The sequence below is a fragment of the Nocardia sp. NBC_01388 genome (genome assembly GCF_045040085.1).
GTDB lineage: Bacteria > Actinomycetota > Actinomycetes > Mycobacteriales > Mycobacteriaceae > Nocardia.
In genome coordinates this window covers 571389-686731 of record NZ_CP109553.1, presented here as the reverse complement: position 1 = coordinate 686731, position 115343 = coordinate 571389, and the positions used below count along the sequence as shown (strand labels likewise).

Genomic DNA, 115343 nt, shown 5'->3' with positions numbered 1-115343 from the left:
TGCCATTGCCGGTGAGGTGGCCGATCTCGAATTCCATGGCGGCCTCGCCGAGGCCGACCAGGACCAGCGTGCCGCGCGGCGCGAGGGCCAGCAGGGCGTTGGCGATCACCGGGTTGGCCGCGGTGGTGTCCAATGCGAAGGTCGCACCGCCGCCGGTGGCGGCCTGCACCTGGGCGACAACGTCTTCGGCCGCACCGTCGATGACCGTCGCGGCGCCCAGTTCCTTTGCCACGGCCAGTCTTTCGGCCGACAGGTCCACGGCGACCACATTCTCGACGCCGAGCGCACGTGCGGCGAGCAGCGCCGACATGCCGACGCCGCCGGCGCCGAAGATCACGATGGACTCATTCGGAGCCGGGCGCATCACATTGGCGACCGCACCGGCGCCGGTCTGCACGCCGCAGCCGAAGGGGGCGCAGGCGACCAGATCCACATCGTCGTCCACGACGACGACATTGCGGCGGCCGACCAGCACGTGGGTGGCGAAGCTGGACTGACCGAAGAACGCGCCCATCACGCGCTCGCCACCGATGCTCAGCGGCGAGGTGAAGTCGGTCCGGCCGCCCGAGGTGTTCAGCATGACGAACTGCTCGCAGTACGAGGGCGCGCCGGTGGTGCACTGGGTGCACGTGCCACAGCTGCCGTAGGTCAGCAGTACGTGGTCGCCGACCTTCACATCGGTCACCGCGGAGCCGATCTGCTCGACAATGCCCGAGCCCTCGTGGCCCAGCACGATCGGCAGTTCGGGCGGGAAGACGCTCTTGGTCACCAGGTCGGTATGGCACACGCCGGTGGCGACAATGCGCACCACGACCTCATCCGCCCGAGGCTCCTCGAGGGTGATGGTTTCGAGCGCGAGCGGCACTTGCGCTCCACGCGCGACCGCGGCAGTGATGTCCATCCGGACACTCCTTCCCAAAAGACGGCGAAGTGACTTCTCACGCCGATCACCTGCACCATAGGGCGGGGAACCACCTCAGATATAGAACACGTTCCACTCACCGGGGCGATACGTTGCCACATTCGGGCCGCCTGCGTAACCCCGGCCCCGCATACTCGAGTCCATCACCTACCTTCGCGACCCATCCGAGGGAGTCCCGATGAACCTCACCGCACCGATCTGCGTTGTCGGCGCCGGACAGAGCGGCATCCTCACAGCCGCGAAACTGCGCGATCTCGGCTACCGGAATATCGACATCCTCGAGGCCGGGGCGCAGCTCGGCGGCTACTGCCAGACCGCCGAGGCGGAGGGCGAAATCTATGATTTCCAAGCACATCTCATCATTCAGCAGGACTTCGGCGAGGACGCTTCGGGAACCGCCATCGATGAGCTGATCGGCAAGCATCCGGTGGAAACACAGGTCGAAGCGCTGCACTTCGTTGCCGAAACCGATTCCGGCAAACCAGGATTGACCGTTCCGCCGCACTTTCTGCCGCTGTTCCGGACACTGACGCCCGAGCAGGCGGCCGATCAGCTGGCCGAGGCGTGGAACCTCATCGAGCGAGCAGCCCGGGACAGGCGGGGACCAGGGCTCAGCGGATTAGCCTTCGATCGGATCCCCGGCGAGACCTGGGAGACGTACCGGGCCCGCCACACCCCACTGGTCGGCGAGATACTGCAGGGCCTCACGCTGTACGCGAATATGCGCAGGCCCCGGCAGCCCGCCGAAACCATCATCAATATCAATGCGCATATCTCCGGCCATGTTTCGCAGCTGGCGAAGATGATCCTGTCGCTCTATCCGGCGCGGAAACAGGCGCTACTGGAGCGCATGCCGCAGTCGCTGCGCGCGCAGATGAACTCCCGCAGGCCGGTGACCGTGGCCTTCCGGCACGGATTCATCAGTTTCATTCGGCAGATCGCCAAGGACTGCCGACTCGAAGTCAGCGTCGACAGCAGAGTCACCTCGATCGAACCTGTTCCGGGAGAAGGTGTTCGGGTCGGCTACACGGCAGGCGGCGAGCAGCGCAGCGCGATGTACTCACGCGTGGTGCTGACAGCGCGCCCCGCCCAGATTCGGGACATCTTCCCCGCCGGGGATATTCACGAACTCTTCGCCGAGCGGAACTGCCCCCGAACCTGGACCCGCAGCTATCTGATCAAGGTCCGTGAGGAGATCATCACCTTCCCGCGCCGATCGAATTCCTCTGAACCCCTGGGCTTCTGGCTGCTGGAGCCCTATGGCAGCTACACCGACTCCGATCCGGAACAAGCCCTGCACCGCATCACCGCCGCCAACAAGCAGCACCCCGGTCCGTATTGGATCTGCTTCAGCAATTCCGACACCTCGATAACGGACGCACGGGCCTGGGCGCTCGCCAAAGAGGGCCTGTTCCTGTTCGAGGACCCGGAACTCGTCTCCGAAACCATTGCCGAATGGCCTGCCTACCCCAGCGCGGCCGCGGTCCGCGAAGGCTGGTTCGAACGGGTATCGGATATCCAGGGCCGGGACGGCATCTACTTCGTGGCCGAGATCCTGTCCGGCCCGACTGCCGAATGCATCAGTTCCTTTGTCCGCGAGGTAATCCCGTCCTGGTTCGGTCCAGACGGCGACACCCCTTCGGCACCACCGAGTCCCGCCGCGGATCAGCGCGCCCAGGGGGCGACGATCGGCGGCTGACCGGGGATGAGACCCTGCCCGCCGACGGGCAGGACCACGATAGCCTCGAACGGTTCGTCACTCGGATTGGACATGGCGAACGACTGATGAGCGGGCACGATGAGTGCGTCTCCGGCTGCCACCGTGAGGATTTCGCCGCCCATGGTGACATTCATCGTGCCGGACAGCGCGATGAAGATCTCCTCGCGAGTCAGTGCGTGCGCCGGCGCGTCCACGCCCGGTTTGATGGTCAGTCGCCATGCGCTGTTCTCGGTGGAACCGCGACTGGGTGCGGCGAGGCCGATGAAGCTCGCGTGGTCGTTCTCGAAGCGCGGGGCGAGGTCGGCGGTGATGTGCGGCATGACTCTCCTGTGTAATCGATTGCGTATGTGGACTATTGGGCCCACGGCGGGCTGACCCGGTCACCGCCGGGAGCCTGGGCGTATGCGCCCACCGGCAGGATCGCGACGGCCTCGAACGGTTCGTCGCCCGGCACGGACACGTGGAAGACGGTGTGCGCCGGGATCACCAGCGCATCGCCCGCGCAGAAGTCCCGGGTTTCGCCGTCGATGGTGGCGCGGGCCCGGCCGGAGAGGGCAACGAAGATCTCTTCCCGCGAGACCGCGTGTGCGTGGCCCGGGTTGCCCGGGTGCATGGTGAAGCGCCACACGCTGTTCTCGGTGGAGCCCCTGCTCGGGGCGGCCAAGCCGACGGCGGTCATGAGGGGACCTTCGAAGACGGGTGCATCGGCGGATTTGATGAGTGGCATGCTGTGACTCCTAGTATTCAACCGAGGTGTTCAACTATGGTTGTTCAACTAGAGTTGAACACATCGACGGAAGGAGCGTCAAGGATGGATTTCGGCGTCCTGCTCGGGCAGGCGTACCAAGCCTTCGTCCAGGAGTTGCACACACATCTGGCCGAGCACGGCCACCGCGTCCTCGGCGCCTCCTACGGCTACGTCCTGCGCACCCTCGCCGAGAACGCGCTCACCGCAAGCCAACTGGGAGAGCGCCTGGGCATCACCGCCCAGGGCGCAGCCAAGATCGTCGACGAGATGGTCCGCCACGGCTACGTAGAGCGCCGCCCCGACCCCGAAGACAAACGCGCCAAACTCCTACACCTCTCCGACCACGGCCGCGACATGCTGAACACCGTCCGCCAATTCCACGCCGAATACGAAAAAACCCTGACAGCCCGCACAGGCAAAGAACACATAGAAACAGTCAGAGCCGTCCTAACCGAAATCATCAACACCCCAACCGATTCCGGCACAGAACGCCCCTTCCGCCCACTATAGAATCCACCTCTAGTCTCCCAATCTTGGAGTCCTTGGTCTTTTCGTCTTGCGTCTCTGAAACCGGACCACAGCCGGTCGACCAAGCTGGTACCGCAGATAGTTCTCCCAACTGCGGAAGGTAGGCCGGGTACGTCTCCCGACGTGCCCAGCACGGCCATCTCGGGCTTTGCCCGCGCCCTCTTGCAGATCAACCCTGCCCGGGACGCAGGCAACCCAGGTGCACCGGCGGTTTCGGTATAGAAACCGTCGGTGCACCTGGGTTGCTTGCGTCCAGAGGTGGTGGTGGGTTTCTGGGTGCGGGCAGGGCCCGATTTGGCCGTGCTGGTGGCGTCGGGTGGGGTACCCGATTTACCTTCCGGGCCAAGGAGATACCTGCGGTACCGGGCGGAAGACTGGCTGTGGTCCGGTTTCAGAGACACAAAGACGAAAAGACCAAAGATTCAAAGACCAAGACGCCTGGGAACAAGGGATCGAAGGACACGAACCCGGAAGATCATGTCGGGCAACGACCTGTAGCACCGACAGGATGATCCTGTCGGTGACACAGGGCGGGAAACCTATTGTCGCGGTGGGGGTGTGGCGGCCCGGCGGAGCACCCGGTACCGAACCGGGGACAATCCCGAGGCATGACACACCCTGCGAGGCCGCAGCGAGGGCGGCGCCTCGGTCAACAACTCGGCTGGGTGATGCAGGTGATTGACTCGCGGAGTCCGGGTCGGGTCCACATGCGCCGGAGCGATCCAGGCGGTCCGGCCCGGAAAGTCCGAATCCGCACCGAGTTTGATCGTTTTCCATCCGCGTGGCCCGTCTTTGACCAGGGCGTGGCAGTGATCGCAGGCGAGGGTGAGGTTTTCGATATCGGTGGGGCCGCCCTTGCTGAACTCGGTCACATGATGCGCGGCGGCCATACTCGCCGGAGCCGAGCACCCCGGGCGGGTGCAGCCGCGTTCGGTGGCGATCAACGCCATCCGTTGTGCCGGGTTCGCCAACCGGATTTCCCCGATATGCAACGGCATCCCGTTCTTGTCCTTCACGAGCACGAACGTCTTGCAGTCGCGGGCCATCAACGCAAGGGCGTTCTCGACCGGGATCTGCCCACCGGTGGCCAGGGTCGCCACCCCCGAGGCACGTTCGACGTCCTCGATGTCGATGGTCATGATCGTGGAGACCGGCAGCCCCCGGTGGGAGCCGAGTTTGGCGGGGTTGAAGTCCGGGTGCAACACCGCCAGCAGGGCATCATGCTGGCGTTGGGCCTTGCTGCGCTCATCCCGGGCCGCGCACGCCTCCAGCACATCCCGGGGCACCGGGTTGTCCTCATCCTCAGCCCACGGGCTTTCCTTGTCCGCCGGGTTGCACATCCCCGGACGCGCCAGCTTCGCCATCACCGCATCGAACGCCGCACGGGCATCGGGGGTGAGCTCGACGGTGAGGGTGGACATCAGGTCGTAGCGTTGCGGGCTCAGAACCGCGCTGCGCTGGTTCTGCCGGTCCGCGTCCTCGGTGAGTTTGCCGTCGGGGTCGAGGTAGCCCAGGATCATCTCCCCGATCCTCGGCAGGTGCGTCGGGTCCAGGGCACGCGCCTGGTAGGCGAGCTGCTTCTCGGCGTAGGCGCGGGCCTCGGGCGCGACCTTGCCGGGCAACCGGTTCATGACCTGCCGGATCACCCGCACATGATCGAGGGAGATCGCCCCCTCATCGAGGGCTTGGGCGGCGTTCGGCAGGACAGGGGCCGGGTCGGGCTCGTCACCGACGCGATGCCACACCGCGAGATCCTCCGCGGTGCGCCACCGGTTGATCGCGTCCCCGTGCGAAATGTGCAGCACCGATTGCAAATACAGGGCCGGGCTACCGGAACCGTTGAGGGCGGGCAAGGAACGCGCGCAGGCTTGCACGATCAGGTCCCGCTGCACTGATGCCAACCGGCGGGTGCTGGTTTCGATCTGCTGCATCAACGCCACAATGTCGGTGTCCGACACCGGAATCAACGGCAGGGTGGTGAGGGATTCGACCGCAGCGGCCAGTGCGGCTGCACCGGTCGCGATTGCGGTTTCTCCCCTTGATTCCATGCCTTTATTCTACTCCGTGAAGACAGACCCGGAAAGGCGAATTCCGTTGTGATATAAGGCTATTCAGAATACTCGGATTTCATCTTTTGCCTTGCGTCTTTATCTCTCGCTCTTCTTATCCAGGCGTCTTTTGTCTTGTTCTCTTAACCCAAGCGCCGCCAGCCTCCCTCCGCCGACGCACCGTACGATGGAATTCGCGTCGAGTCGAAAGGCGGTATGTGGTGGTGGATGCGCAGGATTGGCGTGAGCACGGGGTGCGGGTGGTCAGGGCCGGGCAGTTGGATTCGAATACGCCGCAGACTCCGGGGATGAGTCGGGCGGCGGCTATTGATGCTGCGCGGGTGGGGGCGGAGCGGCTTTGGGCGGGGACGGTCACGATTCATCCGGATGCCAAGACGGGGGCGCATCATCATGGGGCGCTGGAGAGTGTGATTTATGTGCTTCGGGGGCGGGCTCGGATGCGGTGGGGTGAGCAGCTGGAGTTCGTAGCGGAGGCGGGGGCTGGGGATTTCATTTTTGTGCCGCCGTACGTGCCCCATCAGGAGATCAATGCCAGTAGCGATGAGCCGCTGGATTGCGTGCTGGTGCGTAGTGGGAGCGAGGCCGTGGTCGTCAATCTCGATATAGAACCGGTGGAGCGGCCCGACGCCGTGTACTGGGTCGATCCACTCCACCGGGAGCCCACGGGGGACGAATGACGGCCCCGGGAGTTGTTTGGCTAGACGGCGGCGCTCGACTTGGTGGCCTCGACTGCCTCGCCGATCCACGGCAGCACCGCATCGCGGACGCGAATCGTCTGCGGCAGTAGACCATTCGCCGCGAGCAGATCGGCCGCGTGCTGCTGCTCGTCCAGGAACTGCTCGGTCACCGCATTGACGCCGAAGGGACGGCCGCGCAGTGCGGCTTCCCAGGCGTCCAGGTCGGCCTTGCCGCCACGGGCGATAACGTCGTCGACGAAGTACTGGGCCGCCTCACGCGGGTTGGCGGTGATCCAGGCGTTGCTCTCCGAAGGCCGGGCGGGGTGGAATGTCGTCACCACCGACAATGCCTGGACCGGCGAGAACCTCCGGCGCGGCGGCTTTCTGGACCACGCGCACCGCTACGAGCGCGCCACGGAGTTCCTGACGACCGCCCGCGAGATCTGGGATTCCTGGTCCGACACGGCGATTGCCCCGTCCCGGCGCAGCTCGTCCTGGCTGACACCGGGTGCGGTACGGACCGTCGAGCGTGATACCGACCATTTCCGGGTCGCCATCACGCCCACCCTGCCGCGCAGCCCTCAGGGTCATCCGGTGATCTTCCAGGCCGGAGTCTCACCACAGGGCCGCGATTTCGCGGCAGGGCATGCCGAAGTCATCTTCTCGCCCTTCGGAACCAATTTCGAACCGGCTCGCGAATTCGCCGACGATATACGGACTCGACTGGTCACGGCGGGCCGCCCGGCCGACGATATTCGCATTCTGCCGGGCACCCAGATCGTGCTGGCCGAACGGGAATCGGAGGTCGAGGAGAAGAAGCGCTGGGTGCTCGAGCAGCAGATCACCGGTGCGACCGCGCTATCGCTGGTCGGCCAGGTCTGGGGCCGGGATCTGTCCCCTCTCGATCCGGACGGGCCATTGCCGGTGGAAGATCCTGAGCAGTCGGTGATTTCCGGTACCCGCGGTGCGCAGCGCGACGGCCAGGATCGGGTCGCGATTGCCTGGCAGTGGCGCGAGCTCGCCGAATCCCGCAACCTCAGCCTGCGTCAGGTGGCCATCGAGACGACCGCGCGCTTCGGTTTCGCCGGCACCCCCGGGCAGGTCGCGGACGAGCTGACCCGCTGGGTCCGGCACGGTGCGAGCGACGGCTTCAATATCACCCCGTATCTGGTGCCGACCGGCCTGGACGACATTGTCGACTGGCTGATTCCGGAGCTGCAGGAAGGTGGCTCCTACCCCACCGCGTACACGGGCACCACCCTCCGCGAACATCTCCGATTGCGCCCGCCGCTCACCCGACGCTGACCTTCCGGCACCGCGAAACTTCCGCGGTGCCGGGCAAATTCGCAGGTCAGAGTGGTCGAGTTCACGCCATCGGTCGCGTAACTGGACATTTACGCCAGTTCCTTGTCGCGTAACGTGCCGATGGGCACAGTACGGATATGCCACCCAGCGAGCAGAGCCCCAGCCGAGCCGGTGCGACCCAGTTCGCACAGGAACGGGCGCAATTCCGCGTTCAGGTCGAGGAGTGCCTGCCCGCCTCCTCACATCTGCTTGCCCGGCGGTTGCACGATCTGCTGCGCGCCTCCCTGCGCGACGGCGCGTTCGGCTCCGGCAAGCTGCCGAGCGAGGCCGAGCTGATGACGCAGTACCAGGCCTCACGTGATGTCGTGCGGGAGGCGCTGGATCTGCTGCGTTCGGACGGACTCGTCGAACGGCGGCGCGGGGTGGGCACCGTGCCGGTCCGTGCCGAATACCTGGTCTCGGGAGCGCTTCCGCCGGAAGGCCGTTCGCTCGAGGAGCATCTCGCACTGGGGCGTATCGCACCACGACTGCTGCACTGGGCCTGGGTTCCGGCGCCCCAGGTGATTGCCGATCATCTCGACGGCACCGCCGTCGGCGACGACTGCCTGTGCATCGAGTACGTACTGCTGCTCGACCGGCGGCCGATTGGGCTGTTCACCAATTACTTACGCGCTCCCGAAGCCGCCCGGGTCGACCTGACCACCTTCCGGGACGACTTCTACTCGCTGCTGCATGCCGGTGGCATCGACTTCACCACCTTCGATGTCGGCGTCCAGGCCGCGCTGGCCGACGACTACGCGGCAGCACTGCTGCATGTGCTGCCCGGTGAGCCGGTGCTGCTGCTGGAACAGACCATCCGCGATCGTGACGGGCAGGCGATCGACTATGCGCTGGGCACCTGCCGCAGCGAGATGCAATTACGCATCGGCGCGATCCCCCGCATCGATCTGACCGGTGCACTCCCCCGTTGACCGAGGAGCAATCATGACCACAACAACAGTCCCCGTTGCGTTTTCGACGCTCACCGATGCGGCCGCCGCACTGCGATCCGGGGCGGTGAGCGCGGTCGAACTGATCGATCAGGCCCTCGCCACCGCCGATGCGATCGACGGCAGCCTCGGTGTTTTCCTGACCCGCTTCGACGAACGCGCACGGGCGCAGGCCGAACAGGTGGACGCGAAGATCGCGGCAGGCGGCGAACTGGCTCCGCTCGACGGAATACCGTTGGGCGTCAAGGATATTCTCGCGCACGCCCATGCTTCCACCACCGCGCAGAGTCTGGTCCTCGCTCCCGAATGGGGCGCCGCCGCCGGCGATTGCGCCGTGGTGTCCCGGCTGGAACTGGCCGGGGCGATCGTCACCGGCAAGACCACCACCATGGAGTTCGCGATCGGTGTTCCGGATCCGGACAAGCCGTTTCCGGTGCCGCGCAATGCCTGGGACCTGGACCGCTGGGCGGGCGGTTCCAGTTCCGGATCCGGCAGTGGAGTGGCGGCGGGCATGTTCCTGGGCGCGATCGGCACCGACACCGCGGGCAGTATTCGAATTCCCGCGGCGTTCAACGGAATCACCGGATTGAAGCCCACCTTCGGGCGGGTGCCGAAATCCGGTGTTGTCCCCCTGGGCTACACCCTCGACCATGTCGGGCCGATGGCGCGTTCGGCGGCGGACTGCGCGCTGCTGCTGTCGGTGATCGCCGGGCACGAGGCCGCCGACCCGTACAGCTCGCCTGCCGCAGTCGACGATTACTCCGGTGCGCTTACCGGCGATCTGCGTGGAATCACCATCGGCGTAGACGATCTCGACCGCTATGCCAATGCGGGCATCGACCCGGCCCAGCCGGAACTGTTCGGTGCGGCAATCGACGCACTGCGCGAAGCAGGGGCGACCATCGTGCCGGTGGAGGTCCCGATGTATCCGGAGTTGTCCGCGATCGATGTGGTGGTCATGCTCGCTGAGGCGCACACCTACCATCGAGAAGACCTGCGCACCCGCTGGAGCGACTACGGTCGCGGCACCCGCGTCATCCTCGCGGCGGGCGATGCCCTCAGCGCCTCGGATTACATTCAGGCACAACGCGTTCGGCGTATCGCACAGCAACGGATGGCGGCGCTGTTCACCGAGGTCGACCTGGTTCTCACCCCGACCGGCCACCTCGGCGCACCGCCGCTGGCCGCCATCGACCAGCTGCAACCGCTGAATGTGCTTGCCTCCCTGCACACCCCGTACTGGAACCCGCTCGGCAATCCGACTCTCGCCGTTCCGATCGGCCTGTCGAGCGAGCGCACACCGCTGTCGATGTCGCTCAGCGGCAGGCCCTTCGCCGAAGCCACCGTATTGCGCGCCGGCGATGCCTATCAGCGGCTGACCGACCACCACCTCCGCACACCCGACCTCACGAAAGGCCTGTCATGACCGAATCCTGGTCCACCGATCCGGCGGAGAATGCCGCCGTCACCGCCCTCGGCGAAGTGGTGCAGGCCATGGCGGCCCTGCTGCGCGGCGTCGAGGACACCCAGCACATCAACCCGAGCGGCGGATTCGTCCTCGGCTGAGAGCCGCCGAGCATACGGCAGCAGCGCCCGCACCGCCATCGGTCGACCCGATCACCGGGACGACGGTCCGCTGTGAAGGTGGTCACCGTTAACTTCGAGGGGTGCCTCGCCGCTTGGCGGGGCGGGTTCTCGCTAGTGGTTCGGAGGTGCGGGCATGTCGCACAGCGTTGTTCATCGGGTGGCGGAGATTTCCGGGCAGTTGGCGGAGGCCGCTGTCGAGACGGAGCGGGCGGGCAAACTGTCCGACAAGAGCGTCGCGCTGATCCGCGATGCCGGGGTGATGCGCATGCTGCAGCCCACCGACTTCGGCGGATTCGCCGCGCACCCCAGGGATTTCGCCGAGGCGGTCATGGCGGTGTCCGCGGCCTGCGGGTCGACCGGGTGGGTGTGCGGCGTGGGCGGGGTGCATCCGTGGGAGATGGCGCTCATGGATCGCCGTCTGCAGGAAGAGGTGTGGGGCGCCGATCCCGATACCTGGATCGCCTCGCCCTATGCGCCGCAGGGTATCGCCACGCCGACCGACGGCGGCTACATCCTGAAGGGCCGGTGGAGTTTCTCCTCGGGGACCGACCACTGCGACTGGATCTTCCTGGGCGCCATGGTCGGTGACGCCGACGGCATGCCCGTGATGCCGCCGCGGATCCTGCATGTGGTGCTGCCGCGCGCGGATTACACCATCGTGGACGATTCCTGGGATGTCATCGGACTGTGCGGCACCGGCAGCAAGGACGTGATCGTCGACGGTGCGTTCATCCCGGCGTATCGCACCATCGACTCGGAGGAGGTCTCCTCCGGAACCATTGCCGCCGACCGCGCCGGGCGCACCGAAACCGTGTACCGGCTGCCGTTCTGGGCCATGTTCCCGCTCGGCATCACCGCGGCGGTCATCGGTATCGCGGAGGGTGCGCTGGCCGCGCACCTGGACTATCAGCGCGGACGGATCACCGCCATGGGCACCGCGATCAAGGATGATCCGTACGCGCTGTACGCCATTTCCGAGGCGGCGTCCGAGATCGCGGCCTCGCGCGCACAGCTGCTGGACGGGATCAGCCGGCTCTACGATCTGGCCGATGCGGGCTCGCCGATCACCTTCGCCGATCGATCCGTGGTGCGGCGCAACCAGGTTCGCTGCGCCTGGCGCGCGGTATCGGCGGTCGATGAGATCTTCGCCCGGTCCGGTGGCAATGCCGTGCGCAAGGGTCATGTGCTGCAGCGCTTCTGGCGGGACGCACACGTCGGCCTGCAGCATGCCATTCATATTCCGGGATCGATCTACCACTCCGACGCCCTGACCTCGATGGGCATCGAACCGGAGGGCATGCTGCGGGCACTGATCTGAACACCCCCGTCCGGTCCGTCTCGAAATATGCGGCACGGCGTGTCGTGCCGCCCGGGAATCAGCCGTATGCGCAACGGTGAGCATCGGATTCGGAGATCGACCAGACGGAGGTTTGACGATGAGCGCCGACGATGCGGGCGTCGACCGTGCCACCGAGAAGCGGTACGAGCGGCTCAGTCCGTTCGAATTGAAGAACGAGCTCATCGATCTGGCCGACGACACGCTGAAGAAGACCGCGCACTCGATGATCGATGCGGGGCGCGGTAATCCGAACTGGACCTCCATCGTGCCTCGCGAGGCGTTCTATCTGCTCGGGCAGTTCGCCGTCACCGAGGCCCGACGGGATTGGAGCGAATTCGCCGAACTGGCCGGCATGCCGCAGCGGGACGGCATCGCCGGTCGGCTCGATCGATTCCTCACCGCGCAGCAGGAGAATTCTGCGGCGACACTGCTGCGCGGGGCGGTCGAATACGGCGTCACCCGACTGGGATTCGACGCCGATGCCTGGGTGGGCGAGCTCGCCGATGCCATTCACGGCGATCACTACCCGCTGCCGGACCGCATGCTCACCCATATCGAACGGGTGGTGCACGACTATCTGGATCTCGCCATGGGTGGTGCGCCGGCGGGCGGCTGGGACCTGTTCGCCACCGAGGGCGGCACTGCGGCCATGTGCTATCTGTTCGACAGCTGCGTGCTCAACGGCCTGCTGTCGCCGGGTGATCGGATCGCGATCATGACGCCGATCTTCACGCCGTACCTGGAGATTCCGCAGCTGGAGCGCTTCCACTTCGATGTAGTGGAGCTGGAGGCCGTCACCGAGACCAGCACCGGTGTGCACACCTGGCAGTACCCCGCGGCGGAAATCGAGAAGCTGACCGATCCCGCTATCAAGGCGCTGTTCCTGGTGAATCCCTCGAATCCGCCCTCGGTGATGTTGGATCACAGCACGATCGAGCGCATCGCCGCGATCGCCGCGCACGAGAATCCGAACCTCACGATCATCACCGATGATGTGTACGGGACTTTTGTCGAAGGGTTTCGCTCGCTGATGTCGATCGCGGCGGCCAACACCATCGGCGTGTACTCGTTCAGTAAGTACTTCGGGTGCACCGGCTGGCGGCTGGGGGTCATCGCGGTCGCGCGGAACAATGTTTTCGACCGGCGTCTCGCGGCATTGCCCGCCAAGGAGAAGGATCGGCTGGCACAGCGATACTCGGCAATCGCGCTGGATCCGGCGGGGCTCAGATTCATCGAGCGCATGGTCGCCGATTCGCGGGATGTGGCGCTCAACCACACGGCCGGATTGTCCACACCGCAGCAGGTGCAGATGGCGTTGTTCGCGCTTTCCGATCTGCTGGACACCGATTCCCGGCACCGCGCGGACTGCGAGGCGATCATTGCCCGCAGGTTGATGGCGCTGTGTGACGGCTTCGGCATACCGGTGCCGGTCGATCCGAACGCCGCGAACTACTACGCCGAAATCGATCTCATCTTCTGGGTGAAGCAGCGGTGGAGTGCGGCGTTCGCCGAGTGGTTGCCCACCGCATATGAGCCTGTCGACCCGGTATTCCGATTGGCCGAACAGGGGTCGGTGGTACTGCTCAACGGCGGCGGATTCGGCGGGCCCGAGTGGTCGGTGCGGGTGTCACTGGCAAATCTCGCCGAGGACAGCTACCGGATGATCGGTCAGTGGCTGACCGACATCATGGACGAATACCACCGGGAGTTCCAGAGCCGCACGGTGTGAGGGCGCGCGGTAGTTCGACGGTGAAAGTGCCACTGCGGCCGGGCTCATGATCGACCCAGACCGCGCCGGCGTGTGCGGCGACTATCGACTGGACCACGGCCAGCCCCAGCCCTGAGGTGGCCCTGCCCGCCGTCGTCGCCTGACCGTTCGTCGTGGCTTCGATGCGTATTACCCGCTCCCCCGCGATGAGTCGCACGCAGACCGCGGCGCCGGACTCGGCAGCGGATATCGCGCATCCGATCAGGTTCGACAGTGCCAGGCGCAGGCGAATGCGATCACCCACCACCTCGCAGGAATCGGAGCCCTCGATTGTCAACGCCGCCAGGCGATTATGCGATTCGGGGACATGTACGTCGCGCAGCACCTCATCGGCCACAGCGCCCATGTCCACGGGCTGCCATTCGAATGGGTACAGCACATCCATTCGGGTGAGGGTCAGTAACTCGTCGAGCATGCGGCGCATGCGCACCGACTCCTGTCCGATCCGGTCGATCACCAGATCGCCGTCGGATTCCGCGCCCTGCCGATACCGATCGACGAGGTCGCCGATCTCGGTCAGGGGTGCGCGCAGGTCATCGTTCGCCTCGATCAGCAACTGACCCATTCGGTTCTCGGTTCGAACAATGTCGGGCGTGAATCGCCCAGGTCGAAGGGAGAAGATCGGGTCCGTCGCATTCATTCTGCGCTGTCCCTTCTGACCGAGGGTCGAGGTGCGGCCGAGCCGAATAATACGGAACCATGGCGTCTCGCAACGGCCCAACCATATGACTCCAGATATCAGCTGGCAACCGGAATCCCTGTGATCCGAAACACTCGGAACCGGAAAAGCGACCCGGACCGCGCCCTCGTCGCTCAGTGATTGCGGTGCGTGATCAGGTCCGCGAGCAGACGCAGATCCGCGGAGTTTTCCGCGTCCGCGCCGGCGCGGTCCAAGCAGGCCAGCGCGGCGGCGATCTCGCGCTCCGCCTCGGAGCTTGCCCATCTGCGCGCGCCCGCTCGTTCGATCAGCTCGGTCAATCGGACAACCGCGACATCGTCGACCGGCTCGTCGCGGTAGTACAGGCGGCCGAGTTGCGCGCCGGCGGCGGTACCGGAGGACAGCGCCGCCATGACCGGAAGCGACTTCTTGTGGCTGCGCAGATCCGAACCGACGGGCTTGCCGGTCGCCTTCGGATCACCCCAGATGCCGAGCAGATCATCGACCAGTTGGAAGGCCGCCCCGAGATGCCTTCCGAAGGAGCGCATCTCACCGATCTGCTGCGGGCCCGCACCGACCGCGATCGCGCCGAGTTCGCACGCACAACCCAGGAGCGCGGCGGTTTTGCCCGCCGCCATGGTCAGGCATTCGTCCAGGGTGACATCGGTGCGGCTCTCGAACGAGATATCGGCGGATTGGCCCGCGCACAGTTCCAGCACCGTCTCGGTGAGTACGCGCAGGGCGGGGCCCGGCGTCGCTACCTCGGCCAGCACGTCAATCGCCAAGGCCTGCAGGGCATCACCGGCAAGGATTGCCTGACCGACGCCGAATACCGACCATGCCGACGGGCGGTGGCGGCGGGTCAGGTCGTGGTCCATGACGTCGTCGTGCAGCAGCGAAAAGTCGTGCACGAGTTCGACAGCCACCGCCGCGGGTACCGCGGTGCGGACGAGCAGATCGCCGAGCGGACCGCTCACCGAGCGTGCGGCGGCCAGCGTCAAGGCCGGCCGCACCGCCTTGCCCGACTCGGAGCAGGCGGCGCCGTCGGCATTCCACCAGCCCACGTGATATCCGACTATATGCCGCAGCGGGCCGGGCAACCGGTCCACCGCGGCGCGATGGGCAGGTTCCACCAGTTCCCGGGTATGCGCCAGTACCTGTGCGGCGGTCTTGGTTTCAGGCGCGAACGGACCAGCAGTCATTCGACCTCCAGGGCTCAAAGGATGTAGCGCGAGGGGTACCGCAGGATGACGCGGGAGAAATGACTTGGGAGGCAATCCAATTGCGCACTGTAGCGGACGAATCCGACAAAAGCCCTTGTGTAGCAACCTTGTCGCTATCAAAGTTCCATATCGATCCGAACCCGATTCATAGAGCAAGCGTCCGCTCGGGTCAGGTGCATCGCGGACCGCCCGGTCTACCACGGTCACGATGTCTCGAACCGCACCTCCGACGCAGGCCGGGGCAAAGCTCATAAGAAACGTATTTCGCATATTTCCGACACAAATGTGTTGCATGGCTTGGAATCAATCGATTCGTCTGCCGAATCGCCTGCCGGCAGATAGCGTCTCGCAACGGCCGCCCAACAGTGAGGAACCCTCTTGACTCAAGACGAGAAAGTAGAACTGTCCTTCCCCCCGGTTGAGCCCCCACCATTTCCTGACGCACAACCCGAAAAGCGAGGATTCACACGCCGGAAGCTCGCTGCCATCGTCGGCGTGCTGCCCTTGAGCGCGATTGCCGTCGGCGCCACGTACTACACTCGAAACGGCGGAGATGCCGGTTCCACCGCAGCCCAGGGCAATACGAGCACGACAGCCAAGGCCGCGAACTTCGGCGCGGTCCCGACCCAAACCGAGCCCCCCGCAGGTCTCGTGCCCGAAATAGCGAAAATCGGAAGCCGACACATCGCCGCGCTGCACTCGATCCATCTCTATTTGAATCACATGTCGACCTACGATCCCCAATCGCTCGACGACTATTTCGCCGGCGCGATAGACGCGTCCACAGGCGCACATCGCCAACAACTGGTCGACACCAACAACGCAACCCGCGAATACTTCCTCGCCACCAACAGCCGCAGCGAAGTAATCGAATTCAACTGCGGCCTCCGAGCCATAACCGGCACCACCGCTCTCGGCGTCGGCTACGTAAAGCAGTCCACCACAACCGACCTCACCCCCACCCCCGCGGTCTCCCTCACCGCCTCGGTGGTAACCGCCGAAGAACAGCCCGACGGCCGCTGGCTCATCAGCGACGTAAAACTCATCTCCACCTAGCCCCGCCCAGCGGCGCCGCACCGCAAAGTTGCGCCGGCGGTCGCGGTCAGAGGTCTTGGGAGGGTAGAGAGTTGCACCAGATGCGGAGGCGGTCGACGGGGAGGTTGTCGGATTGGTCGCAGTATCTGGAGAATTCGCGGCGGCCGGTGAGGGCGGGGCGTTCGGTGAGATTGAGGGCTTCGGCCCATTGGAGGGCCAGGAGTTCGGCGGCTACGGGGTCATAGTCGGCGGGCACTGAGCCGAGGGCCTCGGTAAGGATTCCCAGGCCGCATTCGTCGGCCGGTTCGGTGTGCAGACTCCACTGCAGCGGTTCCAGATTCATCCAGTCGAGGATGTGGGCGATCCGGGCCGACATCCTGTCCGTCTCGGCCTGGTGGTGCGGGTCCACCCCCATTGGTGGCCCTCCTTCCCGTGGATTCCCAACTTCCCCGAGCACTGACACTTCAACCTCGACAACGCAAATCACCAGCGAACTAGCTGCGCTGGAAGCATACGACGCCCCACCCAGTGTGCTCTCACCAGGTGCTTTTCGCCGGGCATCGGCAGGACTCGGCCCTCGGAGCACCGGCGAACGACCTGCGCCCCAGACCTGACCGGAACTCGGAAAGGACTGGGGCGCAGGGAAATACGTTAGCGAGGAGTACTGCCGATCAGGAGATCGGAAGTATCACCGCAACCGCGCCTCGATAGCCTCGATGATGCGGGGGCGCAGTTCGGCGGCGCGGACGATGGCGTCGACCGAACCGACCTCGACAGCGCGCGGAATATTGTGCACGCGGTCGAATTCCGATGCCACATCACCGAGCTTCTCGGTGCGGACCGAGGAGCGGACATCGTCGCGTTCCGCGATGAGCGCCGCCCGATCGGTGCCGGAGGCGTTCGCGGCGCGCTCCTCCAGGTCCCGCACCCGCGCATCCGCGGCCGTGCGGGCATTGACCTCGTTCGAGAACACCACTGCCGCGGCGGGAGCCCCGCCGAGCACCGACGCGAACGAACCCTCGATCGCCAGCACCGTCATATTCGGGTTCAGCGCCTTCGAGAACACGACGAACGCGCCGCCGTGGTACCGGGAGATCACGCAGAACACAATGGGGCCCTGGAAGTTCACGATCGCACGGCCGATCTCGGCGCCGTATTCGAGCTGCAACTTCCGCATGGACTCCGGCGAACCGTCGAAGCCGGACAGGTTCGCCAGCACCACCAGCGGCCGATTGCCACTCGCGGCATTGATCGCCCGTGCGGCCTTCTTCGACGACCTCGGGAACAGCGTGCCGGCCGTATAGGTGTCCGGCCCGTCGGTCGACGGGAAGCCGCGGCGCGGCACCCCGCGCGACTCGATACCCAGCAGGCACACCGGGATTCCGCCCAGGTGCGCATCCTGCACCACGGACGTCTCGGCATCGGCCATGCCCGCCCAGCGCTCCAGCACCGGATGGTCCTGATCGGACACCGCCCGCATCACCGTCCGAATATCGAACGGCTTCTTGCGATCCGGATTCGCGGCAGCGGAGAAGATCTGACCGACGGTGGTGAAATCGCTGTCCGCCGCCACATGCGGGTAGTCGGAGACATCGCGGTCGATGGGATCGCTGGTCTGCGCCCGCCGCGGCGACTGCTCCCCCGGCGCCACATAGGTGTGGTCATAGTGCGCCATCAGCACATCCCGCGCCGCGTGCAGGTCCGGCGCCCAGTACTGCGCCTGGCCGTTGGGTCCCATCACCCGGTCGTAACCGCCGATCCCGAAATTGTCCTCGGCCGATACGCCGCCGGAGAAGTCCAGCGCCTGCTTACCGGTGAGCACCATCGCCGAATCCGGTGTCATGACCAGAATGCCCTTGGTGTGCATGAGCATCGTGGCTTCGGCGTTCCAGTACGGCTGCGCACCGACATTGATGCCCGCGACGACAATATTGATCTCACCGCCGTCCTGGGTGAACTCGACGATCCGCTTGAGCGCCGCGGCCACCCAGTCCATATTCTCGGTGCCCGACTCCATCGAGATCCGGGCGCCGGAGGACAGTGCGAACCACTCCAGCGGCACCCGCATCCGCTCGGCCAGATCCAGCGCGCCGATCACCCGGCGGCATTCCGGCTCCGACAGTGCGCCAAGTGATTTGGTCGGATCACCGAGCAGCACCACGCGGGTGACGCCCTCCGGGTACAGCGTGGTCGGCGTGCTGACCACACCCGCCACGATCGCGGCCTTGTTCCGGCCCTTGGGCCGGTCCACGGGCACCAGCGCGTGGTTCCCGTCCAGGTCGTACTCGGCGAAATCGCCCAGCATGCCGGTCAATTCGTACGGGTACACGGTATTGCGGCTGCTGGCCCGCAGCACCTTCTGCCGGTACTCGTCCAGCGGCTCCACCGGATCATCGGAGCGCTCACCGATAATGACCTCGGTGCCGCCGGTGGCGCCGAAGACGACGCGCACCGCGACCTTCTTCAGCTCGTCGGTCTTCGGATCCCGGTGCCGCGCAATGATCAGGATCTCCTCCAACCCCGCGCCCGCGGTGGTCGGCTGCACGCGGGCGGCGATCGTCTCCAGCTCGGCGCGGGTGATATCGACCGGCGGCCAGATGTACATCACAATGCGGTTGGTGTGCAGGCGCTTTGCCGACGGCCGCAGGGTCTGCGCCCGGCGGATCGAGTCCAGGCAGGTGGCGATGGTGATCTCGGCGGTCGGCAGCGCGAGCAACCGGCCGTCGTGCTCACGCAGTGCGGCCAGGTCGCGTACCTGTGCGAAGGCGACAAGTCGCTCATCGGACGGGTTTTCCTTTGCCACACAGCGGAAGAGGTAGATCTCCTCGTCATCCGAGGACGGCAGCCGCGTGAGGTCGAACTTGTGCAGCCGCTTCATCTGCATCCGCTGCGCGATGTACGGGTGCAGACCGCGGATCAACCGCTCCTCGGCCAGACCGGTAGCGGACGGGCGGAAGGTGAAGTGGTGGTGCATGACCGCACCGCCGCTGCCCGCCACCGTGGCGGTGATCCGGTGCACCTGGTGCGGCAGCGGTTGCGCATTGAGCGCTTCCTGCAGCGCCGCCGCCATGGCGTCGAAATCCTCGGGCTGCTTCTCCCAGCTGAGGTAGATATCGGCCTCGATAGAGGCAGCGCCGCCGGCCAATTCGCTCAGACCGCGCAGCACGGTGTCGAGCGCGTCGAAACTCACCGCGGCCGAGACCAGGGTCAGGCCCCGGCGCTCGGCGATGACGAAGGTGCAGTCGTCCGCCTCATGGGTGCGAACGTCGACCAGACCCTTGTTGCCGTAGTACCGGCGGGTCAGCACCTCGAGCATGGCCGTGTTGTCGGCATGCCCGCGCACCAGTCGCTGGCCCAGCAGTCGCACCAGCGGCTCGGTGCTGCGCACCATGTCCGAGATGTGCTCGGCGCGATCGGGGGTATCCGGATGCGTATCGAGGTGGCGCAGGTACTTGCGGACATTGGTGTAGACGCGAGCGCGGTTGCGCCGCAACAGCGGCTGGCCGTACCAGGCGTACACCACGCCGCGGGTGAGGTCCGCGATCGCGGGGAAACGCACCTGCGTCGCCGCGACCAGTCGCTCCAGCGCCAGGCCGGCCGGCTCACGCAGCGCACGGTCCGGCACCGACTCGCGCAGCCACTCCCGCAGCAGCGTGGTGATGACCGTGATGGTGTCGGCCGGACGCTGCTGCGCCAGGAAGATGCGGAAGACCGCGCCTTCGAGATCGGGAGTCCGATCCAGATCGGTGACGCCGTAGTGCCCGAGCGCCTTGGCGAGCTTGGCCCGATAGGTCTCCGGCAACCCGGCCCGCTCGACATCGAGGCTCTGCAGGTAGGTGTGGAAATGCTCCTTGGCACTGTGGACGTGGCTGTGACCGCCGTCCTCGTCCCATGACCGGTTGTGCGTCAGCTCGGCGAGATCGGCGAAGACCTCGACGAGTTCGAGCTCCTCGGCGAGCGGCCGGCGGTTGTCCAGGATGGCTTCCCGGCGTGCGACCAGGTAGTCCTCGACCACCCGGCGCTCATCGTGCGGGTCGACATCGAAGCCGAGCAGCATGCCGCGCAGATCCTGCTGACCGCGGGCCAGCCGCTCGTGCGGCAGCACCGCGGTGAATTCGGCGGGCAGATCCAGTTCGCCGACCGTGACCGCCGCGGCCTCGGCGTCGTCATCGGCGAGCGGCTCCAGCCGCATCAGCGGTGCGCCCGTCTCCACCTGGGAGCCGACGGAAACAGCGCATTCCTTCAATCGAGCCCGGAACGGCGCGCGCAGCACCGTTTCCATCTTCATGCTCTCCAGCACCAGAATCGGCGCGCCCGCCTCGACCTCGGCGCCGATCTCCAATGGCGTGGCGACCACCAGCGCGGGAGCGGGTGAGCGCACCACACCGCCCTCGTCACGACTGATGCGATGGGTGACACCGTCGACATCGACCACGTGGATCGGGCCGTGCGTACCGGTCGTCAATCGGTACCGAGTGCCATTGACGACAATCTGCCCGGTGTGGTGATCGAAACGCTCGAGATCGACATCGGCGGTGCGAATATCGCTGCCCGATTCGACCGCGATACGGAACCGGTGCGCACCGATGCGCGCGACGCGCACCCGGTAGCCGGCGCCGCGCAGTTTGAGATCGCGCGGGCGGCCGCTCTCGTGCTGCACCTGCGGGCGTCCGCCGGAAGCCGTGGACAGCAAGCGGTTTCGCTCGACCCGCTCTTCCTCTTCATAGGCATCGATCGCGGCGGCGGCCAGGGCGACGGTGGAGTTGAGGTGCGAGACCAGACGGCCCTCACCGCGCACGCGGTCGATCCAGCCGGTGTCGGCGCTGCCGTCGATCACCTCGGGCTGGATCAGCAGATCGAGCACGAAGCTCTTGTTCGTGGCGCCGCCCTCGATGACCACGCGGGTCTGCGCTACGGCCCGGCGCAACCGGCCCAGCGCCTCATCGCGATTACGACCGTAGGCAATGATCTTGGCGATCATCGAGTCGAAGTCGGCGGGAATCGTATCGCCCTCGCTGACACCGGTATCCACGCGAATGCCGGGTCCGGCAGGCAGGTCCAGTCGCGCGATGCGGCCCGGGGCGGGCGCGAAATCACGATCGGGATCCTCGGCATTGAGCCGCGCCTCGATGGCGTGGCCGCGCTCGGCCGGGGGCTCGCCCTCGAGCCGGCCGCCGGAGGCCACCAGCAGCTGCGCCCGCACCAGGTCGAAGCCGGTGGTGGACTCGGTGATCGGATGTTCCACCTGCAGGCGGGTGTTCACCTCGAGGAAGGCGAAAAGCCGCTCACCCGGGTGGTAGAGGAATTCGACGGTCGCCGCGCCGCAGTACCCGACCGCCACCGCGAGCCGCTCGGCCGAGGCCTTGAGCTCGGCCGCCTGCTCGGGGCTCAGCACCGGTGAGGCCGATTCCTCGATGACCTTCTGATTGCGGCGCTGCACCGAGCAGTCGCGCACGCCCAGCGCCCACGCGGTGCCGTGACTGTCCGCGATGACCTGGACCTCGACGTGCCGGGCGCCCGTGACCAGGCGCTCCAGGAAGACCACGCCACTGCCGAAGGCGCGCGCGGCTTCCTGGCGAGTGCGTTCATAGGCATCGACAAGTTCGGCGTCGTTCGACACCATGCGGATGCCGCGCCCGCCGCCGCCGGCGGTGGCCTTGAGCATGAGCGGATATCCGATATCGGCCGCGGCCGCCAGGGCGTCGTCGGCGGTCTCGACCGCCCCGCGGCTCCACGGCGCGACCGGCACACCGACTTCTTCGGCGATCAGCTTCGCGCCGATCTTGTCGCCGAGCTTGCGCATGGCTTCCGGGCTGGGCCCGATGAAGGTGACGCCGATCTGCTCGCACAGCTCCGCGAATGCCGGGTCCTCTGCGACGAAACCCCAACCGACCCAAGCGGAATCGGCTCCGGTCGCGAGCAGGGCACGCTCGAGCACCTTCAGATCGAGATAGGGGCGGGCGGAGGCCGGACCCAGGTCGTAGGCGATGTCAGCCTCGCGCACGAATGTCGCGTTGCGGTCGACATCGGTGTGCAGAGCGACGGTTTCGATCGGTATTCCGGTCTCCGCTGCCAGATCTCGGGCGGCGTGGATGAGGCGCATAGCGGCCTCTCCCCGGTTCACGATGGCGATGCGGCTGAACAACTCGCCGACTCCTTTCCACAGCACTGGCCCGGTAGGGCAAGGGTGATTACTCCCGGTTCCGCTCAGTGTGCACTCCACTTCGAGCAGATGCACAGCGTCACGGGGTTACCCGTCCGTATTGCGGGAATCGGCCCCAAATGCGGGTAGAACCCGCCGCGATATCGGAGATCGGCAGTGATGTCGGTGCCCGCTGCCAGACTCGGGCATATGCGATGGGCGGTGGCGAAAACTGACGAGGGGGGTGCGCGGCTGTGCCCACTGGGTCCGGACGGTCGCCCGGCCGGCCCGGTGCGGCACGAGCCCTCGCTCGCCGAAGCGGTGCGCTCGCGTCCGGAGGTCAAGCGGTGGGTCTGGCGCTCGACCTCCGAGATATATCGGCACCTGCTTGCCGCGGGTGTGCGAGTCGAGCGCTGCTACGACGTGGAGGCCGCCGAATCGCTGCTGATCGGTCATGAGCAGGGGCAGTCGGGGCAGGCTCGGTCCTTGGCGGCGTCCTGGGCGCGACTGCACAATCTGCCGGTTCCGCCGGATGCGCCCGCGCGGGCCGCCGAGACCCAGCCGTCCCTGTTCGAATCGGGCCCGGTGCCGCTGCCGCCCGGTACGGACGAGTTCACCGCGCTGCTGGAGGTTTACGCGGCGCAGGTGGCGCGTACGGCCGCGACCGAATATCCCGAGCGCATGCGGATGCTGCTCGCCGCCGAATCGGCGGGCATGCTGGTGGCCGCGGAAATGTACCTGGCCGGGATTCCCTGGCATGCGGACGTGCACCGGGAGCTACTCGAAAGCCTGCTGGGGGAACGCATTTCGGGCGGGACCGAGCCGCGCCGGATGGCGGAGCTGGCTGAGGAGGTGTCGCGGGCCTTCGGAGACGGCGTGCGGGTGCGGCCCGACCTGCCGCAGGACATCATCCGGGCCTTCGGCCGCGCCGGAATCCTGTTGTCCTCCACCCGGAAATGGGAGCTGCAGGAGGTGGATCATCCCGCGGTGGCGCCGCTGCTGGCCTATAAATCGCTCTACCGCCTGTATACCGCCCACGGCTGGTCCTGGCTCGAGCAGTGGGTGCACGATGGCCGCTTTCGTCCCGAATATGTGCCGGGCGGCACGGTGACCGGGCGCTGGACCACCAATGGCGGTGGCGCCCTGCAGATTCCGAAGGTGATCCGGCAGGCCATCCGGGCGGATCCGGGCTGGCGACTGGTGGTCGCCGACGCCGACCAGATGGAACCCCGGGTACTGGCGGCGATCTCGCGCGATCCGGGGCTGATGGAGGTGGCCGGGCGCGGTGAGGATCTGTACGCGGATCTGGCGGCCCGCGCCTTCGGCGGCGACCGCGCACAGGCCAAAATCGCCATGCTGGGCGCCATGTACGGCCAGACCTCCGGCGATGCCCTCACCCATATGGCCGAACTCCGCCGCCGCTATCCGGCCGCGGTGGCCTATGTCGACGATGCGGCCAGTGCCGGTGAGGAGGGCCGCCTGGTGCGCACCTGGTTCGGCCGCACCTGTACGCCGGTGGCCGCGGCCTTCGATCAGGTGGACCATTCGCAGGAGAGTTCCGGGCGGTTCGGCAGTACGCCCAGTGCGCGTGCCCGTGGCCGCTTCACCCGGAATTTCGTGGTGCAGGGCAGCGCCGCCGATTGGACACTGCTGGTGCTGGCGGGTCTGCGGCATGCGATCACCCGTGCGGGGCTACGTGCTGAATTGGTTTTCTTTCAGCACGATGAGGTCATCGTGCACTGCCCGGCCGAGGAGGCCGAAACGGTCGCCGCGGCCATCGCCACCGCGGCCGATGATGCGGGGCGAATTGCCTTCGGGCCCACGCCGGTTCGGTTCCCCTTCACGACGGCGGTGGTGGAATGCTACGGGGACGCGAAGTAGCCTCGGCAGCTGAACTGCAGGTCGATCCGCCCGTGGGGTTCGGCGTACGCGTCGTGGAGCATGTTCTCGGCGGGAGCGAGGTACGCCTCGTATCGTGTTGCACGCCATGGGAAGCGGCGGTGGTGAGGTCCGCCGTGAAGCCCTGGGCGAGCAGCGTGGACAGGTGCTCCTTCGCCGCGGCTCCGACGACGTAGCTCTGTGGCGCCGGGGCCACTGCCGCACCGGCCGGGCCGGCAATGGTCCTGGCCACGGCCGGTACCGCCGCCATGGACGCGGCGATCGCGGCGAGCCGCGCTATCGCTGCCGATCGGCTGCTGCTTGGAGGTGACATTCGGATTTCCTTCCGGTAGGGCCCCGCCGATCCCGGTAGCCCCGAGTGCCTACTGGACTCGGCGGGACAGTGATAGATATGTGCGGGGGTTACGTGTCCATCCACGGGAAGGCAATTCAGCCATGCATGACGACGATGTGCGGGCCGCGCTGCAGCGCCACTGGGCAGCCGCCGACGCCGACGACTTCGCGAGCGAACACCAGATCTACCGGGACGACGCGGTTCTCGACTATCCGCAATCCGGCGAGCGCATCCGCGGCCGGGACAATATCCAGGCATCGCGCACCGCCCAGCCGAACAAGAAGCGTTTCACCTTGCGCCGCATCCTCGGCGGCGGAGAGCTGTGGGTCAGCGAGCTGGTCATCGAATACGACGGACAGCCGTCCTACGTCGTCAGCATCATGGAGTTCGAAGGCGAGGTGGTAGTGCGCGAAGCGCAGTACTTCGGCGACGCCTTCGCCCCGGGCCCCTCTCGCGCACAGTGGGTCGAACCGATCCCGCACGACGGAGAAAGCCACGCGGACAACAGGATCGAACGAATCGAGGTTTCCCGGCTGATCCCCGCCCCCGCGGAAGCCATCTTCACCGTTCTGACCGACCCGAACGGACATGTGGACATCGATGCATCGGGAATGCTCCTCGACGCCGAAGGCACAACGGTCGAGCAACCCGGTGACCGGTTCCTGGTCCACATGGACCGTGAAGCCCTCGGGGACTTCCCGCTCGGCAAATACGACGTCGAGGTGGTGATCACCGAACTCACCCCGAACCGGGAGATCGCCTGGACCATCGAGGGCCGGCTCCGGCCGCATATCCGCCACGTCTACGGCTATCGACTGGAACCGGCCGAAAACGGCACTCTCGTCACGTCTTACTACGATTGGTCCGAGGTCGGCGAGCAGTGGCGCAACCGCATCACCTTCCCGGTGGTCCCCGAATCCGCACTCAAGGCCACCCTGGGAATCCTCGAGCGAATCATCCGACGCAGAACCGCCTGAACGCATCCCGTCGCGCCGACCGGCGACCGCGGGTGCGCGAGCGGGCGCCGCCTCGTTCAGACAGTCGAGCCGATGCGACTTCTGACGCCCTTGCGCACAATTCGACCCGTCCGACCGAGCCGGGGTTCCCAGATGCCATTATCGAACTCCTCACATCCAGGCGTTCATCATTCAGCTGGCACCCACTCCGGGCAATCTGTTGTGTAACAACATATCTCACACTTGTCCGCGCTGGCTTTTATGTTCGCACGCTCAACAGCACTGCGCAAGTTGCCATTTCGCATTCTTGCGATACGCATCCAGCGCTCTAGACAATCCACCGCGCCCGTAATGTTTCCGTCGCGCCGCTACCTGACTGATTCGGCGAAAAGTCATGTTCCGCTCATGTTTTGCCACTGCTGCGAAGCGTGCGACGAACGCCCCCGCGGTCTGAGATCATGGGCGGGTGACCGAGGCGGGACGGTTGCGACGCGCACGCGCGCAGTCGCGCAGGGGGGAACGAGTCGAGCGCATCCTGGATGCGGCCAGAGCGCTCGTGTGCGACAGTGGCACGTTCGAGTCGTAAGGTCGATCGGTGACCACCGACACGATCATCTCGCTGTCCGCTGGAGACGCCGGACTGACCATCGATCCCGAGAACGGCTGCCGATTGACGAGCCTGCGGCTCTGGGACACCGAATTACTCCGGCAGGGGGCCAAGTTCGGCGTATTCCCCATGGTGCCCTGGTGCGGCCGAATCGAATTGGGGCGGTTCCGCAGTGGCGGTGAGCAATATCAGATGCCCATCAACAGTGCACCGCACGCCATTCACGGCACCGGTCGCGATACCGCGTGGAATATCGTCCGCAGCGATGGCCGCTCCGCCGCATTCACTTACGATCTTGTCGAGCCGTGGCCGTTCCCGGGGCGCGTCACCCAGTCGGTCGAGCTGGACGAGAACTCGCTGACGCTCACCATGACCGTCGAAGCCACCGGGGACCCGTTCCCGGCACAGGCCGGCTGGCATCCCTGGTTTCTGCGAAACCTGGCCCGCGGCAAGGATGTCGAGCTCACCTTCGAACCCGAGTGGCAGGAGGAGCGCGGTGCCGACCATCTGCCCACCGGTAGGCGCATCCCGCCGCTGCCGGGCCCGTGGGATGACTGCTTCGGCATGCCGGACGGCGTGGACGTCACCCTCACCTGGCCTGGCGCGGTAGAACTGCGCATCACCAGCCGGACCGAATGGGTCGTGATCTATGACGAGCAGGCCGAGGCGGTCTGCGTGGAGGCGCAGTCCGGTCCGCCGAACGGACTCAACACCGTGCCGCGCCCGGTCACGCCCGCCGATCCACTGGAGATCTCCGCGACCTGGACCTGGCGGTCCCTGGCCTAGTCGCCGGATTCGCTCAGCCGCTGATTGATCCGGCCGAGACCATCGGCGATCGCGGTGAGTTGCGCCGGCGTCAGTACATCGATGAACAGCTCCCGGACAGCCGCGACATGGCCCGGCGCGGCTTGTTCGAGCTTCTCCCGGCCCGCGTCGGTGAGCGCGGCGTAGACCGCGCGCATATCGGTCGGACAGGACCGCCGGCGCACCAGACCGGCCTTCTCCAACTGGTCGATCTGATACGAGAGTTTGCTCTTCGAATTGAACATGGCCGTGGCGAGCTCACTCATGCGCAGCTCGTTTCCGGGCGCGTCCGCGAGCCGGACGAGGATCTCGTACTGCGGGTGCGAGAGCCCGGCATCGCGCTCGAGCTGCTGATCGAGCCGCCGATTCAACAGGGTCGCGGTGGTGACAAAAGCCAGCCAGGCCCGGCGCTCCTCCCTGTCCAGCCACCGCGAATGACCCATAGCCCCAGGTTACAGCGATTGTTCGAAGTGGAATAAGCAGATGATCACCGAGGTTCAAATTTGAACAGAACAGGTCCTCGGAGCACCGGAGCAGTTATGGACACCACCACCGCAGTGGGTGCGAGTATTCGCACCCGAGTGACGATCCCGCTGACCTTCGGAGACGGGTACTCGACCGTCGCGGAGGCCGTCACCTTCGACGGCCTCGCCGACGGCAAGGAACACCTCGCCCTGTTGCTCGGCGACCAGCGCTCGGCACGGACGCCGCTGGTACGCCTGCATTCGGAATGCCTGACCGGTGACGTCTTCGGCTCGGCTCGCTGCGATTGCGGACCCCAGCTGCGGGAGGCGGCCGAACGCATTACCGATGCCGGCGGCGTACTGCTCTACCTGCGTCAGGAGGGCCGCGATATCGGCCTGTACAACAAGCTCGACGCCTACGCGCTGCAGGATCTGGGCATGGATACCTACGCGGCCAATACCGCGCTCGGGCTGCCCGAGGACGCACGGGACTACACCGCGGCCGCGCAGATGCTCGACGCGCTGGGCATTGCGGAAGTGGATCTGCTGACCAATAATCCGGACAAGTCACGCCAGCTCGGTGCGCTCGGAGTGGGTGTACGCACCCTCGTACCGACGGCCGTCCACGCCACCTCGAGCAACCTGCACTATCTGCGGGCCAAGATCGAGCACACCGGCCACACCATCAGCCTGAGCTGAGCGACCATCAGCCCGAGCCGAGCGCGGTGACCCCGAGTCCGCTGCCGAGTCCGGTACGGGCGAACTGCGCGAGCGGCAACTGGATTCCGAGGCGATCACCGAGTTCGAGGGCCAGACTCAGATCCTTCTCCCCGAGGTCGCGGACGTGGCCCAGGATGGAGTACCAGAAGTCGGCCGGATCGATCGGTGCGGTGGTGTCGCGCAACATGATCGCACCCGGGCCGCCGGTAATGGCGTCGGAATGGCGCACCACTTTGCCGAGTGCGGCGATATCGAGCCCGGCCGCCTCCGCCAGGCGCTGTGCCTCGGCGGCGGCGGTGAAGGAGACGAAGTGCAAGAGGTTGCGCGCCAGCTTCATTCGGGTGCCGGCGCCGACCCCGCCCGCATGCACGATCAGATCGGAGAAACAGCCGAACGGCGCTCGAATGCGTTCCACCGCAGCGTCACTGCCGCCGACCATGACCGCGAGCGCGCCTCGTGCGGCACCGGGTGCGCCGCCGCTCACCGGCGCATCGACGAATTCGACCTCGTGCTCGGCGCATACCGCCGCGAGCTGCTCGGCCGTCTCATCGCTGATCGTCGAGTGCACGGCGACAACGGTTCCCGGTCGGGCCGTACGCAGAATGCCCGCCGGGCCGGTGAGCACTTCACGCACCTGTTCGTCATTGACGACCGTCACGCAGATCACCGCGGACTCGGCCGCCAATGCCGCGGGATCGACTGCTGCCCGCGCGCCCGCCTCGGTGAACGGGAGCGTCGCGGCGGCATTCACATCGCATACCGTGAGCCCGCCCGGCCAGTCCAGCAGCCGCTTCGCCATGGGCGCGCCCATATTGCCCAGGCCGATGAATCCGACCGGGACACTGGAGGATTCGAGTGTCATCGGATGATCTGCCCGCCGTCGACATTGAGAATATGGCCGGTGACCCAGCTCGCCTCGTCGGAGAGCAGGTAGAGGCAGGCGCCCACCAGATCCTGCGGCGTACCCATGCGCTTGATCGGCAGCCGGGAGACCATATCCTTCACAATGCTTCCCGGCGTAACGGTCAGGGTGGCCTCGGTGTCGATGGGACCCGGCGCGATCGCGTTCACCCGAATCTTGGAGCCGCCGAGCTCGACCGCGAGTTGCTGTGTCAGGCCATTGATTCCGACCTTGGCCAGGCCGTAGAAGCCGGAGTACACCCACGCCGCCGTGGAGGACTGATTGACGATGGAACCGCCGCCGCCCGCGGCCATCTGCTGCCACACCGCGCGTGTCACGTTCAGTGCGCCATCGAGATTCACGCCCATGAACTTCTTGTAGTAGTCCCACGGCACGGTGAGCAGCAGATCCAGTTTCATCTCGCCGTAGATGGCGGCATTGTTGACCAGGTGGTCGATGCCGCCGAACTGCGCGACGGTGAATTCCGCCAGCGCGGCGGCGGATTCGGGATCCGCGACGTCGACCCGGCAGAAGGCGGCGGTGCCGCCGTCTGCGGTGATCTGCTTCGCGACTTCCTCACCGCGTTCGACATTCAGGTCGGCGACAACAACTTTCGCGCCTTCCGCGGCAAGTGCGCGGGCATAGACCTCGCCGATGCCCTGGGCGGCTCCGGTGACAATGGCGGATCGGCCGGTGAAACGGGCCATGGAAGAATCAGCTCCTAAATTTGCTGCGGTATAAAGTTTTTCGTCGGTGCGGTCAGGCCGGAGTGGCGACCAGCTTGGTTTCCAGGTACTCCTCGAAGCCGGCCACGCCCATTTCGCGGCCGAAACCGGACTGCTTGTAACCGCCGAACGGCGCATCGGCGGCGTACCAGAGACCGCCGTTCACGCTCAGCGTCCCGGTGCGCACCCCGGCGACCACGGCATCGATCCGATCGGGGTCACTCCCCCAGACCGAACCCGAAAGACCGTAGGGCGATTCATTGGCCAGGCGGATCGCGTCGGCGTCACCGTCGTGCGGAATGATCACCAGCACCGGACCGAAGATCTCCTCCTGGGCGACGGTCGCGGTATTGGGGACATCGGCAATGAGCGTCGGCTCGATGAAGAACCCGCGCTCCCGCGCGGCGGGCCGGCCGCCGCCGGCCACAATGCGGCCGCCCTCGGCCCGCGCGGTATCGAGATAGCGTTCCACGCGGTCCCGCTGGCGTGCGGAAATCAATGGGCCGCACACGGTTCCGGATTTCTCCGGGTCCCCCGCGCGAATTCCGCCCAGGGTCTTCGCGGTCGCGGCCACGGCCTCGTCGTAGGCGGCACGCGGCACCAGCAGCCGGGTGGTCAATGCGCAGCCCTGTCCGGCGTGCACGGTGACCGAGAATGCGGTGTAGCTGCACGCGGTCGCGATATCGGCGTCGTCGAGCACGATGGCGGCCGACTTGCCGCCGAGTTCGAGGAAGGTGCGCTTGAGCGTGGCGGCGGCCCCGGCCATCACCGCCCGGCCCGTCTGCGTGGATCCGGTGAAGGTGATCATGTCCACCCGCGGATCGGCGACCAGCTGCGCGCCGAGTTCGTGATCGTCGGAGGTGACGATATTGACCACGCCCGCCGGGATATCGGTGTGCTCGGTAATGAGCTGTCCGAGCACGGCCGCACACCACGGGGTGTCCGGAGCGGGCTTGAGCACCACCGTATTTCCCGCCGCCAGCGCCGGGCCGAGCTTGGCCAGATTGATCTGATGCGGGAAGTTCCACGGGGTGATCGCGCCGACAACACCGACCGCCTCACGCCGAATCCGGCGGCGGCTGGTGATCCCCATGGTCACCCCGAGCCCGAGATCGGTGTCCCAGTCATAGCTTTCGGCCAGATCGGCGGCGAAGCCGAGATCGGCGATCGGCCCCTCCAATTGCGGCCCGCTGGTCAGCATGCGGGGCGCACCGACTTCGGCAATGGTGATCTCGCGCAGTTCGTCGAGGTGATCACGCATGGCCTCGCGCAATTGGCGCAGGCAGTGCGCGCGGAAGGCGTGATCGCGGGACCAGTCGGTGGTGTCGAAGGCGGTGCGGGCCGCACCGATCGCGGCGTCCATATCCGCGGCCGACGCATTGGCGGCGTGGCCGAGCACCTCCTCGGTGGCGGGATTGATCGTCGCGAAGACGCCGGCTCCGCCGGAGACCAGTTTGCCGCCGATCAGCAGGGGTGTGCCGCCGGCGGGAACAAGGCCGTTCATAAGTGGCTCCGATACATGTCTGGACAGGTGCTCGGAATATAGTTCGAAGGTCCGGCCCGGCACAAGGACTCACTGCCGGTGCGCAGGTCCGGGCCTTCGCCAATCTCATAATGCCGCAATCGGATACATGGTCAGGTCCGATTCGAGTCTTGTCGCGACACTGCAATCGCAGTACCGTCCGGACACATGTCCAGCACGTGTCCGGGCAGCTATTCCGGGAAGGACTTCCAATGACACCGGTCAAGCCGCGACGGGTCCCGGGAGGCGAAGTCGAGCACGGCCACCTCGAGGAGTTCCGCACCGATCCGATCGCCCTCGACCCGTACGCGCCGATCGACAGCTTCCGGCGGCGCGACGAGGCCCGCGTGCAGCTGGTGGAACTGGAGTGGGAGCGCTACAAGCGGCTGCGGCCGCGCACCGCGCCCGATGAGATCGTGCGGTGGGCCACCCCGGTCACCGCCTTCCAGCGGACTGCGACCGCGGATACCGAGCTCGGCGGACGGCTCATCCGCAAGGGCGATCGGGGCGGATTGGTCTACAGCTCGGCCAATTTCGACGAGGAGGCCTTCGACGATCCGTTCACGTTCGATGCGTTCCGCGAATCCAATCCGCATGCCGGGTTCGGCGGTACCGGGACGCACTACTGTGTCGGCGCGAATCTGACTCGGCTCGAGATCGACCTGATGTTCAATGCCATCGCCGACGTCATGCCCGATCTGAGCCAGGTGTCCGAACCGGAGCGGCTGCGGTCGGGCTGGATCAATGGCATCAAACGCTGGCAGGTCCGGTACCAGTAGGGCGGAACAAAGCCACCTGGACAATACCTCTGAAGCAGAGGTATTGTCGGTTCATGCCAGCACCTTCCCCTGATGCCGAACCAGGCCTGCGCCCGGTCGAGCACGATGGTGTCGAGTCCGGGCAGATGTTTTCCCTGCTGTTCGGCGCGATGGGCCGACTGCGCCGCCAGCTCGGCAGGATCGCCGGGCGATCGTTCGACGGGCCCGAGCTGTCCGCCGCGCAGGCGGAATTCCTGCGCCTGGTGGGTCGCCAGCCCGGAGTGTCCGTGAAGGCCGCGGCGGCCGAACTGGGTTTGGCCGCCAATAGCGTGTCCACCTTTGTCACCGCCCTGGTCAAGGCGGGTCTGGTCGTGCGTGAACCCGATCTGCTCGATCGGCGGATGATGCGCCTGTCGCTCACCGCCGATGCGCAGCAGCTCGCCGACAGCACCCGGCTGCGCAGGCAGCAGCTGGTCTCCTGGGCCGTCGATCAATTGACCGCCGATCAGCGCGCCGACCTGCGGCGGGGCCTGGATGTCATTGCCACACTGACCGATCTGCTCCACGAGCAGGAGCAGCGGGAGAAGGGCGAAACTCGATGATTTCATCGCCACCTGCCGTCGAATGCCGCGATCTCACCCATCGCTACGGCGCCAATACCGTGGTCGACAGCCTCACCCTGACCATCGACCGAGGCGAGATCTTCGGCCTGCTCGGGCCCAATGGCGCGGGTAAGTCCACCACGATCCGGCTCATCAATACGCTGATTCCGGTGCAGCACGGGTCAGTTCGAGTGCTGGGGCTCGATGTCACCACCCAGGCCACCGACGTGCGCTACAACCTCGGCTATGTGCCACAGCAACTTTCGATCGAGGCCGGACTCACCGCCCGGCAGAACGTGACCTGGTTCGCGCGACTGTTCGATGTGCCGCGCCGTGAGCGGACGCAGCGGGTCGATGAGGCGCTCGAGGCGATGCATCTCATCGATGTCGCCGAACAGATGGCGGGCACCTTCTCCGGCGGCATGATTCGCCGTCTGGAGCTGGCGCAGGCGCTGGTGAACCGGCCCGCGATTCTGGTGCTCGACGAGCCGACGGTGGGCCTGGACCCGATCGCCCGCGACAGCGTATGGGAGCGGGTCGCGGAAATGCGGCATAGCTACGGCATGACGGTGCTGCTCACCACACACTATATGGCCGAGGCCGATGAACTGTGCGACCGAGTTGCCCTGCTGCACAAGGGCGTACTGCGCGCCGTCGGCTCGCCGACCGACCTGAAGAACGAGATCGGCCCCGCCGCGACTCTCGAAGATGTGTTCCGGCACTACGCCGGCGAAAGTCTCGACGACGACAAGACGGAAGCGGGGATGCGCAGTGTCCGAACTACTCGCCGTTCAGCCCAACGGATGGGCTGAACCCACCCGAGCCCCCCAGGGCTGGGCCCGCGTTCCCGCGCTGACCTCGCGCGTCGGGACGTTCGCCCTGGTCGAAATTCAGAAGCTGCGGCACGATCAGACCGAAATCCTCACCAGGGCAGTGCAACCCGTGCTCTGGATGGTGATCTTCGGATCCACCTTCTCGCGCCTGCGGTCGATTCCGACCGGCAAGGTGCCGTATCTGGATTTCCTGGCGCCCGGCATCATCGCGCAGTCGGCGCTGTTCATTTCGATCTTCTACGGCATTCAGATCATCTGGGATCGTGATGCGGGCATCCTCAACAAGCTGCTGGTGACTCCGACGCCCCGGTCCGCGCTGATCGCCGGAAAGTGCTTTGCCGCGGGCGTGCGGGCCATTGCGCAAATCGTTGTGGTGGTTATCGTTTCGCTGCTGATGGGCGTGGGGATGACGATGAATCCGCTGAAGATCGCCGCGACCATTCCGGCGGTGTTCCTCGGCACGGCGTTCTTCGCGTGCCTGTCGATGACCATCGCAGGGATCGTGCAGGCCCGGGATCGGCTGATGGGCATCGGGCAGGCCATCACGATGCCACTGTTCTTCGCGTCGAATGCGCTCTATCCGATCGCGCTGATGCCCGGCTGGCTGCAGGTGATCAGTCGCATCAATCCGCTGAGTTATGAGGTCGACGCGCTGCGCGGGCTGCTCGTCGGTACTCCAGCCAACCTCTGGCTCGATTTCCTCGTACTTACCGGTGCGGCTGTGCTCGGGGTCATTTCGGCCTCGTCGCTGCTCGGCCGATTGGTCCGATAATTCACGGGACCGTAGCGCTCAGTCGGTCACCCAGCGGCCCAGCTGCGGCACCGCCTCACCCGGATGTTTGGCCTGGAAGCCGTCACCGATCGCCTGCATCTTCCAGTCGCCGCCGGACCGGTACAGCTTGGCCATGGCCAAGCCGGTGAAAGGCATACCGCCGGAGAGGGTGAAGCGGGCCAGTTCGGTGCCGGTGGTGCCGTCCACCAAGCGGCAGAAGGCATTTCGCACCTGTTCGAAGGTGTGACCCTGGTAGGAGGTCACAATGAACAGCAGGGTGTCGACGCGCTGCGAGACTCGTGTGAGGTCGACCTGGATCACCTCGTCGTCGCCCTGGCCACCGCCGACCAGGTTGTCGCCCTGGTGCCGGATCGAGCTGTCCTTCGAAGTCAGCTGACCGTAGTAGGCGACATCGACGAGATTGCGGCCCGCGAACATGGCGACCCAGGCGTCGAGATCGATATCGACGGCACGGCTGCCGAAGAAGCCCTTCTTGACCGGATCCCAGCCCAAACCCATTCGCACAGCGGTCAATGCGACGCCGCCGTCCTTGCGGAGGGTGACGCGCTGACCCTTCGCCAGGCTGACCGGACGGTCCTTGGAGAGGCTGACCTCGCCTGAGGAATGTGGGGCCGGTGGTGGGGGCGGCAGTGGCGCGGGCGGCGGCTGCGTGGGATACGGCGATGCGGCAGGCATGCTCGTGCGCGGCGCATCATCCACCGACACACCGTGATCGGTGACCAGCGCGGCGAATCCGCCCGCATATCCCTGCCCGACCGCACGCACTTTCCAGCTGCCCTGACGGCGGTACAGCTCCACCGCGACAACAATCGATTCGGCGCTCAAATCGGCAATCCGATACTCGTACAATCGATTTCCGGCCGTATCCGAGACGATCGCGGTCGGCGGCGCGATCTGACCGAAATTGCTGCCCGCGTTCTCCAGGCTGATCACCGCCCGAATCTGTGCGATCTCGGCGGGTACCTGCGCGAAGGACACCGCCACCGAGGGTGTTTGCCCGGCCTGTAAACGCACCCCCGGACCCGAAGGCTGGTTGTAGAACACGAAATCCGCGTCCGAACGCACCTTGCCCTGCTCGGTCACCAGCAGCGCGGATAACTCCGCCGGCGCCGCGACCTGCACGGAAACCACGACATCGGGAGCGGTCAGGGCCGCATTCTGCCCCTTCACCAGCGTCGCCACCACACGCACCCCTCAGCTCGGTTAATCTCCCCCGCCACTCTACGACCGGGTCCCGTCGCCGACATGCTTCCCAGGTATCGAGATTGCTTGCCCGGGATCACGATCGTCTGCGGAGCGAATTCAGCCGAGGAAGCCGATGAGAGCGCCGATCACCGCCTGCGGCTGCTCCTCCGGGATGTAGTGACCGCACTCGGCCACCTCGGCCACACGGCGTATCCCGTTTCCCCGGCCTGATCGACATCGCCCTCGCCGAGGTCAGCTGGACGAGCCCGAGTTCGCCTGCGCCACAAGTTGTTCGAATGCATCGAGCACCTCGACATAGGCACCCGGCACGTCGATACGCAGCACCGACTCCGGACCGCTCTCGACGAACGTGAAGGTGAAGAACGAACAGCAGCCGCTCTCCCGCGCAGTCAAGTCTCGCGCGACCGGTTCGGCACCACCCACCAACACCAGCTCCAGCCCAGTCGGCGCCGTGCGCGTGGCCGCCTGAACCGACTCGGCAAAGAAGGCCGCAAACTCCGCCACCCGAAACGGCTGCTCCGCCGTAGGCAAGGTGCACGAGTCCGGCACCCAGCCCGCAGGTTCGATATCGATCCGCATGGATTCACCGTAATCCTGCATTGGGCGTAGAGAAACCCCGAAAACAAAGATGCCTGGACAAGAAGAAAGAAAACGACCAAAGAACAATAACCTGAAAGATTCCGGTCGGTCCGCCAGTCTGAATATCCTTATATCACAACGTGATTCGCCTTTCCGGGGTTCTTCTGCGGCGGTAGAATAGAGGCATGAATCCGGGGGGAGAAACCACCATCGTATCGAGTGCACACGCACTCGATACCGCCGTGGAAAACCTCCTCGATGCCTCCCTCACACCCTTGCTGGACGAGGAATTCATCGCAGTGATGCGTGAAGTCGAGACCAGCATGCGCAAACTCGAAGCCGTCAAGCACCGGTTCGTCACCGAAACCTGCACGCTCCCTGGCCGCGCGTGCCGGGTCGGCGTCCCCGGTCAAATTCTTGGAACAGACCTTGCGGCTCAGCCACGCTGATGCGGTCTCGCGGGTCAACGCCGCCAAACAGTTGAGCCCGCATCCGGCGCTCGGCGGGGACCTGGAACCGGAACTGGCGTATGTCGCCGAAGCCCAACGCGCCGGGGAGATCTCGGTCGATCATGTGCGGCGGATCGCGCAGGTCCTCAAGCGCATCCCGTGTGCTGCCGATCCCGGCCAGAAAGACCTGGCCCAAGACGTTTTGACCACCTACGCCCGCACCGGCAGCCCGGACAAACTGCTCGATCTGGGTGAGGTCATCCTGGCGAACATCGACCCCGACGGCACCCTCACCCAGGACAAAGACCGCGAACGCATGCGCGGGCTCACCCTCGGGCGCAAGCGTGCGGACGGGATGTCCCCGCTGATCGGGGAGATCACCGAGCCGTTGCGGGAAATCCTGGAGCCGTTGCTGGCCAAGTTCGCCCGCCCGGGCATGTGCAACCCCGCCGATCCGCACAGCCCGAAGGTCGCCGACCGCACCCTCGACCGCCAGAAACTGAAAGCCGCCTCCGAACGCGATAACCGCTCGCCCGCGCAACGCAACCATGATGCGTTGTTGGCGGTGCTGCGGTTTCAGCTCGACCGCCCCAAGCTCGGCTCCCACCGGGGTTTGCCCGTGGAAGCGATCATCACCATGCGTGTGGAGGACCTCGAGCGGGGTGCGGGGATCGCGACCACCGCGACCGGGGGCACCCTGACCATCCCGCAAGCCCTGGAACTGGCGGCCGGAACCCGACCGTTGTTGGTGGTGTTGAACAAGGCCGGACTGCCCCTGTATTTGGGGCGCGGGCGAGACCGGTTGGCCACGCCCGCACAACGACTGGCGTTGATCGCTTCCGACAAGGGGTGTACCCGACCCGGGTGCAGTGCGCCCGCGAGCCTGGCGGCGGCCCATCACGTCACCGGATGGGCAGAAGGCGGCCCCACCGACATCGACAACCTCACCCTCGCCTGCGATGGGTGCCACGCGATGATCCACGACGGGCCCGGGGGCTGGAAAACCATTGTCATGGGCGAGGATACCCAGTTCCCGGGCCGGACCGGGTGGATCGCCCCACCCCACATCGACCCCACCGGCACCCCGCAGGTCAATCACCTGCACCACACCGGTGAACTGATGGCCGGTGCCCTCAACGAAATCCGGGCCCGGGAACGGTCGCACCGCGAGCGACGGCGGGCATGGCTCGATGCCCGCAAAACCACCCCCACCCGCGAATAGTGGGACCGCGCCCCTTGTTGACACCGTCAGGTTGGTCCTGACGGTGTCACAACCCGTTGCCCACCAAAGTTCCACGGGCAGTGGGCCTCGAGAGGCGAACGAGCACAGCGGAACCCGGACCGTGCGGAGCGGCAGCACAACCACCCCCACCCGCGAATAGCGGACCCGCCCCTCGTTGACACCGTCAGGCCGGTCCTGACGGTGTCACAACCCGTTGCCCACCAAAGTTCCACGGGCAGTGGGCCTCGAGAGGCGAACGAGCACAGCGGAACCCGGACCGTGCGGAGCGACAGGCGGCAGCAGCAGGCGGGGACGCGATGCCCACAACCCATCCATCCGCGAATAGCGGAACCCCTGTCAGCGCTCTTTGAAAACCTGGCCACCGGCGCAGACATCGTCAAGTCGATCCTGACGGTGCTACGACAAGTCCTTGTCCACCAAAGGTTTCATCGCCGCCGACCCCAATCATCCAGAACCGGGAACGGCGACAACAGCGGCAGCCCGGGCCGATCCTCACCATCCCTACCGACTCGACAACCGCAGACCGCAGACCGCAGACCGCAGACCGCAGCAGCGCACTCCAGCGGTGCCAAAGACACTGCCCAACCACTGTTTCCACAGACGCCGACCGCCGCCGTGAACGAGCGCAGCGGAACCCGCACCGGATGGACCAGCAGCAGGCGTGGCTCGCGCCCCCGTGAGTCCACCCTCCACCCGGAACCCCACCCACACAGCAGGCTTCACACCGAAAACACCATCACATTGATCCTGCCGATGCAACACTCGTGCCGAATCACCGCGCACCCCGTGCCATCGCCCACCGAACGCCCGGAACCTCGTGCTACCCCGCCACCACCATCAGCGCCGATCCCTCGAGCACCATGAACGCTGCCAGCCCGGGTCTTTCAGGCTCTTGCTCTTCGATCCCTTCTCTCCAGGCGGCCCTTGGTCTTTCGGGTCTTGTCTTTTCGTGTTTTGTCTCTGAAACCGGACCACAACCAGTCTTCCGGCTGGCACCGCAGCTTCCCTCGTGACCGCGGAAGGTCAACCGGGTACCCCACCCGACGCCACCAGCACGGCCATCTCGGGCCCTGCCCGCACCCCGGGATCCAACACCGCCCCTCGACCCAAGCAACCCAGGTGCACCGGCTTGCCTCGGCATCGAATCCACCCGGAGCGGGCACCACACACGCCTTCTCGACGGCCGCACAGCAGGTGTCCGCACCGCACAGACCCGATAACCGCTGTGCCGCTGAGACACCCGCTGTTCCGTTCTCGGGAGCCGACGGTTCTATGCCGAAACAGTCGGTGCACCTGGGTTTCTTGCCTGCCGAGCAGAGTTGGTCAGCACGGGGTGCGGGCAAAGCCCGAGAGGGCCGTGCTGGGCACGTAGGGAGGGGTACCCGGTTGACCTTCCGGAGTTGAGAGAGGCTGTGCGGTACCGGCGGGGTCGACCGGCCGTGGTGCCGTTCTCGAGAAGAAGACACGAAAAGACAAGGGCTCGCTTCGGGCTCAGTCTCCCCCCTCAGTGGGACATGATGCCTGGGCGCAATCGGGGTTCTCCCGGAGTCGCGGGCGGCGTCCGTTCGGTAGCTTCGGAATGGTGCAGCCGCCACAGACAACTCGGGCCTTGGGCAGATCCGGACAATCGGGATATCGATGCGAGATGCGGGCGGCCGCAGTGGGTGGCCGGGTCTAGATGCGCGGGGGTCGGGTTGCGGGGGTGGTGCTCGCCGGGTGGTTGTGTGTGGTTGGGGTTGTCGGCGGGGCGGTGGCGCGTGCTGATGGTGGGGTGGCGGGGAGCGATGTGATGGTGGCTCAGTCGCTCGGGGATCGGGAGTTGACGGTTGTGGTGCGGCGGGCTGAGCCGGTGCCTGGGCCGTTGCGGGTGGACGTTATTACCCATGTCGGTTCTGCGGCGGGGACTCTCGCGCTGAGTGTCACGCCCTCGGATCGGGGCGGGGACGAGTCGGCGGGGACTGTGGCGCTGGGGGATCGGGCGGGGGTGTATTCGGCGACGCTGCGGGTGGATCATGCGGGGCCGTGGGAGTTGGCGGTCAAGGATGGCGATCAGGTGGCGCGGATTCCATTTCTGGTGGCGGCTACGGTGGTAACGCCGTGGGAGCGGGCGGCTTATGGAGGGTTCTTCGGAGCCGGTGTGCTGCTGCTCGTTTCGATCGGCACGGCGATGGTGTCCAGGCGCGGGTGGCCGACGCTGGTGCCCGCGGGGGCGATGATCGCGGCGCTGGCGGTCGGTATTACGGGGGCGACGCTGTCGGCGAGCGCACCGCTGCCACGGCCGGCGGGGAGTCTGCTCGATCCCACCTCGGATACGATCGGCGATCCCTTTCCGGAGCGGCAGTTGCCGATGACGACGAATTACTCACGGCCGCCGGTGAATCTGACGCTCACCACACGAGGTGCGGCGGAGACTGGTCATCCCACCGAGCTGATGCTATCGCTCACCGATGCCGCCACCGGGCAGCCCGTGGACGATCTACTGGTCAACGATGATGCCCTGCTGCACCTGATGATCGTCGGCCCGAACGGCACCTTCTGGCATCGGCATCCGATCCGGACCGCACCCGGCGAGTACCGGATTCGCTTGACCCTCAACCAGTCCGGCGACTACGGGATCGCGGCGGAGATCGCGCGCCGTGGTGGCGGGGTACAGCTGTTGCGGTCCACGCTGCATGTTACGGGCGAATCCGGTGCGGCCCCCGCCCCGGATTCCGCGGGTGCCCAGCTGGTCCCCACGACATTGGTCGCGGGCGAACCCGGCACGCTCACTACGCATTTCGGCGGCGCCGCGGATCTACAACCCTGGCTCGGCATGGTCGGTCATCTCATTGCCGTCGGTCCGCTGCCCGATCATGTGCCCACCGGCGCGGCCGCCGCGGCCGCACCGATCTGGGCGCACGCGCACGCCATGGCGCCGATGCTCGGCCCGGGCGCGCAATTGCCGGACGAGACCGTTGCCGCCTACGGCCCGGATGTGTCGTTCACCTTCACTTTCCCACTGCCCGGCCGGTATCTGGTCTGGGCTCAGGCCGAGCGCGGTTATGCCCTGATGACCGTGCCCGCCACCGTCGATGTCCGGGCGAAGGAGTCGCAATGACCACCCGCAGGGGTTTGCTGTTGATCGCCGCCGCGGTGATCGTGGCGCTGGTGACGTGGTGGGTGTGGCCGAGCGATTCGGCACCGGCGCAGCGTATGGCCGCCGGGCCCTACCGTGTCGAGTTGACCGTCGGCGACGGCTCGGCGCACACCGGCGATAATTCGGCCGAGCTGGAGATCACCGATCAGCAGGGCAAACCCGCTGCACTGGAACGGGTTTCGGTGGAGCCCGCCATGCCGCAGATGGGGCATGCGGTGCCGCCCGCCACCGCCACCACCGTGACACCCGGCCACTACCGCGCCGCCGTGAATCTGCCCATGCCGGGGCAGTGGGAGATCGCGGTGAATCTGTCCGGCCCGCAGGGCAGCGGGCGCGCAACCTTTTCCGTTCGAGCCAACTGACCCGCACCCGTACGAGCCAACTGACATGAATCAGGAGCAGCACATGGACCTCACCGCATCGGGGCGAGGGATCACCACCTCGGTGGCCTCCCCCGCCACCTCCCTACGCGCCTGGCTACCCGCGTCGATCCTGCTCGCCGCCACCATGACCTGGGCGGTCGGCGCCACCTGGGATATCCAGTGGCACAGCGACGTCGGCCCGGACACCTTCTTCACCCTGCCGCATCTGTTCATCTACGCCAGCGCCGCCATGTCCGGATTCACCAGTCTCGCAGTGATTCTCGCGACAACAGCCGCGGGGCGCGCGGGCCGCACCATGGACGCGACGCTCGGCGGGCCGGGTATCGGCGTCTTCGGCCGGACCTTCACCGCACCGCTCGGCTACCTGGTGACCAGCCTGGGCGCGGCGTCCTTCCTGCTGTACGGACTGTGGGATCTGTGGTGGCACAGTCTCTACGGCTTCGACGCCATCATCGATTCACCGCCGCACATCGGACTCTTCCTGTCCAGCACCGTCACCTCGGTGGGCACCGTCATCGTCTTCGCCGCCGCGCGCGAACAGCGCTGGGGACAGCTCGGCGCGCTCGTCTGCCTCGGCAATCTGCTGATCTCCAGCACCATCACCGCGCTGGCCGTGCAGCGACTCAGCGGCGGCACCATTCGATGGACCGTCGTGGTGACCGCGTTCATGGCACTGATCCTGCTGATCACCGGCGGCTCGCTCCGCAAGGGTGGCGCGACGATCACAGCCCTGGTGGCAGCCGCCATGCAGGGCGTGTTCTGGTGGTTCGCGCCGTGGGCCGCGCGCGCCTACGCGGATTTCGTGGAACTGCCTATGCGCGAACATATTCGGGGTATTCCGGCGACTCCGGCCCTGATTCCGCTGTGCCTGATTCCGGTCGGCATTGTCGTCGATCTGGTGCTGCGCCGGAGCGGGCACACCGTCCGGCTGCTTCCGGCGCTGGCGGGTGCGATCGGCGGTGCCATTGTCGCGCTGTGCGCACCGTGGCAGAACATTCTCATCTACGGCGGTTCGCTGCCCGTGACCGCGACCATAATCGGCACCACCGTTTTCGGCGCGATCTTCGGCGGCCTCGCCGGATTCCTCGGCTGGCGTTTCGGCGACATGCTCCACCTCGCCGCCCCGACCACCGGAGCCCGCGCATGATCGCCCGCCTGCTGTCCGCCGCCGCAACACTTCTCGCCGTCCTCGGACTGCTGGCCACCGCCACAGGCACCGCTGCCGCCTATCAACCGGTCGATATCGTGCACACCGAGCACGTCCAGGCGGGTCCGTACAGCCTCACCATCGGGTTCAGCCAATGGCCGCTGCGCGCAATGCAATCGCTGGATTTCACCTTCGATCCAGAGGGCGGCATCGCCGATAAGTCCGGCACCCTGACCACGATCCGGCCGAACGGGCAGGTCAGCAAATCCCAGCCGCTCTCCCGCCATCCGCGGAAGCACGAGGTCTGGGGACTGGATGTCAGATCGCTTGATCAGCAGGGCAATTGGACGTTCCGGTTCACGATCGACGGGCCGCAGGGTCAGGGCGTCGGCGAACTCCACGATCTCAACGTCCTACAGCAGCCCGGCCCGCCGCTGTCCGTCAGCTGGGCCGTGAGTTCGCTGCCGCTGCTGGGCCTGATCGCCTTCCTCGCCTATGCCTGGCGGCGCACCCGCCGGACCACACCCGACGAGCGTGAGCTGGTCGGTCAGCACTGAACGCGGTTGGCCGGCAGCTTGATTCAGAATCCGGTCATACCGATTTGTACCCCGGGTGCACACCCGGGGTGAGGCCCTGATCGGCGACGATGCGACCGAGTAGTTCGGCGAGTTGCCGATGCTCATCGTCGGTCAGGGAACGGCACAGCTGCGCCTCGTTTTCGATGGCGACCGCACCGAGCTCGCCCAGCGTCGCCTGACCTTTCGGCGTCAGGAACAGCGCGTGCAGGCGCCTGTCGTCCGGATTGCGTTTGCGTTCGATCAGGCCGCGCTCCTCGAGCTTGTCCGCGAACTGCACGAAGCGGCTGGGCGGCATGCCCAGATCATCGGCGAGCTCGCGCTGACTGCGGCCGGGCCGGAAGACGAGCGCGCGCAGCAGGCCCGCCTGGGCCGGCGTCAGGTCCAATGCCGCGGTGCCCGCAGCGAATCTATCGGCGGCATGTGCCCCGACCTGAGCCAACAGGAATCCAACCGCCCGGGGTGTGCGGTGCCCGGCCGATTCTTCTTTCGTATCCACGAAGCAATGGTAGCAGCGCGGATACGATTTACGATTGACAATCGTTACAGATTGTAATCATTATTGAGGAAGTACGGTTCACCCGAGCTCGAGGATCTCCGCCATGAGCACCACAACTGCCGCTCGCACCAGCACCAATCGCATCAACCCCGCAGTTCTCGCCCCCGTCCTCGCCTTCGCCGGATTCACCATCGCGTACGTGGCCACCAATGCCGGCGTCCCGCATCCCGATGCCAGCGGCGCGGATGTGCTCGCCTACACGACCTCGCACACCGATCTGATCAATGCCGGAGCGGTGCTGATGTTGCTGTCGGCCACCCCGCTGGCCATCGCCGGCGCATTGCTGCAGCGCACGCTGCGCGCCCCGGCGATCGCCGTCGTCGGCGCCGGGCTCGCCGCCGCCGCACTCACCTTCAGTGCATTGTTCGCTTGGGCCGGTGGACATCTGGCAGGCAGCAGCACACCGGAATTGGCCCGCGCGATCGCCGATATGGGTTACCTCACCGGCGGGCCCGCCTATTCCGCCGGTTTCGGACTGCTGATCATCGGGATTTCGATTCCGGCACTGCTGAATCGGACGCTGCCGCCGGTGCTGGTGTGGATCGGCTTCGCCATCGCCGCGGCCGCCGCACTGTCCACGCTGGCACTCATTGCCTCGGGGTTCGGCTATCTGCTGCCGGTCGTCCGGTTCGGCGGTCTGCTCTGGCTGATCACCACCGGCGTAGTGCTGTCCCGTCGCTGAATTCACCGCTTTCCCTTTATCACCCATCGAAAGGCTCGATGCCATGTCCATCAGCAGCTACTCCGACCTCTCCGGCAAGATCGCGGTAATCACCGGCGGCTCACGCGGTATCGGCGCGCAGACCGCCCGCATGCTGGCCGCGCAGGGTGTGCGGGTCTGCATTGTCGGCCGCGATGAGAAGGCACTCGACGAAGTCGTCGCGCAGATCACCGAGGCCGGTGGCACCGCACTGGCAGCCGTCGCCGATGTCACCGATGCGACTGCGCTGGAACAGGTCCGGGATCTCGTGGAGAGCCGGCTCGGCCGGGTCCAGATTCTGGCCGCCTTCGCCGGCGGTGTGGGCGAGCCCGTGCCGACCCCGAATCTGACCGAACAGCGCTGGCATCAGGCACTGGACGCGAATCTGAGTTCGGCCTTCCTCACCATCCAGGCCTTCCTGCCCGGCATGATCGCCCAGGGCGGCGGCAGCATCATCACCATGTCCTCGACCGCGGGCCGCCAGCCCAGCCAGGCGAATCTGGCCTACGGGGTCGCCAAGGCCGGAGTGATCATGCTGACCCGGCACCTCGCTACCGAACTCGGCCCCCAAGGCATTCGGGTCAATGCCCTGGCCCCGTCGTCGATCCGCACCGAGAAGGTGGACGCGCATATGCCCGAGGCCGTGCAGCAGCAGGTCGCGGCGGCCCACCCGCTGCGCCGCCTCGGCCTGACCACCGATGTCGGCGAGGCCGCGCTGTTCCTGGCCTCCGACGCCTCGTCCTATCTCTCCGGCATCACCATCGATGTGGCGGGCGGGCGGATCACGAACTGACGTACGCGCCAGGCGCATTCATCACCACGCGGCTGCCGGCCCCGGGTCCCGCGACCCGGGGCGGTCGCATGCGGCACTGCCGCTCTCGGCGATCGTCGTCATACTCGGACCCGACCCGGCCACCGACCCGTGTGGCTTCGACCGGAAGGGGTACGGGGTTCGTGACCCGCTATCACCGCATCGCCGCCCAGGATCTGGGACGCCTCGCCGCCCTCAGCGACGGAATATTCGCTGTCGCAATGACTTTGCTGGTCCTGGATCTGCACGTACCGGCGGCGCGGACCTGGCACGAGCGATTGCTGTGGTCGAGTGGCGCGGTGTCCGACGAGGAGCAGGTGTGGCATGCCCTGACCCACACCGGACCGCAGTTCGTCATCTGCCTACTGGGGTTCCTCACCCTGGGCATGTTCTGGATCGGCCAGCAGACCCAGCTGAACCTGCTGACCCGCGCCGACCGATCGCTGGCGTGGATCCACATCATGTTCCTGTTCGGAATCTGCCTGGTGCCCTTCGCGACCGCACTGCTGGCCGCGTTTCCGCAGTCCCGCCTGGCGCTGCTGGTCTACTGGGTGGACCTGCTCTACCTCGGGCTGGTGCAGCTCGGAAGCCTGCGATACGCCCGCCGGGCGGAACTCTTCGCCGACACCACCACCCCGGAAGACGTGCCGGCTATTCGACGTCGCATCGGCATCGTGCAGGTGCTGTATGCCGCGAGCGTGGCGCTGTGCCCCGTCAGTACCTATCTGAGCATCGGCGTGATCATCGCGCTGCAGGTGAATTCGGCTGTCTCCCCGCCCATTCGGCCCTTGAACAAATTCTGAGGCGACCATCGCATCGCGCACCGGACAACGTTGCGAAATAGGAGCCGCCCCCGACGGATAGTGAGTTGCGTTACAGGACAACGTCATTCGTTCACTTCGAAAACATCAGGTTCACCATTCAGTAACACGTTCTAGTTATGGTGGGCATCGTGATCCTACGACGTGATCGTCCCGGCCTATCCGAGTTGCCGCGCGATCCGCGCGCCGACCAATATCCGATGCCGAGCGTGCCCGACGGCTGGTACGCGGTCCTGCGCAGCGCACATCTGCGCCGCGGCAAAGTTGTCAGCCTGCACTACTTCGGCCGTGCGCTCGTCGCCTTCCGCGGCCGCGACGGCGAAGTCGCCGTCCGCGATGCGCACTGCCCGCACTACGGCGCCCACCTGGGAGCCGGTGGAAAGGTGGTGGACGGCAAGCTCGAATGCCCGTTCCACGGCTGGCAATTCGATACCGACGGCTCCTGCGCCTCCGCGCCGTTCGCCGCCCGCGCACCCCGCGTCTCGCTGGGCGGGTTCCCGGTGCGCGAACACAGCGGCCTGATCTTCGTCTACACCGGGCCGGAGGAACCGACCTGGGAGGTCCCGATCGTCCCGGAAGCCACAGCCCCCGACTACGCCCGCCCGATCGACGATGTGCTGCAGGCCCGCATCCACGTGCAGGAGATGCGGGAGAACATTGTCGACGAATCCCACTTCCACCACATTCACGGCCAGAGCGAACCGCCCGTGCAGGACCTGCATCCGGACGGGCCGTTCGCCGAGATCCACAGCCGGTTCCGTAAATCGGTACTCGGGTACTGGCTCGACAACAGCTTCGATGTCTTCATGTACGGCCCCGGCGTCATGGTGGTGCGGACCAGCGGACTGCTCATCACCATGACCGCGATCGCGCTCACCACGCCGATCGACGACACCACCAGCGAACTGCGGATGCTGTACTACATCCAGCGACCGGCCCGGGTACCGTTCGCCACTCCCCTACTCAAACTGGCCTTCCGCATGGTGGCCCTCGGGGAGGTGCGGGAGGAACTCGACATCTGGGATCACAAGATCCACCGGGCCCGCCCGGTACTGCTGCCGCACGAGAAAGGCATCAAGGCGCTGCGGCGCTGGTATGCCCAGTTCTATTCCCCCGAATCGCCGCAGGGAATCTCGAATACGCTGCCGCAGAACGAATCCTGAGAGCTGGAGACCACCGGCTAGATCACCGGTAAGGATGCACGGCCCGCGAGTTCGGCTCGCGGGCCGTTCGCAGTTTTCAGGACGGAATTCCGGCGGGCCGATGGCCGATGATCGAAAAGCATTTCCATCGAAATAACATTCCTATAACGACTCCTACTTAATGCTCGGTAGTTGGGGTACGCAGTCCGCATGCTCTGTGGGCGTGAAAGGAATCCCATGGCCCACACACTGACCCGCACACTGGCAGCGCTGGCTGCCGCCACCTGCCTCGCGACCGCCGCGGCGGTCGCGACAGCCGCGCCGAGCGAACAGGCCACCGGAACCATCGAGTCCGGCTACAGCGCGCCCGGACCGTGGCAGGTGACCGCCCAGCACGCCTTCGCGTGTTGCGACACCACCGGCGCGGCCTACGACGTGTGGTACCCAACCGATCTGGGCGCCAAGGGTTTCCGGCATCCGGTCATCACCTTGGGCGACGGCACCCTTGCACTGCCGCACCAGTACACGTATCTGCTGCAGCACCTGGCGTCATGGGGATTCGTCGTGATCGCCCCCGAAAACGTGGCCACAGGAACCGGCGCCGACATCACGGCCGCCGCGAACTACCTGGTGCAACAGAACTCGACGCCCGCGAGCATCTTCTTCCAGAAGCTGAACCCCGACGAGATCGGGGCCGTCGGCCATTCGCAGGGCGCTGTCGGCGCACTGAACGCCATGATCAACTCCGGTGGCGCGATCAAGACCGCCGTCCCGATCGAACTGCCCATCCAGCTGTCCTGCCTGCCCGGCATCTGCGCCGACACCCGCCGCATCGAGGCGGGCTCGGTGTTCTTCGTAAACGGTGCGCAGGACAGCGTCATCTCACCCTCGACCCAGGCGCAGCCGTGGCAGACGAGCGGATTGCAGTCCGAACAGGCCTATTACGAGGCGACTCCGGAGACGGTGGCCAAGGCGTGGGCCACGGTGAACGACGCCAACCATAATGATGTGCAGGGACAACCCGACTGCGCCGCGGCGAGCTTCCCCTGTGTGCGCGGGGTGTACAGCTATCTGGGCTACCCGACGGCCTGGCTGCTGGACCAGCTGACCGGTGATGTCCGGGCGCACAGCGTCTTCGTCTCGGGCACCGGCGAACTCTTCGACCAGAATGAGAGCTGGAGCAATCAGATCAGCAATATCACCTCCTGAGCAGCGTGCGGGATCGCTGCGCGGCCCACACCGGACGCACCCCGCCGAGCATCCCGATAGGCTCGTGCGGTGAGGCAGCGACAGCGTGGCGGGCGGGCCGCCCAGGCGGAGGACCGGCGGGAGACCATCCTGCAGGCCGCAATGGAGGTCATCGCGGAACGCGGCTACCGCGGCGCATCACTGGCCGCGGTGGCCGAACGCGTGGGCCTCACCCAGCCCGGCCTGCTGCACTACTTCCCCAGCAAGGAACTGCTGCTGATCGGCGTCCTCGAAGCCCGCGACCGCTGGGATATCACCGCCTTCCCCGCCAAGTCCGAAAGCTCCTGGCGGATAGCCGATGTCGAGCAACTGGTGGACTACAACGCCATGCGCCGCGGCCTCGTGCAGACCTTCTCCGCCCTCGCCGGCGAGAGCGTCACCGACGACCACCCCGCGCGGGAGTTCTTCAAGGACCGCTACACCGACGCCCGCGCGGCCCTGGCGGACGTGCTGCGCAATGAGTTCGGCGAGCGACTACCCGGCGGCCTGACACCGGAACAGGCCGCGCCACTATTGGTCGCGGTCATGGACGGCCTGCAGACCCAGTGGCTGCTCGATCCCGACGCCGTGGACATGGCCGCCGTATTCCGGGACTTCACGCCGCTGCTGGGCGTAGGGACCGGGAACGAAGCCGAACGCGAAACCGCCTGAGTCACAGCGGAGGTCGCCCGATCGACCCGATCGGCCGATTTCAGCCGCGGCCGAGCAGGGGGACTGCCGTGATGACGTTCAGGCGGAAGGTGTCTGTATAGGCGGCGAGGCGCTGTGCCACGGCCCTGCCGATTCCGGTACCGCCGCCGCTGACCACCGCACGTCGTGTCATCGCTGCTCCCCTGGGGATCCGAGTTCCGCGATCAGACTACCGCGCAGCAGCTTTCGCGCCCGATCCAGCTCCAGCGATCCGCTGAGCCAGCGCATGCTCAGGCCTTCGATCGCGGCGGTGAGTCGTTCGGCTGCCTCGCCCGAGTCCACCTCCGGCGGCACACTGCCGTGCTGCTGCGCAGTGCGGATGAGCTCGTCGATGTAGTCCGTCCACCGCGCGGTGGCCGCCCGCAATTGCTCGCGGAGTTCGGGCTGGAAGATGGCGGAGGCGCGCAATTCGCCCCAGGCCGTGCTGTTCTCGACGATCATCGGGGTGTCCTGCAGCTCCCGCAGCAGGGTTTGCTCGAGGTGCCCGCGCGGATCAGCCTCGGGATCGGCGTCCACCTCGGTGTACTGCTCAGCGCGGGTACTGATGAACTCCAGCGTGCTCGACACCACGCCCGCGCGATCGCGGAAGTGGTAGTAGATCAGCGCGGTCGACACACCGGCCTCCTGCGCGAGCTCCTCGACCCGCAGCCCGCGAATGCCACGCTGGGCGACAACCCGGACAGCGGCCTCCAGAATGTCGGTACGACGGGACATTCGCTCACTTCCCACGGTGTTCAGGGTTCGACGGCAGTCCACCCTAGCGCAGAGTTCTGACCGATTGTTCAGTCAGCGGATCCGTCGCCGAGCCCTGGTACCGCGCGGCGATCAGGCGCGGCGGTCGACAGCCGCCCAGGCCGCGAGTGCGACGACACTCGAGACGACCGCCACCGACGGCCAGGCGCCGATCTTCTTCGCCAGCGGATGCGAGGCGCCCATGGCGCCGATCGACAGCCCGGTCAGGGCGGCAGCACCACCGGTGCCGATGGTCTTGCGCCACTGCGGGAATGCCGCCGCCGTGCCCGCCGCGAACACCGCACCGCCCAGTTGCCGCCGCTTGGTGGCCTGCGCCAGCGCGAAGCCGCCGGTGAGGCCGCCGGCCGCGAGCAGCGATGTCGGTACAGCGGAAATTCGAGCCATGTCACTACCTCCGAAGGACAGTAATTCGAACGAACACCCTCGACGGTAACCGGAGGGGAAACCACCGGTTGAGCCGGGAGGCCGCACCGGACGTCGAATGCGGCCGGTCGGCCGGTAACATCACACGCTCGCCGTCGGGCGAGGAATCGGAGGCGATGGCGCGGTGAGCGGGCCGAACGAGCGGACCCTCGGTGACCCGGCGCGCGGCACGCGGCCCGCGAATCGGCGGCAAATGATCTTGCGGGCGGCGGCGGACCTCTTCTATGAGAACGGCTATGCCAAGGTCGGCATGGGCGATGTCGCGGAGGCGGTGTCCATCGGCCCTTCGGCGCTGTACCGGCACTTTCGCGGGAAGCAGGATCTGCTCGTCACCGTCGTCGACGAGGCGCTGGAAACCATGCAGTCGGTGCTGCGCACCGCGACCGCCGCGGACCTGCCCACGATCATCGCGGTCGCAACCCTGCAGCACCGCAGGGTCGGTGTGCTGGTGCGGCGCGAATCCCGGCAGCTGCCGGAGGACGATCGCACCTCGATCAGGGTGTCCACCAAGCGAATCGGCGCGCGCTTCGCCGAACTGATCACCGAGCGCCGGCCCGGCCTCGCCCCCGCCGAAGCCGATCTACTGGCCTGGTCCGCACTGGCGACCGCGAACAGCTTTTCGTTCCACAGTCTTTCACTGCCCGAGCCCGCATCCATCGCGCTGATCGGAGAGCTCATCACCGCCGTCGTCGATGCGCCGATCGTGCTGCCGACCACACCCGCCGACCACACCGCACATGCCGGACTGACCCGGCAGTCCCGCCGCGAGGCCATCCTCGCCGAGGCCACCCGGCTCTTCGCCAGGAACGGATTCGCGGGCGTGAGCATGGAGGAAATCGGCGCCGGCGTGGGCATTTCGGGCCCGAGCGTCTACAACCACTTCCCGGCCAAATCCGACATCCTGATGGCCGCGGTATTCCGCGGCGACGAGTGGCTGCAGATGGAGATGAACCGCGCGTTCGCACGGGCGGCCGATCCCCGCGACGGCATGCTGCGCCTGCTGCACAGCTACGGCGCGTTCGCCTTCGAGAATCCCGATCTGATCCAGCTGCTCATCTCCGAATCCATGCACCTGCCCGAATCCGAAAGGCATCGAGCCAGGTCCACGCAGCATGCCTATATCGCGGAGTGGGTGCACCTGCTCATCCAGGTGCATCCGGGTCTGGACGCGGTCACCGCGCGCATTCGGGTGCAGGCGGCGCAGACGGTGATGAACGACATCGCGGTCATGCCCCATCTGCAGGCCCAGCCGGGCATCGATACGGCGCTGCTCGAGCTGGGCGCACGGCTGCTGGGGCTCGCGGGCGACGAACCGGGCAATGCGCCGGCGGCTCAGGCGAATCGGGATCAGAGCACTTCGGCGGGCATGCGGAGCTGATCGACCGCCGCGCGGGCGGCCCGGCTCATGGCCAGATCGACATCGATCCGCCGCGCACCCGGCTCCTCGGTGCGGGCGAATACCGCGACCGCATAGCGACCGCCGTCCGGGTACTCGACCACCCCGGCCTCCATATGCAGTCCGGGGAGCGTGCCGGTCTTGGAGGCCACCCGCACCTCGTCCGGGAATCCGGCGGCCAGGCGGGTCCAGAACACTTGCCGCCGAAGCAGATCGCGAGTGGCGGCGCAGGCCGCGGGCACACCGGCCTCGTCCCGCCAGATCCGGCCGAGCAGATCGGTGATCTCACGCGGGGTGCTCGAGGTGGTGTGGTCCGGCCGGAAGACCCGCATGGTCGACACCTGCGCCCGGGTGAGCGTCGGATAGATCCGGGCGAATTCGCCGCCGTCGGCCGCACCCACATCGGCGAGCATGGATTCCAGCAATTCGCGCGGCCCGCCGATCACGCGGGTGCGATCCAGGCCGAGTTCGGCGGCCAGCAGGGCGGGCGTATCCGTGCCGATTCGGCGCAGGAGTAGGTCCGCAGCGGTATTGTCGCTCACCGACATTGCGAAGAACGCCAGGTCACGCAGTGATATCTCGATATCGTCCTGACAGCCCGCGGTACCCCAGCCGCCCAGCCGATCGTCGGCGCGCACCAGCACCCGCTCGGTCGGATCCAGCTGCCCGGCCGCGCACTGCCGGCAGAATTCGAGTGCCAGCAGGATTTTGAAGATCGAGGCGATCACCACCTGTTCACCGGCATCCACCGCGATCTCACGACCGCTGTCGATATCGACGGCATGCAGCCACCCCCGGACCGGGATCGCCGCGAAGGTTTCTCGAATTCGTTCCGCTGCCGCCACCCGATCACGGTAGCCGCAGGCGCGCCTGATCCCAGATGCCCTATCGTTGCCGGGTGGATTTGGCCCGGCACCTGCGCTACTTCCTGGTCGTCGCCGACGAGCTGCATTTCGGCCGGGCCGCCGAGCTGCTCGGGATGGCGCAGCCGCCGCTCAGCCAGTCGATTCAGCGGCTCGAACGTGAGCTCGGGGCGCCACTGTTCGACCGTTCGCACCGGCGGGTGGAGCTCACCGTCGCGGGCAGCCTGCTGATCGACGAGGCTCGGCGAATGCTCGCCGCCGAGGAACGATTGCGCACTGTCATGCGCAAGGCGCGTGAGGGTGATCTCGGGACGCTGCGCGCCGGGGTGCCACCGGATCTCTCCGCGCCCGTGCTGCATGCGCTACTGAGCCGAATCGACGCCGAAATACCCGGGCTCACAGTGGATCTACTGGAATTGACCACAGCGGAACAACTTCGAATGCTCGATACCTCGAGCCTGGATGTGGGGATGGTGGACCATCCGATCGGCCGGCCCGACCTGCAGCACGGCAGCGGCGTCGAACAGCCGCTGGGCGTCGTACTGCCGCGCACCGCACCGCTCGCACGGTCGGCCGAGGTCGAGCTCGCCGGCCTCACCGGGCACGATCTGGTGCTCTTCCCTCGCGAAACCGCACCCGACTGGCACGATCTGCTGCTGGAACGCTGCCGTGAGCACGGTTTTGTGCCCGCTCGCATTCGGCACGCGCGGAATCCGGAATTTCTGCTCGGCCTGGTGCTGGCCGGGCACGGGGTGGCTCTCGATCAGGAGTCGACCGCACGCCGTGAGCCCAGAGTGGCATGGCGGCCGCTCGCGGGCCGCCCACTGTGCCGACGCCTGTCCATGGTGTGGCCGAGTACCGGCACCCATCCGGCGGCTGCTCGATTCGCCGAACTCGCCACCCGGGTGGTCGCCGGGGATAGCGCGCGCACCCCACTGGCCGCGCCGGGTGCGGCAGCTCCGTGGTCCGTCGTCTACACGCCGCACCTACGGAACTGATCACCACCGGTGATTCACTGCCGGCTGAACAGCCCCCGGCTGGTAGATCCCGACACCGGGTTCGAGCACGAACAACGCTGCGCGACAGGCACATCGCCGAGTACTTCCTCGACGTGCTCGCCACAGCCCTGGAAGGAGGGCTTACCGCAGCTCTGGCAGACGATCCGCTGACACACGCGATCTCCTATGACATTCGTTGGTGATTAATACCTAGACGGGGTATTGCCCGGAGGAGGGTATCAACGGCGCATGTCAGCGCTGTCACCCGTCACCGAGAAGTGCACGGATATCCCCGTCCCTGACTACCAGGGTAGCCTCCGCCCGCGCGGCGGCGGACAGCGCCCGACCGTCGGCGCGGCGCGGGCGCCTCCACCCCCGGGCGGAGGGCGGGTGGGAATGGGACTCGCCGCACCGGCCTCCGGGTGGTTCCGAGGGCGTATTCCCCTGGTGCACCGTGAGATACATGATGCGGATCGGGACCGGCGTTCGGGGCGCGGTCTACGTCGGCCTGTTCCCGGATCACGCCGATCGAGTGCAGCTCAATAGCGTGGACCCGCCGGGCGGAGTGCGCGACGGTATCGAAAACAAGGGACTCGCAGTCGATCAGGCCGTCCCCTGGTTCGCACGGTGGGCGGCCGCGGAATCTGCCGGCGGCGGCGCTGTCCGGACTGCCTGTGGCGCGGGTGTTCCCGGACAATTTCGTGAGCAGTCAAAATGCGGTGCTCTGCGGTGATACCGCCTGGCCTGCCGATCCGGCGCAGTACGACCCGTCCACCGCCTATGCCGGAGCACAGACCATGCGCGCCGCCCTCGGTTCACGGTCGGCCTTGATCACCGTCGAGGGCGTCGGTCACGGGGTGCCCATCACGGGTGACTGTGTGGGGCGCACTGTCGAGAACCACTTTCTCAGCGGTGCGCTGCCGCCCGACACGCACTGCGGCTGATGCGGTCACCTGGCCGCTACGGCGGCCAGGAATTCCTCGAGCACCGCGGTGACGGCGGCGGGCTGTTCGAGAGTGCTTGTGTGGCCGCAGTCTTCGATAATGTGCAGCCGGGCATCCGGAATGCGGTCGACGATCTGGCGGGCGCGCAGCGGCGGAGTCGCCCGGTCGTCGGCGCCGACCACCACCAGGGTGGGATGGGCGATGGCCGAGAGCTCGTGTTCCACCGATGTGCGATCGGCCACGGCAAGCACGGCTTTGCCGATGGCCGCACGATCACGGCGGCGCAGGCGGGCGGACCAATCCCGGATGATCGGCCCGCTCTGCGGCGCACTGCGGAAGACCGAGCCGAACATATGCGGTTCGACCTGGCCCTGGATCGCCCGGAATCCGACCAGGCGCAAGGCCATGGCGAGGCGCTTGTACTCACCGATCTTGGCTGGATCCTCTTGACCCGCACTGGTATCCAGCAGGATCAGCGAGCGCAGCAGTTCGGGGTGGCGGGCGGCCAGACGCTGGCCGACGAAGCCGCCCATGGACAGGCCCACCCAGTGCACCGGGGCGACCGCGAGCAGACCGATCAGGCCCACGGCATCCGCAGTGAGGGTATCCATATCGTAATCGCCTGCGGTGGGCGGTGTTTCGCCCTGACCGCGCCAGTCGATGGTGATGCACCGGTACCGGCCGCGCAGCACCTGGATCTGCGGTTCGAACATCCAGCCGCCGAACAGCAGCCCGTGCCCGAAGACCAGGGTCTGGGCATCCGGATGTTCGGGCGGAATCCCGGTGTCGGAGTAAGCGATCGGGACGCCGTCGAGATGGACGATCGGCATGGGCAGACTCCTCGGCTATACCGTGACTATCAGTTGCGCGGGACCGCGCACATTGATGCGGCCGTTCCACCGCACTTCCTCGACAAGCGCCTGGGGGAAGCGCCGCACGAAGGCAGCGAGGGTGGCACTGCCCTCCAGCCGGACCAGTGCCGCACCCAGGCAGTGGTGGGCGCCGGCGCCGAATGAACCGTGCTGCGCCGCATTCGGGCGATTGATACGCAGTTCGTCCGCGTCGTCGCCCCAGAATTCGGCATCCCGATTCGCGGCGGCAATACAGGCGAGCACCCAGCTGCCGGAGGGGATTTCGATATCGCCGACGATCAGCGGCTCGACCGTGATGCGGCGCATGAGGTGGACCGGGGAGTCGTAGCGCAGCAGCTCGTCCACCGCGTTCACCGCGAGGGCGGGCTCGGAGCGCAGCAGCGCGGCCTGCCCGGGATGGTTGAGCAGGGCGAGCAGGCCACCGGACAGGTGGTTGACGGTCGTCTCGTGCCCGGCCACGTAAAGCAGCATGACCTGGGCGATCAGCTCGTCCTCGGTCAGTGCGTCACCGTCGTGCTCGGCGCTGATCAGCGCGGTCAGCAGGTCGTCGCCGGGGTGCGTACGCTTCCACTGGACGAACTCGCCGATCATGGCGCGCAATTCTTCGCTGGCGGCCCGGATGCGCGTCTGCAGGTCGGGATCGGCGAGCGGTTCGAGCGAGAGCACCATGAGCGCGGTCAGTTCGCGCACCCGGGTGCTCTCCACCACCGGAATGCCGAGCATCTCCGAGATGATTGCGAAGGGCAGCGGAAAGGCCAGTTCGGCAACGATATCGGCGCTGCCCGCCTCCGCAATGCGGTCCAGCGCGGCCTCCACGTAGGCCACGATGCTCGGCTGCCGGTCCGCCACCGCGCGGCGGGTGAACGCCTTGGCCATCAGGCGGCGCAGACGGGTGTGATCGGGCGGGTCCTGATCGAGGATGGATTGTCCGCGCATGATCCGGTTCGCCTTGCCGAGTGTGGCGCTGTCGCTCTTCCACGCGGGCAGCCGGGTCAGATTGGCCTCGTCGACCGAATGCGAAGAACGCTGTAGCGCAGCCACATCCGCATGCCTGGACAGGATCCAGAAGCCGAGTGGATGCTCGTGCACCGGAGCTTCGGCGCGCAGCCGGGCATAGTCCGGATAGGGGTCCTCCGCGAAGGCCGGCGCGAACAGGTCGAAGGCGAAGGGCGCGGCGCTCACGGCTACCCCAGCTTTACATTGCGCATGGTGACCAGGGCGGTGGCACAGAGGATTTCGCCCTCGTCCTCGACCGAGTAGACGTCCGCGGCCGCGGAGGTGATGAGGGCGCCGGGCTTGAGCACCCGGCCGCGGGCCACGATCCGCTTGCCCTTGGCGGGGGCGAGGATCTTCACCGTGTAGTCGATGGTCATATTCACCCAGCCCGGCTGCAGCAGGGTGCCCGCGGCGGATCCCGCGGCGAAGTCGGCGAGCGAACCGAGCACGCCGCCCTGGAAATAGCCGTTGTGCTGGGTGAGTTCCACCCGGAACGGCTGCACGATCTCGACCTCGCCCGCGGCCACGCGGCCGAACTCGAAACCGAGATGCCGGGCCGCGGGCATGCTGAGCACAGCGCCCTCGACTGCCTGCGCGAAATGCGGATTCGGTGCCTGCCAGCTCGACATGCTCAGCTCCTCGGTGCGTCGGTGAGTGCTTCGATCTGCGGGGTCCACAGCTCGAATTCCTTGGCCAGATAGCGTTTCCGGGCGGCGGACCGCATGATCTTGCCGCTGCTGGTGCGCTGCACCTCATCCGGCGCGGTCAGCACCAGATCGGCGAGTGCGAGTTCGTGTTCACGCAGGACGGCGGCCTTGATGTCGGCGGCGACATCGGCGGGATCGGCGTCGGCGGTGCGCCGGATCTCCTGGATCACCACCAGCTTTTCGCCCTCCGGTCCGTCGATCGCGAATGCCGCGCCTGCACCGGCTCGCAACGCCGGATGGGCGGCCTGCACGGTCTGCTCGATGTCCTGGGGGTAGTAGTTGCGGCCGCGAATGATGACCAGATCCTTGGATCTGCCGACGACGTACAGCTCACCATCGAGCAGCAGGCCCAGATCACCTGTGCGCAAGTACTTTCCGCCGGCGCGGAAGGTCAGTTCGGTGACGGTCTCGTTCCGCCAGTACCCCTGCGCCACATGGCCGCCCGCGACCCAGATCTCACCCACCCGATCCGGCGGACACTGCTCGCCGGACTCGGGGTCGATGACGCGCACGTCTTCGCCCGGCAGCACGTGCCCCGAGCCGACCAGGGTCTTGGTCCGTGCTCCGGTGGCGGCGACGTACCGGCGCTCGCCCAGCGCCTCGACGTCCACCTCGAGCAGTCGCCGGCCGCGGCCCGGTGCGCCGCCGCTGACGAGCAGTGTGGCCTCGGCCAGCCCGTAGCACGGGTACCACGCGCCGGTGCTGAACCCGTGCGGCGCAAAGGTTTCCTCGAAGCGCCGCAGGGTGTCCGGCCGGATCGGCTCGGCGCCGTTGAACGCGACCTTCCAGCTGCTCAGGTCCAGTTCCGGAACCGGTCCGGCGGCGGCTCGCCCGACACACGCCTCGAAGGCGAAGTTGGGGCCACCGCTGGTGTGCGCGCGATACCGGGTGATAGTGGACAGCCAGAGCAGCGGTCGGCGGATGAAGGTGGCCGGTGACATCACAATGCTGGTCGCGCCGACGTAAAGCGGTTGCAGCACATTGCCGATCAGGCCCTGATCGTGGAAGAACGGCGCCCAGCCGACCACGGTGGAATCGCGATCGTGGCCGAAGCCCCGGCGGATCATCTCCTCATTGGCCATCAGATTCCCGTGGGTGACCATGACGCCCTTGGGTGCTGCCGTCGAACCCGAGGTGTACTGCAGGAAGGCCACGTCGTCGAGGGCTGCGGCGAACGGTTCGAATCCCGGTGCGGCTGCAGGCATCCCGTCGACCGCGAGCCAGTGGGTCGCGGCGCACAGCGGCTCCAGCGCGGCCCGCAGCGGTGCCAGGAAGAGTTCCAGGCTCAGCACCGCGGTCGGTGCGCAGTCCTGCACGACGGATCGGGTACCGTCCTGAATCCGATTGCGGCGTGGCGGATTCAGCGGTACCGCGATGACACCCGCATAGAGGCAGCCGAAATAGGCGACGATGAATTCCAGACACTGCGGAAAGACCAGCAGCGCACGATCGCCCGGTGCGCAGCGTGTGGCGAGCTCCTGCGCCACACCCAGCGCGGCGGCATGCAATTGACCGTACGTGAGTGCGGCGGTCTCCTCCCCCGTGTCGTCGAGGAAGATGTAGGCCGTGCGGTCCGGCTCGGCGGCGGCGCGCTCGCGCAGGATATCGGGAAGCACTGTGGGCGGCGGCATCTGCGGCATCTCGGTTCCTTACTGCACGGCCTCGGCCATGCGCGCCGCTATGGCGGCGCGGTGCCGGTGGTGGAAGAGGTGGTCGCCCGGGAATTCGTGCAGCGTGAACGGGCCGTCGGTGAGCTGCTGCCACGCGGCGGCCTCGGCGATGTCGAGCATCGGGTCCTCGGTGCCGTGGAAGACGGTGATCGGGCAGGTCAGCCGCGGCTGCGCGTGGTGGATGTACTCCTCGGACAGTTCGAGATCAGCCCTGGTGAGCGGGAGGGCGTAGCGCAGGAAGGCCGAGCTGCGACCGGCCTCGCCCCACGCGTTCATACCGGCGAGGGCGGCGGCGAACTCCGCCTCCGGCAGATCGTGGATGGGTGGGCGACTGGCGCGCAATTGCGGTGCGCGGCGGCCGGATACGAACAGGTGCACGACCGGTGTTCCGGCGGCGGCCAGCGCGCGGGCCAGTTCGTAGGCGACCAGCGCGCCCATGCTGTGGCCGTACACGGCCAGCGGCTCCCGCTCGAAAACGGTGAGCTGGGACAGCAATCCGGCGACCGCCTCGGGTACGCGGCGCAGGGCCGGTTCGCGGGCCGCATCCTCCCGGCCCGGCAATTGGACGCGGATCGGTGAGATCTCCGCCGGGAACAACTCCAGCCACCGAGTGAACGACGAGGCTCCCGCACCGGCGTGCGGCAGGCAGATCAGTCGCACGGCCGCGATATCGGCGCTGTAGCGCAGCCAGCTCCGAGTACCCGGCTCGACATGGGTCATGCCGCACTCCGAATCGCCACGGGCAGGCTCTGCAAACCTCGGACGATGAAACTGTGCTCCTGCCAGTCGAATTCATCGGTGAGCTGCTCGAGTTCGACCGCGCCCAGGTACGCGAAGGCGACCTCGGCCACCAGTTCGGCCAGTTGCCCGCCGAGACAACCGTGCATTCCGTGCCCGAAGGCGAGATGGCCGGACGCATCGCGGGTGAGGTCGAATTCGTCCGGCCGCTCGAAGATTTCAGGATCGCGGTTGGCCGCGCCCAGGCACACCAGCACCTGATCGCCCGTGCGGATGATCCGGTCGCCGATCTCGACATCGCGGGTCGCCAGGCGTTTGGTCAGTTGCAGCGGACTGTCGTAGCGGAGTGCCTCCACCACAACGGATTTCACCGCATCGGGCGTACTCCGAAGCTTCGCTGCCTGCGCCGGATACCGCAATAGCGCCAGGGTCCCATTGCCGATCAGCGATTTTGTGGTCTCATTGCCCGCCACAAAACACATGAGGCAGACGAAAACCAGTTCCTCACCGCTCAATACATCACCGCCGGTGGTACGCGCGGCGAGCAATCGGCTGATCAGATCGGAGCCCGGCTGTCTGCGGCGCCGCACCAGCACCTCGTCCAGCGCGGCCGCGAACTCCTCGACCACTTCACGCACCCGCGCGAAATCAGCGGGCTTCATCAATCCCGGTTCCAGCAGGAATCGAATGTCGTGCGTCCACGGTCCTACTCGCGCACGCAGCTCCTCCGGCAGCGCCATCCATTCGCACAGCACCGAAATGGGCAGCGGGGCAGCAAAATCAGCGATCACATCCAGGCCACCGGCGGCGCGGGCCGAGGCCATCAGGCGGCTGGCGATAGCGGTCGCCACCGGGCGCAGCTCGGCCACCGCCGCCGCCGTGAACACCCGGTTCACCAGCCCACGCAGCCGCGCGTGATCCGGATTGTCGGTGAATACCAGCGACTTCCGGCCCAGCCGCTCGATGCGGGCCACGTCGCCCTGCCCGAGGCGTTCAGCCTGCGCAGTGACCAGCTGCGGGATCAGTCCGGCGCTGAAGGAGCGGTCGAGCAGCACGGTCTTCACATCGGCATGCCGGGTCAGCACCCACATGCCGAGGGTCTTGTGCACCGGCGTGTTCGCGCGCAGCTCACGGTACATCGGGTAGGGGTCACGCCGGAATTCGGCGCTGAACGGGTTGAACCGGACGCGGCGGGCCGGATCGGAGGCCGCCACCGTCATGCGACCCGATCTCCCCGGGCGGCGAAGTATCCGCTCCGATACGGACGCAGCACCAGCCGGTACAGCGTGATCTTGCCCATCCGAAACCCCATGGCGGACAGCTTGAGATAGCGCTCGTAGCGGGCTACCGCCTCGGCGCCGACCAGTTCGGTGGCCGCCGGTCGCTCGGCCTTGAGCCGGCGTGCCCATTCCGCACAGGTCCAGGCATAGTCCAGGCGGCCGTTGCTGATCGCGCAGACTTCGAACAGGCCGTCCGCCGCGGCCGTGATCTCACTCAGGGTCGGCAGTTCGGCATCGGGGAAGATTTCCTGCTTCATGAAGATATTCGCCTGTGCGGCATTCATATTCGCGTAGGCGATGGTCTGCAGCGAGAGTGCGCCGTCCGGAGTGAGCCACTCCCGGCAACGCGAGAAGAACTCCCGATAGACGCGGATCTTCTCCTCGGCGGAATCGTCGGGCCGGGCGAAGTGCTCGAACGCGCCGATGGAGATGATCCCGTCGAACTTCCCCTCGGGCCGGTAGTGCAGCCAGTCCTCGACCCGTACATCGACGCCGGAGTACTGCTGGGCCCGAACGTATTCCGCCTGCTCCGCACTGAGAGTGAGGCCGACCGACCGGGCCACGCCGTGCCGCCCGGAGAGCCGCCGCAGCACCGCACCCCAGCCGCAGCCGATATCGAGCACCGCGCGGGCACTGCCGGCGTCGATGGCATTCAGGTGATGGGCCAGCTTGTTTTCCTGCGCGAGTTCCAGTGTGTCATAGGCTGTTTCGCGCAGTGCGCACGAGTAGCTCAGCGAACGATCCAGCCAGAGCCGATAGAACTCGTTGCCGATATCGTAGTGGTGGCGGATCGCGGCGGCCGCGGCATCGGTTCGCCCGGCATCGATCGTGACCATGCTCAGGCCACGTTTCTCGAGGTCTGCTCGTGCAGGTGGTTCGCCACCGCATCGAGCGTCGGGTTCTCGTACAGGTCCTCCGGTGACAGGTCGACGCCGTAGCGCTCCTCGACCTCGATCAGCAGCGCCACGGCGAGCGCCGAATCGATGCCGAGACGGTCGAAGTCGGTGGCCGGGTCGATCGAGGCGGCGGGCACCTCCAGCAGATTCGCCAGGTACTCCTGGCACCAGCCGACGATCGCTTCTTTACTCGTATCCACTGTGAGCCTCTCTCGGGCAATGCTTTTCAGGTCGGTGTGTGCTCAGGCAACACGTTTGGCGGCCATGCGCGCCGTGGTCGGCACCTTCAGATCCCAGGCGAGGCCGGTCGCGGCAAGCGTTCTGATGAGCCAGTAGCCGGGGTCGAGCCGGTACCAGTCCAACCCGAACGAGGGCGAATCCGGGAAAGCGTGGTGATTGTTGTGCCACGACTCCCCCAGCGTCACCAGGGCGAACACGCCGCCGTTGTGGCTGTTCTCCCGGGACTCGTACGGGCGGGTGCCGAACATGTGCAGGAATGAATTGATCGCCCACACAATGTGTTCCAGCAGGAATATGCGGACGAAGCCGCCCCAGAGCAGCCCGCTCACGGCGCCGGTCCAGCTCATGGTGACCAGCCCGCCGATGACCGTCGGAATCAGCAGCCCCAGCGCCACCCAGTAGTAGTACAGCCGGGCCACCCGCACCAGCTTGCGATCTTTGATCAGATCCGGTGCGTAGTGCACGATATTCGGGTATTCGTGGCGGCGCATCCACAGGAAGTGCGAATGTGCCAGTCCGCGTACCGCACCGGTGAAGCCGCCGCCGGAAAGGTTGGGCGAGTGCGGATCTCCCTCGCGGTCACTGAATTCGTGATGCCGCCGGTGCAGCGCGACCCACGACACCACACCGCCCTGTCCGGCCATCGAACCCAGGATCGCCAGCAGTGCGGCGACCCACGGCGCGGCCTTGAAGGTTCGGTGGGTGAAGAGCCGGTGATACCCGACCGTCACACCCAGGCCGGTGACCAGCCACATGGCGAACAACAGCGCGAATTCGACGACACCGAACGGGCGAACCGCCAGGAAGGCGAAGGCCGCCACGGTGCCGATGATAGGAAGCACATCGAACAGGAGAAAATGCCGGCGTTGCAATCGGTGGATATACGGATTGCTGATCGTCTTCCTGCGCGGCGTGGGATTCTCGTCAACCTCAGTCATCGCACCCGTCCAAACCCTGATGAGTACCGGCTACCAGCCGACGAACCGAACGTAACAGCGGGCCGGGCCGCGCTACCCGGTCGCGCAATGCTGTCGATCGCAGCATCGGAATCGTTGATCGACGGGCTGGATGCAATGCTGCCGGGCCGATTTTCGGCGCACTGTCGTATTCGCGGCCGCCCGTTCGTGTAGAGGGTGCAGCCCGGTGGCGTGCCGGGCACTTCCGAAGGAGCGAACATGGGCAAGATCGTCGCGGTTGTCAGCGTCACCCTGGACGGCGTCATGCAGTCGCCGGGGCGGGCCCGATGAGGACACGCGGAACGGATTCACGCACGGTGGGTGGGCGCTGCCGTATGCCGATCCGCAGCAGGGGCGGGCCGTGGCCGCGCACTGGGCCACACACAGCGGGGCACTGCTCTTCGGCCGGCGGACCTATCAGGACTTCTACGGGGTGTGGCCGGGGCGGACCGAAAGCAATTGCCAGATGTCAGCTTCCATGGTGGCAGTTCTACGAATCGGACAATTCACATACGCCACACAACACACCGCGCACATGGCAGCGGCAGGCGGACTCAGCGCGCAGCCGCCGGACCTCGGTGGCGAGATCGGCGACGGCCAGGCGCGCGATTCCTGCGGTTACCGGTGCGAGAACACCGCCACCAGAAAGTCGGACTCGTCGGTGAACGGTCGCAGATCCCACGTCGACAGCTGCAAATCCACTGCGAGCCCGGCATTCTCGGCGTCGGCCAGAAAATCCGGGAACTCGTATCCACGATCGGCGCCGAATCCGGTGACCAACCGGCCGGTGGGTGCGAGATGGCGGGCGAACCCGGCCAGCACCGCCTGCCGGGTGGACGGCGCCAGAAATGCCATCACATTCCCCGCGCACACGATGGCATCGAAGCCGGCCTCGATCCCACTGCCCGGCAGGTCCAATTCGGCGAGGTCGCCGACGATCCACTGCGGACCCGGATAGTCCTGCTCCGCCGCGGCGATCAATACGGGATCGACATCGACCCCGACTACGACGTGCCCGACTCCGTGCAGATACCCACCCACACGTCCCGGACCGCACCCCGCATCCAGGACCCGACTGCCGCGGTCGAGCATCGCATCGACCAGCCGCGCCTCCCCGGCGATATCCCGGCCCTCGGCCGCCAGTGCCCGGAACCGCTCGACGTACCACGTCGAATGCGCGGGATCGGCAGCAGTGAGCTCCTCCCACTGACTGGGGATACGTCCGCTCATCGCTCACTCCTCACTCGGCCCGCCCGCGGTCCACTGTGCCACCGCCCTGCCGATGCCGAGCGCGCGGATCGATCGTGGGACGGGTTCGGCTGCCCAACAGTCGGCCCTGGAGCGTTCAATTCAGCTGCCGCTCCCAGTCGGCGGCCCACTCCGTCAGTGGTTCCAGTCGGCGGACGAGACTGCGGCCCGTTGCGGTCAGTGTGTAGCCGGTGGCGTGTTCGACAATGCGCGCCTCGGTGAGTTCGTGCAGTCTGCGGGTCAGCACGCTCGAGGAGATGTCGCCGCATGCGGTGCGCAATTCGCGGAAGGTCAGTGGACCCGGGGCCCGCTCCAGCTCCCAGATCACCCGGAGTACCCAGCGCCGGCCGATCAGGTCGAACAGGGCCACGATCGGCCGACCGGTCGTGGATCCGCGAATTGGGCGACCGGGGCGCGGGGTACTTGCCGTCATGGTTGCACCGATTCCGGCGGTGGGGGTGAAATCTCCAGTCGCCGCGCCATTTCCGCGATCGCCGCCCGCAGGGCTCGATAGGGTCGCAGAAACAGCGTCACGTGGGACAGGCTGCCGGTCTCGGACAGTTCCTCCCGCAGCACTCCCTGTAGCTCCTGATCGGCGAAGCGGGCAGTGAACGCGTACAGCGCCTGCCGATCGTCACCCCACTGATGTGTCTGGTCAACGGTTTCGAGCACATTCGCGATCACACCCAGCAGATGTGCCGCGCGTTCGCGCCCGCGATAGTCGGCAACCGGACTCGAGAAGATCGCGTCCTCCGCGAGCAGGGCCGGCAGCGGTCCGATATCTCCGGACTGCCAGACGGAGAGGATAAGACTGTTGGTCATGCCTCTATTTTAGAGGCAGAACCCGATCGGAGGCCAGGCCCTTGCCGTCAGTTCGGATCAGGGGCGATCCCCTGTTCCATCCCCACCACGCGGCCGAATAGTCCCGATTCGCCACGGGCACCCGTTGTGAATTGATAGCCTGGCCGCTCAGAGCGCCTGTCCGCGATTCCAGGACAGGCAGTTTTGCCGATTCGGGTCGAATCCGGGGAGTCCTTTTGTACACTCCCCGCTGAAGTGAACAGATGGCACTTCAATTTCTGATTCGAGGTACCGATGAAATCTGTTACACCGAAAGCGTTCGCGCTACGTGCCGCAATGGCCGTAATCGGCGGATCACTGCTGCTCGCGGGAGTGACGGCGTGCGGCAGCGATAAGGCCCCCGACGGGTCGCCGAGCACCGCCACCAGCGCGGTGGTCACGCCCGCCGCCGCCCCGATCAGCACGGTCGCACCCGCGCCGACCACCGAGGCGCCGGCTCCGACCACCGAAGCACCCGCACCGCAGCCAGCGGCCGCCGAACCTGCCGCACCGGAACCGGCCGCACCCCAGCCCGTCGTGACCGAACCGGCCGCGCCGAAGCCCGCACCGCAGATTCAGCAGCCGCAGAAGCCCGCGCCGCCGACCTTGGATGCGCCCGGGTTCGAACCGCGCGCAGGCTACTGAAAAGGCAAGGGAAATCAGTTGTTCGGCAATAGTGGACGGTGGCTGTGTGCCGCCGCGGTAGCGCTCTCGGCATCGGTGACGGGAGCGGGGGTTGCGGGGGCGGATTCCGTCCCCGAGGGGAAAGCCCTTGTGGTACTGGGTGATTCGTTCACCGCGAACGCGTGGGACTTCACCGACCCCGATAACAGCTGCCTGCGCCACGGCAAGACGGCGTGGCCGGCGCAGCTGGGCACCCTGATGGGCGTGTACGGCACCGACGCGATGGTCGATCCGTCCTGCCCGGGTGCGTCGATCGACAGCGGGCCGGGCTGGACGCTGGGTGTGGAAACCGCGAAGGCGGACAAGGTGGGCGCGTTCGGACCGCGCACCAAGCTCGTGGCACTGCAATTCGGCCTCAACGATCACTGGGGCCGGTCCACGCAGACACTGTGGAAGTCGTTGCAGGGCTGCGTATTCAACCTCGTCGACGGCTGCGGGCCGGAGGCTGCCGCACAGGGCCGGATCACCGACTACAACGGAGTGTCGGGCGCGCTGTTCGCCGACCGCATGCGCAATGCGATCACCTACATTCACTACTACGCACCGAACGCGCACATCGTGCTGGTCGGGTATCCGGAGCTGTTCCAGCCGGGAACCGATACTGTCTGCCTCAATTTCCTCGGCGTGGCACCGTTCATTCAGCCGCGCGGCGGCGCGGTGGTCGCCTACTTCGATCGAATCCAGCAGGCGCAGCAGCAGGCCGCGCAGCTGCTGAATATCGACTTCCTCGATGCCCGCGCCCTGACCACCGGGCACGGACTCTGCACGGATCAACCGTGGCTGAACGGTGTGATGGACCCGCGCACCGATATCGACGGCCTGTTCTTCCACCCGTCCAGCAAGGGCGACGCCGTGGTCGCGAACGCGATCTACGACAGATTCGGACACTGACCCGAATCCGGGCTCATCGACCCGAAAGTCTCTTGTACACTCCCGCTGAAGTGAAATTCTTACACTTCAGTTCTTGATTCGAGGATCTCATGAAGTTTCGTACCCCAGGTGCATTCGCCGTACGTTTCGCAGCAGCGGCGATCGGAGGGGTGTTGCTGATCGGCGGGGTGTCGGCCTGCGGCAGCGATAAAGCATCCAGCGGATCGAGCGATACGCCGACCAGCGCCGTCGTGGCACCGGTGAGCAGTGCGATCGTGCCCCCGAGCGGTGCGGCAGCGCCGGTGACCAGCACTGACGCACCGCCGCCGAGCACGACGGACGCACCCGCTCCGCAGCCCGTGGCCCCGCAGCCCGTGGCTCCCGAGCCCCAGGCCCCGGCGGTCCAGCCGGCCGCGCCGAAGCCCGCGCCGCAGACCCAGCAGCAGCCCAAGGCGGCGCCGCCGACCTTGGACGCGCCCGGTTTCGAACCGCGCGCAGGCTACTGAGGAATCCGGAGAATTCTCGTGTCGGGAAACAGTGGACGGTGGCTGTGCGCCGCGGTGGTCGCGGTCGCGGCCGTCACAGCAGGCGCCGGAGGATCGGGCGCGCAGTCCGCTCCCGAGGGTAAAAAGCTTGTGATCCTTGGTGATTCGTTCACCGCGAACGCCTTGGACTTCTCCTCCGATCACAAGTGCTTGCGCGGCGATACGGCCTGGCCCACGCAATTGAGCACGCTGATGGGCCTGCGAGACGGCGATCAGGTGGCCAACTCGTCCTGTGCGGGCGCGTCGATCGACAACGCTCCGGGGTACACGCTCACCGTCGAGGCGCGCGACGCCGACAAGGTGGGCGCGTTCGGACCGGATACCAAACTGGTGACGCTGCAGTTCGGCCTCAACGACCGCTGGGGCGGCTCCGCGCAAAACCTGTGGGACGCCATGCAGCAGTGCGTATTCGACCTGGCCGACGGCTGTGGCACCGACGCCGTGGATCAGGGCCGGATGCCCGACTCCCAGCTGATTTCGGGCACCGCGTACGCGGACCGCATTCGCGGTGTCGTGACCTACATCCGGTACTACGCACCCAATGCGCGCATTGTGCTGGTCGGGTACCCGGAGCTGTTCAACGCGGACCAGAACACCGTATGCCTGGACTTCTTCGGCGTCGTCCCGTTCACGCAGCCGCGCGGCCGCACGGTCGTCGAATACTTCAACAGGCTCGACCAGGCGCAGCGCGACGCCGCCGCGGAGCTGAAGCTGGACTACCTCGACGCCCGCGCGCTGACCGCCGGGCACGGGCTCTGCTCGCCGCAACCATGGGTGAACGGCGTTTTCGATCCGACGATCAAGCTCGACGGACTGCCGTTCCACCCCTCCCCCGAGGGTGACTCCGTGGTCGCGAACGCGCTCTACGAAAGGTACGCACGATGACTCGCCCACCGGAGGTCCTGTCCACGCGGCCCGCTGCGGCGGCCGTCATCGTACCGCCGCCCGCGGCGCCTGTCGTGCGACCGGATTCGGCGGCGCTCATCGCGGAGCGGGCGGATCGGGAACGGCCCCCGCTGCCCTCGCTGACCGGATCCCGGTGGTGGGCGGCATTCGCGGTATTCGTCTTGCACGCCTTGGTATTTCTGCCGGTGTACCCGTTCCAGAAGTCCGAGCTGTTCCGGCATATCCACGAGTGGGTGCCGATGCAGTTGGGCGCGGCGGGAGTCACGTTCTTCTTCGTGCTCTCCGGTTTCATCATCTACTGGTCGTTCCGGCCGGGCATGACAGCGCGTGCGTTCTATCGGCGACGGGTGCTGAAGATCTATCCGATGCACCTGCTGGCCGCGGCGGCGTTCATCGTGGTGGCGAGCGTGCCGCTCTCGCGCCTGATCGTCTGGGTGCCGAACCTGCTGCTGGTGCACACCTGGGTGCCGAAATGGACCACGGTGGGCGGGCTGAATGTGCCGTCGTGGTCGCTGGCATCGGAAGTTCTCTTCTACCTGAGCTTTCCGATCCTGCTGCCATTGATCCGGCGGATCCCGACCCGGCGACTGTGGCCGGCTCTCGGGCTGCTCATGCTCGCGATCGTCGCCCTGCACACCTCGTACTTCCTGTGGACCGACGGGCCGAAGGGAATTGCGAATGCCTTTGCGCCCCGGCTGGTTCCGGGAGATACCTCGCCGTACTACGAGCTGCACGCCTCCCCCGCCTGGTTCGTACAGCCGGATATCCCGGTCTCGCCGTCCTACTGGCTCAGCTACAACTTCCCGCCGTCGCGACTGCCGGAGTTCTTCCTCGGCGTCCTGGCGGCCCGCCTGGTCCTCGAAGGGCGTTGGCGCAACACCAGTCTCACGCTTCCGCTCGTGACGCTGGTCGCCGCTTACGCGGCCACCTGGGTGGTTCCGGTGAACTACAAGATGTCGGTCCTGCTGCTGCCTCCGATGACCGCGGTCATCGCCACCATGGCCGTGCGGGATCTGCACGGCATCCGCAGCCTCAATTCCCATCCCCGCATGGTCTGGCTGGGCAATGTCTCCTTCGCCTTCTACCTGATCCAATTCCCGGTCATGGTCGTGATCACCCGATACCTCATCGGCGGAAAGGAATTCGGCATCCTCGGCTGGGCCGGCTTCACCCTGCTGTGCCTGGTGGTCGCGACCATCATCGCCGCAGGGCTGTACCACTGGGTTGACACCCCGATCATGCGCCGCTTCGCCCGGTCGAGGAAGGCTGCCAAACGGAGGTCCGTGCCGGCCTGAGGACTAGCATTTACTCACTGCCGCACCGCATCTGGAGTCGCGGTGCACCGGCGATATGACCGCAGCCGACCTCGCCCTCGGCGCAGCGGCCACCCCCGCTGAGGCCCGCTTCGCCGATGATGCCGCCGCGCAGACGGTTTCGGACCTCGAATCACGCACCAACCTGCCGAAGGTCGCCGCGAACCTGCCGACCCACATCGTCCGCGGCGACGCCGCTCTCCTGGTGAGCACCGCATGGCCGACCGCGGCGATCGCCAGGATGTGCACTCTGGGCACCCCGGTCCACGATCTGGTCGTCCCCGGCGGCCACAGCGCCCCGGACAAGGTATCCGATCAGTGGCTGCCGTGGATCGGCGACCTGTTCGCCGCCACGCCCTTCAAATCCACCTGCCCGCAGTGACTTACGCCCCGGCTGTCGGCATTTCACCGGTGCCGGTCCGTTCGGCACCGTAGATTGGCGACGATGCCCCCACCCGGGGTGAAGATGTTCCGGTCCTGGGGGCAATGTCTCCGTTTACAGTCTGAAACGTCTCAATTTCACTGCAGTTCCGTGCCATGACCTCCAACACTCGTCGTGCCGGACTCGCCGCTATCGCCATCGCCGCCGCACTGGTTGCCGTCGCCGGACCCGCCTCCGCCGATACCACGCCCACCTCGGGCTCCTCCAGCCTCACCACCATGAGCTCCAGCAATGGCACCACGCCGCTGGGCAATTTCTGGACCACCATCATCAATACGATCGGTGTTGCCGCCGGTTCGTCCGCCCCGGCCAAATAGCGCTTCCGGATCCGGCAGGGTCTTCGCCGCGTCGAGCGCGGCGAAGATCGCTGCGGCCAGGATCAGTAGCGCCGAAACCAGCAGTGCCACATCGAGTCCGTGATGGAATGCGGCTTTGCCGGTGTCGAGCACCTCGGACACCTTCGACAGATATTTGAGATACGGGCTGAGGTCGGCGCCCTCGGGGATGCGGCCGCGTTCGAGTGCGTCGATGACGGGTGGCTGTAATGCGGCCGGTAGACCCAGTTCGTTCATCCGGGCCTTCAGATCCGAGGTGAGGAACGAATTCACCAGGGCCCCGAGCACGGCGACGCCGACGGCGGAACCGACCTGGCGCATGGTATTGGTCGCCGCGGCGGCCATACCCGAGTGCTCCGGCGGTACTCCGGACATCACGGCGGACGTCAAAGGCACTACGGCAATACCGAATCCGAGGCCGGCCACCGCCATCGCACCGGCCAGCGGCAGATCGTGCAGTGGACCGGCGAGGGCCAGACGGGTCAGCAGGATGCCACCGGCGCCGAGCACACAACCGATGATCATGGGGATGCGCGCGCCACGACGTGCCACCCAGAAGCCCGCACCCAGCGATCCGGCGATGATGGCGACGGCCATCGGCGCGAAGACCGTGGCGGTGCGCGCACCCGAATACGACTGCATCACTTGCAGATACAGCGCGGTGAAGAAGAAGATCGAGAAGATGCCGAAGTAGACGGCGAAGGCGACCGCCAGCGCACCACGCACGCCCGCCCGACCGAGATATCGAAAGTCGAACAGTGGTGCGCGCGAACGCATTTCGACGGCGATGAAACCCGCCAGCGCGAAACCACCGAGCACGAACAGCGCGATCACCGAGGGCGCGCTGTAACCCAGGTCCTCGCCGGAGGTCGCGGCATAGATCACCGAACCGAGAAAGGTTGCGCCGAGCAGGATTCCGCGCCAGTCGAGCGGACCCGGCCGCGGGTCGGCGCTTTCCGGGACGGACCACAGTGCCGCAGCCAGAGCCACCGCCCCGATCACCAGATTGAACCAGAAGATCGAGCGCCACCCGTACGCGTGCACGAGCACTCCGCCCAGTACCGGCCCGGCCGCCAGCGCCAGCCCGGATACCGCCGCCCATACGCCGAGCGCCTTGGCGCGCGCCCGATCCTCCGGGAAGATCTGCCGCACTACCGATAGCGTGCCCGGTTCCGAAGCGGCCGCACCCACTCCCATGATCGCTCGACCGGCGATGAGCACCGGCACGCTGGCCGCGAGTGCCGCGATCACCGATCCGGCGCAGAAGATCACCAATCCGATGATCATGACGCGCTTGCGCCCCCACCGGTCACCGAACGAGCCGCCCGCCAGCATGAGACTGGCGAAGACCAGCGTGTAGGCATTGACCACCCACTGCAGCAGCATCACATCGGTATCGAGCTCACGGCGGATATCGCCGAGCGCGACGCTGACAACCGTTGTGTCGAGGAAGGTGACGAAGAGTACGGCGGTGGCCGCCGCCAGGGCGATGCCCGGCCGCGCCGCCGTACTCGGTGCTTTCTCGATCGACGCCACCGGATCAGGCTACCGACCAGGGGCGTCGAGGGGCTGCCACGGCTTCGGAGTGGGCGTTTCCGGCTTTCGACCTGTGGGCGGGACGACCATCGCAGAGCTCCCGCGGTGACGGGTTCCCCCTATTGAGGGAGGCGGAAGTCCGCCTCACGGGCGACGTGGACCGGTGGGTGCGATCCGTACCGTCGAAGACCTCCAGCCAGTTCGTTCCGATGGCTGTCCGCGGTATTCGCCTGTCCGACAACATCGTTCATCAGGAGGTTCCGTGCTTTCCGCCCTGGTACCGGCTATCCGGACTCCGGAGCTACGGCGGAAGATCCTGCTCACCCTCGGACTGCTCGCACTGGTTCGTCTCGGCGCGACACCGCCGTCACCCGGCGTCGGCTACAAGACCGTGCGCGACTGCGCCGCCATCGCTTCCGACGGCGATTCCGGCGGTGTCTACCAGCTCATCAATCTCTTCTCCGGCGGTGCGCTGCTACAGCTTTCGGTCTTCGCGATCGGCATCATTCCGTACGTCACCGCGAGCATCATCACCCAGCTGCTGACGGTGGTGATCCCCCGTTTCGAAGAACTGCGCAAGGAGGGCCGGACCGGGCAGAACAAGATCACGCAGTACACCCGCTACCCGGCTGTCGCACTGGCGGTTCTGCAGGCGCCGACCCTGGTGGCGCTGGCCGGGCACGGCCGGCTACTGCGCGGCTGCCCCAAGAATGTGCTGGTGAACAGCTCGCCCTTCGGCATGATCAGCATTGTGCCGGTGATGACCGCGGGCGCCGCACTGGTCATGTGGTTCGGGGAGCTGATCACCGAGCGCGGCATCGGTAACGGCATGTCGCTCTTGATCTTCGCCGGGATCGCGGCCCGCATCCCGAGCCAGGGCTCGGCGATTCTGGGCAGCCGGGGTGTCCTGATTCTCGCGGGAATCGGCGGCGCGGCGCTCCTGACGATTATCGGCGTGATCTTCATCGAGCAGGGCTCGACTACCTCAACCACGTCCTCGGCCGGATCACCCTGCCCGGTTCGATCTACCTCGGTGCTGTCGCCGTACTGCCGAACCTGCTGCTGCACTTCGGCGGTACCACTACGACCCAGACCCTGGCGCTCGGCGGCACCTCGGTGCTGATCGTGGTGAGTGTCGGGCTCGATACCGTCAAAACCCACGTCTCGAATGTCCTGGCCGAACTCGGCGTCCGCGACCGCGTTCACGCCGCCGTCTACGCCCACACCCGTCGTATAGTCCCGCGTGAGCCCCAGTTCGAAAGAAGCGGGACATAACCCGAGTTCCCTCATGAATGGACCCGGGGTCGGCTGCACCGATGATTTTCGGATGAGTCCGTCGTCGATACCTCTGGATGTACCGACAGACAGGAGTTCAGACATGGCGGGATCGGTTCGAAGCGGCATGGGTTCGGTGCGGGTGAACGGTGTGGAGCTCGGTATCGAGAGCTTCGGGCGCGAGGATGATCCGCTGGTTCTGCTGATCGGCGGGACCACGATGCTGTCCTGGCCTGACGCGCTGTGCGAGCGGCTCGCGCCGCGTGCGCGGCGGGTGGTCCGGTACGACCTGCGGGACTGCGGCGCCTCGACGACGCTCGACCCGGAGAATCCGGGGTATGACCTGCGGGATCTCGCTGCTGACGCGGCTGCGCTGGCCGGGACGCTCGGTGCCGGGAACGCCCACCTCGGTGGGGTCGGCGTGGGTGGGATGGTTGCCCAGGTAGCCGCGCTGGAGTACCCGGAGGTGTTCTCCGCGCTGACGCTTGTCGGCACTCGGGCGGTGGCGCCGGGACCGGTCGACGGGGATTTGCCGGACCATGACGGCGCGGTCATGGGGGCGGTGTTCTCGCAGCCGCTACCGGACTGGAAGGACAGGGATGCTGTTGCGGCATTCGCTGCCGGGGGCGCCGAGCTGATGGGGAATGATCCGCAGGAGGCGCGGGAGACGGCGGGGCGAATCTGGGACCGGACGCCGTCGAGTGATGCCGCGGTGCATCAGGCGAATCAGCTCGGGATGGTGTTCTCGCGGATCGACTGCTCGCCTCGATGGCGGGAGCGGCTCGGTGAGCTAGATGTGCCCACGCTCGTGGTGCACGGTCGCGCCGACCCGTTCTTTCCGGTCGGCAATGGTGAGGCCCTCGCGGCCGAGATCCCCTCGGCGCGACTGCTTGTCCTCGACGATATGGGTACCGCCCTGCGGCCCACCGCCGCCGAACAGATCGCTGCCGCCATGCTCGCCCTCTGACTGCGCCGCGGGTGGCGAGGCCCCGGCGGCGGCTGCCGGGGCCTCGACCGTTCACGATCGTCACCGGGTCCGTTGCAGGCGGAGCGGGTGACGACCACGGGCCGGCCCGAGAAAGCGGCCCGCGGCTTTACAGCTCTTGCTGCCGGAAATCGGAGCTGGAGCCGAAAGTTACTGTCCATGCACGCACACGCCATCGAGATAATGTGTGCGGGTTGGCCTCTCGCGTGTATTCACCAGCGTTGCGAAGCGCCGCCCACGCTACGCCAAAGCTTGGACAGTCGTCAAGATTTTCTATGACAACTGTCCAAGCGCTAGGCATCGGGGTTAGTCGGATCGGCTATAGACTCGGGACGGTTCGTCACCAGGTGCCGGATGCCGAAGGAGAAACACGATCAAGGAAAGCGTCGAGAAGCGGGCGCGACACGCCCGCGACGACAAGTTCGCCGAGCGGCGGACCCAGTTGGCGACCGCGGCGCTGGACACGTTGGCGGAGTTGGGTTACGCGCGCACCAGCCTGCGCGAGATCGCTCAGAAGTCCGAGTTCTCACACGGTGTGCTGCACTACTACTTCAGCGACAAGGTCGAGCTGCTCACCCACGCGGTCCAGCTGTACGAGGCCGTCTGCGTCACCCGGTACGACGATGTCGTCGCCACCTCACACACCGCCGAGGAACTGCGGGACGCCTTCAGCGCCCTGATGGCCGGCACCCTGCAGGACGACGCCCCACTGCATCGGCTCTGGTACGACGTCCGCAATCAGGGCCTGTTCGAGGAATCGTTCCGCACGGACGTCGTCGACATCGACAAGCGCCGGCAGCAGATGATCGCCAATGTCGTGGAGCGCTATGCCGTCCTGTGCGATTGCCCGCTGGTCGTCAGCCAATCCCTCGCGTACGCCACCTTCGACGGACTCTTCCAGCAGGCCCTGCTGCGCCACTACGCCGATGAACCCGATGCCGCGGAATCCCTGCGCCACGACGCGGCCCAACTCCTCGATCTGACCATCGGGTGCACGCACCGCGTATAGGCGTTCGGCGTTGTCACGCATGCTCTTCCGCAGGTGCACTGTCGAAGAGTTCGATCAGCCCGAAGGGCGCGCGGTCGCCGAGGCAGAGATCGAGGATCTCCACGGCGTCCGCGTAGAAAGTCGCACTCCGGGGGAACAGAGCCGCTTCGTAGGCGGTGAGTGCGGCTTCGATATCGCCGGGGTGCGCGGCGATCGCCATCGCCAGTTCGGCGCCGTCGAACATGGCCAGATGGCGGCGCAGCTGCGTGACCATGACGATCGCGAGCAATTCCTGGCGGGCATAGATACCGTCCGATAGCCGCTGCCGCACCGGGTTTCGTTCACGGCGAAGGTAATCATCGTGGTTCCGCCGCGGGCGTCTTAGCGTGGATGAAATGGGTGACGCGCGGCGGCGGCCGTTGAAAACGGTTACGGGAGTGAGCGGTTCGGCGGACGTGTACGCGGACGCGCTGGACCCGGGGCGATCGACGGTAGCGTCGGCGATCGAGATCGCGAAGCTCGCGGAGACGCATCGGTTCGATGCGCTGTTCGCCGCCGACCTGCTCAGTTTCGGGGCGCAGGGTGCGATCGGCGCGCAGGAGCCACTGATCTTCCTGGCCGCGCTGCGCTCGGTGACCAGCCAGATCGGGTTGATCGCCACGGTGACGACGACCTTCCACCATCCCTACAAGCGGAATAGATCTCGCCGAGCTGCCACTGGATCAGCCGATCCCGGAGAGCCTGCTCCGCGATGTGCGTTCGGTACAGCGCAGGCGCGGTCGCGTGGAAATCTTCAGCGCCTTCGCCCGTTCCGGAAAGACCTTGCGAGAGTTGATTATCGCCGCCGAGGACACCGGCCACTGGGCCGCGGCGGGTACCCCCGAACAGCTCGCGGACACCATTGCCGAACGCTACGACGCGGGCGTGCTCGACGTGATCTCCCTCGGCGGCCTGGCCGATCCCCGCACCCGCGACTTCCTGTTGAACGGGCTGCTCCCGGAATTGCGCCGCCGCCACATTGTCGGCGACGACTACGTCGGCGCGACCTTCCGCGACAATCTCGAGCTGCCGCCGCTTCCGCCCGTGGGATAGCCCCGGTCGCGAATGAGCTCACCGGCGAGGGCGAGAAAGGCGCGGGTGGCGGCGCTGCTGTAGGCGCCGTCGCGGCGCAGCAGGGCCACGGTTCGTGCGGGCAGCGCCGGTTCGAGGCGGACGGAAGTCAGGCCGAGGTGGCTGTCGGCGATGGCGTCGGGCAGGACGGTGATCAGTGCGGTCCGCTGGACTATCTCGACGAGAGCCTGAATCGAGTCGGCCTGCACTGAGATTCGCGGACTGACCTGATGGGCGGCCAGATAGGCATCGATATGCGTGCGGGTGGAGAACCCGCCGCTGAGCAGTGCGAGCCGGTAGTCGGCGAGCGCAGCCACCGGGACGGCCGCGCTGCGACCCGCATCCGGATGTTCCACTCCGACAACAAGACTGAGGCTTTCGGTGAACAGCCGGGTGGCGTCTACACCGGCCAGATGCGGTCCGTCGAAGGCAATGCCGAGGTCGAATTCGTCTGCCAGCAAACCAGTTTCGAGCCGATGCTGGGGTACCTCGCGCACCTGGAGGTCGATCCCGGGGTGGCGGCTGTGCATCTGCTCGACGAGCGGACCGACGAGGTAGGCAGTGAAGGTCGGAGTCACCGCCAGGCACAGACTGCCCCGGGTCAGATCGGCCACATCGCTGACGGCGCGGTCGGCGGCCGCCAGATCGCCGAGCACCCGCCGCGCGTAGTGGATGTATGCGGTCCCGGCGTCGGTCAGCCGCACACTGCGGCCGCTGCGGTCCAGCAATTGCGCGCCGACCGCGCGTTCCAGCTGCTTGACCTGCTGCGACAACGTGGGTTGCGAAACATGCAGATCTTCGGCGGCGCGCGTGAAGTTGCCGCGCTCGGCCACCGCGAGCAGGTAGCGCAGATGCCGGAGTTCCAGGGCCACCTCCGCACTATAGATGAGGCCAATAGATTCCATGATTACTGCGTCTTGGACACTATAGACACTGGTCAGCCAGAGTGGATCTTGTCAGCCGCACCGGCAGATTCCATCCGAAGGAGTGACCATGCACGATCTTGCCGCGGGAGTCGCGCGCTTCCAGCGCACCGTATTTCCCGCCAAGACGCCGCTGTTCGCCGAACTGGCGACCACGCACCGCCCGACGGCCCTGTTCATCGGCTGCTCCGATGCGCGGGTGGTGCCGGAGCTGATCACCCAGAGCGAGCCCGGTGAGCTGTTCGTCATCCGCACCGCGGGCAATATCGTGCCCGCCTACTCCCCCGGTTCGGACGGCGTCGCGGCGAGCATCGAATACGCGGTCGCCATGCTGAAGGTCAGCGAGATCGTGGTCTGCGGACATTCGGCCTGCGGGGCGATGACCGCGCTGGCCGAAGGTCACGATCTCACGGGCGCACCGGCGGTCGCGAGCTGGCTCCGGCATGCCGATGCCTCGATGGCCCGCGCCTCGCGCACCGGCGAGTCCGTCGCAAATCTGGTGCGCGCGAATGTATCCGCACAACTGGCGAACCTCGCGACCCACCCCTCGGTGGCCGCGGCGCTCGCCGCGAACACCCTCACCCTGCGTGGTTGGGTGTACGAAATCCCCACGGGCGCTGTCGAAGAACTCGACCTCGCCGGCCACCCGGCCTGATCTCACCTCTCGATAAGGAACCCCCTCATGGTGCACTCCCAGTTCGATCCCGCCGCCCGCCAGACGCTGGCCATCGTGGCCGTCGACGCCAAGATGCGAAAGGACCTGTCCTGGCAGCAGATTGCCGATGTCACCGGCCTGTCGGTCGCTTTCGTCACCGCCGCCGTCCTCGGTCAGCACCCGCTGCCCGAAGCCGCCGCGGTCGCGGTCGCCGAACTGCTGAGCCTCGACGACGATGCCGCGCTGCTGCTGCAGACCATCCCGACCCGTGGCTCGATCCCGGGCGGCATCCCGACCGATCCGACCATCTACCGTTTCTACGAAATGCTGCAGGTCTACGGGACCACACTGAAAGCGCTTGTCCACGAACAGTTCGGTGACGGCATCATCAGCGCCATCAATTTCAAGCTGGACGTGAAGAAGGTCGCCGACCCCGACGGTGGCGAGCGCGCCGTCATCACCCTGGACGGCAAATACCTGCCGACCAAGCCGTTCTGACGGGTCGGCTCAGGACGCGGTGGCCGAATCCAGATCCCGCACCAGCAGGGTCGCACCGGCCACCGCACCCGGCATGAGGAATACCGCCACCACCGGAATCAGAAACGCCACGGCCAGCGGTACGCCGAAGCCCCACACCAGCAGGCGCCGCGATCGCATCAGCGCGAGCTGCTCCCGAACCTGAACACCCCGGCGCTGCAGTGCCACCGAGGTAAGTTCCTGGGCCAGAAAGAAACCCGTGACACCGATGCCGATCACCGGCACCACGGTCTGCCCCAGCACCGGAATGAGCCCGAGCGCGAACAACAGCACGGCCCACACCAGCGCCCGCGCCAGCAGCCGAATACTGTCGCGCGTCGAGATCCACAGCTCGCGCGCCATCGACCTACCGGACTCCGGCGCCCTCCCGTCCGGGGATTCGGACTTGTCGACCTGTTCGGACAGCTTCTCGTAGAACGGCTGCCCGATGATCAGGGTGACCGCGGTGAAGGCGACAGCCGCGAGCAGCAGCCCCAGCACGAAGACCCCGACCACCAGGAACCCGCGGAACAGCCCGAGCCACGGCGCACTCCAGTCGTCCGCGAACGGGGTCGCCCAGGTGACGAAATCATCCGCCCCGAAAGCCAATCCGATGAACGCGGCCACATAAATCACCAGCGTGATCAGCCCCGGCAGCAGCCCGAACCCGAACCACCGCCGATTCCGGCCGACCCACCGCTGCCCCGCCACCAGATAGCCGAACCCATTCCCCAGATCACGCATGCGCACACCCTATCGGGGGACCACGCCCTGCCGGCAGCCGATGACCGCGCACCAACGCCGCGGCCGAATCCGACTTTCGCCTCCCGGCCCGGCGATCCCCTCACCTCCCACGGCAGCTGAGCGAGAAGCCTCGCCGGCACGGAGACCTGCCCGATCCGAGCACCACCCGAACAGCCGATCCAGCCGCGCGGGAACAGCCGCTGCTCGCAGCGACGGCCGCGTGATGAGCCGCTGCGGCTCGGACGGTTCGAACGAACCCCGGCGGCCCCGATCGAATTCCGCGGGGACAGCGACCATCTCGCAGCGGGCACTGCGGCAGCTCGGACCGGCAGTCCACCGAGAAACCGCATTTATGCAGATCAGACCTAGAAACCCAGCTCTCCCAGCGCAGTCCGAGCGTTTTCTGTCACTCGATAGAAACCATCGGCAATCCAGAAGTTACCAGGGGCAGCACAAGCGATACGTGTGCGTCATCGAAAGACGCAGTGGCACCTAAAAACTATCGGTTGACAGGTTGATCGGTAGGAGCGTTCATGGGCACTGCATTGATGGACACGGCACTGAGCGATGTCGCCGCTGTCGAAGACCTGCGGGTGACGTTCCGGCGCAGCGGGCGCGACCTGCATGCGCTGCGCGGAGTGTCACTGACGGTACGCCGGGGCGAGATCCTCGGACTCGTCGGCGAATCGGGTTCCGGCAAGAGCGTTCTCGGGTTCTCACTCTTGGGATTGCTGCCGGCGGGAACCCGCACCGACGGCGCGGTGACCGTCGCCGGAACGGACATGATCGGCGGGAATGCCAAGACCTTGGCGCGGGTACGCAAGCTCGATCTGGGTGCGGTGTTCCAGGATCCGATGACTTCGCTGAATCCGACCATGCGCATCGGAAAGCAGGTGATCGAGGCCGCCGGCACCGCCGAGGAGGCGCAGCGCCTGCTCGCGGCCGTGGGAATACCCGAGCCCGCGCGCCGCATGCGCAGCTATCCGCACGAGCTCTCCGGCGGGCTGCGCCAGCGCGTGATGATCGCCATGGCGATCGCGGGCAATCCCGAACTGATCATTGCGGACGAGCCCACCACCGCACTCGATGTGACGGTGCAGGCGCAGGTTCTCGCACTGCTCAAAACGATTCGCGACGAGCTCGGCTGCGGCATTCTGATGATCACCCACGATCTCGGGGTGGCGGCGCAGATATCGGACCGGCTGGCGGTGCTGTACGCCGGGCGGATCGCCGAGATCGGACCGACCGCCGAGGTGCTCGCCGCACCCGCGCATCCGTACACCCGCGGACTGCTGCGCTCGCGTTTGACGCTGCGGACTCGACCGGATCAGCGATTGCCCTCACTTCCCGGCGAGGTGCCCAGTCCGGCAAATCCCCTCTCCGGCTGCGCTTTCGCCCCGCGCTGTGCGCATACGACACCGGATTGCGCCGCGGCCCCGCCCGACCCGGTGGCGATCGCCCCGGACCGGGTGTCGGCCTGCATCCTGCCGCCGATCAGCACCGCCGATCCCGTACCGGTGTCCGTGGATACGCAGGACCCCAGCATCATTCAGGAGGCGATAGACCGCGCGCCGGCTCAGAACCAGGACGCCGGTGTGGCAGGTCAAGTGAATGTCCTGCCTGACAACGCCGGTGACACCGCGGAGCCTGCCATCGGAACTGCCGCCGAGACCGACGCCGTCGTCACGCTGCGCGATATCACCAAAACGTTTGCGGTCGGCGGTATTCGGCAGCGGGCGGTACTGCACGCGCTTCGGCGGGTATCACTGACAGTGGGGCGCGGCGAATCCGTAGCCCTGGTGGGCGAGAGCGGATGCGGCAAATCCACACTCCTGCGTGTGATCGCAGGCCTCGAACAGCCGACGGCCGGCGCGATCACGCTCGCCGGCGCGCAACGCCCGCAGATGGTGTTCCAGGATGCGGGTGCGTCACTGACGCCGTGGATGTCGGTGGGCGAGTTGATATCCGAGCGGCTGTTGCGCTCCGGACTCTCACGATCCGAACGCGCCGCCAAGGTCGAGGAGGCGCTGCGCCGGGTCGGGCTCATGCCGGAGATCGCCAAGGCGCGCGCCGGTCAGCTCTCGGGCGGTCAGCGCCAACGGGTTTCGCTGGCCCGCGCCACCGTGGTGCCGCCCTCGCTGCTGCTCTGCGATGAGCCGACCAGTGCGCTCGACGTCTCGCTGGCCGCGGCGGTGATCAACCTCATCGGCGATCTGCGCCGCAGCCTGAATATGTCGGTCGTCTTCGTCACGCACGATCTGGCGGTGGCCCGGGTGGTCGCCGACCGGATCGCGGTCATGTACCTCGGCCGCATTGTCGAAATCGGCACGGCCGAACAGGTTCTCGGCAATCCGGTGCACCCCTACACCCGAGCGCTGATCGCCTCCATCCCTGATCCGGCGCATGAGCCCGCCGCACCCGTGGGCGAGCCCGCCAGTCCGCTCGCACCGCCCTCCGGCTGCGCCTTCCACCCGCGCTGCCCGCTGGCCATCCCGGCCTGCAGTGACGAGGAGCTCGATGTCCGGCTCGAAGGCATTCCCGGCGGCACGCATCAGGTGGCGTGTATCGAACAGAAGGTGAGCTGAGATGACTGTCGCCCTGCCCGCGCTCACGCGATTGCGCGGCGCCCGAATCACGGTGGTGCCGCGCGCATTTCCCGGTGGCTGGAACTGGATCGGAGTGTCGCTGATCGGGGTGGTGACGCTGGCCGCCGTCGCGGTGCCGATCCTCGCACCCTACGATCCGCTGCTGCCGGTCGGCATGCCGCTGAGCGCACCCGGCCAGCACGGATTTCTGCTCGGCACCGACAATATCGGCCGCGATCTGCTCAGCCGGGTGCTCTACGGCATGCGGGCCAGCTGGTTCGCCGCACTCGCCGTGGTCGCCAGCGGACTGCTGGTGGGCGGGCTGGTCGGATTGATCGCGGGCACTGTCGGCGGCTGGGCCGACTCGCTGCTCATGCGCATTACCGATGCGTTCCTGGCCTTGCCCGCACCGGTGCTCGCCATTGCCGTGGTCGCCGCCCTCGGCCCGGGCTTCACCCACACCCTGATCGCGGTATCGATCGTCTGGTGGCCGTTCTACGCGCGGCTGGTCCGCGGCGATATCAGTGCGCTGGCGGCCCGCCCGCATGTCGAGGCGGCGAAACTCTGTGGTGTCGGGCCGATTCGGCTCGCCCTGCGGCATCTGCTGCCGGGGGCCGCGCCCGGTGCGCTGGTCGCCGCGAGCCTGGATCTGGGCACCCTCATCCTCACCCTGGCCTCGCTGTCGTTCCTGGGGCTCGGACAGGCCGCGCCCGCACCGGAACTCGGTGCGGACGCCGCCCGCAATCTCAGTTACTTCCTGCAGCAGTGGTGGATTCCGGTCATGCCCGGCCTTGGTGTCGCGGTGCTGGCCCTGATCGGCACCATCGCGGGCGACTGCCTGCGCAACCTGATGAAGAAGGAGGGGTAGCGTGCGCAATTTCATTCTGTCCCGGATCGCGGCGATGGTGGCCATCCTCATCGCACTGACCGCGGTAATGTTTGTGCTGCAGCGCATTTCGCCGCTGGACCCGGTGCACGCCCAGCTGGGCGGCTCCGCGTCACAGGGCGCCATCGCGGCGCGGCGGCACGAGCTCGGCCTGGATCGTCCGGTGCCCGTGCAGTTCTGGCACTATCTGACCTCGGCGGCACACGGCGATTTCGGCACCTCCTATCGCACCCGCCGTCCGGTCAGCACGGATCTGGTGAACTTCGTACCGGCGACACTGGAGCTGGCGCTGTGCGCGCTGCTCATCGCGCTGGTGCTGGCGGTTCTGCTGGCCTTTGCGACCACTCTGAACTGGCCCGGTTCGGGCCTGTTCCGCGCGGTGCTGTTCGTCGGCGCCTCGACACCGATGTTCCTGCTGGGCATTCTCGGCCTGATCGTCTTCTACCAGCAGCTGGGCTGGGTGCCCGCGAACGGCCGGACCTCGATCTCGGGCGCACCGACCGGCCCGACCGGACTGCTCACCGTCGACGGCCTGCTGGCCGGGCGCTTCGACGTGGCGGGTGATGCGATAAGCCATCTGATCCTGCCCGCCACCGTGATCGCCCTCGGCCCCGCGGTCGCCATCGGCCGGGTCCTGCGGTCCAGTCTGATCACCGATGTGGACAGCGATTACGCCCGCACCGCCAAGGCGAAGGGCCTCGGCCCGGCGCGCATCCTGCTCCGGCACGTACTGCGCAACTGTGTCGGCGCGGCACTGTCCATGACCGGATTGCAAGTGGGACTGATGTTCTCGGGCGTCCTGGTGGTCGAGCAGGTCTTCGGCTGGCCCGGAATCGGGCAGTACATCGCCCAGAGCATTCCGGTCGCCGACTTCCCGGCCATCGCGGGTGTGACCCTGCTGCTCGGCGCCGTCTACGTCGTCATCAACACCATTGTCGATCTCCTGCAAGCCGCCGCCGATCCACGCATCGTCGCCGTATGACACCGACCCCGACCTCCCTTTCCTCAGCACCGTCTTCTCGAAGGAACCGCCCGATGATCCATTCCGCCCGAAGGCTTTTCGCCGCCACCGCCATCGCGTCCGCGGCATTGCTCGCAGTCACCGCGTGCGGGTCCGCCAACCAGTCGCCCAATTCCGCACCCACCGACAAGGTGCTGCACCTGTCATTCCTGCAGGACCCGGGTCAGCCGCCGGACCCGGACGTGTACTACGCCGGGCAGGGCCTGCTGCTGACCACCAACCTGTACGAGGGTCTGCTGCAGTACGCGCCGGGTACCGACAAGGCGCAGCTGCAACCGCTGCTGGCCACCGCGTGGACCGCCTCGCCGGACAACAAAGTCTTCACCTTCACACTGCGGCAGGGCGTGAAATTCCACGACGGCACCCCGTTCACCTCGGCGGCGATCAAGACGTCGTTCGATCGCCGGCTCGCGGTGAATCAGGGCCCGGCGTACATGGTTTCGGACATAGATTCTGTTACTACACAGGGTGATTACGCCGCCACCATCACCCTGAAGGCGCCCAATGCGGTCTTCCTGGACTACCTGGCCTCGCCCTACGGGCCGCGCATGCTCAGCCCGACGGGTCTGGCCGCCAATGCCGGGAAGGACAATGACCAGGCGTATCTCACCACACACGATCTGGGCACCGGGCCGTACACGCTGACCGACGCTCAGGTCGGATCCCATTACGGTATGGCCGCTTTCGGCGACTACTGGGGCGCCAAGCCGTACTTCACCACGGTGGATCTGCCGGTGATCACCGACACTTCGGCGCAGCAGCTGCAATTCAACAATGGGCAGCTGGCCGCGGTACTGCACGACCTGCCGTCCTCCGCGGTGTCGTCGTACATCGGCAATTCCAAGTTCGCGAATTACTCACTGCCCACGATGATGTCGAACTACTTCTACGTGAACCCGCACAAGGGCATGTTCACCAACCAGGCCGCACGCGTCGCGCTCACCCAGGCGATCGATGTGCAGCAGATCGTGCAGCAGACCTACTTCGGTCGCGGCAAGGCCGCCGATCAGGTCTTCCCGCCGAATATGATGACGGCAGATTTCGCGAAACAGACTATCCCGCACGACACTTCGGCTCTGAAGAAGATCGTCGACAGTCTGCCCGCCGATCAGAAGACGGTCACCGTCGGATACGACTCCAGCAACCCTGACAACCAGCTCGTCGGCAATCTGATCCAGACCCAGCTCGCCACGGTCGGCATTACCGCAAAGGTGCAGGGCTACCCCACTTCTCAGATCTACGGCTGGCCCGGTACCGCCGCGGCCGATGCGCCCGAGATGCTGCTGCTGGCGGGTTGGCCGGACGCCCCCTCCCCGTACACCTGGGGCCACATCAACTTCGACCCCGACGGCGGCCTGAACTACCTGAACTGCTCCTCGCCCGACGTCACGTCCTCGCTGGCCAAGGGCCGCGAATCCGGTGCGTCGGACGTCTTCTCGACCGCGGCCGCCCAGGCCTCGGCGACCGGCTGCTGGCTCAATATCGCCGATGTCAACGACTTCATGGTCGCGCAGCCGTGGCTCAAGGGAGTGGCCGAGTCGCATGTCGTCTCCGAGCCGAACTCGCTGCGGATCGCCGGATTGTCGGTGGGCTGAACCATGACCGGATCGGTACGCCGCATCGTCCTGCTGACCCTCGGATGGGAGGACCTACCCAAATCCATTTCGGTGCACGGCGCTCCGGCCCACGAGCGCCTGCGTGAGCCCACACCGGGCGTGCTGTTGCAGACCGACGGCGGCTGGGTGCTGCTCGATACCGGATTCAATACCGCCCTGATCCGCGACCCGGCGCTGTACCGGCGGTTCTACCCGAGTGTGGAATACATTCCGGTGCTGCCCGGTCCGGGTGAGCCGATCGAGGAATCGCTGCACGACATAGGAATCGACATCGACGACATTCACGCCGTCGCCGTCAGTCATCTGCACCACGACCACGCCGGCGGCCTGAAGTTGTTCGCGGGCAAGGTGCCGGTGCATGCGCAGCGCATCGAGCTGGAGTACGGGCTGTCGAATCATCCTGAGCCGGAACATCATGCGATGGCACGGGTGGATTTCGACGATCCGCGCATCGAATGGCAGCTCGCCGACGGTGAGGCCGAGATCGCGCCCGGCATCACCGCGGTCCCGACCTACGGCCATACACCCGGGCATCAGAGTTTTGTGGTCGAGCTCGATCCCTCGGTGGGCGGCGGTGGCTTCGTCTTCGCCTTCGACGCAGCCGATCTCACCGAGAATATCGAGCAGGAGCTGGCGATCGGCGGCTATGTCGGGGTCGGCCACGAGGACACCATCGAGCCGATCCGCCGGCTCAAGAAGCTGGCCGCCGACAAGGGCTATCCGCTCATTCCCGGTCACGACCCGCACGCCTGGCCGGAGTGGACGCATCACTTCCACGAGCGGTTTCCCGGATGACGGCGCAGGAGGCGGGCACGCCGGTGCGCATAGCGGAGTGCGCGGGACTGTGGCAGCGCACCCTGCTGGTAGATACCGACGGTTCGCAGGACCTGACCACCGATGTGCGCTGGCTGCAGGGCCTGACCCGCTTCGTCGACTTACGCAGGCCGACACCGCGACCGGATTTCAGCGGGGTGCGCTGCGCCTCGGAACTGACCGATCAGCAGCACGGCTGGCTGCGTATGCAGGACGGCTTCGCGGGCGAGCTCACCCAGTACGACGACGTCTTCCATTGGCAGCGGCACCTCCAATTACAGCCACCCGGACCACATCCCGACGAAGGACGGATGAGCTACGCCGCCGGGGTACTGGTCGAAATCGGTGTGCACGCCGACTATTTCGAGCACTGGACCCGCGATGCACCGGCCCGGGACTGCTGGGCCATGGACGTGGAATCGCCCACCGGAGCTCGCGCGCTGCTGCTGCGGGTCGATGATCACTTCGGCTGGGCACGGCGTGATTCCGCAGGTGGCGTGGAGCTTTCGCTCGGCTCGGTATCCGCGGGCTGGATCATCAACGATTCCGCGCTGCCGTACCGGGAGCAGCAGTCGCTCACGCCGCGCTGGGCCGACGGTGATCGAAACACTCTGCACACCAATGACATCGACGCAGACGGCGCTCCGCTGACCTGGGAGTGGCTGGTTCGCTATACGGAAGGAAGCGTGACGTTATGAATAAGGCCACCTCGTTCACTTCGGTCCCGGTGATCGACGTCAGCGGGCTGCGATCCGACCATGCGGCGGACCGGTTGGCCGTAGCCAATGAAATCGGCAAGGCCGCACGCGAAGTCGGGTTCTTCTACATCAGCGGAACCGGCGTCGATCCCGCGCTCTTCGACGGACTGCTGGACGCCACCGAATCCTTCTTCGCCCTGCCGCTGCAGGAGAAGATGCGCTCGTATATCGGCCTGTCCCAATGCCATCGCGGCTATGTACCCACCGGCGAAGAGGGGTCCGATGAGGGTGTCCCGGATCTGAAGGAGGCCTTCGACACCGCGCTCGATCTGCCCGCTGACGATCCGGACCACCTCGCCGGCAATCCCATGCTCGGCCCCAATGTCTGGCCTGCGCTCCCGGGTTTCGCCGAGACCGTCACGGCCTACTACCAGGCCGTACTGGATATCGGCAGGCAGTTGCTGTGGGCCTTCGCCGTCACCCTCGGTGAAGATCCGGACACCTTCCTGCGCTACGCCACCAAGACCCCGAGCCAGCTCCGCCTCATCCACTACCCCTACAACCCCGCCAATGAAGACGCCATCGGCATCGGCGCGCACAGCGATTTCGAATGCTTCACCCTGCTCAAGCCGACCGCCCCGGGTCTGGAAGTCCTCAATGGCGCGGGCGATTGGATCGATGTCCCGCCGATTCCGGACACCTTCGTCATCAATATCGGCGACATGCTCGAACTGTGGACCAATGGCGAATTCGTCGCCACCACCCACCGCGTGCGCAAGGTGAAGGAGGAGCGCTACTCCTTCCCGCTCTTCTTCAACGTGGACTACGACACCGTCGTCCAGCCGCTCCCGCAATTCACCTCCTCCGACCGCCCGCAACGTGAGCCCCTCCGCGCCGGCGAACACCTCTTCGCCCAAACCGCCCAGATCTTCCGCTACCTCCGAACCCGCCTGGAAAGCGGCGACCTCGCACTCCCCGACGGCTCACTCCCGGTCGGCTCCTTCGGCCAGGAGGCCCGCCAACGCGCCTGACCGCGAGCCGAATCGACCGTTCACCCACCAGGACGGCGGGTATTGAGCTAGCTTAAGTACGGAATCGTAGTTACGGTTCCGTACTTAAGTGCGTCAGCAGCTCGACATGGAGGTCGCCAATGTCCGATGGAATCGTGGACGCCGAGCCGTGCGTAGTCGTCGGAGCGGGGCCGGTCGGCCTGGTGGCCGCGCTGGCGCTGGCCCGCAAGGGAATTCGCGTGCTGGTTCTCGAAGCCGAACCGGAGGACCGGGTGCGGCCCGGCAGCCGGGCGATCGCGCTGATGTTCCCGACACTGCGGCGACTCGACCAGGTGCTGCCGGGGCTCGGCCGGCAGATCTCCGCCGCGGGGGTCGCGCCGACCGGTTACGACGCGTTCTACGGCGGCCGCCGAATCTTCAGCCAGCACAACAAGAATTTGACCCGGCTCGCCGCCAGCCTGCCGCAGCGCACCACCGAGCGGCTGATCCTCGCCGAATGTGCTTCGCACGGAGTCGAATTTCGCTGGGATGCGGCGGTCGCGGGCGTCGACAGCGACCCGGACGGCGTCACGCTCACGCTGGCCTCGGGCGATCGGATCCATGCACCCTATGCGATCGGCGCGGACGGCGCACGATCGGTGGTGCGCAAGGCAATCGGGGTGCGGATGGACGGGGTCACCGACGAGACGCCGTTCATCATTGTCGATGTGGACGAGCATCCGGACGGCTCGACGCCGATGGCCGGTTACTTCCATTACGAGAGCCCCGAGCTGGGCGGCCGCAATGTCATGCATATGCCGTTCGCGACCGGAATGCGGATCGATCTGCAATGCCTGCCCACCGACGACGTGGAGTACCTCGCCAGCCCCGGCGGTGTGCGCGAATGGGTTTCGAAGGTGGTCGACCCCTGGTACGGGCAGCACGTGCAGTGGATTTCCACCTATCGCTTCCATCAGGTCGTCGCCGATTCGTACACCGACGCGCACCGCAGGGTCCTGCTGGTCGGTGAGGCCGCGCACCTGTTCGCGCCGTGGGGTGGGCGCGGCCTCAACTCCGGTGTGTTCGATGCCGCCGACGCCGCCGACGCCATCGCGACGGCCATGTCCACCGGCGATCCTGGGCGCCGCCGCGAATTGATCGAACGTTGCGCCGAAGACGGGCGAAACTGGGGTCTGCACAATCGGGATATCTCATCGAAGGCGCTGCGGGTCATGCGCGGTACGGACCTGGTGACCAAGGTGAAGCGAGAAGTAGCGTCTCGGCTCGCGCCGAGGGTCTGGCCCGCGGGCGCCTGGCTCGCCAATGGCCCCCTCCAGGTCCCGGTACCGCGCCCGGGTGCTCGGGCCTATTACTGACCATGACTACCGTGGGTGCGGTGAGCTCACCTGCCAAGCGCCCCCGCCAGCCGCGGATGCTGCTCGAAGTGCGCCGCGAGCAGGTCTTGGATGCGGCGCTACGACTGCTCAACCGGAACGGGTTCGGCGCACTCACCATGGAGGCCGTCGCCAAAGAGGTCGATCTCGCCAAACCCCGTGTCTACGCGGCATATCCGGGTCTGGAGCCGATGCTGGTCGCGCTGCTCGAACGCGAGGAGCAGCGCGCACTGATGACGCTCGCCGACGCCATGCCGGTGTTCGAGGACACCGGCGACTTCGACGACATCCTGCTGGATGCGATGACCAACCTGCTGCGGGCCGTCGCCGCGAATCCCGAATCGTGGCGCTTGCTCTTCCTGCCCGCCGATGACGCCCCCGCCCCGGTCCGCACACGCTTCGACACCGGACGGCGGTTCGCCCTCGAACAGCTCACCGCGCTCCTGGAGTGGGGTCGCGGTCGCCGCCCGGGTCTGGCCGAACTGGACCTGGAACTGACCGCGATCTCACTGCTGGCCATCGGCGAGCAGGCCGGGCGCATGGTGCTCTCGCAGCCGGATCGCTTCACCCCGGAACGCTATCGGGCCTTCGCCCGCGGACTCCTCGGCACGATGTCGGCGCCTTCCGGCTCGTGAGCGGTCTGCCTTTGTCAGATCGGAACGGCCGGGTCAGCGCGCCGCTTCCGATCGCCGCGGATTCGTTGTGCGGCAGTACCTTTCGCAGCAGCGCGGGAGATGCGAAAGCCGCGATGGCCCCGCCGACCATCACCCCGAGCGCCAGAAACGGCACCGCCTGGATCAAGACCCCCGTGAAGATCGTGACCGCCGTCTGCAACCGGGCGGACGCGCCCACCGCACGCGCCAGCGGCGCCTGCAGCAGCAGCCCGACAACGAGCAGCACCGCCAGCGCATAGGTCGATGAAACCTTCCTCCAAGTGGACGGCAAGACCTTCTTGCAGGGCAAACGAGACGGCTGGATGGCCAAGGGATTCAACGAAACCGACGCCACCGATGCCGAGGGTGAGCAATTGCTCGAACCCCGCTCGATCAATGATGTCGAGGTGACGTCGAGCTTGACGCCCGAGACGTTCGGGTGGCATCTGGATCCCGCTGGGGACCTCGGAAAACCGGTCGTAGTCGGTAGGGCCGCCACCATCGACGGCCACTCGGCCGAGTCCTTCATCAGCGGCAAGGTGACGACCTACGTGAGCTCGGGGCATATCGTCCGGGTGGTCGACGAGAATTTCGACGTACAGGTCGCACCCATGACTTCCGACGACGTAGCGCGGTTCTACAGCGATCTCCAGCCGACCGTGACCGCACTCGACGACGCGTCGAATACCGAAACACGGGTCGATTCCACAGGCGGCTGGAGCAATCCCTGCGGGCCGGCGTGCACCGCCATAGAAACATTGACCAGCACGCCACACCCTTTCCTGTCGATCACCATGCCCGGCTACACGATTCCGGTGGACAACATCTTCGTGTCCTATCAGATCGTCCTGACGATCAACGGGGTTGTGACACCCCGGCCCGACTGTTCCGGAGTCGTGGAGATACCAGGGAACGGGACGACCACGCTGTCCTGCTCATTCACCGCCGGTCCGGGATCACAGGTGAACGCCTCCCTGGCAACCCGTCCGGTACTCGGCAGAGCCGCGGCGGACATCCTGGTGAAGACCCTCGGCGACAATGCCGAACGAAGCCGGGACAAGACCGCCTGCCCGGCCACGTCGGTCCGGGGCTCCACAGGCTGCTGATCGATCCATTCGAGCGCCGGGGGGCAGCGTAATCTGCGTCCCCCGGTCCCCGAAGTCGCCCTGCGGCCTGTCAGGCCACGGTCCACTGGCCGGTGCGGTCGGACATGCCACTGTCCATTCCGAACTGCACCTTGGCGATTGTCGCGTCCACCGGAACCTGGAACACCAGGAAACCGAGCGCATTGTCACCCGGAGCGATGGTCAGCGCGGTGCCGAAATTCGGTCCGGCCGAGGTATCGGCGGTGAGCGAAGCGGCGAAGGTCTGGCCCTGGCTGTCGACCACCTTCGCGCCGTTGGACGGCGCATCGCCGTATGCGGCGGTGCCGGTGTTCGCAATCCGGAATTGCACTGCGTAGTAACGCTTTCCGGCCGGAAGCACATCCACGTCATCCCCAGCCGTCGGTGCGTCGATCACCTGCACCACCGTCACATCGGCCTTCGCGCTGCCGCTCACGATGCCCTTCAAGCCGATGGTGTCCCCGACCTTCGCCGGCGCGGCCTGCGCCGCGGCGCACCACCCGAATTCGCTTTGGTGACAACAGCATCCCCGGACGACGAACCGCAACCGGTCAGAGCGACCGACACCGCGAGCGCCCCCAGCAGAGCAATGGAAGCAACGGCGCACATACTTCATTCCGAATTTCTCCCCTTCAATGTGCCATTGTGGCAACACATCTTGATCGCGGGGAAAGATCATCGTGTCAATCGCCGGTGGTCGAGGACCTCTATCGCTGCGGATCAGACTGCGTCACAGCGGGTTTGCTTGCACGAATTCGTAAGCGTAGGACACCAGGCCGTCGCCGATCCTTCGCGTGTCGACCAGACGCAGGGGCTTCCGGTCGCCGGTCTCGTCGAAGAGACGCAGGCCGGTTCCCAGTACGACGGGGAAAACGACCAGACGCAGTTCATCGGCCAGGTTGTGTTCGATCAGTGTGCGCGCGAGCCGATAGCTGCCGTAGACCAGGATCTCGCCGTCCAATGTCCGCTTCAGTTCCGAAATCTCCTTTACCGCATCGCCGTTGAGGACCGTGGTGTTGTTCCACTGCGGTTGCTCGAGAGTCGACGATACGACGTACTTGGGGAGGCTGTTCATCCTCGCCGCCCACTCGCGGCCGACGCGAGCCTCCATCTCCGGCGCCCGGGACGCGAACCACTCGAAGCTCCGCCTGCCCAGCAGCAGCGCCTCGGCGCCCAGCGCTTCCTCGGTCTCATTGGCGGTCCAGTCTTCGAGGTCCCCGACGCCGACGAACTGGTGGAACCAGCCGCCCAGCTCGAAACCCTCCGCGCCGTCCGGATCCTGGACCACTCCATCGAGAGTGACATTTGTGCTGAGAACGATCTTTCCCATTTCCGTGCTCCTTTGACAATGCTGTCGGCTATCACTGGTATCGACGCCGGGGCAGCGGAAAAGGGGGCGCGGCGCGACCGCCCCTTTCGCGCTTCGGCCGGCGTCCATACGGCATGGAACTGCACACAGGGAATGAGGTGACGGGCGTGGAGTCGGCGCGAACGGATCTGATGTCGAGGGCGCGGGCGGGCGACGGGGAGGCATTCCGGGCTCTGACCGAGCCACACCGCCGGGAGCTACAGGTGCACTGCTACCGAATGCTCGGATCGTTCCAGGACGCCGAGGACGCGCTCCAGGACACGATGCTCGCCGCGTGGCGCGGCCTCGACCGGTTCGACGGGCGCGCCGCCCTGCGCACCTGGCTGTACCGCATCGCCACCAACCGGTGCCTGGACGCGCTGCGCTCCGCTCGCCGACGGCCCGCACAACAGTGGGACAGCCCGGGATTCGAACCACCTGAACCCAATGGTTTCGGCGAAATCCATTGGCTCGAGCCCTATCCCGACGCACTCCTGGACGGCGCGATCAATGTGCCGCTCGGCCCGGAGGCGCGCTACGAGCAGGCCGAATCCATTTCCCTGGCCTTCGTGACCGCCCTGCAGATCCTGCCGCCCCGCCAGCTCGCCGTCCTCATCCTGCGCGACGTCCTCGGATTCCACGCGAACGAGGTAGCCGAAATGCTCGACACGACAGTCGAATCGGTCAAGAGCGCCCTCAAACGCGCACGTGCGGGACTGGACCGACGACTGCCGATGACTCGTGACCAGCCGCCCACCGGCGACTCACCCGCAGAGGATGCGATCGTGGCGAAGTTCGTCAGCGCCTACGAGGCCGCCGATATCGACGCACTGGTGGCCCTGCTGACCGACGACGCCTTCATGTCGATGCCCCCGATCCCACTCGAATACCACGGCCGAGACAGCGTGGCCCGCTTCTGCGCCTTCGTCTTCGCCACGGCACAGCGCTTCGAACTGGTCCCGACACGAGCCAACGCCCAACCGGCACTGGGCGTCTACCGGCACACCCCGACCGGCATCCACGGAGCCGGCCTGTTCGTCCTCACCCTCACCGGCGACCGAATCGCCGCCATAACCCGCTTCGAAAGCACTGTCCTCCCCACATTCGGCCTGCCGCGATCGCTTCCGAGTGTGCGGTAGATCTGCACTGCGCCATCCGGGACATTCTCACTTGAGCGGACTATCGTCAGCGATGAGTTTCGGCCACCCGCCCCGTCGGTACCGACGAGGGCACATGCACCTCGGATCACCCTCCATGGCGAAGAAGGACACAATGAAACTCGACGACTCCGCACGCCGACTCATCGCTGCCGAGCCCGCGACGCTGGTCACGGTCAATCGCGACGGCAGCCCGCAGGTCAGCCTGGTCTGGATGGCGGTGCGGCGCACGGCCGACGGCGACGATGAGCTGGTCACCGCGCATTTGGCGGAACATCAGAAAGTCCGCAATGTCCGGCGCGACAGCCGGGTTGCCGTGACCTTCGTATCGACCGACCGCACCACGCTGCAGCCCCCGTATCTGTCGATCAAAGGCACCGCACACATCGAGGAGGGCGGCGCGCCCGAACTGCTGGACGAGATCGCCACCGCACTACTGGGGCCGGGCACCGGTTTCCCGCCGCCCGGTGCGCCGGCGGGATACCTCACCCACATCGCGATCGAGCACATCGGTGGTGTCGGGCCCTGGGCATCCTAGGACGCTACGGACCGTGCTGACCTCCGGCTTATATCGCTTGCGGTAGCGGCCGGAGGTGCCGCACAATGGCCGCCGATGCCAGGACCTGCGGAAATCCGAAACCAGCGAGCCGTGTGCGCACGGCTGCGCTCGAGGATTGCGGCGACTGGGTGGAGCGAATTCAGCGAACGGGTGGTTCATGTTCGATGTGATCATTGCCGGGTGCGGGCCGACCGGTGCGATGCTGGCCGCCGAACTGCGGCTGCATGATGTGCGGGTACTCGTGCTGGAGAAGGAAACCGGGCACGCGTCGTCGTTCGTCCGCATAGTCAGTCTGCATATTCGCAGTCTCGAGCTGATGGCGATGCGCGGACTGCTGGACCGCCTGCTCGAACGCGGCCGGCAGCGCCCGGTCGGCGGCATCTTCGCCGCCATCCCCACACCCGCGCCCGCCGGCCTGGATTCCGCGTACGCCTATCTGCTGGGCATCCCGCAGCCCGTCGTCAATCAGCTGCTCGAAGAACATGCGATCGAGCTGGGTGCGCAGGTCCGGCACGGTTGTGCGGTAACAGGTTTCGAGCAGGACGACGACGGTGTCACCGTCGAGCTGGCCGACGGGGAGCGGCTGCGGTCGCGTTTCCTCGTCGGCTGCGACGGTGCGCGCAGTGCCGTGCGCAAGCTGCTCGGCGTCGGCTTCCCCGGCGAGCCGTCGCGGAACGACACACTGATGGGCGAGATGGAACTGGGTGCGCCGCAGGAGCAGATCGCCGCCAAGGTGGCCGAAATCAGCGCCACCGACCGGAGATTCAGCATCAGGCCCTTCGGCGAAGGCGTCTACAGCGTGGTACTCCCCGCCGAGGGAGTCAGCGAGGATCGCTCGCAGCCGCCCACCCTCGAGGATTTCACACGGCAGTTGCGCGCCCTCGCCGGAACCGATTTCGGCGCGCACTCCCCACGCGGGTTGTCCCGCTTCGGCGATGCCACGCGGCTGGTCGAGCATTACCGGGTCGGGCGGGTGCTGCTGGCCGGCGATGCGGCGCACATCCACCCGCCGGCCGGCGGCCAGGGCCTCAATCTGGGCGTTCAGGACGCGGTCAACCTCGGCTGGAAACTGGCCGGACAGCTCCAGGGCTGGGCACCGGAATCCTTGCTGGACAGCTACCAGAGCGAACGTCATCCGGTCGCCGCGGACGTCCTGGACAACACCCGCGCCCAGGTCCAACTCTCGTCCACCGAACCGGGCGCGCAGGCCGTGCGCAGACTGCTCACCGAATTGATGGACTTCGAGGAGGTGAACCGCGCTCTGACCGAGAAGATCACCGCGACCGCCATCCGCTACGACTTCGGCGCGGGCCCCGGCCTGCTCGGTCGCCGACTGCCCGATATCGACCTGAAACAGGGCCGCCTCTACGACCGGTTACGCCGGGGCCGCGGCCTGGTAATCGACCGCACCGAGCGTCTGACCGCCGACGGCTGGTCGGACCGAGTCGACCTCATCGCGGATCCCACTGCGGCACTGGATGTTCCGGCACTCCTGCTCCGACCCGACGGCTATGTCGCCTGGATCGGTGACGACCAGCAGGACCTGAACGACCACCTCGGCCGCTGGTTCGGCAAGCCCGCCAACTGATTTCGAGCAGTTGCCGGGCACCGGCGTTCAGTGCTGTTCGGCGAAGTCGTGAGGCCACAGGCGTTGCCCAATTGCCGGGACGGACAGCAGCACCCCGGCCGGACCGCTGTCGGTGAATGCGTCCAGCCGTGGGCCGGTATCGATCAATGCCAGTGCCGTCACCAGGTCGTGGCGCTGTTCGGCCAGTGAGATGGCCGCGTAGCCGCCCGTGGAATGCCCGACGACAATCGCGGCGCGCACGCCGAGTTCATCGAGCACGGCCCCGACCGCGACGTCCGCGATTTCACCGGCACGCCGCTCACCTCCGCCACCGGCGAACCCTGGCTCGCCGTCGACGACAAAGCCTGGCCGTCGAGTACAAAACGCTAGCGGCGGTGCAGGGTGACGGGGAGGGCCGAGGGTGAGAGGACGAAGTCCCGATTCGAGGCTCGGACTTTGTATTTGACGTCGGGGGTGGGGCGCCAGCGGCTGAAGAGGGCGGCCGACGCCAGGGCTATTTCGAGCATGGCGAAGTGGTCGCCGAGGCAACGGCGGCGGCCGACGCCGAAGGAGAGGCTGGCTTTCTTCGCGGCGTCGTCGGATCGGCCCGGGGACCAGCGGGCCGGGTCGAAGGCTTCCGGATTGGGGAAGTTGCGGGGGTCGTGCTGAACCATGTAGGGGCTGAACATGATTGCGTCACCGGCGGGGATGGTGAGGGTTCCGAGGACGAGGTCCTCGGTGGCGTTGGCAGCGCTGATCCACGGGCCCCAGAAGCGAATGGTCTCCGCCACAACCTGTTTCAGGTAGGGCAGTGAGTCCAGGTGGACGGGCCGTACCGGTTCCGAACCGATGACGGCGTCGAGTTCCGCGTAGAGCCGCTCGGCGACCTCCGGATGCCGCATGACCTCGTGCCAGAGCCAGCCCGCCAGGGACGCCATCGATCCGACGCCGCCGGCGAGCATCAGAATCGCCTCGTCGATAATGTGCGCATCGGAGAGCGTCGCGCCGGTCTCACTGTCGGTGTGGCGGATGAGCGCCGACACCACATCATTGAAATCCTCGTCGCGGCGGCGGTATTCGGTGATCACCGCGCCCACGGCGGTGCGCAGATGATGCGCCTTGGTCTGCCAGCGATGATTGGCGATGACGCGCAGGCGGCGCACCTGCGGGGGCAGCGCGGTGCGCAGGATGACCTGACTGAGCAACCACGGCACATTGTCGCGGATCTCGCGGCGCGCGGCATTGCCGAAATCGGCTTGGAACAGTGTGGAGGACACGGTGTCCAGGACCAGCCCGTGCGCCTCGTCCATGAGATTCACCCGGTCACCGGTCGCGAGCCCCGCCGACCAGGCATTCGCGATATCGGCTGCCGATTGCGAGTATTCGGCAAGCCGGCTCTGCCGCAGCGCCGGCGAGATCATTCTGCGGCGCAGCTTGTGCTCCTCGCCGCGCAGCACATTGACCGAGCCGCCCGCGACATCCTCGATGGCCTCGCGCAGATCCTCTCGGTCGAATTCGGCCTCGCTGAGCTGGACCTCCCGCACCAGCTCGGGGGTGGTGAGCAGGTATCCGGTCTTGCTGCCGAAGCGAATTCGCACGATCGGCCCGAGTTCGGGCAGCGATTTCACGAATCCCGGCGCGTCCCGCAGAGCGCGCAGGCTGTGGCCCAGCACCGGCAATTGCCCCGGTGCGGTGGGTATTTCGGCCAAAGTACGAGGCAGCGCCGGTGCAGGATGGTGCGCGTCGGCCTCGATCGCCCGCAGGTACACCTCCAGCACCTCATCGATATGCCGGGACTGGTGCGCCGATGCTCCGCTCTCCCCCAGCACCTTTCGCATTCCCGCGAGTGCACTGCGATCGGCGGCGAGCTCCGAAATGGTCGCGGCCAGTGCGTCCACGGAAGAATCCCCGGCCAGCACACCACCACCCTCGGGCACCGTTTCGCCCAGCGCGGGATCGCTGTAGATGATCGGAAGCCCCACCGCGACGGCTTCCAGGAGCACCATGCCCTGGGTATCGAATCCGCTGGAGGGGAACAGCAGCGCATCCGCTACCGCCATGGCCTCCAGACACTCTCGCTGGGTGGTCCTGCCGTGCAACCGAATTCGACCGGCCAATCGACGCGAGGCGATGAACCCCGCCGCGGCGCCGCGCAACTCACCATCGCCATAGATGTCCAGCTCGCAGTGCTCATTACGCTGCACCGCTTCGATCGCTTCGAGCAACCGTTTCTCGGCGGAGAGCCGCCCGCACCACACCAGCCGCAGCGACCCGTCCGATGAATTCTGCTGAGCCACAAGGTCTTCCAGTAGCGCATCGTCGACCCCATTGGAGACGACGCGCAGCGGCCGGGTCAGCCCGTGCGCCAGTAGCAGATCGGCGAAATGACGGGTCGGCGCGATCACCTGATCCGCCGCCTCCGCCTGCCCGGCAATGGTCCACCAGGCATGCCGCGCCGCACGGCTTTCCAGCAGCCGCGGCATGTGGTGCCGATGCGGTACGAAGCGGCCGTGCAGCAGGCGCAGCGCCAGTGCGGTCGGATACGGTGCCGGCGAGGTGCGTTCGATGAAGGCGTCGTCCCGGCTCTGCGCGGTGTGCACCAGCGGAATACGATGCCGCCGAGCGGCTTTCATCCCGGAGATGGCGACGCCGTAGGTGGTGTGGGTATGCACGATATCGATCGGGCCGCGCGCGGCGAATACGGCGTCGATCAGCGCGTCATTGCCTTTACTGGGCAGCACCACCGAGAACCCGTTCACCGCCGGTACGGAAAGCGGTTGCAGCTGCACCACATTCGGGTCCGTGGATTCCGCGCCGGGCGCCGGCGCGACGAACAGGGTGACCTGGTGACCGGCACGTTCGAGTCCGTGGCGCAGCGAGTCGACGGCGGTTTGAACGCCGCCGAGCGTGGTCGGGTGGTAGTCCACGAACATCGCGATGTGCATCACCGACACTGTACTGATGCGGGGCGGTAACTGAAACGCCCACATTTCTATGGTCTGGACGGCATGCTGGGCAGCACCGAGTGTCGAAGCATCCCACCACCACAATGCGTCCCACCGACTCGCTGAAAGAAGCCCCGTGCGAATAGCGATCCCGCTGACCGGAACCCGAGGGGACGTGCACCCGGTCGTGGCGCTCGGGCTCGAACTGCGGCGACGCGGTCACGACGTGCTGGTCGGCGCCCCGCCCAATCTGGTCGAATTCGTCACCGCCGCCGGGTTGGCCGCCCGCCCGTGCGGACCCGATATCCAGCAGCTCTACAGCTCCGAGGCGGGTCAGCAGGCACTGGCCGCCGGAAATACGCTGCGGCTCATGCAATTGGTCGCCGGCCAGATGTCCGAGTACGCGGAGCAGATGAACAACGAGGCCATCGAGGTCTGCGCCGCGGCCGAGCTGATCGTGGCCAGCACCGTCACCGAGGACCGTGCCGGTTCGGTGGCCGAGGCGATGGGCGTACCGCTGGTCAGCCTGCACTACTTTCCGGCCCGGGCGAACAGCGCCTATCCGTTCCCGGGCGCCCTGCCACCGCAGTGGAATCCCCCGGCGCTGGTCAACCGCGCCACCTGGACGGTCGCGGAGAACCTGCGCCGCGTGGTGTTCATGCGCTACCTCAACGACCTGCGAACCACGCTCGGCCTGCCGAAGACATTGACGAGTCCCGCCGCGGCGCTGGCGCGGGCACACGTTCCGGAAATCCAGATCTACGATCCGGCACTGGTTCCGGGACTGCCGGAGCAGTGGGACGATCGGCGGCCCTTCACCGGCTTCCTCACCCTCGACCATGCCACCCGTGCGGCGGTGGGCGAGCTGACCGGCGATCACGAGGGCATCCTGTCCTGGATCGACGAGGGCGAACCACCGGTCTTCTTCGGCTTCGGCAGCATGCCCATCCGCGATACGGCGGCCGTACTGGCCATGGTCGAGCAGGTGTCCGCCCGGCTCGGCGTGCGCGCCCTGATGAGCGCGGGCTGGAGCGATCTGGATGCCGCGACCTCCCGCGCCGGGAAACACGTCAAGATTGTCGGCCCGTTCGCCTACGACACCGTCTTTCCCCGATGCGCGGCCGCGGTGCATCACGGCGGTATCGGCACTCTGTTCGAGAGCCTGCGCGCCGGACTGCCGACCCTGGTGTGTTCGGTATCGTTCGAACAGCCCATGTGGGGCGGTCAGGTCGAGCGCCTGGGTCTCGGCGCGCATCTGCCGTTCACGCGACTCACGGCCGCGCGCATGGAGCAGGCCCTCGCACCGCTGCTGACGCCCGAACGCCGCACCCGGGTCACCGAATTCGCGAAGACACTGCGCACCGAGGGCACCGTGGCGCACGCCGCGGATCTCGTCGAGGCCGCCGCGAAATGACCGCACCGGTGGTCGCGGACACCTATGTCATGTTCCGCCGGTGCGCCCGGCGCACACTGCGCAGTCCGGATACGCTCATTATTTCGCTGACCATGCCGATCCTGGTCATGCTGCTGTTCACCTACGTCTTCGGCGGCGCGATCGACGTCGGCGGCCCGTATCTCAACTATGTGGTGCCCGGAATCATGCTGCTCTGCACGGGATTCGGCGCCTCCATCACCGCCACCAGCGTGTGCACCGATATGACGAAGGGCAGCGTCGATCGCTTCCGCACCCTGCCGATGTTCCGGCAGGCGCTCATGGCCGGACATGTCACCGAGGGCGTCATCCGCACCATGGCGGCCATCGCTATCGCGGTAATAGTGTCGGTGCTACTGGGTTATCGTCCGCATGCCGGGCTGATCGGCTGTGTCGCGGCCGGCGCGGTCATCACCCTGTTCGTCCTGGCGATCACCTGGATCGCCGTCGCTCTCGGAATGGCCGTCGACAATCCTGAAGCCGCCGGCGGTCTGACCTACGCCATCACGTTCATCCCGTACGTCAGCAGCGCATTCGTCCGGACTTCCACCATGCCGAGCTGGATGCGCGGTTTCGCCGACCACCAGCCCGCGACGCCGATCGTGGATACGGTGCGCGGACTGCTGGACGCCAACGGCACCGGACACTGGGTCGCCGCGATCCTCTGGTGCGCGGGATTGGCGGCAATCGGTTTTTCCGGTGCGGCAACCATTTTCGCTCGATTGGCACACCACTGAGGGTCAGCGTCGGGTAGCGACCACCGCCTGGCCGATCAACACCAGGTACAGGCTCAGGATGAACAGTACGGCGGGCACCACAGGGTATTCCGCATCGTCCGAACGCCGGAACCGCCATGCCCCCACTGCGGGAATCAGGAGCAGTGCCAGCGGAATCCAGCCGATCACCACCGCCGCACCACCAAGGGTCCACGGCTGCACCACCGCGACCTCACACACCACCGCCACCACGGCGAACAGCATCGAGGCGGCGGCACTCCCGTTCGGGCCCAGCGCATTCGAATACAGGAGTTCACCGGGACGGTTGATCCTGGAGGTCTTGCGCGCGAACTCGAACTGCAGGAATGCGCCCGCGAAGACGACCGCAACCAGCGCCGTCCGCCACCGCCCGCCCACCTCACCGGTATCGATGGCCGAGAGCACCACATAGGCGGTCACCAAGAGCTGCACCGGATACGTCACCACGAGATTCAGCAGAATATTCGTGCGCACCGCCTCCGACAGCCGCTCCAGCCCCCACAGCAGTAGCCCGTAACCGAGCACGCCGGCGATCATGAGTGCCGACCCGATCGACAACAGCAGACTCGCGGCGATCGATCCGAAGGCTATGGCCCCCATCGCCATACGCAACTCGGCAGCGCTGACCGCCCCGGTGACCAGCGGCCGCTCCGGATTGTGCACGCGGTCGTACTCCAGATCCTTCTGCTCGTCGACCATGCGCAGATACAGCAGTACGACCGCCACGATCGCGATGCGCCCGACTGTCGCGCCGGTCGGGTGCCAGGGTGTATCCGGTCGCGATACCAGCGCGGCCGTGCCCTCGAGCGCCAGCACCCACAGCACGCCGTAGAGCAGATAGTGCGGCTTGTACATCACCTTGGTGAACCGGCCGATCCGCCCGGCGGATACGAAAAAGGCCGGGCGGAAGGCGGTTTCGACAACTCCGGTCACGACAGCTGCTCCCGCGGCATCGGCTCGCCCCACCCGTCCCAGCCGGTGAGCCCGGCCGCGGGTGTGCGGCGGCGAGCCGGTGTGTCCGAGCCCGGCAGCAGATGCGCCACCGGTACCAGCGCCACCTGGGTGGCCTCCTCGAAGGGAATGCCGAGCACCTCGCCGACCTCCCGCTCGTAGGCCAGATGCGCGGTGGTCATGGTGGATCCGAGGCCGCGCTCGCGCAGGGCCAGCATGAAGTTCCAGACTGCCGGGTAGAGGGACCCGTAGAAGCTGGCCAGCCGCAACGGCGTCGGCTCCGCGGGCGGGCGACCCAGCGCACAGACCAGGACCAGCGCGGGGACCTCGTGCAGATGCTCGGCCAGATAGCGGCCGGAAGCCAGGTCCGCCAGCTGATCCGGGCGCGGCGTGCGACCGGAGAGATTGGCGGCGAACCCCTTCCGATAGTGCTCCGCGATCCGCTGCTTGAGTTCCGCGTCCTGCACCACCACGAAGCGCCACGGCTGGCGATTGGTGCCGCTCGGCGCGTGCACCGCGATCTCCAGGCACTCCAGCAGATCCTGCCGCGACACCGGCCGGCTCAGATCCAGCCGCCGCCGGAAGGCGCGGGTGGTGGTCAGCAGATCGATACCCATCAGACCGCCTTCGCATCGGAATCTGATGCGCTCCCGGCGAATTCGAGATCGATCCGCGAGGCCACCGCACCCTTCTGATGAATCTCGCACCGCACGACGGTGGTGTCGACGCCCGCGTCGGTGATCGTCGCGATGCATTCGGCGGGACGGTCGAGTTCCACGAAGTGGTTGAAAGTGCTTGTCACACTCACCAATCGGCGCAGTTCGGGCTGGATGGCGCCGAGCGCGACCTGCCGGCTCGCCTCGATGAGCAGATTGCCGGGCACATGATCGAGCTGATGGTCGAACAGGATCGGATGCGTGGTGTCGGCGACCAGTGCGGCACGGGTCACGCCATCGCTGGACTCGGGCGGTCCGATCACCACATTGCGCCAGTTCTCCCGGCCGACGAGCGCGGCGGGTGCACGTTCCCCGATATCGAGCGCTCCCTCGAAAGCCCCGAGCCCCAGCTGTTTCCGGAAGCCACCGCGAATGGCGCCCCACTGCTGCGGGCTGACCCAGGAGAACGAGCCGTCGACCGTGGTCATCGGCACGCCGCCGCTGCTGATATCGAGCACCAGGTCCAGGCCCTGCAGATCATCACCCCGGTAGTGGGTGCGCAGCGCCCGCACCTGCATCTCCAGATCCGCAGGGGCCGTGCCGATATCCCAGGCCGTGGTATCGGCCCCGGTGCCGTTGAAGGTGCGCACCAGGAAGGCGCGGTCGGTGGGCACGCCGTAGAACTCGTGGGTCACCGCGATGGACGCCTGCCGGGCGGCCTCCATCACCGCCACCAGATCGTGCCGCAGACCCATCGCACCGGCGTGATCGCCGTAATGGGCGTGCATACGCGGCAATTGCGCGCCGACGATGAAGGTATCGGGGGCGACGGCGTCCAGCGAGGTCACGAATACCTCCGACACGGAGTGCCGGTGCGCCAGGGTGCGGGGAATGGTGCGGACGTGCGTGGCTGTCACGGCTTGAATGTGCATCAGGGTCGACCTTCCAACCAATCTTTCGCGCCGATGGGCCGCAGTGTCTGCGACTGCGACCCGACGCGCATGGGAAATACGTAGGAACCGAGCACGATTGCCGACCAGGCGTCCAACTCCCGGCCGGCGGCCATGGCCGCCGCCAGCCGCTCGGCGCACTCCGCATCGGATTCCGCTGCCACGGAACCGAGTTCGGTGTACAGCCGAGCGAAGGCAGCATCCCGATCGAAGCTGCGCTCGGGCACCCCGCTGTACAGCTCGCGCGCGAGTTCGGCCGCGGCGGCGGACCTGTCGATGCCGGTGACCGCCCGGGTGAGCACCTGTGCCCTGGTCCGCTCGTCGAAGTAGATGGCGAGCTCGCGCAGCACATCGGCCGGATCATCGGGCGAATGCACAAGATTCAGCAAATAGTTGTTCCGCCCCAGCACGTACCGCAGATCGCCCGGACGGCGTTTGCGGGGATCCGTCGCGCCCTTCGCCTCCGCGAGCCGGACCGGGACCGGGAGCTCGCCGTCGGCGCCGTGCACGACCAGCAGGAGCACTTCGGAAATGCCCACCAGCAGGTCGGCCAGGCGACGCCGCTCCGGCGAGGCGATATTCCACGCGAAGTACCACAGCGCACGGGCCAGATGCCGGTCCACCGCGACACGGTGGGCCGAGACCACCCGGAAGCCATTGCCGGACAGCCATTCCAGCGTCGGCTCGACCGCCCGGGCGACAATGGCATCGGGCTTGAGCAGCAGCAGCGAGTGCTCCCGGGCGAAGGTGGTGGCATCGAGGCCGAGGCGCTCGAGCTGATCGACCGTCTCCAGTACATAGGTGTCGCCCAGATAGGCGTCGACCTTCGCCTCGGACGGCGTCAGCTCCGACAGCAGTTTGCGTACCGGATCGCCGGTCATACCGCACCGCCGATCGTGGTGCGCGCCAGCATGTCCTCGATCGACAGCAGCGGTGTGCCGAGGTAGCCCGATTCCAGGCAGTGATCCAGGAGCACGCGCAGGTACTCCTTGCCGGTGGGCGGCGAGGGCCTGCCGAGCACCTCGTCGGCGACCGTGGTCTCGAAGTGCAGGCGGCGCTTGAAGTAACTGGTGTAGAGGATGCCGATACGCAGGTAGTACTCACGCTCGATCGCCTCCAGATCCTCGGGGCGGAACGTCGTCTCCGGTACGAAGGTGGCCACGTCGAAGGACGGATACTCCGCGAGCACATCGGAGACCTCGCGCAGCGACAGGGTGTCCCGGCCCACAGCGTGCAGAGTGCGACCGGCCGCTGCCTCGAAATCGACTGCGGCGGCGGTGATCACCTCCGCGACATAATCGACCGGCGCGAGCGAGAGCGTCGCGTCGTAGCGGCCGGGCAGAGTGCGCAGTTTGCCCTCGACCATGAGCTTGACGACGGTGTAGAGGTTCTTGTACTCGCGAATCACGCCGGTGACGACATCACCGGTGACGATCCCCGGCCGCACGATCGCCCAGCGCAGGCCCCGCTCCCCCGCCGTCCGCACCAGGTGCTCGGCACGAAACTTGCTCTCCTCGTAGCCATTTCCGAAGGACTGACCGGGGGCCGCCTCGCCCTCTTCGATGGCGCCGCCGCGCAGCCCGCACACATAGGCGGTGCTGACATGCACCAGCGGTACGCCCCACTCCAGCGCGAGTTCGACAGCGTGCGCGGTGCCGCGCACATTCAGCTCCTCGTAGGCCTCCGGCGTGGCATCGAAGGCGGTGGTCGCGGCCGAGTGCACGATCAAGCCCACCCGGTCGGCGAGTTCGGCCGCATCCTCCACCGAGAGCCCGAAGCGCGGGGCCCGGATATCACCTGTCACCCGCCGCTCGGCCGCCACCGGGGTGCCGTCATTGCGCGTGATCACCGAATTGCTGTGCACCACAGCGGCAACCGGTCGCCCGGCCGCCTTCAGCCGGGCCACCACCTCGCCGCCGACCAGACCGCTCGCACCGGTCACCAGCACCAGGTCGCGGGTACTCATGCGGCCTCCGTCCGGGCCACCAGGTCGATGACCTGACCCACGCGCAAGACGCCCCTCAGATCCTCCGGCCGGTACCTGGGCAATCCGAACGACCGCTCCAGCACCACGGTCAGCTCCATCAGCCGGAGCGAGTCGTAGCCGAGGTCCTCGATGAGGCGCTGAGTATCGGCGAGTTCGGCCGGCGGTTGCGGCGCCATGGCTGTGACAATGTCGCGGATGCGTGCGGCGACAGCGGGTTCGGCGGTCATGAGTGCTCGCTTTCGCGTAGATGAGGCTGGTGTCCACCACTGGCCAGCAGGTCGCGGGTCTCGTCCAGGGGCAGATCGGTATTCAGATAGCCCGCTATGCGCAGCCAGTCGTGGCCGATGGCGAGGGTGCGCTGCCATTGCTCGCGGGAGTCGAACGAGGCCGGAAAACCGGTGGTGGAATCGGGTTCTCCGGCAATCCGGCGCACCAGGGCGACGAAGTCGTCGAGTGTGGTCAGGCCCTCCAGCGGATCGCCCTCGGTGCGCAGGATCTCCGAGAAGCACACTTGCCGAGCCGATTCCAGCTGGGCCAACAGACCGTCCCGCTGTGCCGCATGCGCGGGCAGTAGACGACGCATCGTCTCGATCGGGGCGACGTCGGCGGGCAGGGGATGAATGCCGAAGGCGGACAGCACCACTCGAACGCTCATGGCGATGAGACGATGCGCCGCGATATCGGCGACCGCGCCCTGTGCGCCCTTGATCGCGCCCACCAGGTCTTCCCTGGCGTTCTCCAGCACCACGTTGGACCACACCAGATTCAGGCCGCATTCGGTGAATCTGGTCGCCGACAGCGGTACCAGCGTGGCGAACCCACTCTCGCGTGCCGCACCCGTCTGCCCCAGCGCGGGTGCCAGCGCACTCGGCACCGGTGTGTAGGGACGCAGCGGCTTGCACATGCCCAGGGCGGGCTCGAGGACATCCGCACCGCGCCACTGCAGGCCGACCAGGCCGAGATGAACGAATTCGGCCAGCGCGCCGCCGATCTCGCGTGGCGAGCGGGCGAGCACATCACGCACCGAATGCCGGAAGACCACCGACCGCCAGGCGCGAGCGGCCTCGTCGGAGAGGACGAATACCTCTCGGTCACCGCGCAGCACGTGCAGGCGGCCACCGATGGACCAGGTCGTCACACCGGAGCTGCGCGCGAACAGGACCTGATGCGGGTCATCGGCGATCTCCTCGACGCCGAGCGCGGAGGCCAGCGCCAGCAGCTCTTCCCAGCGGGACTGCTCCTGCGGGCCGGTCGCAGGCCAGGTTCCCGGATCGGCGATCGCGCGATACCGGTCCACCAGTTCGCCGGAGCCGATCCGATCGAGTTGTTCGGGCAGCCATTTGGTCTCGATATAGCTCTCGCCGTGGCGTGCCGCCCAGCCCTTCATGGCCTGCTGCAGGCCGTCGCACGCCCATTCGACCGCCTCAGCCTGTGATCCGAAGGCCCGCAACGCGATCGAGAAACGCAATGCCTGCACCGCGCGTGCGGTCCACCAGGCCGCCGCCACCGCGAGGAAATCGGGGTGGGAAATCAGCGCGCGCAGCGCCGCGAGATCGACCGCCCCCTCCCGGAGCACCGTGGCGCGCAGGAACCGCTGGCAACGATTGAGCAGATCCTCGCTCGGCTCCACCGCGACCTGCGTCAACTGCCGCCGCAGCTGCGCGACCGATCGCGTGCGCACCTCCACGCGGCGACCGTCGAGGAACAGCACGGTCGGCAGCGTCGGCAGCTCCTCCGCGCCCGGCGCGACCACGAGGAAGTCGATATCGGAGCCCACATTGCCGAATCCCTCGGCGAGCGAACCCTCGAACAGCACCGCCGCATCGTCCGGCACCGCGACGACATCGAGCGCCGATTCCAGCAGCTGCCGCAACCGGTGCTCGGGCAGGCCGGACTCGGCGGCAGGCGCGGCCTCGGCATCGTGCAGCACCGCACCGGCGAGCGCCCCGTCACGCAGCAGCTGCCACATGTGGCGGCGGCGCGGCTTTCCGCTCGAGGTGCGGCGGATCAATCCGCGCGGGCCGGTGACGATGTGCACGGTCTGCGCGGGACCGAGGTGCCCGCGAATAATCTTGCGGGCCTCCGCGATCCATTCGCCCGCCGCGGTCTCGGCGAACAGCGCGATGCCCTGCTCCCCCGGGGTACTGATACCCACCGCGGCGAGCTTGCCCTTGGTCAGCCCCGTTTCCTGGGCGACGCGGGATTCGATGTCCTCCATGAAGACCGAGCGGCCGCGCACCTTGAGGCTGGAGCCCATGCGCCCGAGGACGAAAACCTGATCGCGGTAGCGGAATCCGGCATCCCCGGAGTAGAGCTTGCCGTCGGTGATGTGGGTCGAGGAACCCGCGCCGGGTGCGCCCGAGTATCCCAGCGCCACCGACCCGCCGGTCACGACCATTTCACCGAGTACGCCGTCGGGTAGTTCACGGCCCTCGTCATCGACGACGGTGACCGTCGATTCGGCGGTCGAATATCCGAGCCCGGTGATCCAGCCCGCCCCGAAAACGCGGTGCGTATCGTCGAGCTGCGCCTCCTCCAGGATCGGAACCGGCTCTCCGAAGCGGAGGCTCGGATTGTCGACGCGCAGCGCGGTGATCGGGCTGCGGGTGTGCGAGGAGGTCACCATGAGCGTGGCCTCGGCGAGGCCGTACGCCAGGGTGTACGACCCCATCGAAAACCCGCGCGGCCCGGTGAGATTCGCGAAGGACTGCAGATCCGATACCTCGACCGGTTCCGAGCCGATGGCCAGCGTGCGCCATCCGGACAGGTCCAGATCGGCGATCTCCTCCGGCCGGACCCGATGCGCCACATACCCGAGCGCGAAGGACGGCGACGGCGAGTGCTGCGCATGCGCCATGGCCCGCAGCCAGCGTGCGGGATCACGCACGAACTGATCGGGGCGCATGAGGTAGAGATCGCCCTGATTGGTCACCGTGGTGAGGAAGGCGCCCACCAAACCCATATCGTGATAGAGCGGCAGCCACGACACCAAGGCTTCACCGGGCCGCCAATCGATCAGCCGGGAGATCATCGCGATATTGTTCGCCAGGTTTCGCCAGCTCACCCGGACGCCGCGGGGCGTTCCGGTGGAGCCGGAGGTGAACTGCAGCAGCGAAACCTCCGCCGGGACACCGAATTCCCGTGCGCCGGAGGCCGGTTCGAGCTGCTTCGGGTCGATCACCAGCGGCTCGTCGGCACGGCCGGCTTCGATCGCCGCACGCCGCACGAACTGCTCGAATTCCGGTGAGGTCACCACCAGCCGCGGTGTGGCCTGCCGCAGAATGCCCGCGATATGGGCGACGATCTCGTCCAGATCGCCGAAGATGGGCGGCGCGACCGGCGTGAAGATGCCACCGCATGCCCACACGGCGTAAAAGGCCGCCACACAGGGGAACCCGGTCGGCATGATGACGCAGGCGCCGTCACCGCTGCCGAGACCGTGCACACGCATGAGCGCGGCGATGGACCAGGTCTGGTCGGCCAGTTCGCGATAACTGCGGAACTCCCATCCGTCGGCCTCGTCGGCCAGGTGGATTCCGGTCGACTCCGACGGGCTCGCGAGCCAATCCCGAATCGCCGCAATATCTTCAGAGAGTTTCATCAGGCTGATCTCCTTCGGACAGCACGGTGACCGTGCCGTTGATGCCGTCGACGCGAATTCGCATACCGGTCCGCAGACGCGTGGCGGCATCCTTGACCTGAACCACGGTGGGCACGCCCAATTCCCGCGCCACAATGGCCACATGGGTCAGCGGGCTGCCCCGCTCGATCACCAGCGCCGTCGCGGACGGCAGTGCGGCCACCCACCCGGGGTCGGTGCGATAGGCGACCAGAATGCCGCCCGCCACATCGCGGGGCTCGTCCACCACCACGGCCGGTCCTTCGACAATGCCCGCGGCCGAAGGTGTTCCGGTCAGCACCGTGCCCACGGTGGCCGCTGCGGTGGTGGTGAGCGGCACCCAGCCCTGTTCGGCCAGCTCCGCACGCCCCAGCGCCGGGCCGAGAGTCCGGAATCTCGCGGGCGCGACCAGTGCGGAATCCTTCGCCCGCAGCACCTTCCGCGCGGCGACCAGGGCGCGCAGCGTCGTGGTGTCCTCGCCCTCGTAGCAGCCGCGCATTTCGCTGTTGGTCAGGTAGAACACGTCGGCGAACTCGTCGAGCACACCGCGCGCCACCAGATCCCGGCCCATCACCCGGATCATGCGCTTGACCATGCCGAAGGCGCGGGTGCGGCAGAAGCGCAGCCGCTCGCGGTGCGCGGCGCAGCGAGAGGCCTTGGCGCGCAGTCGTTCATAGATCCGCCGCCGCGGACCGCGCAGGTTCGCGTCGAGGTAGGCGTCCGCCTCGGCGGACCGGCTCGCGGTGGCGGCATCGCCGACCCGGCCCGAGGCACTGCGCAGCATGACGAACAGGCTGGCCGGATCCTCGCGCAGGTCGGGGGTTTCCAGCTTGAGCTCGTCCAGGCTGCGATAGCCGTACAGGTTGATGTAATCGTTCACCCGCGACAGGAACTCCGTGCGATCGGAATTCTGCAGTTCGGCGTAGATCTGTTCCGGTGCACTGGAATTGATGAGCGTCGTCAACTCCGGATCGGCGCGGACGAGCTGTGCCAGCTCCGTCATGGCGCGCGCGGGATCGGCGGATTCGACATCGGCGCCCGGGCCCACCACCGCATACAGGAACCATTCCGGCGCCTTGGGCAGGAAGAGTTTGGTGAGCAGGAACACGGCCCCGGTGAGGGTCAGCAGGATGGCGTCGAGCACCATGAGCGGGCCCCAGCGCTCGACCAGGTCCCGATCCACCGTGCGGTAGGCCGCGTAGGCCTGTTCGCCGGTCAGCTCGGTGTAGTCCAGGGCATCGTATTCGTCGTAGACCCGATAGAACTCGGTGACGAACTGCTCGACCATGGCATCGATCCCGCGTAGCCGCCGCACGTAGATCGCCGTGGTGATCGCGCGCGAGCGCAATCGGGCGGTGCGACTGCGGAATACGAACGGCCGCAGGGTCTTCGCAATATCGTCGGCCAGGGGTTCGTCCACACCGAGTGCGGCCTCGAGCACTTTGCGATTGAGCGGATACCCCGGCGCGATGCCGACCATCCGATACCAGTGCAGCAGGTTGTAGTACACGCGACTGTGAAAGCTGCCCAGCAGCACCGAGGTCCACGCGTCGGTCTGCCGCTGCTGTTCGTCCGGGACGCCCAGCGAGGCCGCATAACCGCGATACACCCGGCCGTAGATATCGGCGGCCGTGGTGTATGTGAGCGGCGAGGTGACGCCGCTGAAGCTCTCGATAATATTGGAGTTGTCCCAGATTCGCAGCTCACCGGCCGGAATCTCCTCCCCCGCACCGCGCAACTCCACGGTCCGCCCGAGCGGTGCCGCCGCGCCGAGGGTGGTGATCGGCCGTGACTGCAATACCCATATGCCGATATCGTCGATGGCCCATTCGATGTCCTGCGGTGCACCGCAGTGGGATTCGAGTTTGCGGCCGATCTCGGTCAGCTCGGCGAGCTCGGCATCGGTGAGCACCGCCTGCCCGCGTGCCTCCGCCTCGACCTCGCGCACCTCCCAGCCCTGCTCGCCCGCGGGGTCGTAGCGAGAATCCTTATCGCCCAGCACAACCTCCAGCATCGCGCCGCTGACCTTGTCGACGATCACCGAATCCGCGTCGACCGCACCGGAAACCAGGCCCTCTCCGAGCCCGTACACGGCGCTGATCACGGCCTCGTCGCGCGCTCCGGTCGCCGGATTCGCGGTGAACACCACACCGCTGGCCCGCGCCGCCACCAGGCGCTGCAGCAGCACCGCCGGCGCGGCGGCACGGGGCAGCTTCCGCGCGAAGGCGTAGCGGACGGCCCGCTCGGAGAATGCCGAGGCCCAGCAGTCGCGCACCCGTTCGACGATCGCCGGTACGCCCCGGACGTTGAGATACGTATCGAACTGTCCCGCATAGGAATTGCCCGCGCCGTCCTCGGCGAGCATCGAGGAGCGCACCGCGATCGGGCCGTCGCCCAGTCGCGCACCCGCGGTCGCGATCAGCTCCCGCACCACCTCCGGCACCGGCGCGGCCACCAGCTCGGCACGCAGCTCCCCGGCGCGCACCACCGCCTGCTCCACATCGGCTATCTCGGCGAATTCCGCTACCGCCGTGGACAATCCACCTTCACCGAGAAACCCGTCGTACACATCCCGGCCGAGCACCACCCACTCCGGCACCCGCACACCACTGCTCTGCACCCCGTACAACCCGCGCGCCTTTCCACCCGCGAGCTCATCGATCACCACCGAATCGGACCACGGACCAAGCACCTGCACTAGAGCTCTCCCATCACCCCCGACCGGAGCCGCAGTGTCGGCACACAGCCCGGCGGGGAGCCGAACAAGATCGAAGGACTCTCTTTGAATAGTGCATGTTTCAAATGTGTGCCAGCCCACAATTCCTGGGTGTTTGCATCAAGCGGAAACTGAATGCCACACCGCCTCTGACCTTTGCCGATGTAGACGGCCTCGACCCACTTCCGTCCCAGACAATTTCCGTGATTCGAGAATTCGGCACGCACGGCAAACCACCCTGTTCACCAGACAGCCGGCGCCGCTGAATTCGTCGCCTTCCCACTGTGCGCGGTGCGCGCCGTGGCGATCGGAGGCCGAGCAGGCGACGGTCACGGCGGTGCCGCAGCACCTGGCGCTGGTGCGCCGCGCTGCGGCTGGGCGTGCCGGACGTCACGACACCGTTCCACGGCCGCGCAGACCTCACCTTGCCGCGCACTGGAGACTCGGCGAAATGGTCACGCTGCGTGGACGAATCGAGCCCACGCTGCTCGCGCGACCGCAGCCGCGCCGGCCGCGAATCTCATTTGACGGTGGCGCGGGCTCCGGCGGTCTCCAGTTTGAATCGCGCGGTTTCGGCGGCGTCTCGGCTGAGGCCCTCGAGGACCTGTTTGGGCGCGGACTCGACCAGATCCTTCGCCTCCTTCAGGCCCAGGCCGGGGATGATCTCCCGAATGGCCTTGATGACCTGAATCTTCTTGTCCCCGAAGGATTCCAAGATCACATCGAATTCGGTTCGCTCATCGGCGACCTCGTCCACGGGAGCGGACGTGTCCGCCGCGACTGCCACCGGCGCGGCGGCGGTGACGCCGAACTGTTCTTCGAATGCCTTGACGAACCCCGAAAGCTCCAGCAGCGTCATGCCTTTGAAGACGTCCAGCAACTCGTCGACGGTCATCTTGGCCATGATGCACCCCTTATAACGCTGACCAGGCGGTACATCCATCATATGCGCGTTCGGCGGGTGGCAGCCGCGCGCGCAGGCCTCAGTTCTGCGGCGAAATCAAGGTCGTCAGATACTCGCGCTCGGCGGCGTCCAGTGGCCGGGGAGCACTGTCCGACACGGCCACCAAGGTGGAAGTCGCTGTGAGATACAAGGATTCGGCGTCCCGTATCTCATGCACCAGGGTGAAGGAGCTGTTCCCGATGCGCTCCACCGCCGTGGTCACGGTGACCGGATCGGTGCGAAAGGTCAGCGGGGTGCGGTAACTGAGCCGCTGGCCCGCCACCACCACGCGCCACGGCCCCGCCACCGCTTCGTGCCGGGCGAGCAGATCGGACCGGGCCTCGTCCAGGTATTGCGCGAACACCACATTGTTCAGGTGCTGAAAGGCATCCATATCGGTACGGCGCAGCTGGATGGCGTAGGTGTGCATCAGGCACTCAACTCCTCGAGCATATGGCGTTCGCTGTCCTGCAGCGGCCGAGAGCGCTGCGCGTCCCGATCGAAGGCGACCATGGTGCAGGTGGCGGTCGAATACAGCGCGTCCTCGTCCCGGATCTCCTGCACCAGTGTGAAGGAGGAGGTGCCCACCTTGCTCACCCAGGTCTCCACCCGCACCGGCTGGGCCCGGTACCGCAGCGGCGTCAGATAGTCGATATCCATCTGCGCGACCACGCTCGCCCCGCGGAATCCGCGCGAGCGGAACAGGTCGATCCGGGTTTCCTCCAGGTAGCGGAGGTGGACGGCATTGTGCACATGGCCGTCCGCGTCCATATCGGACCAGCGCAGCGGGCAGAGGAAGAGGTGTCGGGCCACCCGGCATTTCTATCAAGCCGCACTGCGGCGGCTCGGACCGGGCGGTCTCGAAATGGCTCGAATTGCAAGAGTCGTGTCGTTGACGCCATCGGACGGGAGCCGCAGGCTGTAGGCATGCGGATGGTGCTGATGGTCGTCTACGACGGGTTCCAGTTGCTGGATCTGGCCGGGCCCGCCGATGTGTTCACCGCCGCCGCGGCCCTGGGGGCGACGCCGGGCTATCGGGTGGAGGTCGCGGCGACACGAGCCGGGCCGGTGCGCACCTCCAGCGGGGTGGTGGTGACCGCCGAGCACGCACTCGGAGACTGGCACGAACCGGTGGACACCCTGCTCGTCGCCGGCGGGCTGACCTTCTGGACCGCGAGCGCGGATCTCGAACTGGTGGCGGGGATCCGGCGGACGGCAACCTGCGCCGAGCGGGTCGGATCGGTCTGCACGGGCACCTTCCTGCTCGCGCATGCGGGACTGCTCGACGGACGCCGGGCGACCACGCACTGGTCCGGGGGAGAACTGCTGGCGGAGCAGTTTCCTTCGGTGACAACGGAACCCGATCGGATCTATGTCCGCGACGGACCCATCTGGACATCTGCCGGGGTGACCGCCGGGATCGATCTCGCCCTCGCCATCGTGGCCGCCGACCACGGGCCCGATCTGGCGCGTGAGGTCGCGCGCTGGCTGGTCGTCTATCTGCACCGGCCCGGCGGGCAGAGTCAGTTCAGCGCACCGCTCGCCGCGAATCCGCCGAAGCGGAATTCGCTTCGCACCCTGCAGGTCTGGATGGAGGACCATCTCAGCGCCGATCTGTCCCTCGCGGGGCTGGCAGAGCAGGCCGGAATGAGCACCCGGCATTTCTCCCGGGTCTTCGTGAGCGAGACCGGAACCACCCCGGCCCGCTATGTCGAACAGGTGCGCATCGGTGCGGCACGGCGACTGCTCGAAACCACCGATCAACCCATGGATCGGGTCGCAGCCGCCGTCGGACTGGGCAGTCCGGAGACCCTCTACCGAATCTTTCACCGCCACTTGGGCATACCGCCCGGCGAATATCGCGCCCGCTTCACCCGCTTCTGAAAGAAAGAGTGCCCCATGACCTTCCAAATCGCCATTGTGCTGTACCCCGGCATGACAGTCCTGGACGCGATCGGACCCTATGAGGTGCTGCGCTCGCTGCCCGACAGCGAATTGCGGTTCGTCTCCAATGAAGTCGGGCCGATCGTGTCCGACAGCGGCGTGCTGGTCCTGGGCGCGACACACACCTTCGCGGAAACACCGGCACCCGATCTGGTGCTGGTGGGCGGCTCGGGGACCGCGACGACCGAGGCCATGGCCAATCGGGAGCTCATCGATTGGCTGCGCAGCGTGCATCCGAAAACGCAGTGGACCACCTCGGTGTGCACCGGTTCGATGATCTTGGCGGCGGCGGACATCCTGCGGGGCCACCCGGCTACCTCGCACTGGTCGGCGCAGCCGATGCTGGCCGCCTTCGGCGCGGAATCGCGACCGCACGAGCGGATCGTGCGCAGCGGCAAGATCGTCACCGCCGCAGGCGTTTCCGCCGGCATCGATTTGGGGCTGTGGCTGGTCGGCGAGATCGCCGGAACCGAAGCCGCGCAGATGGTGCAGCTGGGCATCGAATACGACCCGCAGCCGCCGTTCGACACCGGTCATCCGGACAAGGCCTCCGCCGAGCTGCTGCGCAAGACCCGTCTGGAGATGACCAAAATCGCTGCCAGGCCACGAATCCCACTCGATGTCGCCACTGTCTTCTGGAATCTCACGCTCAATCGCGTGCGCGAACGCGGGTTCGCGCGGCGCTGAATTGCCCTAGCGTCGAGCTGAATTGCCTAGCGTCGAGCTGAATTGCCGTAGCGTCGAGGTGTGAGCGAACTGCTCGATGCCTGGTTCTTCGCCGATCCGCACCGGTTCTACCGCCGCTGGCGGGAGCAGGGGCCGGTGCGTCGCGTCGATTTCGGTGACGGCCTCGACCGCTGGCTGATTCTCGGATACGACGAGGGCCGGGCGGCGCTGGCCGATCCGCGACTGTGCAAGGACATCAGCCGGTTCGATACCGTGCTGGCGCGCAAACGCCCTGGGGCACGGCGCAATCCGCGGCCGGACACGGTGCTGCGACATATGCTCAATGCCGATCCGCCGGACCACACGCGGTTGCGCAAGGCGGTCGGCAAGGCATTCACGCCGCGG

Annotated in this window: 110 protein-coding genes and 5 pseudogenes (2 of these 115 cut by a window edge); 64 read left to right on the top strand and 51 right to left on the bottom strand. The window is 66.7% G+C overall.

Annotated features, from left to right (window positions below; translation table 11 throughout):
- A protein-coding gene (locus tag OG716_RS03275) for an NAD(P)-dependent alcohol dehydrogenase (RefSeq protein ID WP_355126298.1) crosses the window boundary here: on the bottom strand, positions 1-901 show its 5' portion. Its footprint begins 200 nt before the window's first position; only the first 901 of its 1101 coding nucleotides appear in the window; its start codon is at positions 899-901; its stop codon lies off the left edge, out of view.
- Between the two features lie 199 nt (positions 902-1100).
- Here OG716_RS03275 and OG716_RS03270 point away from each other — a divergent pair, with 199 nt between their 5' ends.
- A complete protein-coding gene (locus OG716_RS03270; RefSeq protein WP_405136206.1) occupies positions 1101-2621 on the top strand; it encodes an FAD-dependent oxidoreductase in 1521 nt (506 codons plus the stop codon).
- Here the strand turns inward: OG716_RS03270 and OG716_RS03265 are convergent.
- Positions 2588-2962, bottom strand: coding sequence for a cupin domain-containing protein (locus tag OG716_RS03265; RefSeq protein ID WP_405136205.1), 375 nt, complete (start codon positions 2960-2962; stop codon positions 2588-2590). The two genes, OG716_RS03270 and OG716_RS03265, sit on opposite strands and share 34 nt — an antisense overlap.
- 32 nt (positions 2963-2994) lie before the next feature.
- Entirely contained in the window at positions 2995-3369 is a 375-nt protein-coding gene (locus OG716_RS03260) for a cupin domain-containing protein (RefSeq protein ID WP_355126292.1), read from the bottom strand.
- A gap of 84 nt (positions 3370-3453) precedes the next feature.
- Between OG716_RS03260 and OG716_RS03255 the strand changes: the two genes are divergently transcribed.
- Positions 3454-3900, top strand: a complete 447-nt coding sequence (locus OG716_RS03255; RefSeq protein ID WP_405136204.1) for a MarR family winged helix-turn-helix transcriptional regulator — start codon at positions 3454-3456, stop codon at positions 3898-3900.
- A 557-nt stretch (positions 3901-4457) separates the two neighbouring features.
- Here the strand turns inward: OG716_RS03255 and OG716_RS03250 are convergent.
- On the bottom strand, positions 4458-5966 hold the full coding sequence (locus tag OG716_RS03250; RefSeq protein ID WP_405136203.1) for a DUF222 domain-containing protein: 1509 nt from the start codon (positions 5964-5966) through the stop codon (positions 4458-4460).
- A gap of 221 nt (positions 5967-6187) precedes the next feature.
- Here OG716_RS03250 and OG716_RS03245 point away from each other — a divergent pair, with 221 nt between their 5' ends.
- Positions 6188-6664 (top strand): cupin domain-containing protein, encoded by a 477-nt coding sequence (locus OG716_RS03245; protein ID WP_405136202.1) that lies wholly within the window; start codon positions 6188-6190, stop codon positions 6662-6664.
- 20 nt (positions 6665-6684) lie between these two features.
- On the opposite strand, the pseudogene OG716_RS03240 reads toward OG716_RS03245, so the two are convergent.
- Positions 6685-6972: pseudogene (locus OG716_RS03240) on the bottom strand (ABC transporter substrate-binding protein); the annotation flags it as partial.
- Between OG716_RS03240 and OG716_RS03235 the strand changes: the two are divergent.
- The 6 genes and pseudogenes from OG716_RS03235 to OG716_RS03210 form a co-directional block, all read left to right on the top strand.
- A pseudogene (locus OG716_RS03235) lies at positions 6965-7969 on the top strand (LLM class flavin-dependent oxidoreductase); the annotation flags it as partial. The pseudogenes OG716_RS03240 and OG716_RS03235 sit on opposite strands and share 8 nt — an antisense overlap.
- 137 nt (positions 7970-8106) lie before the next feature.
- Positions 8107-8940, top strand: a complete 834-nt coding sequence (locus tag OG716_RS03230) for a GntR family transcriptional regulator (protein WP_405136201.1) — start codon at positions 8107-8109, stop codon at positions 8938-8940.
- 13 nt (positions 8941-8953) lie between these two features.
- Positions 8954-10384, top strand: a complete 1431-nt coding sequence (locus OG716_RS03225; protein WP_405136200.1) for an amidase — start codon at positions 8954-8956, stop codon at positions 10382-10384.
- A complete protein-coding gene (locus OG716_RS03220; protein ID WP_405136199.1) occupies positions 10381-10524 on the top strand; it encodes a hypothetical protein in 144 nt (47 codons plus the stop codon). Before OG716_RS03225 ends, OG716_RS03220 begins: the two co-directional genes overlap by 4 nt.
- 154 nt (positions 10525-10678) lie before the next feature.
- Positions 10679-11863, top strand: coding sequence for a hydroxylase (locus OG716_RS03215; protein WP_405136198.1), 1185 nt, complete (start codon positions 10679-10681; stop codon positions 11861-11863).
- 118 nt (positions 11864-11981) lie between these two features.
- Positions 11982-13613, top strand: coding sequence for a bifunctional aspartate transaminase/aspartate 4-decarboxylase (locus tag OG716_RS03210; RefSeq protein WP_405136197.1), 1632 nt, complete (start codon positions 11982-11984; stop codon positions 13611-13613).
- Here OG716_RS03210 and OG716_RS03205 read toward each other — a convergent pair.
- Both OG716_RS03205 and OG716_RS03200 read right to left on the bottom strand, forming a co-directional pair.
- Positions 13570-14217, bottom strand: coding sequence for a sensor histidine kinase (locus OG716_RS03205; RefSeq protein WP_405136196.1), 648 nt, complete (start codon positions 14215-14217; stop codon positions 13570-13572). The two genes, OG716_RS03210 and OG716_RS03205, sit on opposite strands and share 44 nt — an antisense overlap.
- A 248-nt stretch (positions 14218-14465) precedes the next feature.
- Positions 14466-15512 (bottom strand): polyprenyl synthetase family protein, encoded by a 1047-nt coding sequence (locus OG716_RS03200; protein ID WP_405136195.1) that lies wholly within the window; start codon positions 15510-15512, stop codon positions 14466-14468.
- A 399-nt stretch (positions 15513-15911) separates the two neighbouring features.
- Here OG716_RS03200 and OG716_RS03195 point away from each other — a divergent pair, with 399 nt between their 5' ends.
- On the top strand, positions 15912-16589 hold the full coding sequence (locus OG716_RS03195) for a hypothetical protein (protein ID WP_405136194.1): 678 nt from the start codon (positions 15912-15914) through the stop codon (positions 16587-16589).
- A 46-nt stretch (positions 16590-16635) separates the two neighbouring features.
- On the opposite strand, the gene OG716_RS03190 is transcribed toward OG716_RS03195, so the two are convergent.
- Positions 16636-16983 carry a hypothetical protein gene (locus OG716_RS03190; RefSeq protein ID WP_355126249.1) on the bottom strand — a complete coding sequence of 116 codons (348 nt, stop codon included), beginning with the start codon at positions 16981-16983 and terminating at the stop codon, positions 16636-16638.
- Positions 16984-17256: 273 nt separating this feature from the next.
- The gene (locus OG716_RS03185) at positions 17257-22713 is read right to left on the bottom strand and encodes a carboxyl transferase domain-containing protein (protein WP_405136193.1); all 5457 of its coding nucleotides are present in this window, start codon (positions 22711-22713) and stop codon (positions 17257-17259) included.
- Between the two features lie 207 nt (positions 22714-22920).
- On the opposite strand from OG716_RS03185, the gene OG716_RS03180 reads away from it, so the two are divergent.
- The 3 genes from OG716_RS03180 (at position 22921) to OG716_RS03170 (ending at position 27292) form a co-directional block, all read left to right on the top strand.
- Positions 22921-24591, top strand: a complete 1671-nt coding sequence (locus OG716_RS03180) for a bifunctional 3'-5' exonuclease/DNA polymerase (protein ID WP_405136192.1) — start codon at positions 22921-22923, stop codon at positions 24589-24591.
- 861 nt (positions 24592-25452) lie between these two features.
- On the top strand, positions 25453-25920 hold the full coding sequence (locus OG716_RS03175; protein WP_405139487.1) for an SRPBCC family protein: 468 nt from the start codon (positions 25453-25455) through the stop codon (positions 25918-25920).
- Positions 25921-26494: 574 nt separating this feature from the next.
- Positions 26495-27292, top strand: coding sequence for an aldose 1-epimerase (locus OG716_RS03170; protein WP_405136191.1), 798 nt, complete (start codon positions 26495-26497; stop codon positions 27290-27292).
- Here OG716_RS03170 and OG716_RS03165 read toward each other — a convergent pair.
- Positions 27289-27753 (bottom strand): MarR family winged helix-turn-helix transcriptional regulator, encoded by a 465-nt coding sequence (locus OG716_RS03165; protein ID WP_405136190.1) that lies wholly within the window; start codon positions 27751-27753, stop codon positions 27289-27291. The genes OG716_RS03170 and OG716_RS03165 overlap by 4 nt on opposite strands.
- Positions 27754-27849: 96 nt before the next feature.
- Here OG716_RS03165 and ribA point away from each other — a divergent pair, with 96 nt between their 5' ends.
- Entirely contained in the window at positions 27850-28473 is a 624-nt protein-coding gene (gene ribA / locus OG716_RS03160) for a GTP cyclohydrolase II (protein WP_355126227.1), read from the top strand.
- Positions 28474-28480: 7 nt separating this feature from the next.
- On the opposite strand, the gene OG716_RS03155 is transcribed toward ribA, so the two are convergent.
- From OG716_RS03155 to OG716_RS03145, 3 genes are read right to left on the bottom strand one after another with little or no spacing between them, the layout of a single operon-like run.
- Positions 28481-29356 carry an NAD(P)-dependent oxidoreductase gene (locus OG716_RS03155; protein ID WP_405136189.1) on the bottom strand — a complete coding sequence of 292 codons (876 nt, stop codon included), beginning with the start codon at positions 29354-29356 and terminating at the stop codon, positions 28481-28483.
- Positions 29353-30102: an SDR family oxidoreductase gene (locus OG716_RS03150; protein WP_405136188.1), complete on the bottom strand. Its 750-nt coding sequence runs from the start codon at positions 30100-30102 to the stop codon at positions 29353-29355. Before OG716_RS03150 ends, OG716_RS03155 begins: the two co-directional genes overlap by 4 nt.
- A 52-nt stretch (positions 30103-30154) precedes the next feature.
- Complete coding sequence (locus tag OG716_RS03145) at positions 30155-31624, bottom strand: aldehyde dehydrogenase (protein ID WP_405136187.1); 1470 nt, start codon at positions 31622-31624, stop codon at positions 30155-30157.
- 383 nt (positions 31625-32007) lie between these two features.
- Between OG716_RS03145 and OG716_RS03140 the strand changes: the two are divergent.
- From OG716_RS03140 to OG716_RS03125, 4 genes and pseudogenes are all read left to right on the top strand, one after another.
- Positions 32008-32421: pseudogene (locus tag OG716_RS03140) on the top strand (cytochrome P450); the annotation flags it as partial.
- Positions 32422-32474: 53 nt separating this feature from the next.
- The gene (locus tag OG716_RS03135) at positions 32475-33002 is read left to right on the top strand and encodes a MarR family transcriptional regulator (protein WP_355126215.1); all 528 of its coding nucleotides are present in this window, start codon (positions 32475-32477) and stop codon (positions 33000-33002) included.
- Positions 32999-33814, top strand: coding sequence for an ABC transporter ATP-binding protein (locus tag OG716_RS03130; protein WP_405136186.1), 816 nt, complete (start codon positions 32999-33001; stop codon positions 33812-33814). The genes OG716_RS03135 and OG716_RS03130 overlap by 4 nt, the downstream gene beginning before the upstream one ends.
- A complete protein-coding gene (locus tag OG716_RS03125; protein ID WP_405136185.1) occupies positions 33774-34607 on the top strand; it encodes an ABC transporter permease in 834 nt (277 codons plus the stop codon). Before OG716_RS03130 ends, OG716_RS03125 begins: the two co-directional genes overlap by 41 nt.
- 18 nt (positions 34608-34625) lie before the next feature.
- Here OG716_RS03125 and OG716_RS03120 read toward each other — a convergent pair whose 3' ends face one another.
- The gene (locus OG716_RS03120) at positions 34626-35813 is read right to left on the bottom strand and encodes a TerD family protein (RefSeq protein WP_405136184.1); all 1188 of its coding nucleotides are present in this window, start codon (positions 35811-35813) and stop codon (positions 34626-34628) included.
- Positions 35814-36065: 252 nt separating this feature from the next.
- Positions 36066-36413 (bottom strand): hypothetical protein, encoded by a 348-nt coding sequence (locus OG716_RS03115; protein WP_405136183.1) that lies wholly within the window; start codon positions 36411-36413, stop codon positions 36066-36068.
- Positions 36414-36598: 185 nt separating this feature from the next.
- Here OG716_RS03115 and OG716_RS03110 point away from each other — a divergent pair, with 185 nt between their 5' ends.
- From OG716_RS03110 to OG716_RS03085, 6 genes are all read left to right on the top strand, one after another.
- Positions 36599-36862: a hypothetical protein gene (locus OG716_RS03110; RefSeq protein WP_405136182.1), complete on the top strand. Its 264-nt coding sequence runs from the start codon at positions 36599-36601 to the stop codon at positions 36860-36862.
- The gene (locus tag OG716_RS03105; RefSeq protein WP_405136181.1) at positions 36831-38084 is read left to right on the top strand and encodes a DUF222 domain-containing protein; all 1254 of its coding nucleotides are present in this window, start codon (positions 36831-36833) and stop codon (positions 38082-38084) included. Before OG716_RS03110 ends, OG716_RS03105 begins: the two co-directional genes overlap by 32 nt.
- A 1810-nt stretch (positions 38085-39894) precedes the next feature.
- Positions 39895-41202 (top strand): hypothetical protein, encoded by a 1308-nt coding sequence (locus tag OG716_RS03100; protein ID WP_405136180.1) that lies wholly within the window; start codon positions 39895-39897, stop codon positions 41200-41202.
- Positions 41199-41603 (top strand): FixH family protein, encoded by a 405-nt coding sequence (locus tag OG716_RS03095; protein WP_405136179.1) that lies wholly within the window; start codon positions 41199-41201, stop codon positions 41601-41603. The genes OG716_RS03100 and OG716_RS03095 overlap by 4 nt, the downstream gene beginning before the upstream one ends.
- Positions 41604-41646: 43 nt before the next feature.
- Positions 41647-42771 (top strand): hypothetical protein, encoded by a 1125-nt coding sequence (locus tag OG716_RS03090; protein ID WP_405136178.1) that lies wholly within the window; start codon positions 41647-41649, stop codon positions 42769-42771.
- On the top strand, positions 42768-43328 hold the full coding sequence (locus OG716_RS03085; protein WP_405136177.1) for a hypothetical protein: 561 nt from the start codon (positions 42768-42770) through the stop codon (positions 43326-43328). The genes OG716_RS03090 and OG716_RS03085 overlap by 4 nt, the downstream gene beginning before the upstream one ends.
- 34 nt (positions 43329-43362) lie before the next feature.
- Here OG716_RS03085 and OG716_RS03080 read toward each other — a convergent pair whose 3' ends face one another.
- Positions 43363-43845: a MarR family winged helix-turn-helix transcriptional regulator gene (locus tag OG716_RS03080; RefSeq protein WP_405136176.1), complete on the bottom strand. Its 483-nt coding sequence runs from the start codon at positions 43843-43845 to the stop codon at positions 43363-43365.
- A 103-nt stretch (positions 43846-43948) separates the two neighbouring features.
- Between OG716_RS03080 and OG716_RS03075 the strand changes: the two genes are divergently transcribed.
- From OG716_RS03075 to OG716_RS03050, 6 genes are all read left to right on the top strand, one after another.
- On the top strand, positions 43949-44587 hold the full coding sequence (locus OG716_RS03075; protein WP_405136175.1) for a DUF4386 domain-containing protein: 639 nt from the start codon (positions 43949-43951) through the stop codon (positions 44585-44587).
- A gap of 43 nt (positions 44588-44630) precedes the next feature.
- Positions 44631-45398: an SDR family NAD(P)-dependent oxidoreductase gene (locus OG716_RS03070; RefSeq protein ID WP_405136174.1), complete on the top strand. Its 768-nt coding sequence runs from the start codon at positions 44631-44633 to the stop codon at positions 45396-45398.
- A 161-nt stretch (positions 45399-45559) separates the two neighbouring features.
- Positions 45560-46219 (top strand): TMEM175 family protein, encoded by a 660-nt coding sequence (locus OG716_RS03065; protein WP_405136173.1) that lies wholly within the window; start codon positions 45560-45562, stop codon positions 46217-46219.
- A 149-nt stretch (positions 46220-46368) separates the two neighbouring features.
- Entirely contained in the window at positions 46369-47400 is a 1032-nt protein-coding gene (locus OG716_RS03060) for a Rieske 2Fe-2S domain-containing protein (RefSeq protein WP_405136172.1), read from the top strand.
- Positions 47401-47616: 216 nt separating this feature from the next.
- Positions 47617-48588, top strand: a complete 972-nt coding sequence (locus OG716_RS03055) for a chlorophyllase/cutinase-like alpha/beta fold protein (RefSeq protein WP_405136171.1) — start codon at positions 47617-47619, stop codon at positions 48586-48588.
- Between the two features lie 69 nt (positions 48589-48657).
- Positions 48658-49278: a TetR/AcrR family transcriptional regulator gene (locus tag OG716_RS03050; protein ID WP_405136170.1), complete on the top strand. Its 621-nt coding sequence runs from the start codon at positions 48658-48660 to the stop codon at positions 49276-49278.
- A 40-nt stretch (positions 49279-49318) separates the two neighbouring features.
- On the opposite strand, the gene OG716_RS03045 is transcribed toward OG716_RS03050, so the two are convergent.
- The 3 genes from OG716_RS03045 to OG716_RS03035 form a co-directional block, all read right to left on the bottom strand.
- Entirely contained in the window at positions 49319-49450 is a 132-nt protein-coding gene (locus OG716_RS03045; RefSeq protein WP_405136169.1) for a hypothetical protein, read from the bottom strand.
- Positions 49447-50031: a TetR/AcrR family transcriptional regulator gene (locus OG716_RS03040; RefSeq protein ID WP_405136168.1), complete on the bottom strand. Its 585-nt coding sequence runs from the start codon at positions 50029-50031 to the stop codon at positions 49447-49449. Before OG716_RS03040 ends, OG716_RS03045 begins: the two co-directional genes overlap by 4 nt.
- Positions 50032-50142: 111 nt before the next feature.
- Positions 50143-50454: a hypothetical protein gene (locus tag OG716_RS03035; protein ID WP_405136167.1), complete on the bottom strand. Its 312-nt coding sequence runs from the start codon at positions 50452-50454 to the stop codon at positions 50143-50145.
- A gap of 163 nt (positions 50455-50617) precedes the next feature.
- Between OG716_RS03035 and OG716_RS03030 the strand changes: the two genes are divergently transcribed.
- A complete protein-coding gene (locus OG716_RS03030; protein WP_405136166.1) occupies positions 50618-51871 on the top strand; it encodes a TetR/AcrR family transcriptional regulator in 1254 nt (417 codons plus the stop codon).
- Here the strand turns inward: OG716_RS03030 and OG716_RS03025 are convergent.
- Positions 51841-52734, bottom strand: coding sequence for a serine hydrolase (locus OG716_RS03025; protein WP_405136165.1), 894 nt, complete (start codon positions 52732-52734; stop codon positions 51841-51843). The two genes, OG716_RS03030 and OG716_RS03025, sit on opposite strands and share 31 nt — an antisense overlap.
- Positions 52735-52787: 53 nt before the next feature.
- Between OG716_RS03025 and OG716_RS03020 the strand changes: the two genes are divergently transcribed.
- Together OG716_RS03020 and OG716_RS03015 are read left to right on the top strand one after the other, a co-directional pair.
- The gene (locus OG716_RS03020; RefSeq protein ID WP_405136164.1) at positions 52788-53750 is read left to right on the top strand and encodes a LysR family transcriptional regulator; all 963 of its coding nucleotides are present in this window, start codon (positions 52788-52790) and stop codon (positions 53748-53750) included.
- Between the two features lie 701 nt (positions 53751-54451).
- Entirely contained in the window at positions 54452-54694 is a 243-nt protein-coding gene (locus tag OG716_RS03015; protein WP_405136163.1) for an alpha/beta hydrolase, read from the top strand.
- A gap of 5 nt (positions 54695-54699) precedes the next feature.
- On the opposite strand, the gene OG716_RS03010 is transcribed toward OG716_RS03015, so the two are convergent.
- The 12 genes from OG716_RS03010 to OG716_RS02955 form a co-directional block, all read right to left on the bottom strand.
- Complete coding sequence (locus OG716_RS03010; protein ID WP_405136162.1) at positions 54700-55524, bottom strand: alpha/beta fold hydrolase; 825 nt, start codon at positions 55522-55524, stop codon at positions 54700-54702.
- A 15-nt stretch (positions 55525-55539) separates the two neighbouring features.
- A complete protein-coding gene (locus OG716_RS03005) occupies positions 55540-56748 on the bottom strand; it encodes a cytochrome P450 (protein WP_405136161.1) in 1209 nt (402 codons plus the stop codon).
- A 2-nt stretch (positions 56749-56750) separates the two neighbouring features.
- The gene (locus tag OG716_RS03000) at positions 56751-57191 is read right to left on the bottom strand and encodes a PaaI family thioesterase (RefSeq protein WP_405136160.1); all 441 of its coding nucleotides are present in this window, start codon (positions 57189-57191) and stop codon (positions 56751-56753) included.
- Positions 57192-57193: 2 nt separating this feature from the next.
- Entirely contained in the window at positions 57194-58909 is a 1716-nt protein-coding gene (locus tag OG716_RS02995) for a fatty acyl-AMP ligase (RefSeq protein ID WP_405136159.1), read from the bottom strand.
- 9 nt (positions 58910-58918) lie between these two features.
- Complete coding sequence (locus OG716_RS02990; RefSeq protein ID WP_405136158.1) at positions 58919-59659, bottom strand: thioesterase II family protein; 741 nt, start codon at positions 59657-59659, stop codon at positions 58919-58921.
- A complete protein-coding gene (locus tag OG716_RS02985; protein ID WP_405136157.1) occupies positions 59656-60897 on the bottom strand; it encodes a cytochrome P450 in 1242 nt (413 codons plus the stop codon). Before OG716_RS02985 ends, OG716_RS02990 begins: the two co-directional genes overlap by 4 nt.
- Complete coding sequence (locus tag OG716_RS02980) at positions 60894-61793, bottom strand: class I SAM-dependent methyltransferase (protein WP_405136156.1); 900 nt, start codon at positions 61791-61793, stop codon at positions 60894-60896. Before OG716_RS02980 ends, OG716_RS02985 begins: the two co-directional genes overlap by 4 nt.
- Positions 61794-61795: 2 nt before the next feature.
- Positions 61796-62053: an acyl carrier protein gene (locus tag OG716_RS02975; RefSeq protein ID WP_355126157.1), complete on the bottom strand. Its 258-nt coding sequence runs from the start codon at positions 62051-62053 to the stop codon at positions 61796-61798.
- A 42-nt stretch (positions 62054-62095) separates the two neighbouring features.
- Positions 62096-63031: an acyl-CoA desaturase gene (locus tag OG716_RS02970; protein ID WP_405136155.1), complete on the bottom strand. Its 936-nt coding sequence runs from the start codon at positions 63029-63031 to the stop codon at positions 62096-62098.
- A 636-nt stretch (positions 63032-63667) separates the two neighbouring features.
- The gene (locus OG716_RS02965; RefSeq protein ID WP_405136154.1) at positions 63668-64279 is read right to left on the bottom strand and encodes a class I SAM-dependent methyltransferase; all 612 of its coding nucleotides are present in this window, start codon (positions 64277-64279) and stop codon (positions 63668-63670) included.
- Positions 64280-64394: 115 nt separating this feature from the next.
- Complete coding sequence (locus OG716_RS02960) at positions 64395-64730, bottom strand: winged helix-turn-helix transcriptional regulator (protein WP_405136153.1); 336 nt, start codon at positions 64728-64730, stop codon at positions 64395-64397.
- Positions 64727-65119: a nuclear transport factor 2 family protein gene (locus OG716_RS02955; protein ID WP_405136152.1), complete on the bottom strand. Its 393-nt coding sequence runs from the start codon at positions 65117-65119 to the stop codon at positions 64727-64729. Before OG716_RS02955 ends, OG716_RS02960 begins: the two co-directional genes overlap by 4 nt.
- A gap of 273 nt (positions 65120-65392) precedes the next feature.
- Here OG716_RS02955 and OG716_RS02950 point away from each other — a divergent pair, with 273 nt between their 5' ends.
- From OG716_RS02950 to OG716_RS02925, 6 genes are all read left to right on the top strand, one after another.
- Positions 65393-65782 carry a hypothetical protein gene (locus OG716_RS02950; RefSeq protein WP_405136151.1) on the top strand — a complete coding sequence of 130 codons (390 nt, stop codon included), beginning with the start codon at positions 65393-65395 and terminating at the stop codon, positions 65780-65782.
- Positions 65783-65800: 18 nt separating this feature from the next.
- Positions 65801-66712, top strand: a complete 912-nt coding sequence (locus tag OG716_RS02945) for an SGNH/GDSL hydrolase family protein (RefSeq protein WP_405136150.1) — start codon at positions 65801-65803, stop codon at positions 66710-66712.
- Positions 66713-66801: 89 nt separating this feature from the next.
- The gene (locus tag OG716_RS02940; RefSeq protein ID WP_405136149.1) at positions 66802-67197 is read left to right on the top strand and encodes a hypothetical protein; all 396 of its coding nucleotides are present in this window, start codon (positions 66802-66804) and stop codon (positions 67195-67197) included.
- Positions 67198-67215: 18 nt separating this feature from the next.
- A complete protein-coding gene (locus tag OG716_RS02935; protein WP_405136148.1) occupies positions 67216-68121 on the top strand; it encodes an SGNH/GDSL hydrolase family protein in 906 nt (301 codons plus the stop codon).
- Positions 68118-69437, top strand: coding sequence for an acyltransferase family protein (locus tag OG716_RS02930; protein WP_405136147.1), 1320 nt, complete (start codon positions 68118-68120; stop codon positions 69435-69437). Before OG716_RS02935 ends, OG716_RS02930 begins: the two co-directional genes overlap by 4 nt.
- A 55-nt stretch (positions 69438-69492) precedes the next feature.
- Positions 69493-69837 carry a hypothetical protein gene (locus OG716_RS02925; RefSeq protein ID WP_405136146.1) on the top strand — a complete coding sequence of 115 codons (345 nt, stop codon included), beginning with the start codon at positions 69493-69495 and terminating at the stop codon, positions 69835-69837.
- 137 nt (positions 69838-69974) lie between these two features.
- Here OG716_RS02925 and OG716_RS02920 read toward each other — a convergent pair whose 3' ends face one another.
- Positions 69975-71768, bottom strand: a complete 1794-nt coding sequence (locus OG716_RS02920; protein WP_405136145.1) for an MFS transporter — start codon at positions 71766-71768, stop codon at positions 69975-69977.
- 262 nt (positions 71769-72030) lie between these two features.
- Between OG716_RS02920 and OG716_RS02915 the strand changes: the two are divergent.
- The 3 genes and pseudogenes from OG716_RS02915 (at position 72031) to OG716_RS02905 (ending at position 75037) form a co-directional block, all read left to right on the top strand.
- Positions 72031-73043, top strand: a pseudogene (locus tag OG716_RS02915) (hypothetical protein).
- 103 nt (positions 73044-73146) lie between these two features.
- Entirely contained in the window at positions 73147-74010 is an 864-nt protein-coding gene (locus OG716_RS02910) for an alpha/beta fold hydrolase (RefSeq protein ID WP_405136144.1), read from the top strand.
- A gap of 391 nt (positions 74011-74401) precedes the next feature.
- Positions 74402-75037 carry a TetR/AcrR family transcriptional regulator gene (locus tag OG716_RS02905; protein WP_405139485.1) on the top strand — a complete coding sequence of 212 codons (636 nt, stop codon included), beginning with the start codon at positions 74402-74404 and terminating at the stop codon, positions 75035-75037.
- Between the two features lie 13 nt (positions 75038-75050).
- Here the strand turns inward: OG716_RS02905 and OG716_RS02900 are convergent, their stop codons facing one another.
- Positions 75051-75347, bottom strand: coding sequence for a hypothetical protein (locus tag OG716_RS02900; RefSeq protein ID WP_405136143.1), 297 nt, complete (start codon positions 75345-75347; stop codon positions 75051-75053).
- Positions 75348-75411: 64 nt separating this feature from the next.
- Here OG716_RS02900 and OG716_RS02895 point away from each other — a divergent pair.
- Positions 75412-76108, top strand: a pseudogene (locus OG716_RS02895) (LLM class flavin-dependent oxidoreductase).
- Here the strand turns inward: OG716_RS02895 and cynR are convergent.
- On the bottom strand, positions 76048-76992 hold the full coding sequence (gene cynR, locus OG716_RS02890; protein ID WP_405139483.1) for a transcriptional regulator CynR: 945 nt from the start codon (positions 76990-76992) through the stop codon (positions 76048-76050). The pseudogene OG716_RS02895 and the gene cynR overlap by 61 nt on opposite strands.
- A 127-nt stretch (positions 76993-77119) precedes the next feature.
- On the opposite strand from cynR, the gene OG716_RS02885 reads away from it, so the two are divergent.
- A complete protein-coding gene (locus OG716_RS02885) occupies positions 77120-77704 on the top strand; it encodes a carbonic anhydrase (RefSeq protein ID WP_405136142.1) in 585 nt (194 codons plus the stop codon).
- A gap of 27 nt (positions 77705-77731) precedes the next feature.
- Positions 77732-78202: a cyanase gene (gene cynS, locus OG716_RS02880; RefSeq protein WP_405136141.1), complete on the top strand. Its 471-nt coding sequence runs from the start codon at positions 77732-77734 to the stop codon at positions 78200-78202.
- 9 nt (positions 78203-78211) lie between these two features.
- Here the strand turns inward: cynS and OG716_RS02875 are convergent, their stop codons facing one another.
- Positions 78212-78964 (bottom strand): EI24 domain-containing protein, encoded by a 753-nt coding sequence (locus OG716_RS02875; protein ID WP_405136140.1) that lies wholly within the window; start codon positions 78962-78964, stop codon positions 78212-78214.
- A 533-nt stretch (positions 78965-79497) separates the two neighbouring features.
- Here OG716_RS02875 and OG716_RS02870 point away from each other — a divergent pair.
- From OG716_RS02870 to OG716_RS02825, 10 genes are all read left to right on the top strand, one after another.
- A complete protein-coding gene (locus OG716_RS02870) occupies positions 79498-81549 on the top strand; it encodes a dipeptide ABC transporter ATP-binding protein (protein WP_405136139.1) in 2052 nt (683 codons plus the stop codon).
- Between the two features lies 1 nt (position 81550).
- Positions 81551-82417, top strand: coding sequence for an ABC transporter permease (locus OG716_RS02865; RefSeq protein WP_405136138.1), 867 nt, complete (start codon positions 81551-81553; stop codon positions 82415-82417).
- A gap of 1 nt (position 82418) precedes the next feature.
- On the top strand, positions 82419-83417 hold the full coding sequence (locus OG716_RS02860) for an ABC transporter permease (protein WP_405136137.1): 999 nt from the start codon (positions 82419-82421) through the stop codon (positions 83415-83417).
- Between the two features lie 53 nt (positions 83418-83470).
- Positions 83471-85051, top strand: coding sequence for an ABC transporter substrate-binding protein (locus OG716_RS02855; RefSeq protein ID WP_405136136.1), 1581 nt, complete (start codon positions 83471-83473; stop codon positions 85049-85051).
- A gap of 3 nt (positions 85052-85054) precedes the next feature.
- Positions 85055-85867 carry an N-acyl homoserine lactonase family protein gene (locus tag OG716_RS02850; protein ID WP_405136135.1) on the top strand — a complete coding sequence of 271 codons (813 nt, stop codon included), beginning with the start codon at positions 85055-85057 and terminating at the stop codon, positions 85865-85867.
- On the top strand, positions 85864-86583 hold the full coding sequence (locus tag OG716_RS02845) for a hypothetical protein (RefSeq protein WP_405136134.1): 720 nt from the start codon (positions 85864-85866) through the stop codon (positions 86581-86583). The genes OG716_RS02850 and OG716_RS02845 overlap by 4 nt, the downstream gene beginning before the upstream one ends.
- Positions 86580-87614, top strand: a complete 1035-nt coding sequence (locus OG716_RS02840; protein ID WP_355126099.1) for a 2-oxoglutarate and iron-dependent oxygenase domain-containing protein — start codon at positions 86580-86582, stop codon at positions 87612-87614. Before OG716_RS02845 ends, OG716_RS02840 begins: the two co-directional genes overlap by 4 nt.
- A gap of 119 nt (positions 87615-87733) precedes the next feature.
- Positions 87734-88948 carry an FAD-dependent oxidoreductase gene (locus tag OG716_RS02835; RefSeq protein ID WP_405136133.1) on the top strand — a complete coding sequence of 405 codons (1215 nt, stop codon included), beginning with the start codon at positions 87734-87736 and terminating at the stop codon, positions 88946-88948.
- A 20-nt stretch (positions 88949-88968) separates the two neighbouring features.
- Positions 88969-89601 (top strand): TetR/AcrR family transcriptional regulator, encoded by a 633-nt coding sequence (locus tag OG716_RS02830; RefSeq protein ID WP_405136132.1) that lies wholly within the window; start codon positions 88969-88971, stop codon positions 89599-89601.
- A gap of 299 nt (positions 89602-89900) precedes the next feature.
- A complete protein-coding gene (locus tag OG716_RS02825) occupies positions 89901-90725 on the top strand; it encodes a hypothetical protein (RefSeq protein ID WP_405136131.1) in 825 nt (274 codons plus the stop codon).
- A gap of 70 nt (positions 90726-90795) precedes the next feature.
- Here OG716_RS02825 and OG716_RS02820 read toward each other — a convergent pair whose 3' ends face one another.
- Both OG716_RS02820 and OG716_RS02815 read right to left on the bottom strand, forming a co-directional pair.
- Positions 90796-91179, bottom strand: coding sequence for a DUF4352 domain-containing protein (locus OG716_RS02820; protein ID WP_405136130.1), 384 nt, complete (start codon positions 91177-91179; stop codon positions 90796-90798).
- Between the two features lie 294 nt (positions 91180-91473).
- Positions 91474-92073 (bottom strand): dihydrofolate reductase family protein, encoded by a 600-nt coding sequence (locus tag OG716_RS02815; RefSeq protein WP_405136129.1) that lies wholly within the window; start codon positions 92071-92073, stop codon positions 91474-91476.
- A gap of 113 nt (positions 92074-92186) precedes the next feature.
- On the opposite strand from OG716_RS02815, the gene OG716_RS02810 reads away from it, so the two are divergent.
- The 3 genes from OG716_RS02810 (at position 92187) to OG716_RS02800 (ending at position 95395) form a co-directional block, all read left to right on the top strand.
- Positions 92187-93230: a sigma-70 family RNA polymerase sigma factor gene (locus OG716_RS02810; RefSeq protein WP_405136128.1), complete on the top strand. Its 1044-nt coding sequence runs from the start codon at positions 92187-92189 to the stop codon at positions 93228-93230.
- Between the two features lie 133 nt (positions 93231-93363).
- Complete coding sequence (locus tag OG716_RS02805; RefSeq protein WP_405136127.1) at positions 93364-93786, top strand: TIGR03618 family F420-dependent PPOX class oxidoreductase; 423 nt, start codon at positions 93364-93366, stop codon at positions 93784-93786.
- Between the two features lie 178 nt (positions 93787-93964).
- On the top strand, positions 93965-95395 hold the full coding sequence (locus OG716_RS02800) for an FAD-dependent monooxygenase (RefSeq protein ID WP_405136126.1): 1431 nt from the start codon (positions 93965-93967) through the stop codon (positions 95393-95395).
- Between the two features lie 27 nt (positions 95396-95422).
- Here the strand turns inward: OG716_RS02800 and OG716_RS02795 are convergent, their stop codons facing one another.
- Positions 95423-95635: a hypothetical protein gene (locus OG716_RS02795; protein ID WP_405136125.1), complete on the bottom strand. Its 213-nt coding sequence runs from the start codon at positions 95633-95635 to the stop codon at positions 95423-95425.
- On the opposite strand from OG716_RS02795, the gene OG716_RS02790 reads away from it, so the two are divergent.
- Positions 95609-95764 (top strand): hypothetical protein, encoded by a 156-nt coding sequence (locus tag OG716_RS02790; RefSeq protein ID WP_405136124.1) that lies wholly within the window; start codon positions 95609-95611, stop codon positions 95762-95764. The two genes, OG716_RS02795 and OG716_RS02790, sit on opposite strands and share 27 nt — an antisense overlap.
- Here the strand turns inward: OG716_RS02790 and OG716_RS02785 are convergent.
- Positions 95761-98319, bottom strand: a complete 2559-nt coding sequence (locus OG716_RS02785) for a cytochrome P450 (protein ID WP_405136123.1) — start codon at positions 98317-98319, stop codon at positions 95761-95763. The genes OG716_RS02790 and OG716_RS02785 overlap by 4 nt on opposite strands.
- A gap of 136 nt (positions 98320-98455) precedes the next feature.
- On the opposite strand from OG716_RS02785, the gene OG716_RS02780 reads away from it, so the two are divergent.
- Together OG716_RS02780 and OG716_RS02775 are read left to right on the top strand one after the other, a co-directional pair.
- Positions 98456-99733, top strand: coding sequence for a glycosyltransferase (locus OG716_RS02780; RefSeq protein ID WP_405136122.1), 1278 nt, complete (start codon positions 98456-98458; stop codon positions 99731-99733).
- The gene (locus tag OG716_RS02775; RefSeq protein WP_405136121.1) at positions 99730-100488 is read left to right on the top strand and encodes an ABC transporter permease; all 759 of its coding nucleotides are present in this window, start codon (positions 99730-99732) and stop codon (positions 100486-100488) included. Before OG716_RS02780 ends, OG716_RS02775 begins: the two co-directional genes overlap by 4 nt.
- A gap of 3 nt (positions 100489-100491) precedes the next feature.
- Here OG716_RS02775 and OG716_RS02770 read toward each other — a convergent pair whose 3' ends face one another.
- The 11 genes from OG716_RS02770 to OG716_RS02720 all read right to left on the bottom strand — a co-directional run bounded on the left by OG716_RS02770 (position 100492) and on the right by OG716_RS02720 (position 113141).
- Positions 100492-101439 (bottom strand): hypothetical protein, encoded by a 948-nt coding sequence (locus tag OG716_RS02770; protein ID WP_405136120.1) that lies wholly within the window; start codon positions 101437-101439, stop codon positions 100492-100494.
- Positions 101436-102074, bottom strand: coding sequence for a nitroreductase family protein (locus OG716_RS02765; RefSeq protein WP_405136119.1), 639 nt, complete (start codon positions 102072-102074; stop codon positions 101436-101438). Before OG716_RS02765 ends, OG716_RS02770 begins: the two co-directional genes overlap by 4 nt.
- Positions 102074-103030 carry a ScbA/BarX family gamma-butyrolactone biosynthesis protein gene (locus OG716_RS02760; protein ID WP_405136118.1) on the bottom strand — a complete coding sequence of 319 codons (957 nt, stop codon included), beginning with the start codon at positions 103028-103030 and terminating at the stop codon, positions 102074-102076. The genes OG716_RS02765 and OG716_RS02760 overlap by 1 nt, the downstream gene beginning before the upstream one ends.
- Before the next feature lie 14 nt (positions 103031-103044).
- A complete protein-coding gene (locus OG716_RS02755) occupies positions 103045-103944 on the bottom strand; it encodes a nucleoside-diphosphate kinase (RefSeq protein ID WP_405136117.1) in 900 nt (299 codons plus the stop codon).
- A complete protein-coding gene (locus OG716_RS02750) occupies positions 103941-105029 on the bottom strand; it encodes an SDR family oxidoreductase (RefSeq protein ID WP_405136116.1) in 1089 nt (362 codons plus the stop codon). Before OG716_RS02750 ends, OG716_RS02755 begins: the two co-directional genes overlap by 4 nt.
- Complete coding sequence (locus OG716_RS02745) at positions 105026-105277, bottom strand: acyl carrier protein (protein WP_405136115.1); 252 nt, start codon at positions 105275-105277, stop codon at positions 105026-105028. The genes OG716_RS02750 and OG716_RS02745 overlap by 4 nt, the downstream gene beginning before the upstream one ends.
- A complete protein-coding gene (locus tag OG716_RS02740) occupies positions 105274-108651 on the bottom strand; it encodes an AMP-binding protein (protein WP_405136114.1) in 3378 nt (1125 codons plus the stop codon). The genes OG716_RS02745 and OG716_RS02740 overlap by 4 nt, the downstream gene beginning before the upstream one ends.
- Entirely contained in the window at positions 108638-111367 is a 2730-nt protein-coding gene (locus tag OG716_RS02735; protein ID WP_405136113.1) for a phosphoenolpyruvate synthase, read from the bottom strand. The genes OG716_RS02740 and OG716_RS02735 overlap by 14 nt, the downstream gene beginning before the upstream one ends.
- 538 nt (positions 111368-111905) lie before the next feature.
- Entirely contained in the window at positions 111906-112289 is a 384-nt protein-coding gene (gene rplL / locus OG716_RS02730) for a 50S ribosomal protein L7/L12 (RefSeq protein ID WP_405136112.1), read from the bottom strand.
- A 79-nt stretch (positions 112290-112368) separates the two neighbouring features.
- Positions 112369-112758 carry a thioesterase family protein gene (locus tag OG716_RS02725; RefSeq protein WP_355126054.1) on the bottom strand — a complete coding sequence of 130 codons (390 nt, stop codon included), beginning with the start codon at positions 112756-112758 and terminating at the stop codon, positions 112369-112371.
- Positions 112758-113141: a thioesterase family protein gene (locus OG716_RS02720; protein ID WP_355126052.1), complete on the bottom strand. Its 384-nt coding sequence runs from the start codon at positions 113139-113141 to the stop codon at positions 112758-112760. The genes OG716_RS02725 and OG716_RS02720 overlap by 1 nt, the downstream gene beginning before the upstream one ends.
- Positions 113142-113255: 114 nt before the next feature.
- On the opposite strand from OG716_RS02720, the gene OG716_RS02715 reads away from it, so the two are divergent.
- The 3 genes in view from OG716_RS02715 to OG716_RS02705 are tightly spaced (at most 60 nt apart) and all read left to right on the top strand, a layout consistent with a single transcriptional unit that may run on beyond the window.
- Complete coding sequence (locus OG716_RS02715; protein ID WP_405136111.1) at positions 113256-114212, top strand: GlxA family transcriptional regulator; 957 nt, start codon at positions 113256-113258, stop codon at positions 114210-114212.
- A gap of 15 nt (positions 114213-114227) precedes the next feature.
- Positions 114228-114959 (top strand): DJ-1/PfpI family protein, encoded by a 732-nt coding sequence (locus tag OG716_RS02710; RefSeq protein ID WP_405136110.1) that lies wholly within the window; start codon positions 114228-114230, stop codon positions 114957-114959.
- A 60-nt stretch (positions 114960-115019) separates the two neighbouring features.
- Positions 115020-115343 carry the 5' portion of a cytochrome P450 gene (locus tag OG716_RS02705; RefSeq protein ID WP_405136109.1) on the top strand. The gene runs 870 nt beyond the window's last position, so 324 of the gene's 1194 nt are visible here — the first part of the coding sequence; the start codon lies at positions 115020-115022; its stop codon lies beyond the right edge, outside the window.

Excerpts from the sequence above, each read along its gene's own strand:
- OG716_RS03045 (WP_405136169.1), bottom strand. The coding sequence starts at position 49,450 with ATGACACGACGTGCGGTGGTCAGCGGCGGCGGTACCGGAATCGGCAGG.
- OG716_RS03270 (WP_405136206.1), top strand. The coding sequence starts at position 1,101 with ATGAACCTCACCGCACCGATCTGCGTTGTCGGCGCCGGACAGAGCGGC.
- OG716_RS03165 (WP_405136190.1), bottom strand. The coding sequence starts at position 27,753 with ATGGGTCATTCGCGGTGGCTGGACAGGGAGGAGCGCCGGGCCTGGCTG.
- OG716_RS03095 (WP_405136179.1), top strand. The coding sequence starts at position 41,199 with ATGACCACCCGCAGGGGTTTGCTGTTGATCGCCGCCGCGGTGATCGTG.
- OG716_RS02965 (WP_405136154.1), bottom strand. The coding sequence starts at position 64,279 with ATGAGCGGACGTATCCCCAGTCAGTGGGAGGAGCTCACTGCTGCCGAT.
- OG716_RS02815 (WP_405136129.1), bottom strand. The coding sequence starts at position 92,073 with ATGGGAAAGATCGTTCTCAGCACAAATGTCACTCTCGATGGAGTGGTC.
- OG716_RS03230 (WP_405136201.1), top strand. The coding sequence starts at position 8,107 with ATGCCACCCAGCGAGCAGAGCCCCAGCCGAGCCGGTGCGACCCAGTTC.
- OG716_RS02885 (WP_405136142.1), top strand. The coding sequence starts at position 77,120 with ATGCACGATCTTGCCGCGGGAGTCGCGCGCTTCCAGCGCACCGTATTT.
- OG716_RS02855 (WP_405136136.1), top strand. The coding sequence starts at position 83,471 with ATGATCCATTCCGCCCGAAGGCTTTTCGCCGCCACCGCCATCGCGTCC.
- OG716_RS02745 (WP_405136115.1), bottom strand. The coding sequence starts at position 105,277 with ATGACCGCCGAACCCGCTGTCGCCGCACGCATCCGCGACATTGTCACA.
- OG716_RS02755 (WP_405136117.1), bottom strand. The coding sequence starts at position 103,944 with ATGACCGGCGATCCGGTACGCAAACTGCTGTCGGAGCTGACGCCGTCC.
- OG716_RS03115 (WP_405136183.1), bottom strand. The coding sequence starts at position 36,413 with ATGCGGATCGATATCGAACCTGCGGGCTGGGTGCCGGACTCGTGCACC.
- OG716_RS03070 (WP_405136174.1), top strand. The coding sequence starts at position 44,631 with ATGTCCATCAGCAGCTACTCCGACCTCTCCGGCAAGATCGCGGTAATC.
- OG716_RS02870 (WP_405136139.1), top strand. The coding sequence starts at position 79,498 with ATGGGCACTGCATTGATGGACACGGCACTGAGCGATGTCGCCGCTGTC.
- OG716_RS02875 (WP_405136140.1), bottom strand. The coding sequence starts at position 78,964 with ATGCGTGATCTGGGGAATGGGTTCGGCTATCTGGTGGCGGGGCAGCGG.
- OG716_RS03220 (WP_405136199.1), top strand. The coding sequence starts at position 10,381 with ATGACCGAATCCTGGTCCACCGATCCGGCGGAGAATGCCGCCGTCACC.
- OG716_RS03145 (WP_405136187.1), bottom strand. The coding sequence starts at position 31,624 with ATGAACGGCCTTGTTCCCGCCGGCGGCACACCCCTGCTGATCGGCGGC.
- OG716_RS02865 (WP_405136138.1), top strand. The coding sequence starts at position 81,551 with ATGACTGTCGCCCTGCCCGCGCTCACGCGATTGCGCGGCGCCCGAATC.
- OG716_RS03190 (WP_355126249.1), bottom strand. The coding sequence starts at position 16,983 with ATGGGGGTGGACCCGCACCACCAGGCCGAGACGGACAGGATGTCGGCC.
- OG716_RS02925 (WP_405136146.1), top strand. The coding sequence starts at position 69,493 with ATGACCGCAGCCGACCTCGCCCTCGGCGCAGCGGCCACCCCCGCTGAG.
- OG716_RS02850 (WP_405136135.1), top strand. The coding sequence starts at position 85,055 with ATGACCGGATCGGTACGCCGCATCGTCCTGCTGACCCTCGGATGGGAG.
- OG716_RS03260 (WP_355126292.1), bottom strand. The coding sequence starts at position 3,369 with ATGCCACTCATCAAATCCGCCGATGCACCCGTCTTCGAAGGTCCCCTC.
- OG716_RS03200 (WP_405136195.1), bottom strand. The coding sequence starts at position 15,512 with ATGACTGCTGGTCCGTTCGCGCCTGAAACCAAGACCGCCGCACAGGTA.
- OG716_RS02955 (WP_405136152.1), bottom strand. The coding sequence starts at position 65,119 with ATGACCAACAGTCTTATCCTCTCCGTCTGGCAGTCCGGAGATATCGGA.
- OG716_RS03210 (WP_405136197.1), top strand. The coding sequence starts at position 11,982 with ATGAGCGCCGACGATGCGGGCGTCGACCGTGCCACCGAGAAGCGGTAC.
- OG716_RS03180 (WP_405136192.1), top strand. The coding sequence starts at position 22,921 with ATGCGATGGGCGGTGGCGAAAACTGACGAGGGGGGTGCGCGGCTGTGC.
- OG716_RS03035 (WP_405136167.1), bottom strand. The coding sequence starts at position 50,454 with ATGGCTCGAATTTCCGCTGTACCGACATCGCTGCTCGCGGCCGGCGGC.
- OG716_RS02835 (WP_405136133.1), top strand. The coding sequence starts at position 87,734 with ATGTCCGATGGAATCGTGGACGCCGAGCCGTGCGTAGTCGTCGGAGCG.
- OG716_RS03130 (WP_405136186.1), top strand. The coding sequence starts at position 32,999 with ATGATTTCATCGCCACCTGCCGTCGAATGCCGCGATCTCACCCATCGC.
- OG716_RS02910 (WP_405136144.1), top strand. The coding sequence starts at position 73,147 with ATGGCGGGATCGGTTCGAAGCGGCATGGGTTCGGTGCGGGTGAACGGT.
- OG716_RS03135 (WP_355126215.1), top strand. The coding sequence starts at position 32,475 with ATGCCAGCACCTTCCCCTGATGCCGAACCAGGCCTGCGCCCGGTCGAG.
- cynS (WP_405136141.1), top strand. The coding sequence starts at position 77,732 with ATGGTGCACTCCCAGTTCGATCCCGCCGCCCGCCAGACGCTGGCCATC.
- OG716_RS03010 (WP_405136162.1), bottom strand. The coding sequence starts at position 55,524 with ATGCCGATCGTCCATCTCGACGGCGTCCCGATCGCTTACTCCGACACC.
- OG716_RS03255 (WP_405136204.1), top strand. The coding sequence starts at position 3,454 with ATGGATTTCGGCGTCCTGCTCGGGCAGGCGTACCAAGCCTTCGTCCAG.
- OG716_RS03215 (WP_405136198.1), top strand. The coding sequence starts at position 10,679 with ATGTCGCACAGCGTTGTTCATCGGGTGGCGGAGATTTCCGGGCAGTTG.
- OG716_RS02805 (WP_405136127.1), top strand. The coding sequence starts at position 93,364 with ATGAAACTCGACGACTCCGCACGCCGACTCATCGCTGCCGAGCCCGCG.
- OG716_RS02775 (WP_405136121.1), top strand. The coding sequence starts at position 99,730 with ATGACCGCACCGGTGGTCGCGGACACCTATGTCATGTTCCGCCGGTGC.
- OG716_RS03090 (WP_405136178.1), top strand. The coding sequence starts at position 41,647 with ATGGACCTCACCGCATCGGGGCGAGGGATCACCACCTCGGTGGCCTCC.
- OG716_RS02930 (WP_405136147.1), top strand. The coding sequence starts at position 68,118 with ATGACTCGCCCACCGGAGGTCCTGTCCACGCGGCCCGCTGCGGCGGCC.
- OG716_RS02715 (WP_405136111.1), top strand. The coding sequence starts at position 113,256 with ATGCGGATGGTGCTGATGGTCGTCTACGACGGGTTCCAGTTGCTGGAT.
- OG716_RS02785 (WP_405136123.1), bottom strand. The coding sequence starts at position 98,319 with ATGCACATCGCGATGTTCGTGGACTACCACCCGACCACGCTCGGCGGC.
- OG716_RS03100 (WP_405136180.1), top strand. The coding sequence starts at position 39,895 with ATGGTGGCTCAGTCGCTCGGGGATCGGGAGTTGACGGTTGTGGTGCGG.
- rplL (WP_405136112.1), bottom strand. The coding sequence starts at position 112,289 with ATGGCCAAGATGACCGTCGACGAGTTGCTGGACGTCTTCAAAGGCATG.
- OG716_RS03055 (WP_405136171.1), top strand. The coding sequence starts at position 47,617 with ATGGCCCACACACTGACCCGCACACTGGCAGCGCTGGCTGCCGCCACC.
- OG716_RS02980 (WP_405136156.1), bottom strand. The coding sequence starts at position 61,793 with ATGGTCACGATCGATGCCGGGCGAACCGATGCCGCGGCCGCCGCGATC.
- OG716_RS02840 (WP_355126099.1), top strand. The coding sequence starts at position 86,580 with ATGAATAAGGCCACCTCGTTCACTTCGGTCCCGGTGATCGACGTCAGC.
- OG716_RS02950 (WP_405136151.1), top strand. The coding sequence starts at position 65,393 with ATGAAATCTGTTACACCGAAAGCGTTCGCGCTACGTGCCGCAATGGCC.
- OG716_RS02790 (WP_405136124.1), top strand. The coding sequence starts at position 95,609 with ATGCCCGACGACAATCGCGGCGCGCACGCCGAGTTCATCGAGCACGGC.
- OG716_RS02810 (WP_405136128.1), top strand. The coding sequence starts at position 92,187 with ATGGAACTGCACACAGGGAATGAGGTGACGGGCGTGGAGTCGGCGCGA.
- OG716_RS03265 (WP_405136205.1), bottom strand. The coding sequence starts at position 2,962 with ATGCCGCACATCACCGCCGACCTCGCCCCGCGCTTCGAGAACGACCAC.
- OG716_RS02990 (WP_405136158.1), bottom strand. The coding sequence starts at position 59,659 with ATGACCCATGTCGAGCCGGGTACTCGGAGCTGGCTGCGCTACAGCGCC.
- OG716_RS02800 (WP_405136126.1), top strand. The coding sequence starts at position 93,965 with ATGTTCGATGTGATCATTGCCGGGTGCGGGCCGACCGGTGCGATGCTG.
- OG716_RS03075 (WP_405136175.1), top strand. The coding sequence starts at position 43,949 with ATGAGCACCACAACTGCCGCTCGCACCAGCACCAATCGCATCAACCCC.
- OG716_RS02725 (WP_355126054.1), bottom strand. The coding sequence starts at position 112,758 with ATGCACACCTACGCCATCCAGCTGCGCCGTACCGATATGGATGCCTTT.
- OG716_RS02960 (WP_405136153.1), bottom strand. The coding sequence starts at position 64,730 with ATGACGGCAAGTACCCCGCGCCCCGGTCGCCCAATTCGCGGATCCACG.
- OG716_RS03225 (WP_405136200.1), top strand. The coding sequence starts at position 8,954 with ATGACCACAACAACAGTCCCCGTTGCGTTTTCGACGCTCACCGATGCG.
- OG716_RS03085 (WP_405136177.1), top strand. The coding sequence starts at position 42,768 with ATGATCGCCCGCCTGCTGTCCGCCGCCGCAACACTTCTCGCCGTCCTC.
- OG716_RS02765 (WP_405136119.1), bottom strand. The coding sequence starts at position 102,074 with ATGGGTATCGATCTGCTGACCACCACCCGCGCCTTCCGGCGGCGGCTG.
- OG716_RS03150 (WP_405136188.1), bottom strand. The coding sequence starts at position 30,102 with ATGGCCCGTTTCACCGGCCGATCCGCCATTGTCACCGGAGCCGCCCAG.
- OG716_RS02940 (WP_405136149.1), top strand. The coding sequence starts at position 66,802 with ATGAAGTTTCGTACCCCAGGTGCATTCGCCGTACGTTTCGCAGCAGCG.
- OG716_RS02985 (WP_405136157.1), bottom strand. The coding sequence starts at position 60,897 with ATGACGGTGGCGGCCTCCGATCCGGCCCGCCGCGTCCGGTTCAACCCG.
- OG716_RS03110 (WP_405136182.1), top strand. The coding sequence starts at position 36,599 with ATGAATCCGGGGGGAGAAACCACCATCGTATCGAGTGCACACGCACTC.
- ribA (WP_355126227.1), top strand. The coding sequence starts at position 27,850 with ATGGACACCACCACCGCAGTGGGTGCGAGTATTCGCACCCGAGTGACG.
- OG716_RS03250 (WP_405136203.1), bottom strand. The coding sequence starts at position 5,966 with ATGGAATCAAGGGGAGAAACCGCAATCGCGACCGGTGCAGCCGCACTG.
- OG716_RS03205 (WP_405136196.1), bottom strand. The coding sequence starts at position 14,217 with ATGGGTCAGTTGCTGATCGAGGCGAACGATGACCTGCGCGCACCCCTG.
- OG716_RS02750 (WP_405136116.1), bottom strand. The coding sequence starts at position 105,029 with ATGAGTACCCGCGACCTGGTGCTGGTGACCGGTGCGAGCGGTCTGGTC.
- OG716_RS03040 (WP_405136168.1), bottom strand. The coding sequence starts at position 50,031 with ATGTCCCGTCGTACCGACATTCTGGAGGCCGCTGTCCGGGTTGTCGCC.
- OG716_RS02995 (WP_405136159.1), bottom strand. The coding sequence starts at position 58,909 with ATGCCGCAGATGCCGCCGCCCACAGTGCTTCCCGATATCCTGCGCGAG.
- OG716_RS02740 (WP_405136114.1), bottom strand. The coding sequence starts at position 108,651 with ATGAAACTCTCTGAAGATATTGCGGCGATTCGGGATTGGCTCGCGAGC.
- OG716_RS03000 (WP_405136160.1), bottom strand. The coding sequence starts at position 57,191 with ATGTCGAGCTGGCAGGCACCGAATCCGCATTTCGCGCAGGCAGTCGAG.
- OG716_RS02970 (WP_405136155.1), bottom strand. The coding sequence starts at position 63,031 with ATGACTGAGGTTGACGAGAATCCCACGCCGCGCAGGAAGACGATCAGC.
- OG716_RS03155 (WP_405136189.1), bottom strand. The coding sequence starts at position 29,356 with ATGACACTCGAATCCTCCAGTGTCCCGGTCGGATTCATCGGCCTGGGC.
- OG716_RS02845 (WP_405136134.1), top strand. The coding sequence starts at position 85,864 with ATGACGGCGCAGGAGGCGGGCACGCCGGTGCGCATAGCGGAGTGCGCG.
- OG716_RS02710 (WP_405136110.1), top strand. The coding sequence starts at position 114,228 with ATGACCTTCCAAATCGCCATTGTGCTGTACCCCGGCATGACAGTCCTG.